Raw genomic sequence first — 112,995 nt, forward strand, 5'->3', positions numbered from 1 at the left:
GTTCGCAACACGTTCAACGACAATGCGAGCAAGCAAAAGCCGGTCCCACCATCCGACGACGCGCTGTTCGAGAAGGACACGCCGATCCGGATGGTGCACGCCGATATTGTCGGGATGATGACCGGCGGCATTCGTGCGCTGCTGCTGCAAATGCTCCACCCGCATGCCCTGCAGGGCGTGCTGGATCACTCGAACTTTCGCGAGGACATGCACGGGCGCCTGCAGCGCACGGCGCGCTTTATTGCCGTGACCACATTCGGCCACCGTGACGAGGCGATGAAGGCGATCGATCGGGTAAACCGCATCCACGCCAAGGTCGTGGGCATACTGCCCGATGGCAGTCGGTATGAAGCGACCAATCCGCGCACGCTCGCTTGGGTCCACGTAACCGAGGCCCAGAGCTTCCTTGCAGGATATCTTCGCCACGTCCGCCCAGATATGCCGAGCGCGGAGCAGGACGAGTATTATCGCCAGATCGCGGTGATCGCCCGTGCTCTGGGCGCCGTTCCAGTCCCGGAAACGCGCCGCGAGGCAGAAGCGCTGTTTCGTGAGCTGCGCACCGATCTTCGACCCTCGCCGCAAGCCCGCGAGATTGCGCAGCTTGTGCTCAATCAAAAGCCCAAGAACACCCCTCCTGCTCTGCAGACCATGCTGGGAGCCGAGGCGGTAGCGATGCTGCCGCCATTCGCGCGCTCTATGCTGAACCTGCAACGTCCCGTCCTGACCGCATTGCCCGCGCGCGCGGCCACTTGGGGCATGGGCCGGACACTGCGATGGGCTTTCCGTCAGAACTGACTGGATATCGCCGCGATCCTCCTGCATTCTTCACCCGGATCGATTGGTGGGAGAAGCATTATGTATGTGGCAATCGCTGCGCTTTCCGTGTCCGAAGAAAACAAGTATGCCTACATAAAGGCCGCTGAATTCATGGCGGACTGGTCCATGAAGCATGGCGCGCTTGAAGTGATGGAGGCATGGGAAGCCTTCGTCCCCGAGGGGAAAAACACCGACCTTCGCAAAGCAGTTGCCGCACCTGAGGGCGAGAAAATCGTCACAGGTTGGGTTATCTGGCCCGACAAAGAGACCCTCGAAAAAGCCAAAGTCGCGATGGGCAAGGGCGAGGGATTTGAAGGCTATCCCGAAGGCGATCCTCCCTTTGATGGCTCACGCCTGATCTTCGGCGAGTTCGAGCCGCTCATCACAAAGGGGCGTTGATTCATGGCTGAATTCACTTTCTACACGGTCCCGATGAGCCGTGGGCAAATCTCGCGCTGGGCGCTGCATGAAGCGGGCGCGGACTATGAGCACCGGTTGCTCGATTGGGGATCGCGGCCAGAGAGCTACAAGGCCATCAATCCAATGAACAAGGTGCCCGCACTGGTGCACCATCACGGCGATCACGATCACGTCGTCACAGAGGCAGCGGCGATCAATCACTACTTGGCGGAGACGCATCCCGACAAAGGCTTGTTGCCCGATGCGCACGAACAAGCAGCCTATTTCCGTTGGCTATTCTTCGCGGCCGGGCCATTGGAGCAGGCCGTTCTGGCGAAAGCGATGGGCTGGGAAGTACCCGAAGAGCGTTCGGGAATGGCAGGCTTTGGCAGTTTCGACCTTGCAGTTTCGGCAATCGACGACTGGCTGAAGAAGAACGACTTCGCCGCCGGATTGCGCTTCACGATGGCGGACACCTATGTCGGCAGCCAGATCGACTGGGGCCTGCAGTTCGGCACGATCGGCGAAACGCCTGCCTTCAAGGCCTATGTCGAGCGTATCAGACAGCGCCCCGCCTATGGCGAATCCAAGGCAATCGACGCAAAACTGATCGAGGAAGCATCGCAGAAATGAACGAGGCCAGCGTCTCCCGCTTCATCGCTGCGCCGCCCGAGAAGGTTTGGCAGGTGATGACCGACCGGATGGACGAATGGTGGTGCCCATCGCCTTGGCGCTGCGAGACGAGCGTTCTTGAGCGCAAGTCGGGAGGCCGGTGGTTTGCAACGATGTTCGGGCCCGACGGCGAGGAAATGCCCAACGACGGCATCGTGCTCCACTGGGAGGAAGGTCGCCGGTTCGTCGGAACGGACGCGGCCCAGATCGTGGACGGCGAATTCCATCCCGCCCCCGCCTTCATGATCGGCACGTGGGAAATCGAACCTGCGCAGAAGGATGGCATCAACGGCACCTGCTACACCGCGACCGCCCGACACTGGACGGCAGAGGCGCTCAAGCAGCACGAGGAAATGGGTTTTGTTGAAGGCTGGAACGTCTGCGCAGCGCAGCTTGCCGCCTTGTGCGAGCAATAGAGGTCAGGCGATCGCGGCGCTGTTCCTGAGCAGTTGGTACGCGTCGACTACCTTGCCGAGCCGAGCTTCGTGACTGCGGTCCCCGCCATTGCGGTCGGGGTGATAGCGACGGACCAGCTCCGAATAGCGGCGACGCAAGCGGCGGCGGTCGGTGTTGGAGCCAAGGCCCATGGTCTCAAGCGCTTCGGCCTCTTCCTTCGAAAAGCGTCCGTCCATCGCCATTGCCGCTTCGCGTTGCGCCCGGCTGCGAATGCCGTTTGCGCGGGCTGAGATGGCGTCGAGCGGATCGTCGAAATCGGTCCAGCGCGGCATACCGTCTACCGCAGCTCGCGCGCTGAAGCTCGGACTCTCGGTGCGCCAGCCACTTGCAGGAGATTGCGCGGCGAGGATCTCCTCTGCGCTCATCCCTTCGAACCAATCGTAACCGGCATTGAATTCGCGCACGTGGTCAAGACAGAACCAACGCCAGTCGCCCGGGCCATCAAAGCCGTTTGGGCGGTAACCGGGTGCACGAAATTCACCCGGCTCGCGGCAGGTCGGGTGCTCGCACACCCGCTCTTCGGTTTCGAACCGTCCATGGAATCGCGTCTGAGACATGAACCCTTGAGAATGGCGATTGAGATGCCAAATTCCAAGCATCGCAATGTTGCAAAGAAGGAAAGTGGTGAGATGAGCGGGACGGTGGCTGAAGAGATGCGCGATTTGCTGACGAAGGCGTTTGAGCCGACGCGGCTCGAAATCATCAACGACAGCGCGATGCATTCGGGCCATGCAGGCGACGATGGCTCGGGCGAGTCCCACTTCACTGTCGTGATCGAAGCGCCTGCCTTTGGCGATATGACCCGGCTTGCCCGCCAGCGTTCGGTCATTGCGGCGCTGGGCGACATCGTGGGCGAACGCGTCCACGCCGTCGCGATCAAGGCGAGCGCCCCGACGGGCTAGTTCGCAGCATGAACGAGTTTGGAAACACCAAGCGCATCCGACGCGCGGCGCGGATCATCGTGCTCGACGATGCGCAGCGTGTGCTCCTGTTTCGTTTCACCCTCTCGGACAGACCGCCATTCTGGGTCACCGCAGGAGGCGAGTGCGAACCGCATGAAAGCTTCGAAGAAGCGGCGCGGCGCGAACTGCTTGAAGAAACCGGCATCGTAGCCGATCCGGGTCAGCAGGTCGCGCGCACGACGCCTGAGTTCATCACGGTAGAAGGCGAACCCGTGCAGGCGGACGAGCGCTATTTCGTGGTTCGCGTATCAAGCACTCAAATCTCAACCGACGGCCACACCGCGCTTGAGCAGCGAGTGATGACCCAGCACCGCTGGTTCGAGCTTGCAGAACTTGGCGATTGGCCGGAAGCTGTCTTCCCCGAGACACTCGCCCAGATCATCACGCAGGATAGAGGCAATTCATGACCGAGCTCATCACCCAGACCGTCACGCCGACGACTCACGACCTCGGCCAGTTCGAAGTGCGCCGGGTGCTGCCTTCCAAAGCTCGACAAATGGTGGGGCCCTTCATCTTTGTAGATGAATTCGGTCCGGGCCAGCTCGACATTGGCACCGGCATGGACGTGCGTCCTCATCCGCATATCAATCTCGCGACCGTCACATGGCTGTTCCAAGGCGCGATCGACCACCGCGATACGCTTGGTACATTTTCGACCATTCGCCCGGGCACTGTGAACCTGATGACCGCAGGGCGAGGCATCGCTCATTCGGAGCGCTCGCCCGAGGACGAGCGCAAGAAGGGCCCGATGCTCTACGGGATGCAAACCTGGCTGGCCCTGCCTGACGGACAGGAGGAAATCGACCCCGCGTTCGAGGCGGTAAACGACCTGCCGTGGATCGAGGACAACGGTGTGAAGGCCTGCGTCATTATGGGCGAGTTGTGGGGCAAGCGTGCGGCGACCACGACCCATGCGGACACGATTTACTCCGAGATATTGCTTGGCCCGAACGGCTCGATCCCGATCGATTCCGAAGCCGACGAACGCGCGGTCATGCTGGTCGGCGGCGAGGCAACTATCGGGAACTGTACGCTCACGCCGTATGAGTTGGCCGTATTGAAGCCCGGCGAAACGATGACGCTTTCGAGCGAAAGGGGCGGCCGCGTAATGCTGCTGGGCGGCGAGGCATTCACCACGCGCCGCCACGTCTGGTGGAACTTCGTCAGTTCCGATCGCGAGCGGATCAATCAGGCCAAGGACGATTGGCGCGAAGGACGCTTCGGCAAGGTACCGGGCGACGAAGGGGAGTTTATCCCCTTGCCCGACGTGCCCAAGACCGTCAGCTATCCATAAAGAGAGACATCGGGAGGGGAATTGTTGGACTACACCGGTAAAGTCGCCTGGGTCACGGGCGCGTCATCGGGCATCGGAGCGGCGCTCGCGAGCGATTTGTCATCGCGTGGCGCTCATGTCGTGCTGTCGGGCCGCGACGAGGCAAGGTTGGCCGAGGTGGCGAAGGAGTGCGGCGATCCCCTCATCCTCCCGTTTGACGTGCGCGATGACGCGGCGCTTGCAGAGGCAACTGCTAAAGCCATCGCATGGAAAGGCGGCGTCGATATCGCGATTGCCAATGCCGGCGTTTCCCAGCGCAGCCGCGCTCTCAAGACCGACATGCAGGTCTATCGCGACATCATCGACATCGACCTCACCGCACAGATCGCCTTCTCGCAAGGACTGATCGGGCACATGGTCGAGCGCGGCTCTGGCGCGCTCGCTTTCATCTCGTCGATCGCGGGCAAGGTGGGCGTGCCGATGCGCACCGCCTACAGCGCGGTGAAGTTCGGGCTTGCCGGCTATGGCGATGCACTTCGCGGAGAGCTGTCGCAAACCGGGGTTAGCGTCCACGTGATCTATCCCGGCTCGGTCGCGACCAATGTGTCACGCAATGCGCTCAAGGGCGATGGCAGCAAGCGAGGCGTTTCGGACAAGGTGATCGACGAAGGCATTCCTGCGCCAGACGCCGCCAAGACCATGCTCGACGGGATAGCCGCGGGCGAACGCGAGATTATCGTCGCCGAAGGCATGGAACAACAAATGGGCGAGATGCGGCGCACACCCGATGCGCTTTTCGACCAGATCGCCGGCATGGTCGCAGGCGGTTACATGGAGCGGATGGAGGAAACCGAGTGAGCTGCATGGAACAGACGCGCGTCACGCTCGCCAACGGGATCGAGCTCGACGTGGTCGACGAAGGGCCGCGCGATGCGCCTGTCCTCGTCTTCCTCCATGGCTTTCCCGAAAACCACCGCACGTGGCGCCACCAGATCGCGCATTTCTCAAAGCAGTATCGCTGCATCGCACCCGACCAGCGCGGCTATGCGGGCTCTTCCAAACCGCAGGGCGTCGAGAATTACTCGCCCGACAAGCTCATCGGCGATGTCTTTCTGCTGGCGGATGCGCTAGGGGTCGAGACATTCACTATCGTCGGGCACGACTGGGGCGGAGCTTTGGCCTGGGGCGTGGCGCTTGCGGGTCAGAATACGCGGGTCACCCGCGCAATCATCGCAAACGCTCCTCATCCCGCGATCTTCCAGAAGCTGCTCTACACCCATCCCGGCCAGCGCGAATCCAGCCAGTACATTCGCGGCTTTCGTGATCTGGCAAATGACGATCTGATCCGCGAGCACGGGATCACCGGGATACTCAAGCAGGAAGTGAATTGGGACCGCCCCGGCGAAATGCCGGTCGAAGAGCGCCAGCGCATGCTGCGCGAATGGGAAGACCGCGATGCGTGCTTCGGCATGATCAACTATTACCGCGCGAGCGCCATGCAGGTGCCGACGATGGACGAGCCGTTCGAATTGCCCGCCGACTATTCGCCTCCCACACTGCCCAATCTCACGATCCCGACTCTGGTCGTCTGGGCAATGGACGACCTCGCCTTGCCGGCCGAAAACCTCGAAGGGCTGGAGGAGATTATCGACCCGCTCACCATCGTGCCGGTGCATGGCTGCGGCCATTTCGTGACGTGGGAGGCGCCCGAGGCGATGATCGAGGCGATGGAAATTTTCCTGCAATCTTGAGCGCCTAAGTCACTCAGATCATCAATCCAAAGGACCGTTTTTAATGAGCACCGAAGAAGGCCGCGACGTCACCAAAACTTAGACGACCGAACAGAACATCCAAAAGCTCGAGCGCCTGGTCAAAGCCATGAAAGAGAACAAGGCGTTCGAGATTCAGGTAGCGGGCGAGCGGCTCTACATTCCGGCCGGAACCGAATTCTCAATCGAGCACGAACAAAGCGGCAGCGACCACGAACTCGAGTTCCAATTCCGCTGGAGCGACGAGGACTGAGGCAGATCAGGCCGCGAGAGCGCGCTCAATCCCAAATTCACGGCGGATGCGCGCGACCGTCCAGCTGCGATAGTCGGCGTTGTCGGACCATCTCCACTTCCGGCGAAGCTTGCGCGATTTCCAAGCGATGACCGGATAATCGGTGATCGCACGCAGGTAACCTTTTGCGATCGTGGCCCAACCCACCTCTTTGATCAGTTCCTTCTCTTCGGGGAGATCCATAAAGTCGCGAACGTCTCGCAGCGAGATATCTGTCCCGAACAGTGTCCAGCCATCGGCTTGCGCTTCTTGGCGAATGCTGGTGTCGAGGCCAAAGAGGACATGCACCATGTCGTGCCTCTCAAAGTGCGCCTTCGCGCCTTCCCGCATGTCGGCGTACTTCTGATCGAGACCATGATGCCGGCGGAAAGCGACGAGCGCCTCCGCAAGGGTTAGATCGGAATAGGGAAGCTTCTCTCTCATGCCCAATGCATACCAATGTTAGTTGCAATTTGCAACCTTATGCGCTACCACCCCATTCAACCCATGCTCCGTGAGGGTGCGCATGGCTGAGAAGTGTGGTCTCTCCGTCGCTCTCGCCGCCGTTCCAGTATCTCACCTTCAATTCATGCCGGAAGGTTGCGGGATCGGTTTCGAGGCTGATCCATGCGAGTGGCTTTTTGGCTGAAGCCATTGCACCTTCGCGTTCAACCATTTGCGTGATCGCTTCTTGCGTTTCGGCGGGCATGTATTGCCACATGATCGAGTGGAACATCGCCCGCGTTGTGCCCTCGGCTTGAGGCTCGCTAAGCATATCGGCGACGAATTCGCCTGCATCCTGCCGAACGATTTGCGGCGGGTCTTGGCTTGCAAGTTCAATCGCGGCGTCAATGCGGGCCATGCGAGCAGGAGCGTCAGGCCAGACATAGCTCTTGAGGCGCAGCGCGCTTGCCTCTTCCGCGAGGTTGATCGGCGCGACATCGCATCCACGAACCGACACGATCTTGAATTCGTCAGGTGCGTTGGGAGGCGAGCCGGCCCCACCGCGCCATTCTGGTTCGATCCGCATGGGCGAATCTGCGGGTCCAACCTCGGTGTCACCCAGCCGGAATCGGTAGCGATCAAGCATGGTGTTTACCCCAGCGCTTGCGCCCAATTCGAACAGTTCGAAGCGCGGAGCCATACGCTGCGCGAGCCACAATAGCCCTGCCATGATGCTCGCTGAGCGGCCCGCCTCGTTGGTCTGAGGCGGCCCGTCGAGCCATGGAAGGAGTCGGTGATCGTAGGTTTCGACCAACTCGCAAACCAAACGGTCGACCTGTCCTTGATCGGTGATCTGGCCGCTATAGACGCGCGCCAGCCGGTCATCCTCACCGGAAAGCACGAGATGATGCATTCCGCCAGCAATCCTCAAGGGCATTGCATCCTTGAGCGTGAGTCCTTGCCAGCCAGCAATTCGGCGCCCTGTCGCGGTCTCGCCGGCAGCGACCTTGGTCAGGGCGCGGATCACGCGTGCGGTACACGGTGCATCGTTGATCTCGGCGTGTTCGGCCTGCCATTCGATTGCGGAGCTGAGATCTTCGATCACCATGACCGCTCCGTAGTCACTTCCGACCTTTCCGCTGTCAGCCATGCCGCTTTAATCTCCACCTTGGTTTGTATTGCCCTTTGGGTGCCCAGTGCCTAAGTCCCGCCGCGAAATGACAACCGACCTCTCATCCCCCGCTGGCGACCAACTCACCTTCGCCGTGCCCAAGGGCCGCATCCTCGACGAAGCGCTGCCCGTCATGGCGCGCGCTGGCGTGGTGCCCGAGGATGGCTTTCACGACAAGGCCAACCGCTCGCTTTCATTCGGCACGACCCGCGAAGACATGCGGCTGATCCGCGTGCGCGCATTTGACGTGGCGACATTCGTTGCGCACGGTGCCGCACAGGTAGGCATCGTTGGCTCTGACGTGGTCGAGGAGTTCGACTACGACGATCTTTACGCCCCCGTCGACCTTGATATCGGGCACTGCCGCTTGTCTGTTGCGCGGCTTGCTGGTGACGAGAATGACCACGCTGGTGCGAGCCATTTACGCGTCGCGACCAAGTATCCCAATCTGACCCGCCGCCACTTCGAACGGCAGGGCATCCAAGCGGAATGCGTCAAATTGAACGGTGCGATGGAGCTCGCGCCCTCGCTCGGTCTCGCGCGCCAGATCGTCGACCTTGTGTCGACCGGCACGACACTCAAGATGAACGGCCTCGTCGAAACGAGCCGCATCATCGACATCACTGCGCGCCTGATCGTCAACCGGGCTGCGCTAAAGACCGATCCGCGCGTTGGCGAGCTGGTTGCGGCCTTCCGCGCCGATGCCGAAGCGCGCGCTACTAAGGACGCCGCGTGATGCAGATGCTTTCGACCATGGACCCGGATTTCGCGGTCAAGTTCAAGCGCGTCGTCCACGCTCGCCGCGAAGCCGACAGCGATGTCAGCGGCGTTGTTCAGGACATCCTTCGCACGGTGAAGGGATCGGGCGACAAGGCGCTGATTGACTACACCCAGCGCTTCGACGGCTATTCGCTTGTCGACGACGCTGACTGGATGGTGACCAAAGAGCGTTTTGCAGAGGCGTATGACGCGCTCGAGCCTGAGCTTCGCGAAGCACTCGACCTCGCAGCAAAGCGCATTCGCGCCTATCACGAGGCGCAGGTTCCCGAGAACCGCGACTACACCGACGACACCGGCGTGCGCCTCGGCGCGACTTGGCGTCCGGTCGATGCAGCGGGACTTTACGTGCCCGGCGGGCGCGCAGCCTATCCGTCTTCGCTGTTGATGAACGCCATCCCCGCGCGCGTTGCCGGGGTGGAGCGTGTGGTGGTGGTAACCCCCACGCCAAAGGGTCAGTCCAACCCGCTGGTCCTCGCCGCCGCGCACATTGCGGGCGTCGACGAGATGTGGCGCGTTGGCGGGGCTCAAGCTGTTGCTGCACTCGCTTACGGCACTGACCGGATCAAGCCAGTCGATGTGATCACCGGTCCCGGCAACGCTTATGTCGCGGAAGCCAAGCGCCAGCTTTACGGCGTGGTCGGCATCGACATGGTGGCAGGGCCAAGCGAGATACTCGTGGTCGCCGATGGCAAGAACGATCCAGACATCACCGCCGCCGACCTGCTCAGCCAAGCCGAGCATGATCCGACCTCGCAATCGATTCTCATCACCGACGATGCTGGCTTTGCCGCCATGGTCGAGGACTGCATCGACCTCCAGATCAGCCAGCTCGCAACCGGCAAGACCGCGCGCACCAGCTGGGACGATCACGGCGTGATTATCGTCGTCAACGACATCCCCGAGGAAGCGCCCGACCTCATCAACGCGCTTGCCTCTGAACACTTGCAGCTTGCCGTCGACGATCCCGAAGCGATCATGACCAAGACGCGCCACGCCGGCAGCGTGTTCTTGGGCAGGTTCACGCCCGAAGCCGTTGGCGATTATGTCGCCGGCCCCAATCACGTGCTTCCGACCGGCCGCCGCGCCCGCTTTTCGAGCGGCTTGTCGGTGCTCGACTTCATGAAGCGCACCAGCTTTATCTCCCTCGACGATGCCGCACTGGCTAGCATCGGTCCCGCAGCAGCAGCCCTTGCCCATGCAGAAGGTCTGCCCGCGCACGCCAAATCCGTGGAACTCCGCCTCAAATGAACACTCCCGCCCGATCCCAGGCCCGCTCGACCGCGCGCCTCGCCGCCGTCCAGGCGCTCTACCAGCAGCAGATGGAGGGCACGGCCCTCAATAAACTGCTCGACGAATTCCACCAGCACCGCCTTGGTCGCGAAGTCGATGACGAGGACCACGAAGGCGAGGTCTATGCCGACGCCGAGGTCGAGTTTTTCGACGACATCGTGCGCGGCGTCGATGCGCGCCGCGATGAGATCGACGAGATCCTGACCGCGCGGCTGGCGCAGGGGTGGACCCTGATGCGTCTCGACAAGACGATGCTACAGATCCTGCGTGCAGGCGCTTACGAATTGATCGCACGTGCCGATGTGCCGCGGGCGAGCGCGATCACCGAATATGTCGACGTCGCCAAGGCCTTCTTCGACGACCGCGAGGCGAAGTTCGTGAACGGCATCCTTGACGCGGTAGCCAAGGAAGCGCGCGACTAATCCCCTCTTATCGCGCGCGCCGCTTCGACATTGCCAGTGCAAGCGCCTAGCTAGGGGCCATGTCTGAAGCCGAATTTCTCAGCGCGCTGCGCACCTTGCCCCTTCACCCGGGCGCGCGCGGACTCACCGACGATTGCGCGGTGATCGAATTCGGCAGCGAAACGCTGATCATAAACCATGACCTGATGGCCGAGGGGACCCACTTCCGTCCCGAAGCGGACCTTGCCGACGTCGCGTGGAAGCTGCTTGCCATCAACCTTTCTGACCTTGCGTCCAAGGGTGCAGAGCCAATGGGCGTCCTGCTGGGTCATTCGCTCGGCGGGAATGATCGTCGCTTTCTGGAAGGGCTTCGCGCCGGGCTCGCAGCGTTCGACGTACCGATACTGGGCGGCGACACAGTGGCCGTGACCGGGGCCAGCACATTCTCAATGACGGCCATCGGGCGCGCGACCCACAAACCTGTGCCATGGCGAAAGGGCGCTGCAATCGGTGATGGCCTATTCGTTACCGGGACGCTGGGCCGCGCGATGCTGGGTTTCGAAGGGGAAGTCGATCACGAAGATGCCTTCAATCGCCCCACCCCGCGGCTTACCGAAGGCAGGGCACTGGCCCCGCATGTCACCGCGATGATGGATGTCTCCGACGGCCTGTTACTCGACGCATTCCGCATTGCCGAAGCGAGCCAGGTTACAATCGGCATCGAGAGTTCCGAGGTGCCTGTCGCGGACAATGCGCGGTGCGCAGATTGCATGCGTTGGGGCGACGATTACGAGCTGCTCTTCACAGCACCTGCGGACGCAAAGCTGCCCGTCCCCGCGACCCGGATCGGCACGGTCTCGCCGCGCGGCTTCGCACCGCTGGTGCTTGACGGAGACCCTCTGCTGAATGCGCAGGGGCTCGGCTATCAGCACGGCTGAAGCGCTCGAAACGCGCACTTGCCCCCATAAAAGCGACGAAACGCGGGTCAAACCCCGTCATTGCGCCTTGCGCGCTTGACTCTTGCGCTTACACTCACCGGCCTCGCGTCAATGGGAAACACTCAGGCGCGCATTCCACGCTTTGAGAGGGGATACTTCGTGGACCTAATATACATATCAATAGGGTTGGGCTTGCTTGCCATCGTCTATGGCATCGTCACAAGCCGCCAGGTGCTGGGAGCCAGCGCCGGTAATGCAAAGATGCAGGAGATTGCGGGCGCTATCCAAGAGGGTGCGCAGGCATATCTCAACCGCCAATACACAACCATCGGCATTGTCGGCATTGTTGCCGCCGCGCTTGTCGGTTTCTTCCTCGGTGTCGTTCCTGCCGTCGGATTTGTCATCGGCGCAGTTCTGTCCGGCGTTGCGGGCTATATCGGGATGAACATCTCGGTGCGTTCGAACGTTCGCACAGCTGCCGCCGCAGAAACAGGTCTTCAGCAAGGCCTCACCATCGCATTTCGCGCAGGCGCCATCACCGGCATGCTGGTCGCAGGCCTCGCGCTGCTCGCCATCGCGGTGTTCTTCGCCGTGCTCGTCGGGCCGATGGGACTGGAAGCAAACAGCCGCACCGTCATCGATGGTCTGGTTGGCCTCGCCTTTGGTGCATCGCTGATCTCGATCTTCGCGCGTCTGGGCGGCGGTATCTTCACCAAGGCTGCTGACGTCGGCGCTGACCTTGTCGGCAAGGTCGAGGCCAGCATTCCGGAAGACGATCCGCGCAACCCGGCTACGATCGCTGACAATGTCGGCGACAACGTGGGCGACTGCGCAGGAATGGCCGCTGACCTGTTCGAGACTTACGTTGTGACCGTGGGGGCAACCATGGTCCTGACCGCGCTGCTGTTCGCAAGCCAGCTTGGTGAGAACCTGCTCACGCTTATGACGCTTCCGCTGCTTATCGGTGGTGCTTGCATCGTGACCTCGATCATCGGCACTTACTTCGTTCGTCTCGGCAACGGCACGAACGTCATGGGCGCCATGTACAAGGGCTTCATCGTCACTGCGGTTCTCGCAATTCCGCTGATTTATGGCGTCACGCAATATGCGCTTGGAAGTTTCGGAGCCGACATGACGAGTGTGCTTGGCACCGGTCCGAGCGGCGTTGAGTTCACCGGCATGGACCTGTTCTATTGCTCGCTGATCGGCCTTGCGCTGACCGGCATCATCATCTGGATCACCGAATACTACACCGGCACCAATTTCCGTCCGGTGAAGTCGATCGCCAAGGCTTCGGAAACGGGCCACGGCACCAACGTGATCCAAGGTCTGGCGATCAGCCTTGAATCGACCGCGCTGCCGACCATCGTGATCATCGCGGCTATCATCGGCGCCTACCAGCTCGCTGGCCTGATCGGACTTGCCTATGGCGCAACAGCGATGCTGGCACTTGCCGGTATGGTCGTGGCGCTCGACGCATATGGTCCGGTCACCGACAATGCTGGCGGCATCGCCGAAATGGCGGGCCTCGATGAAAGCGTTCGTGAGAAGACTGACCTTCTCGACGCGGTCGGCAACACCACCAAGGCCGTGACCAAGGGCTACGCCATCGGTTCGGCAGGTCTTGCAGCGCTCGTGCTGTTTGCCGCCTACACCGCTGACCTTCGGGAGTTCTTCCCGGAAGCCAACGTCGATTTCGGCCTCGAAAACCCATACGTCATCGTCGGGCTGCTGCTTGGCGCGCTGCTGCCGTACCTGTTCGGTGCGATGGGCATGACCGCTGTGGGCCGCGCTGCTGGCGACGTGGTGAAGGACGTGCGCGAGCAGTTCGCTGCCGATCCGGGCATCATGGAAGGCACAAGCCGACCCAACTATGCCCGCACGGTCGACCTTGTGACCAAGGCCGCGATCAAGGAGATGATCATCCCGTCGCTGCTTCCGGTGCTTGCACCGATCGTGGTCTACTTCGTGATCCTCGGCCTCGCAGGTCAGGACAACGCCTTTGCGGCGCTGGGTGCATTGCTTCTCGGCGTGATCGTGGGCGGCCTGTTCGTTGCGCTTTCCATGACCGCCGGTGGCGGCGCGTGGGACAATGCGAAGAAGTACATCGAGGACGGCAATCACGGCGGCAAGGGCTCTGAGGCTCACAAGGCTGCGGTGACCGGCGATACCGTTGGCGATCCCTACAAGGACACCGCGGGACCGGCGGTGAACCCGATGATCAAGATCACCAACATCGTCGCGCTGCTTCTGCTCGCGGCACTGGCAGGCGGCGCGCATTGATTTGGGGAGTGGCGGCCCATCCGGGCCGCCACGTCCTCGCTTCGGTGCGGGCGGGCAGTCGCCCTAACGGTTGCTGACGCAACCGACGACTTCCCTGAGCCAACACATTCAGAACCCCGTTCGGAGCGATCCGGGCGGGGTTTTGCTTTGGCCGTTTGCACTTTGCCGGCGCGGTGTGCCGTTTCGGGTCGGTGGCTCACATCCTTGGCAAAACCCAAGGCTTTCTTAAGGCTAATCCCGTATGCAAGCCCGTGATGCGCAGGTGGATGCGCACGGTTAGGTTAACGCAATGGACTTGGCAGGTACGCCCAGCATGGCCGATATTCGGCCTACCGATAGCCGCACCCGTCGCGGCGAGCCCTCCGTGCGCCTTATCTCCGCGGTCGAAGCCGCCACTCCCGATTTCCGCACTCAGTGGGACGCGCTGTGCAGCGATGCAGCCGAACCCAACCCCTTTTTCGAGCCATGGTTCACCCTGCCCTCGCTGGCTCACTTCGAAGCTCACAAGGCCTCAACCATCGCCGCGCAATTTGACGGCGACCGGCTCGTCGGCCTTATGCCGCTCAGCCGACCGCCGCGCTATTACGGCTACCGCGTCCCACATTTCGCAGCATGGCTGCACGACAACGCTTTCTGCTCGGGTCCGCTGATCGCGCGCGGATATGAGCATACGTTCTGGCGCGCGCTGCTGAACCGCCTCGACAGCGCTCCGGGCAGTTCGCTCTTCCTCCATTTGCCAGAGCTTCCCGCCGATGGCCGCACGGCAAGGGCGCTCGATGCCGTCCTTGCCGAGACCGAACGTTACAGTGTCACGGTCGATGAAGGCTCTCGCGCCATGCTCTCCTCCGACCTCGATGCCGAGGCCTATCTGTCGCAAGCGATGAGCGCGAAGAAGCGCAAGGAGTTACGCCGCCAGCGCAAGCGTCTCGCCGAAGAAGGCTCGCTCACCGTCGAACGTGATGCGGCCGCCGAGGGGCTGGAGGATTGGATCGCAGAGTTCCTCGCGCTGGAGGCCGCCGGCTGGAAGGGCGAGCGCGGCTCCGCCCTCGCCAATGCGCAGCGTACGCGCGCCTTGTTCGCCGAAGCGCTCTCTGGTGCTGCGAGCGCAGGCAGGCTCGAACGCCTCGCCCTGCGCCTCGACGGCATGCCGATTGCAATGCTGGCGAACTTCGTCACGCCGCCAGGCGTCTTCAGCTTCAAGACCGCGTTTGATGAGGCATATGCTCGCTTCTCGCCGGGCCTCCTGCTCCAGATCGAGAACCTGGACCTCCTCGACCGCAGCGACATCGCGTGGGCCGATAGCTGCGCTGCCCCCGGCCATTCCATGATCGAACGCATCTGGCGCGAGAAGCGCCGCATCACCAGCCGCAACATCGCAATAGGCGGCCCCCTTCGCCGCGCTCTGTTCCGGGCGATGATGGCATACGAGACCCGCGGAAAGGACAAGGCATGAACGCTCCGCACGACAAGTGGCACAAGGTGCGCACCGCATCGCTCGAAACCTTCGACGCGCTCGCTCGCCACACCTTCGCATCGAGCTATCCCGAGACGCCGCATGTGCTTAAGCACGGCTTCGGCGATCATCCGCTGCTCGATCTCGAAGCTCTGGCCGAACTGGCAGAGGCGCTGCCCGAGAGCAGCGTCGAGTACAACCGCGGCGACCTGCCCATCGGCGTAGATGGCAAGCCGGGCTCGAACGGGCTTTCGATCGCCGAGACCATCATCGAGATCGCGAAGTCGAACAGCTGGGCGGTGCTCAAGAACATCGAACAGCACGATGCATACAACGACCTCCTCATCGATCTGCTCGACGAGATCCGCCCGGAGATCGAGGCCAAGACCGGCGCGATGCTGACGCCTCAAGGCTTCATCTTCATCTCCAGCCCGAATGCGGTCACGCCCTATCACTTCGACCCTGAGCACAACATCCTTCTCCAGATCCGCGGTTCCAAGGTGATGACCCAGTTCCCGGCTGGCGACCCGCGTTTCGCTCCTGACGAGACGCACGAGAGCTACCATTCGGGCGGGCCCCGCGAGCTGACCTGGAGCGACGACCTGATGAAGGGCGCAACCCAATTTGCCATTGGTCCGGGGCAGGCGGTCTACGTGCCGGTCATGGCGCCGCATTTCGTGAAGAACGGACCGCAAAGCTCGATTTCGCTGTCGATCACATGGCGCAGCGAATGGAGCTATGCCGAAAGCGATGCTCGCGGGCTCAACCACCTGCTGCGCCAACGCGGCTTTTCGCCTGCGCCTCCGGGTCGCTGGCCGGCGAGCAACATGGCCAAAGCCTACACCTTTCGTGCGCTTCGCAAGCTCGGCCTCACCTGACGACACATGCGGGGCTAACCCTGCTTGACGTTTGCGTAAGCGCTGCGCAATGCGAATGCCATGACCGATAGCCCCGATCCCGCCCGCCTTGTCGCTGGCCTCGTCGACCTCCTCACCGTCGAGAAGCGCGCCTCCGACATCTACCTCGGCTCCCCTCAGAAGGGCGGGGTTGGCCGCGTGTTCGGCGGACAGGTGGTCGCTCAGGCATTGCAGGCCGCGCAGGCGAGCGTCGCCGATGGCAAGGTCGCTCACTCGCTCCACGCCTATTTCCTGCGCGGCGGGCGCGAAGGCATTCCCATCGAATACCGGATCGAACGCGACTTCGAAGGCCGATCCTTCGCCAACCGCCGAGTGGTCGCCAGTCAGGAGAACGAGGACGGCGCGCCGAGCCCGATCCTCAACCTCACGGCAAGCTTTCAGGTGCCCGAGGAAGGCCTCGCTCATGAGAACTCGCCGATGCCAGACGTCGCAGATCCCGACGACCTCAAGTCCGACATGGAGATGCGCCGCGCAATGGCTGACCGGCTGGGCGACAAGCTGTCCGAAACCCAGCGCACCCTCATGCTCCGCCCTCGCCCGATCGAGATGCGCACGACCGACAAGCTGCACTGGATGAACTCCGAACCCAAGGCCCCGCATGCGCATAGCTGGTTCAAGACCGCCGCTGCCCTGCCCGATGATCCGGCGCTTCACCGCGCGGTGATTGCCTATGCGAGCGACTACACGCTGCTTGGCACAAGCGCGCTGCCGCACGGCCTTTCGTGGATGCGCGGCGAGCTGGTGGGGGCGAGCCTCGATCACACGATCTGGTTCCACCGTGAGGCACGCGCCGATGAGTGGCTGCTCTATGCAACCGACAGCCCGTGGTCGGGCGGCGGTCGCGGCTTCAACCGGGGACGCATTTTCAACCGCTCCGGCGACCTTGTCGCAAGCGTCGCGCAAGAGGGGATGATCCGGCGCCGGAAGCGGTGAGCTGGACCACGCAAAGGGGTGGTTTGAAAAATTGCGGATTCTCGGTAAAGCCTTGTTCCTGAACTGATTTTTCAGGAACCGGGGTGTAGGATGTGTGACTTTCCGCTCGTTTTGCATCCAACTCGGCTTTTCTCACCGCAACAACGCGATATCCGCAGCAATCTAGCGCGGCTCATCCGAGTAGGAAAATGACCGGGGTCAGGGGCTTACTTTGCGCTCTCACCCTGCGTGCGCCGCGCCTGCCAGAATTGCTCCAGCATCGTGAGCGCCTGCGCTTCTGCACCGTGTGGGCGGGCAGAGATTGCCCAGATCGACACGATTGCAGCGCCATACACCACGGCTCCGATTGCGACCTCAACAATCAGCGCAGGCAGCGCGCCCATCCCGCCATCTGGCACAGACGCCACCGCCCAGCCCATCAGGCAGGCGGCTGCGAACGGGCGCAGGATTGCGAGTGTGGGCCCTGCCCAATTGATCCGCTCGACGATGCCAAGCACGCCGATCCCCGCCGCCAGCATGACCGCACAGGCGCCAAGAACCGCCTTTGCCATGTCGAGCGGTCCTCCACCCATTGCGACAACCACCGAGATCGCGGTCGCGACAAGGCCAACCCCGCCAATAGCGAGGAATGCTGCAAGCCTTGCTCCGCCCGATGCCTGAAGGCTTGAGATGATGAGCTTGTGAACCGCGAAAATGGCGGCGGCTGGCGCGATCAGCTTGAGGAAAGGCGGCGCTGCGCTCCACTGATCGCCAAGCAGGACGGCAACGGCATTGGGCGCTGTCGCAGCCAGCCCAAGACCAAGCGGCGCTGCAATCAGAGCATAGGCCCCGAGCATGGTCTCAACGCGCAAGGGATCGGCTCCGAGCCGTTCACCGGTCTTTGCGGTTGTCACGAATGTCACCCGGTTCAGCGCGGTCGCAACTTCCTGTGTAAAGATCGAGGAGAGGTCCTTCGAAACCGAATAGAGCCCGGTCACGCTCATCGTGCCCAGACGCCCAACGAAGAAGCGCTCCATCTCGGTGTGGATGGTCTGCGCTGCGTTGGCGAGGAACATCCAGAGCGACATTCCCAGCATCTCCTTGCGCCGGGCAAAGGAGAAGCGCGGACGATAGGGATGAGCGATATAGGACGCAGCGCAATGGCAGATTGCAAAGGCGACCGATCCGATCACCAGCGCCCAATAGCTTTGCAGAATCACTGCCGCCGCGACCGTGATTGCAAGGCTGGTCAGCCGGACCGAAAGCCGCATTTTCAGATCGCGCCCGAACTCCAGATTGCGATCGAAATCGGTGATGCCGATATTGGCAAAGCCGATGATGAGGAACCGCGCCGCCAGAACGATTGTCACAGCGACAAGCGCAGGCTCATCGTAAAACCACGCGACCACCGGCGCGAGCGCAGCCACGACCAACGCCATCGCGCTCAGCACCAGCAATTGCAGCGTCCAGACCGTATCGTAATGGCTGCGCTCCGGCTCTGTGACGCGAAGCAGCGATTGCCTGAGGCCGAGGGACGTAAAGATCTCTGCAAGTGACAGGAATGCCGCCGCAAGCGCGACAATCCCGAAATCAGCGGGGGTCAATAGACGAGCGAGGACCAGGACCGAGAACAAGCCGATAAATCGCATCGACCACGCGATCACGATCGCGGTCGCGGCGCTGCGAACAACGCGCGTTGGCGCTGGGGCCGGATCGGATGTGTCGTACTGCTCCAAAATGCTCGCTTTCGCCCGCGCGCAAAGGTGCGCCGTGCGCGCATGGGTTAGAGGCAATAAGCAAAGATTTGGTAAGCCTAACGGGCTGTTAGGGAAAACAGGTTAGGCAGGTTCGCTTCGAACCGGGTGAACCAGACCATGAAACTTGCCCTGCGATTGTTCCTTCTCGCGCTCGCTGCCTATTCGGCAGTGCTGCTGGCGGTCGAGTGGAACACGTCGCAGGATTATGTTCGCCATTATTTCAGTGACATAGAGGATGGCAGACCCTTCTTCGCGGTCAACACGACGCTGAGCACATTCCTGCTACTTGGCTCGGCCCTGCTCTTGGTTTTCGGCGCGCTTTCTGGTCGCAGGGAAAGCGCCAAGGGCGCACAGCTTTTTGCCTGGTGTCAGTCGGGCATGTTTGCATTCCTCGCCTTTGACGACCGATTCCAGCTTCACGAGGCGCTCGCCTACAAGATCGGGATAGCTGACCATTTTATCATGATGGGCTGGGCCATCGTACAAGTGGCGATCCTTGCGTTGCTGGCACGCCCCGCGAGCATTCCGGTGCGATCCGCCGGCTATTTCATCGCAGGCGTCGTGCTGTTCGCGGTGATGATGGTGTTCGATGCGCTCATGCCGCATGACATGGAGATGCGGCTTTCGCTCGAGGATCTGACCAAGGCCTGGGCGACAGCGATGTTCTTCTTCTCCGCATGGTTCTTCGCCCGCTTCCAGATCGGTCTTGACCCGGATGAGAAGACACTGGGACAGTTCCTGCGATGGATTGTGACGGGCGAACGCACCTGGGCAATGCCAGCCCCGCGAACGGCGAAGGCGGATCGGTGAATTCGCCATTCAAGCCTGAGAACCTGAGCAAAGGAGCAAAAGTCTGCGCACCCGTTCGACGCAAGCAACGCGCTCGCAAGGCGTTGGTGCTGGCAGACAATATCGGCGTGTTTCTGGCGATAGCGCGTTCGCTTGGGCGCGCCGGGATTACGGTTGACGTCGCCACCTCAGAGCTTGGCTATGCGGGTCTATCTTCGCGCTTCGTTGCGCAGGTTCACCGGATGCCGTCCTACCTCAGCGACCTTGACGGGTGGCTGAGTGCGATTGCCCGGTTGGTCGAGAACGAGCGTTACTCACTGATCATCCCGACGAGCGACGCCAGCCTCGAGGTGCTCTCGCGCGCAGCCGATCACGTGGCCCCCGATTTGCTCGCGCTTCCGGGTGACGAGGCGCTTCGCATCTTCACCGACAAGCGCGCCACCCGCAGCCTTGCCGCCTCGCTTGGCATCCCGATTGCTCAAGGCGAGAGCGCAGACAGCCTGGCGACGTGGAAGCGCAAGCATCAGGCCAGATTTCCGCTCGTCGTTAAACCGGCTGCGTCCTACGCCCATGGCAGCGGCTCAGCCAAAGCTCCTGTGTCGATCGTCCGAGACGAGGCTGAGTTTGACCGTTGCGCTGAGATATTGGGCGAGCGCGCTGTCATCGTCGAAGATTATCTTCCCGGCACCGGGATCGGCGTTTCCGTCCTTGCCCGGCACGGTTCAATCGAACTCGTGTGGCAACATCGCCGCCTTGCATCGACCCACGAAACGGGTCGATCTTCCGTGCGATTGGGAGAGCCTCCCTCGCCTGCCTTGCTCGAAGACGTAACCCGGATGGCGGCGGCAACCGGGCTCAATGGCGTCGCCATGTTTGAATTTCGCATGGATGAGCGTACCGGCAACTACATCCTGGTCGAGGTGAACCCGCGCTTCTGGGGCTCGCTTCCATTAGCGGTGGCTGCCGGATACGACTTTCCCCTGGCCGTATGGGCGATGCACACCGGGGAACCGTTCGAGGGTCCCGCACCGTCAACTCTGCGCGGCGCGCGCCAAATCAATCTCGACGGCGAAATCGACCGCCTTTCCGAAACCGGCCACGGGGCCATCGGACAATTGCGAAAAGCCGCCAGGACGCTCTGGCTCTGCGCGGCTGCACTCGTGAGGCCTGAAATGTTCGACAGCTGGGCGAGCGACGATCCCGCTCCGCACCGGGACGAGATCAGGCGCGCGTTTTCGAGGCTTGTCGGCGCGGCCGGTCGGCGGCTGCGATCCTGATCATTCGGCACGAAGAAAAACCCGGCCTGCGGCATAGCGCAGACCGGGTCTCTCAAGTGTTGGCTTTTCGAAGTGCTTACTTCGGGTAAGTCCAGGTCGTGCCGCGCGCGAGGTTCTCGCTGGCGAAGGCCCAGTTGATCTTGTTGTCGACCACTGCATCGAGATAGGCCGGGCGGGCATTCTGGTGGTCGAGGTAGTAGGCGTGCTCCCACACGTCGATCGTCAGCAGCGGGTTGAAGTCGCTGTCAGCGAGCGTATCGCCATCATGCGTTTCCTCGATCGAAAGCTTGCCGTCCTTTTCCGCAAGCCAAACCCAGCCGCTTGCGAAGTGGCCAGCGCCGCGTGCCTTGAGCTGGCTCTTGAGTTCGTCGACTGACCCGAAAGCCTCTTCGATCTTGGCCTTGAGTTCGTCGGACGGAGCGGTCTCGCTGCCGGCCATCGAGTGCCAGTAGAAACCGTGGTTCCAGGTCTGTGCCGAGTTGTTGAACAGACCCTGGTTCGAACCGCGAGCAGCCGAAATCACATCTTCAAGCGCGGCGTCGTCATGCGGTGTGCCCTCGATCGCGTCGTTCATCTTGCTCACGTAAGCGTTGTGGTGCTTGCCGTGGTGATAGGAGAGGGTCTCGGCTGAAACCGCCGGACTAAGCGCGGTGTCAGCATAGGGGAGGTCGATCAGTTTGAATGCCATGAGTAGGGTCCCTCTTTGGTTCGAGTGTGCTTGAGTTCGTTTTTGGGGTTCGTATTGTAAACTCGCGAAACACCTAGTGGTTTCGAAACAGATTAAAAGGGGCGAGTTCCCCTAGGCGGCCTGCGCCTCGCGCTTGAATTCAGCGTCGGCAGCAAGCTGGCTGTGCTCGACCCAACAGGTGTGCACGCCGCTCGAAATCTTGTGCGGCAAGGCGGCGCGGCAGATCGGTCCCTTGGCGATGTCGGAGGCATCGAGGATCGCAAGCTGCGAGGTTCCGGTGTTCTCGTCGATCAGGAAGGTCACGAGGTAACCATCGTCCTCGGATGAAGCGCCTTTCCTCGGCACCATCGGGCTTTCGCTCGCATAGACGCCTTCAGGAAGCTGGTAGACCTGTTCCTCGCTCGTCTCGGTATCGTGGCGAACATATCCATTGAACAGGAACCAGCCGGGGCGCGTGGTGGTCGACCAGATGTAGCGGCTCTTCTGCATGAGGAAGTCAGGATTGATCATGCCGAATTCGACAATGCGGTCCGACAGGCGCTCCTCGGTGGTTTCGCCGGTCTTGAGGTTGAAGCGCCAGCGGTGGAGGCGGCTCTGGAAGCTGTGTTCGTCCACATAGGCCATCATGTGGCTGTATTCGCCCGCTTCCTCGATCGGGTCGGGCATGGGCTTGTCCTGATAATAGCCTTCGAGCACAACCTCGTCGCCGTCTGACCCAGAAACTTCATACGCGTTCGTCCAGTGGAGGACGTAGGTGGGAGAGGCTTCGAACCAGCGGATGTCCTCCGGTGCCCCGTGACGCGGGATCAGCGCGAAACGCGTGGGTACGCCCTCGTGGATGCGCGCCGCGTGAATGTTCCGCTCCAGCAGGTTCGCATCCCAGAACAGCGGCATGTCGTTGAGGATCGACCAGTTCTTGGTGATCGCCATGTCATGCGGCAGGCGCGGACCGGGGAGCGGGATCGGCACGTAATGCGCAAGGTTCCCCTCACGGTCGACCACGCCGTAATGCATGTAGGGCGCGTATTTCGAGTAATTGAAGAACATCATTTCGCCGGTCGCTTCGTCCACCTTCGGGTGCGCCGATACGCCATCGATCGGCCCCCACGGCGCCTTGCCCTTGTTGGCGAGCGTCACGGGGTCGAGCATCCACGCCTCCCCGCATTGGTAGAAGGTCGCGTAAGCGGTCCCGGCGTGAACGATGATGTCGGTGGAGCCTGTGTCCTTAAGCCCCTCATGCGCGCCATAACCGGGCCTCGCACTCGTGCCATGAGAGTCCATCAGACCGCCCCAGAGCGCTTTTCCAGCGATCTGCTCTTCGGTGAAGCAATGGGTGCGGATGAAGCGGTTGCGGTAGCTGGCCTTGCCGCCCGAAATGCTGACCTGGTGCACCATCGCATCGCCATCGAACGGATGGTGGCGGCCAAGCGGCTGGTGAACCGGATTCTCCGTATTGCGCAGGTAGATGCCGTCGATATCGTCTGGGATCGCGCCCTCAATCACTTCAAGCTCATCGACGTCGACCTCTTCGTGGCACGGCGTCCACGGCCCTGACAGATAGGGGTGGTTCGACGGCTCAAGGCTGGTCTTAACCGGCGGATGGCGTGTGATCGTCACGGGCGTCTCCCTCTTCGCTGCCACCCTAGCGCGATCCAGAACCTGCGCAAAATCAATCTCGCGAAAATTGATCTGGATCAATGCTGGTTGGCGCGGGCTGGATCACAATGCAATTCAACACTGGGAGACGAGCTATGAAATCCATACTTCTTCACATCGACGCCGACCACTGCATGGAAGCGCGCATGCAGGTCGCACTGGACCTTGCGCGAGCATCTGGCGGACACATCACCTGCCTTCAGGCGGTCAGCTACGAGGTGTTCGCACCCGGCGACTTCTACGGATCGGCGATGGCAGCAGCGATGCCGCGCATCAAGGAAGCCGCTGAGGAACTGCGCAAGGAGATCGAGACCGACCTCGCCAACGAAGACGTCGCTTGGGAGTGGCGCTTTCTCTACGGCATGCCCGAACAACGCCTGCTCGAACAATCGGCGCTGCATGACGTCATTATCGTCGGCCCGCACGACGTGGGCGAGGAAGGCTCGCGCGGTCCGTCATCCATGGTGGGCGAGCTGGCGATCAAGGCCCCCGTGCCGGTGCTGGTGGTACCGGGCGATACCAAGAAATTCGAGGTCAGCGCCCCGGCTCTGATCGCGTGGAACGGTTCACCCGAGGCAGCGACCGCGCTTCGCATGGCACTGCCCCTGCTGGCACAGGCGAGCAAGGTCTTCATCGCCTGCGTGTCCGAAGAGGACGAGAAGAGCTTCTACGATTTCCCGCCCACCGAAGCCGCAATGTATCTCAACCGCCACGGGATCGATGGCGAGGTCATCTCCATTCCAAAGGGGAAAGCGAAGATTTCCGATACGCTGTTTTCGGCGGCCCAGATGCGCGATTGCGGGCTGATCGTGATGGGAGCCTATGGCCACTCGCGCCTTGCCGAGATGCTGCTGGGCGGCGTCACCCGCCGGATGCTGAGCGATCCGCCCATGCCGATCCTGCTCGGGCGTTGAGCTAGTGGCGGCGGCGGTCAGGTTCCGTAGAGGAACATGTTGACCGTCAGCCGCCCTTCTCGCGGGTCATCGCTCAACGCGTGCGCGTTCGGGATGATACCGGAATGCAAGGACCGCCCGCGATACAGCGCCACGCGGTCCATCCGCGCCTCGACCGAACCGATCTGTTCGAAACGCTCGCTGTCTCCTGAGGGATAGCCCGGCTCGACAGGTCCGAACTCGCGGTCGTCCTCTGCAAGCGCGGCGGCATAGGCGGCCTCGCGCTCGGGCGTGATCTTTTCAAAGCCGGTGCGGCGGTGGCGATAGAAGGCCGTGCCGCCACTCTCTGGTCCATCGAGGTAGTGCATCAGGGCAACGCGTCCCGGATCGGAATGATCGTGATGCGGGATGCTCTGGCGCGCGTTTAACTCGCCCGGCGCGAGGCTGACGACCGAGAAGGCTGCAACCTCGCACTGGATTGACCGCGCGAGGCCGAAAACGCGCGCCATCAGCTGCATCATCAGGTCGCGCCTGATATCGAGATAGGACGGGTCCGCAGGCGCGCGGCGTCCCGGATAATCGACCCCAGCGGGATAATATTGCGAGCGATAGCCGAGATCGCGAAGCCGCTCGGGCTGACCGGTGAAATTGTCGATGATGACAAGCGGTTCGCGCTCTTCGCCGATCGTTTCGACGCTGACCTTGGCTTCGGGCAATTGCATGGCTCACCCCCTAGCGACATTGGCGTGAGAAATCATGCTTTCCTGACGGCTGATGCCTCGGTCTATCCCGCGAGTCGCGCAATGTTCGATTGGCCCGAGATACAAATGTTATAATCCCGCTCAGCCAGCTCAGACTCGATTTCACCTCGATTCAATCGCTTGGATAAGGAGCCCTCTTTCGCGGTTTACGCGGGCTAATCTCAGTAGCACACTGCACTTGATGGGGGATTACGGCACGGGCACATCGCTGCCAGCGTGTTAGGTTAGAAGGGGCCGCGGAGCGACACGTGGTCCCTTCGCCTTTTTGGGCGCCTGCCCTTACCCGCCCGCGTGGTAGAAATCGTATATCTTGCGCGCAACCGCGTCGCTTACGCCAGGCGCGCGTTGCAGGTCTTCGAGCGCGGCTGCGCGGACCTTCGATGCGGTGCCGAAGTGGAGCAGCAGCGCCCGCTTTCTCGCAGGACCGATACCGGGGATTTCGTCCAGTGGTGACGCGGTGATCGCTTTCGAACGCTTCGCCCGGTGCGCGCCGATGACATAACGGTGGACCTCATCGCGAAGGCGCTGGGCGTAAAACAGGACCGGCGAATTGGTCGGCAGCGTCTTTTCACGCCCATCGGGGAAGTGAAACACCTCCCGCCCTTCGCGCCCGTGATGCGGGCCCTTGGCGATGCCGACGACCGGCACCTCGTCCGCGATGCCGAGTTCCTCTAGCACCTCCATCACCGAGGAGACCTGCCCCTTGCCCCCGTCGATGAGGACAAGGTCGGGCCAGATCGTCTCGTGGCTGTTCTTTTTGCCATTCTCGCCATCCGGGTTCTCGGCAAGATTGCGGAAGCGGCGGCGCATGACCTCGCGCATCATCCCGAAGTCATCGTTGGTCTGCGCCTCGCGGATGTTGAACTTGCGATATTGCGACTTTTCAAAGCCTTCCGGACTGGCGACCACCATCGCGCCCACCGCCTTTGCGCCCTGGATGTGACTGTTGTCGTAGACCTCGATCCGCTCGGGCGGTTCGCCCAGCTCAAGGAATTCGGCAAGCTCGCGATTGACCTTGGCCTTGGTCCCTGTCTCTGCAAGCCGCCGGTCGAGCGCGTCGACGGCATTGCGGCTCGCCTGCGCCATCAGCTTGCGCCGGTCGCCGCGTTGCGGGATCGAGATTTGCACCTTCTTGTCGGCAATTTCGGTGAGCGCTGCTTCCATCAACTCGCCTTCGGGCAGGTCGCGGTCGACCAGGACCATCGGCGGCGGAGGCACTTCCTCGTAGAATTGCAGCATGACGTTCGCGAGGACCTGTTCTTCCTCAACGTCCTTGATGTGGCTGGGGAAGAATGCGCGGTGCCCCCAATTCTGCCCGCCGCGAATAAAGAAGGCCTGCACGCAAATCTGCCCGCCCTTGGCCGCAAGCGCGAACACATCGGCATCACCCACTGCTTTTGCATTGATTGCTTGGCTGCCTTGAATGAACGTCGCCGCACGCAGCCGGTCGCGCAGGATCGCGGCGGTTTCGAAGTCGAGCTCTTCGGCGGCCTTCGCCATCTGCTTTTCGAGATCGGCCTGCACCTGGCTCGACTTGCCAGCGAGGAAGTCCTTCGCCTGGCTCACCAGCGCGTCATAATCCTCGACCGATATGCGATCGACGCAAGGGGCCGAGCAGCGCTTGATCTGGTAGAGCAGGCAAGGCCGGTCGCGATTGTTGAAGAAGCTGTCGGTGCATGAGCGCAGCAGGAACAGCTTCTGCAACGCATTCAGCGTCGTGTTTACGCTCCCCGCGCTTGCGAACGGGCCATAGTAGTTCCCCTTTGCGCGCCTTGCGCCGCGATGTTTGTGGATGCGCGGGAACTCGTGGTCGGCGCGCAGCAGGATGAAGGGAAAGCTCTTGTCGTCGCGCAGCAGCACATTGAACGGCGGGCGAAAGCGCTTGATCAGCTGCGCTTCGAGCAGCAGCGCCTCGGCTTCCGAATTGGTGGTGACGATTTCCATGCTGCGGCATTGCGAGACCATCCGCATCAGCCGTGTCGTGAGCTGATTGACCTGCGTGTAATTCGCCACCCTCGCCTTCAGGCTGCGCGCCTTGCCGACATAGAGCACGTCGCCGCGCGCATCGATCATGCGGTATACGCCCGGCACTGGCTTCAGCGTCTTCACCGTCTCACGGATCGCCTCTACACCCGCCTCGAGGTTAGGCTGAGCGCGGGCAACCGTTGAGGCTGCGCGACTCTCATCGAAACGCTGCGCGCCTCGGGGGTCTTGGGGAGAACCTGCCTTCGTTCGGGACATGCCCAGCTAGATAGTGTGCTTCCCTCGACGATGAAAGCCACTGCGAAACGCTCATGCACGATCCACTTTGATAGTTTCGTCGCACGTAGTGCACAGTAAAACGCAGTTTTCACCGAATGTCGGATGAGTCCAATAGAACAATTCGGGGCTATTCATATTCCCATGACAAAATAAAGCTGACGGGTTGCCTTTGTTTAACTAACAGGAGGCAAATAAATGGCTGGTCAAGAACACCACGGGATGAAGCCCCTCGAGGGCCTCAGCCCCTATTGCAACGTAAAGAAATACGGCCACGAAAACGAAGGAGAGCAGCGGGACGACCGGTTCGGTCGGATGTTCCCCAAGCTCAGCCCGGCCTACACAAACCCGAACATTCTTTCCGCTATCGGCGCGAAGGGCGGCCCGATGGATGGCGGCGCAAAGAACGACCGCACCGACACCGTGCCGGTCGGCATGATCTTCTTCGGCCAGTTTGTTGATCACGATATCACTCTGGATGCGAGCACGACGTTCGACAGCGTCGTCGACAATCCGGGCGAAATTGCCAATGTGCGGACCCCGACGCTCGACCTCGACTGCATCTATGGCCTTGGCCCTGAGGCGCAGCCTTACCTGTTCGAGCAAGGCGGACCGTTTGGCGGCGTGAAGCTGCTGACCGGAGCCGATAATCCGGGTCAGGCGGGCCTTGCCGAACACGATCTGCTACGCGCTCCCAATGGCCGGGCGATCATCGGCGACCCGCGCAATGACGAGAACCGGATCATCAGTCAGATCCAGCTGGCGATCATCCGCTTCCACAACCACGTCGCCGATACGATCCATGGCGAAACGGGCCTTGAGGGTCACGAGCTCTACGAAGCCTCTCGTGAGGAAACGACCTGGCATTACCAGTGGGCGCTGGTGAATGACTTCCTGACCGCAATGTGCGGCATTCCGGTAGTCGAGAAGATCCTCGGCTGCGGGCGCAAACATTATTGCGGCCCGGTACCCTTCATCCCGGTCGAGTTTTCGGTCGCCGCTTATCGGTTCGGCCACTCGATGATCCCAATGAAGGTCCAGACTCGCAAGGGCGAGAGCGCGCTTGAGCTTTTCGGTTCGCTGCTCGGTCAGGGCTTCGACGCGGTCGGCGATCCAAGGGCGGTGGTCGACTGGCACGAGCTGCTCTTCACGCCGGAGAACCGCCAGGTCGAACGCGCGCAGAAGCTCGACACGAAGCTTGCAGGCGACTTGCTTGCCCTGCCCTTCATCGCACCCCCTGCCGAGAACTCGCTCGCAACGCGCAATCTGCTTCGCGGCAACACCTTCCTCCTTCCCGGAGGTGAGAAGATTGCCGAGGCGATCGGATGCGACGAGGCGACGATCAAGAAGGTGATCAAGAAGGTCGAGAAGGTGAACGGCGATCTTGGCGCCGATGGTATCCCGCTTTGGCTCTACCTCCTCGCTGAAGCTGAAGTGATCGGCCGGGCAGAGGTGAATGGCAGCGACAAGGAAGGCGAAGCGCTCGGCCCCGTGGGCGCGACCATCGTTGCCGAAGTCATCATCGGCCTGCTCGAGCTTGATGAGCACTCTTATCTTGGCGCGAACCGCAACTGGTCCCCGCGCGAGGAATGGAACACGCTCGGCAAGCTTGTCACAGTTGCTCAGCCCGCACTGCCTGCGGTCTGACCATTGTCCCGGGAGAGGGGAGGTCGGCGCCAAACCCCGGTGCGTCGGCTTCCCCTCATACCGCAGGCTCATGAAATAAGGACAATTGGCAAGCGCCGCTGGCGCGCCTACGGGCGTGGCGGTGAACCACTATGATGTCATAATCCTCGGCGCAGGCGCAGCCGGCCTGATGTGCGCGGCAAGAGCCGGCCAGCACGGCAAGCGTGTCGCGGTGCTTGAGAAGGCGGACCGGCCCGGTAAGAAAATCCTGATCTCTGGCGGCGGGCGCTGCAACTTCACCAATATCGACGCAGGCCCTGCGAACTATCTTTCGGCCAACCCGCATTTCGCCAAGTCTGCGCTGGCACGATACACGCCTCAGGACTTCATCGACCTCGTCGATGCTCACGGGATCGCATGGCACGAGAAGACGCTGGGTCAGCTCTTCTGCGACGGATCGGCCAAGCGAATCGTGCAGATGCTTCTCGATGAATGTCCCGAGAGCGTCGACGTTATCTGCAACGCAGATGTGAGCGCGGTTGTGAAGGACGGTGAAGATTTCGCTGTATCAGCATCGGGCGAAAGCTACGCCGCTCCTGCCCTTGTCATCGCAACCGGCGGCCCCTCGATCCCCAAGATGGGCGCTACCGGCTTTGCCTACGACCTCGCGCGCCAGTTCGGCCTCAAGGTGGTCGAGCCGCGCCCTGCCCTCGTCCCTCTGACGCTGGGGGGAGACGACGTGCTGTTTCGCGAACTGTCAGGCGTTTCCGCTCCGGTTCAGGCACGCGCGGGCAAGACAGCCTTCGATGAAGCCGCGCTGTTCACGCATAAGGGGCTGTCAGGCCCGGCGATCCTGCAAGTTTCGTCCTATTGGAGGCACGGCGAGGAAGTCGGCATCAGGTTTCTTCCGCAAGCCGATGCCGAGTGGCTAATCGAACTCAAGCGCGATCGCCCGCGTGCAAGCCTCAAAAGCGTGCTGCGGGAGCATCTCCCGGACAGACTTGCTGACGCATTGGCGGACCGCCTCGGCATCGAGCGCGAGCTTGGCAATGTCTCGGACAAGGAACTGCGCAAGGCAGGCGCTCAGCTCGCCGACTGGCGCTTTTCTCCCACCGGGACCGAGGGTTTTGCCAAGGCAGAAGTGACCATCGGCGGCATCTCGACGTCCGAATTGTCGAGCAAGACGATGGAAACGAAGAAAGTCCCTGGCCTCTACGCCATAGGCGAAGCGGTCGATGTGACGGGATGGCTCGGCGGCTACAATTTCCAGTGGGCCTGGGCGAGCGGAGTGGCCGCAGGCGAAAGCATAGCGACGCAATAAAGTTACACAGATTGTGACAACTGCGCCACTTCACGGGCGCGTAAGGTTGTCACGCAGATGAAACGTGCCTACCAATCGACAAAGAGCTCGATAACGAGCCGGATGGGACAGCCCTTGCGCGCTTTGGGTGCGAGGAAACGGAGAGGCAGCTTGCGTCAATTGCAGGGCATGGATTCATCGTTTGTCGCGATGGAATCACCGAATTCGCCGATGCATATCGGCAGCGTCCTCATCTACAATCCCGAAACCGCGCCCGGCGGCTTTGTCCGCTTCAAGGATATCCTGAATTTCATCGAGAACCGGCTGCAGCTGTCCACCACCATGCGCCAGCGTCTGGTCCGGGTGCCGTTCGACCTCGATTATCCCTACTGGGTCGAGGATCCCAATTTCGATCTTGAATACCATGTCCGTCACGTCGCCCTGCCCAAGCCGGGTGACTGGCGGCAATTGTGCATTCAGGCCGCGCGCATCCACGCCCGCCCGCTCGATCTCAGCCGTCCGCCTTGGGAATTCACCGTGGTCGAAGGGCTCGACAATGTTCGCGGCTATCCCAAAGGCTGCTTCGCTTTCGTCACCAAGGTCCACCATGCCGCCATCGACGGGATGAGCGGGATCGACCTGATGGAGGCAACGCACACCACGACAGCCACGACCGCGCCTCCAAACCTGCCCGACGAATGGAAGCCGGAGAAAATTCCCGGTCCGGTCGAACTGCTTGGCAAGAGCTATTTCAACGCGCTGCTCAACCCATTGAAGCAGGCGCAGGTCGCTGCACAAGCCGTCCCGGGCGTCGCGAGCGCAATCAAGGGTCTGGTGACGCGCGATTTCCAGCTCACCAGCGATTTCGTCCCGCCGCGCACGCGCTTCAACAAGAGCATTTCACCGCACCGCGTGGTCGAAGGGCGCACTTTCGATCTCGCCGAGTTCAAGTCGATCCGCGCGCTTCTGCCAGACGCCAAGGTCAACGACGTTGCGCTCGCGGTCGTGGGCGGGGCGCTTAACAAATACCTCACCGCCAAGAACGATCTGCCCAAGTCGACCATGACGGCGATGGCGCCGATTTCGGTCCGCTCGACCGACGAGAAGGGCGACATGGGCAACCAGGTCGCAGCCATGATCGCGCCACTTGGATCGCATATTGCCGATCCCAAGGAACGGCTCGAATACGTCTTCAAGCAGACCAGCAATTCCAAGGCGATGACCAACGCGCTGGGCGCGCGCACCATGACCGAGGTGAGCAAGGTCAATCCGCTGCTCTACATGGCACTGGGCGCGCAATTGTTCAGCCGTGTGAGCCTCGCTCACAAGGTGGCGATGCCGTTCAACACGGTCGTCACGAATGTTCCCGGCCCGCCGGTCCACATCTATTCGAGCGGTGCGCGGATGGAGAGCATGGCGCTCTCGCTCATTTGCCTCACCGACGGGCTTGGCCTTGCGCATGTCGTGCAATCCTATGTCGATGAAGCCTATATCAGCTTCACCGCCTGCCGAGACATCCTGCCTGATCCGGAATTCTATTCGCAGTGCATTCAGGACAGCTTTGACGACATGCTGGCAGCGGCAAAGGCGCTAGACGCGGCTCCGAAGGCAAAGGCGCCCGCTCGCAAGTCGGCTTCGAAACCGGCGGCGCGCAAGACCACGCGCGCGGCACCGGCAAAGAAGGCGCCGGCGAAGAAGGCACCGGCCAAGAAGGCAGCCTCAACTTCATCGGCGGCAAAGCCTGCCAAGCGCAAGCCCAGGGCCACGACAAAGAAGATCGAGAGCAACCCGGCCAAATAGGAATATCAAGTTTTCGCGGGATCATAACAATAACAAGTGCGTACCGCATAAAATCATAAGGGCGCACAAGCAGGAGAGAACATATGGCGAGCATCGCCCCCAGCCAATCCGGTTTTTCCGGAGGCCCTCAGGCACGGGTAGCCCAGCCGCCCAACCGGCTCTGGACCCTGACCGAAGGCCGCGCGATGGGAGAATTCGCCGCCTTCTACGCCGCGCTTCCCGCCATGCGGATGCTGCCGCGCGGGGATGGGCATTCGGTGATGTTCCTGCCCGGCTTCATGGCCTCGAACCGCTCGACCGTTCCGATGCGCCGGCTCTTCACCGAGCTCAATTACGACGCACATGGCTGGGAATCGGGCCGCAATGTGCGCGTCAACGAAGCGACCGTCATGAAGATGGAGAACCAGCTGACCCGGCTTTTCAAGTCATCGGGCCGTAAGGTTTCGCTGATCGGATGGAGCCTTGGCGGCGTGCTGGCGCGTGAGCTTGCCAAGCTTCATCCCGAAAAGGTGCGCCTTGTCGCAAGCCTAGGCAGCCCGCTTTCGAACGATCGCGGCCATTCGTCAGCCAAGCGCCTGTTCGAACTACTCAATGGCAACGAGCCGAAGGTCATTCAGAAGGGCAAGTTCGACGAATTGCACATCGCTCCGCCCGTTCCAACGACTTCGATCCTGACCAAGACCGATGGCGTCGTCCACTGGCGCGCGAGCGTGCAGGAAGAAGGCGATCACCCGAGCGAGAACATCGTGGTCCACGCAAGCCATCTGGGTCTTGGAGTGAACCCTTCGGTGATGGTCGCACTGGCGGACCGGCTCTCGCAGAATGAAGGCGGATGGCAGCCCTTTTCGCCCTCGCTTTTCCAGCGCTGGCTGTTTCCGAAGTTGAGCGTGAATTAAGCGTAAGGCACGCTTCGCTTCGGGACTAAAACAGCTTCCGGATGTCGATGCCGACAAATCGGCCCACAGGGTCGATCAGGAAGGGCTGGAAGTTGATCGGCGTCTCGCCGTTGCTGTCGACCACCTGCCGCTGCGCGTCGAAGACGTTGTCGGCGCGCAGGGATATGCGCAGGTTCTTGAGAACCGGGCTCTCGCTCTTGAAGACCTCGTCGAGGTTGGCAAACACGCGCAGGTCAAAGGTTGCGAGGTCGCCAAAAAACAGGTCCGCCGATCCTGGCAGTCCGGTTCCATCGAGGCGTGTCGAGCCGGTGTAACGACCCGAGAGCCGCATGCCGAGACCGCCGCCAAAGATGCCCGCTTCAAGCCGCGAGGAATGGCGCGGCAGGCCGAATGCGCCCGTGCCCTGACCGTCAAGCTGATCGAGCGGCGCAAGGCCGGGTGCGATCAGGATTTCGTTCTCCAGCTCGATTGTGTGGTTGAGCGACGCGAAGTAGCGGAAACCCTGGAAACTGCGCCGCGCAAGCGGGTTGAAGCCGCCCGGAGGACCGCCGCCTCCGCCGCGCGCACCGGGACCGCCGCCACCCTGACCGCCATCACCCTGCGCGCCGCCGCCCTGGCAATAACGTCCGCGCAGTTCTGCGATACGTTCGTCGGAGATGTTGCCGTCTTCGTCACGAAGCCGGTCGAGCATGCGCCCGGCCATTGCCGGATCGAAGCCGGGAAGTTCATCCGAGACATCCTCGCCAGCGTCGATGCGCGCGATCAGTGTCTTGATCCGTTCGGCTCCGTCCTCGGCGCAGGCTATCGCTCGGAACGCGGCAAAGCCTTCGCGGCGTCCGCTACCCGGAGCACCGGGAGGACCGCCCTCGCCGCCGCCTCCGCTCGCTCCCGGTCCCATCGACGCCGGATCGAAGCTGCAAATGCGCTCGCGCGCGCGGGCGAGGCGTTCGGGGTCGATCTCGCCATCCTCGCCGCGTACTCGGTCGAGCAGGCGCGCAAATCGCTGCGCATCGAAGCCGGGGACGATGGTCGAAAGGTCTTCGCCGTTGGACACCGCCTCGGCCAGCCGTGTGAGCACTTCGAGGCCGTCATCGGCGCAAATGCGTGTCCGGAACTGCATAAAGGCTTCACGCTGCTCGGCACTCGGGGGCCCGCCGCGTCCATCAGGACCGCGAGCGCCTTCGGGAGGTCCGCCAGCGCCCGAACCCGATGCCTGCTGTGGTCGCCCACGGGGCGGACCGCCTCCCCCACCGGGAGGCCCACCGCGCTCTTGGCCAGCGCCGATGCTGCCGCGGAAGAAGAGGCTGAACTGAAGGCGATCGGCCCGCGTCTCGGCAAAGGTCACTGCGCGCCGGTCGACCGAGAGGATCTGGCCATCATCATCGCGCACGACCCGGCCCGGAAACGCGGATTCGATTTCGGGCGTGATCTGCGGGAAGCCTGCGGTCACATCATCCGAGCGGTTGCGGATATACTCGACCGTGAAGCGAGTGCCGGACCAGAACGGAAGCTCCCAGTTGGCCGCGAATTTCCAGTCGCGCTGTGTTTCGGCAAGCAGGTCGGGATTGCCGCCGGTGATGACGGTCGCGAGCACGGTCTCGCCGTTCGTAAAGTCAAAGACTGGAGAATTTAGGTTTTCGACCTGGGGCGCGCCAAGAGCGCTCAGACCAGGTGCAACTTCGCGCACGATATAGGTTGCGGACAGGTCCAGATTGTCGAACGGCGCCCAGGTCAGGCCAAGCGTGTAGTCGCCCAAGGTCCCGAAATCGCTAAGCCGGTCGACCCCGATCTGGCCGTTGAGAGTAAAGCTACCCAAAGCATCTGCAAAACCGTTGCGGCGACTGGTGATCGGAATGACGAGGTTCATTCCGGTCGAGAGATCGCCTCGCGTCAAGTCTGCAGGGAGGCTGCCGCGCGTATCGGAGCTCTGCAAATTCGACCAGTCGTATGCGACATCGAATGTCGCAAGAAGCTCCCCACCGGGCAACTGAGCGAGCGGTCCCCTCATAGTCGTGAGGGTTTCAGCGCTTACGCCTCTGCGGCGCGCAATGTCGAACCCTGCGTCGACCGCCTCCGGCAGGGCGCCCTCGATAGCCAGACCTCCATCGAGTGCGCGGGCCTGCAGTTCGCTGGTATCGAAGCGCCGGTCGATCTCCTGAGTGTTTTCGGAATATCCCGCATTGAACGTGGTGGTCAGTCGAAACGCATTGATCGGTTTTGTCAGCGACCCCGAAGCGTTGAAGAAGTCTTCCGCCGTCACCTGCTGAAGCGGCGTCTCCTCGCCAAAAGTCCTGAGAGCACTGTTACCGTCCGCATCGGTCAGCCTCACCGTATTGAGGCCCCTCAAAGAGCGCCGGTCGCTGCGATTGTAATTCGCGTTGGCCGACAGTGAGATTCCGCTGTCGATCAGCGCCTTTGCGTAGCTCACATTCGCTTCAAGCCCGCGGGCATCTGCAACAAGGCTGCGAAATTCGGCCTGATCGGGATCGCCTGCCACGTCAGATATCGAACCGGGCGTCTGGATGATGTCACGTTCATCCTCCGTCAGGATCGAGTTGTCCGATGCCTCGAAGGTGAAGTTGATACGCGCACCGTCAGCGATCTGGAGGAAGCCCAGTTCCTGCTCGCGCTGGTAATAGCCACCTCGCGACGGGCCTTCGAATTCAAACTCAACCTCGGCGTTGCGGTAGTTCTCCTTGAGGATCAGGTTGATAACGCGGCGGTCGGGCGGAAAGCCGAAACGCTGCGCGGTTTCTTCGGGGAAGACCTCGACGCGTTCGAGTGCTTCTGGCGGGTAATTTGCAAACTCGCGGAATGAGCCAACGCGGATGCCGTTGATCAGAATGACGGGCCGCCCGCCTCCTCCACGTCCGCGCGCGGAGCCGGTCTGGTTGGTGATCTGGGTGATGAGATCGGCGATCGAGGTGACGCCTTCTGCTGCGATCGCGTCGGTATCGAGTTCAAGAAGCGGCGCCTGCTCCACGTCGAGCTGCCCGCGAAGACGCTCACCCGAGACGACGATCTCGCCGGAGCCCGAGCCGAAATCCTCGCCCAACTCGCGCTCACCTTGCGGTTGAGAACCAGACTGGTCACCCGATTGCTGCGCGGTAGTGGGCGCGTCATTCTCTGCATCGACATCGCTCGCGGAAAGCGGCGCTCCAGCAAAGGCGGCATAGCTTGCCCCCGCCAGCAGGGCGGTGCGCGAAATGGGGGAGAGGATCATTGAGGCCCTTTTGAGCGAATTCTTAGGAGGGGCAAGCGGCTGAATTGTATCAAAATGCAACGCAAGAAACGCAAGAACGATCCGTTAGGATGCAACAAACCGCCCTGCAAACCACATCGCAAGTGGCCGCTCGGTAACGGCGCGCTCTTCCCTTTTCGTGCTTCCATCGCTAAATGGCCCGCGCAGAACGACCAACTGCACGGCGAACGTCAATTCGTCGACAACCAAAAACGCAAGGAATTACATGGCCAAGGAAGAACTTCTCGAAATGCGCGGGCGCGTCGTCGAGCTGCTGCCCAATGCGATGTTCCGGGTAGAGCTTGAAAACGGCCATGAAGTGCTGGGTCACACGGCAGGCAAGATGCGCAAGAACCGCATCCGCGTGCTGGTGGGTGACGAAGTGCTTTGCGAACTGACGCCGTACGACCTCACCAAGGCGCGCATCACCTATCGCTTTATGCCGGGCCGCGGCGGTCCCGGTCCTCAGTAAGCGACCGCGCTGATGAGCGCGCTTCAGCTGACATTGGCATCGGCCTCACCGCGCAGGCGCGACATTTTGGCGCGTCTCGGCGTGACGCCCGATGCTGTGACACCTGCCGATATTGACGAGACACCGCTTAAAGATGAGCGGCCACGCGACTACGCGCTTCGCATGGGCCGCGAGAAAGCGCTTGCCGTCGAGGCTCCCGGCTTCGTGCTGGCGGGCGATACCGTCGTCGCGGCAGGGCGGCGCATCCTCCCTAAGACCGAAGACGAGAAAGAAGCACGCGATTGCCTGAAACTGCTTTCGGGCAGGCGACACGTCGTGCTTTCCAGCGTCGTCCTGCGCGCGCCTGACGGATCACTGCGCGAGCGGCTCAACGAGAACGTCGTTCGCTTCAAGAACCTCTCGGACGAAGAAATCGCGAGCTACCTCGATAGCGGTGAATGGCGCGGCAAGGCGGGAGGCTATGCGATTCAGGGACAGGCCGAAGCCTTGATCCAGTGGATGAAAGGCAGCCATTCGGGCGTCATGGGCCTGCCGCTTTATGAGACACGGGCGCTGCTCAAGTCTGCGGGTTTCGCAATTGGCTGAGTGGCTTGTAGAGCACGGGATCGGGGAAACCCGGGCGCTGCTTATCGAAAACGGCGAGATCGTGGCTTCCAAGCTGAGCTGGCCGGGCGAAATCAGCGCGGGCAATGGGCTTTTTGCCAAGCTGACTTCCAAGGCCGCAGGCAAAAGACGAGGCACCGCAACGCTTGAAAGCGGGCAGGAAGTGCTCGTCGACCAATTACCACCCGAAGCGACTGAGGGCGCCCAGATCGGAGTGCGCATCACCCGCGCCCCCATCGCCGAACGCGGACGCCTTAAACGCGCTCAGGGACGCTGTTTCATGGTCGGCAGCCGGCCATTGGACGATGCTGACAACACAGCGGGCGAAACACGGACGAAGGACCTGTATGTTCTTGGCGATAGCGTCAGCCAGTTCGAAATGGGCGACTGGGAGGAGGTCTGGCACTCGGCCTCTTCGGGCACCATCGCGTTCGCCGGTGGCGAAGTGCTTTGCAGCGTGACCCCGGCCATGACGGTGATCGATATCGACGGTGACCTGCCTCCACGCGATCTTGCGCTTGCGGCCGTGCCTGCGATCGCAAAGGCGCTGCGCTGGTTCGATATCGGCGGCAATATCGGCATCGACTTCCCAACACTCGAAGCCAAAGCAGACCGCCGAGCCGTCGACGAAGCGCTCGAAGGCGCTCTCGCCGACTGGTCGCATGAGCGCACGTCGATGAACGGTTTTGGCTTCGTGCAACTGGTCGCGCGGCTCGAGGGTCCCTCGTTTCTTCACCGCTTTGCCAACTCCCGCACCGCTTTGTGTGCGCGCTATGCCGTGCGCGTCGCCGAGCGCGCCACAGGGGCAGGCGTCACACTCCTACGGGTCCACCCTGCTCTCGTGGCCAAGATCAAGCCCGACTGGATCACGGACCTCGAGCGCCGGACAGGTCGCCCCTTGCGGATAGAGACCGAACCCGGGCTTGCGCTCGAAGCGCCCAGTGCCCAAGTCGTCAGCGCATGACGAGACCTTCCAAATCCTGCCCCATTTGCAAGAAACCGCGCGCTGAAGAATTCACGCCGTTCTGTTCCCAGCGATGCAAGGATCGCGATCTCGCGCAGTGGTTCGGCGATGGATATACGGTTGCGGGCGAGCCGGTCGACCCCGAAGCCATTGCCGCAAGTGACTGGGATGCACAGGAATAGGAAAAAGGCGCGATTTGCTCCCTTTTCCCTCTTGCCAAGGCCCGCCAGCTTCGCCATAGCGCCGCTCTCATTGGCTCGCCGGGGCAGCGTAAATGCGCTAACGTCCCCGTCGCCGCAGCGAATGCCCGGGTAGCTCAGGGGTAGAGCAGCGGATTGAAAATCCGCGTGTCGGTGGTTCGATTCCGCCCCCGGGCACCATTCGCAGCAAGAGGGGAATTTTCTGTCGATGTCCCGCCGCTCCAAAATCTACGAAGGCAAGGCCAAGATCCTCTATGAGGGTCCCGAACCGGGCACGCTCATCCAGTATTTCAAGGATGATGCGACCGCCTTCAACGCCGAGAAGAAGGGCACGATCAACGGCAAGGGCGTGATCAACAATCGCATCAGCGAGCACGTCTTCACCCGCCTTTCGCATATCGGCATCCCGACCCACTTCATCCGCCGCCTCAACATGCGCGAACAATTGGTGCGGCAGGTCGAGATCATCCCGATCGAAGTGGTGCTGCGCAATGTCGCGGCGGGCTCGATTTCGAAGCGCCTCGGCATCGAGGAAGGCGAGCCTCTGCCTCACACGCTGATTGAGTATTACTACAAGGACGATTCGCTGGGCGATCCGCTGGTCGCGGAAGAGCATATTGCGTGCTTCAATTGGGCCTCAAACGAGGAGATGCACGACATCTCTTCGATGGCGATCCGCATCAACGACTTCCTGTGCGGGATGTTCGCAGCGATCGACATCCGCCTCGTCGACTTCAAGCTTGAGTTCGGACGGCTTTACGATGGCGATTACAGCCGTGTGATCCTCGCTGACGAGATCAGCCCCGACGGCTGCCGCCTGTGGGACATGGCGAGCGGCGAAAAGCTCGACAAGGACCGCTTCCGCCGCGACCTCGGCGGTGAGGAAGAGGCCTATCGCGAAGTCGCACGCCGTCTTGGCCTGCTTCAGCAGGAGGACAACGGGCCAGGCGAGGTTCTCGACCTCTCCAGCCATCGTTCACGCCTGCGCGGAACGCCTCCCGTCAAGAAGTAGCAGTGGACGCGAGGGCAGCCGCCCGCGTTTGAAACTGGACGAATTGGACCGACGCTCTATTCTCGCTCCCCAAGGGGAAGAGGATGGAGCGGATTGCATTGGCATGGGCGGCTGCCTGGGCGGCGCTGGCAGCGTTGCTGCTCGCTTCGCCTGCACCCGCGAGCGCGCAGAAAGTCGCGCTGGTCATTGCCAATTCGGATTACGAACACACCTCGCAGCTTGCTAATCCGGGACGTGACGCCGGACTGATCGCGGGCGCTCTGCGTGAAGCGGGCTTTGATACGGTGGAGCTCGCTTCCAACGTCGCACGACCTCAATTCATGAATCAGCTGCGCGCCTTTCGCGAGAAAGCTGATGGGGCGGACGCCGCGCTCGTTTACTACGCTGGGCATGGGATCGAGAGCAAAGGCACCAACTGGCTGCTGCCCGTCGATGCCGCGCTCAATGCAGAGAAGGACCTGCCGTTCGAAGCGGTCGAGTTCGGACGTATTCTGGACACGATTGAGGGCGCGCAGTTGAGGATTGCAGTGCTCGATGCCTGTCGCAACAATCCGTTTGCAGTGCGCTGGACCGACGACAATCGCAGCGTCTCGCGCGGCCTCGCGCCGTTTGAGGTTGACGACATGCTGGTGATCTACGCCGCTGCTCCGGGCAATTTCGCCTTCGATGGAGCGGGCGGCAATTCGCCCTTTGCGCTCGCTCTCGCCCGTAGGATCGTGCAGCCGGGATTGCCGGTGCAACTGCTCGGTGGGATGGTGCGCGATGATGTGCTGGCAGCCACCGATGGCGAGCAGCGCCCGTTCATCTCCGCTTCCATGACCGGCAGGCCGCTGTTCCTGGTTGAAGGGCCCGACACGCAAATGGCGTGGCTCACCGGGCTCTATGCCGAAGATGCGCCCGCAGCAGGCGACGCAGCGCCGCTCGTGGACTTCGCCGATGCGACCGACGCGCTGTCCTCGACCCGCGGTATCGAAAGCACGGACACCGCCGCGCTCGACGAACAGGCCTGGCTCGCCGCCGCACGCACCGACACGGTGCAATCCTACCGCGCCTACACCGCAGAGTTTCCCGATGGCGCCTATGCACGCTTTGCCGAGGCGAACATCGCGCAATTGCTCGACCCGACCGCCACCGGGGGCGAGATCGAGAGCGAGAAGCCGTGGATCATCTCACTTGGCGCGGCCCTGCCCGATCGCTACGCCGTGGACCTTGGCACGCCGCTCGCCATCGATGGCATCTGGCGCATCTCCACCAACAACAAGCGCATTCGGATAGAGCGCGGGCGCGCCTTTGCGGTCGATGGCTGGAACCATGCGCTACTGTTCCGGGTGCAGCCGGAGCAGGTGGTGGCAATCAACATGCGCGAAGGAAAGAAAGGCGAATTTCTAAGCCGCGACATCCTGCTGAACGGCGACACGGTCATGACCCTTCGCGATGATGGCAATCTCGATGTGCGCGTCGCGACCTTTCCATTCCCGGTCGAATTCGTCCTGATCCGAGAAGCGCTGGATGATCCCGACGCGCTCGCCCGCCGGACGCCGGGATGAAAGCATTCACACCCAATTTATCCATGAGACATTAGGACACTTTCCCACTTATGAAATTTCCGACGCGCGCACTTGCTGCCGGCCTTCTGCTTGCCCTTCCCAACATCGCACTCACAAGCGCCCTGTCCGCGCAGGATAGCGCGGCGTCGGCTGAAACCACCGAGGAGCCGACCTGGTACTTCGAGCAAAGCGATATTCCGGTCGATCCCGGCTATACCTTTGGGGTCCTCGACAACGGCATGCGCTACATCCTGCGCGAGAATGCGACGCCCGAAGGCACTGCGATGGTGCGTATGCGGATCGATTCCGGTTCGCTTGCCGAGAATGAGGCCGAGCGCGGGCTGTCGCATTATCTTGAACACATGGCCTTCAACGGATCGAAGGGCATTCCGGAAGGAGAGATGATCGCGCTGCTTGAACGCGAGGGACTTGCGTTTGGCGCAGATACCAACGCCTCTACCGGGTATGGCGCGATCACTTACATGCTCAACCTGCCGCGCAATGACGAGAATTTGCTTGGCACGGCTTTGATGCTGATGCGCGAGACTGCGAGCGAGCTCACCATCGCCGAAGATGCGGTCGAGCGCGAACGCGGCGTGGTCCTGTCGGAGCGGCGCGACAGGCGAAACTTTGCTCAGAAAGCGCGCGAGGACGGCCTTGAATTTGTGGCTCCCGGCGCACGCTTCGTCGATCGCCTGCCTATCGGCACACTGGAAGCGCTCGAAAACGCGAGCGCCACGCAGCTGCGGAGCCTTTACGAGCGCACCTACACGCCCAGCAACACCGTGCTGGTTATTGTCGGGGACTTCCCGGTCGAGGTGATGGAAGCCGCGATCCGCGAGCGTTTCTCCGACTGGGCCGCCGCGCCCGCTCCGGTCGAGCCGGAAACGGGGCCAGTCGACATTACCCGCCGCGGCGAGACCGACATCTATATCGACCCCGCGCTTTCGGAATCGGTGACGATCACCGCGCTCGGCCCCTGGATCGACCGGCCCGACACGCTCGCCGTACGCCGCGACAACCTGCTCCGGTCGATCGGCATGAACATCATCGCGCGGCGTATTTCGCGCCTCACGCGGCAGGAGGACGCTCCTTTCTCGCGCGCCCGCTTCAGCATGGGCGAGATCTTTGAGGATGCGCGCACCAACTCGATCACGATCTCGACCGAGAACGGCGAGTGGCGCGAAGGCATGCTGGCCGCCATTCGCGAGGTCAATCAGGCGCTCACCTACGGCTTCACGCAGGCCGAGGTGGACGAACAGATAGCCAATGGCCGCACCGCGCTGGAAAACCGCGTGGCGGGCGCCGGGACGCGGGCCAATGGCTTCTTCATCGGCTCTGCGCTCAGACTGGTCGCCGATGACGTAGTGCCGACAACGCCCGAAGACACTCTCGCCCGCTTCAACCAGACTGCCGAAGGCATCACGCCCGAAGACGTCTTCGCGGTTCTGAAGGCCGACGTCCTGCCCATCGATGACCCGCTCATCCGCTTTCAGGGACGCACCGCGCCAGAGGGCGGCGAGGCGGCCCTGCGCGCGGCATTCAATGAAGCGATGGCATTGCCGATCGAGGCCCCAACCGACGCTGGCCGGGCCGAATTCGCCTACACAGATTTTGGCGAGCCCGGCACGGTCGTCTCCGACACACGAGATGACCGCTTCGGCTTCCGCTGCATCACCTTTGCCAATGGCGTGCGGCTGACGATCAAGCAGACAGATATCCGCGAGGACCGCGTCAGTTTCCGCGTGCTCCTCGACGGGGGAAGCCTTCTGAACTCGCGCGAGGACCCGCTTGCTACCTATCTGGTCGGATCGCTTTCGGCTGGCGGACTTGGCCAGCACAGCCGCGATGAGTTGCAGACCATCCTTGCTGGGCGCAGCGTGGGCCTCAACATATCGAGCGGGTCGGAAACCTTCAGCTTCGCCGGTGGCACCACCCCGCGCGATCTCGAACTGCAGATGCAGCTTGTCGCCGCAGGGATCACCGACCCCGGCTATCGCGCCGAGGGGATCGACCAGTTCCGCCGCAACATCGACAATTTCTTCGACTCCATGGGTTCGACGCCAGCAAGCGCCTATGGCGAGGTCAGTGGCGAAATCCTCTCGGACGGCGACCCGCGCTTCACCCTTCAAAGCCGCGAGGCATTCTTCGCGAAGGACTATGACCAGCTTCAAAAGGTGATCGGCGACCGGCTTGAGAAGGGCGCTATCGAAGTCGCTTTGGTGGGTGACATCGACGAGGATGCAGCCATCGCTACGGTCGCCTCCACCTTGGGCGCGCTGCCCCCGCGTGAGGCCGATTTCCTTCCGCGCGAGGCCGCCAGAACACGCGACTTCACCGATGATCGCGGCGTGAAGGTCGTGCGGCATAGCGGCGAGGAGGATCAGGCATGGGTCCGCATGATCTGGCCAACGCGCGATGACAGCGACCTGACGGCCACCATAGAACTGCAACTGCTCTCCCGCGTGATGCGGATTGCGCTTACCGACAGGCTCCGCGAGGATCTGGGGCAGGCCTATTCGACGCAGGCGAGCAGCTTCGCAAGCAGCGTCTACCCCGGATACGGCACTTTCACCCTATTCGCGCCCGTCGGGGCGAGCGAGGTGGAGACCGTACGCGGCGTCTTCCGTGAACTTCTCGCCGAATTTCGCGAGGGCACGATAGACCCCGACCTTATCGATCGCGCGCGTCAGCCGATGCTCGAGGCCTATGACAACGCGCTCAAAAATCTTGGCGGATGGATGAACCTGGCAGACCGCGCGCAGAGCCAGGCAGACAGGCTCGACCGCTGGTTCGAGGGGCCAGAAGTGTTGAAGGGCGTCACGGCGGAGGACCTGCAAGCCGCCGCTTCGCAGTATCTTGCGCCTGATGATGCGGTGGAGTTCCTGGTGCTGCCGGAAATGACTGGCATCACGCGCCCGCCTGTCGATCTCGACACGATGCGGCAGGCTCCGCCCGCCCGCGTGATCCAGCGCTGAACCCCTCACAAACAAAAAGAACCGGCAGGTCGCCTCCTGCCGGTCCTCCTTGTTTCAGTTCCGGTTGCCTCCCGAAGTGAGCAACCGGACCCAGATCAAGCTGATACTTAGTAGTTGAAGTTGACTGCAACCCCAAACACGCGCGGCTCGTTCACGAACGCGGTGTTGTTGTTGAAGTCGACCACGCCCAGCACGTTCACCTCGTTGGTGATGTTGCGCGCGAAGGCCGACACTTCGTACTCGCCGCCATTGCCGCGATAGCCGATGCGAAGGCCGCCTTCGATGCGGCTGTCGGCGTTGAACTCGAGGCTTTCGTAGAGAAGGAAGTTGGTGTCGCCGAGAAAGGTCCAGTCGGTGAAGACGAAGAACTCATCGTTCGCGCCGACGGGCAGCGTGTATTCAGCGGTGAAGTCGCCGCTCCACTCAGGCGCGTTCGGGAACGGGTTGCCGTCCACGTTCGCAAAGGTCACCGGACCGAATGCACCGGGCGCCGTGCGGGTCGGGTCAGTGACGGTGCACTGTGCGCAGGTGCCGACTTCGAGGTTCGGGTCCTGAATCTCGGTGTCGTTGTAGGCAACGCCGAGAGTGACGACGAAGTCCGGCGTGATCTGGAACGCGGTGTCAAGTTCGAAGCCGTAGGCCTCGCCTTCGTTGGCGTTGATCAGCTGGACGAGGTTGCCCCCTCCGCCGACCGCGGTGAACTGCGGATCGTTGACGGTGTAGTAGAATACAGCGCCGTTGATGCGGATCGTGCGGTCGGCAAACTCGCTCTTGAAGCCCACTTCGAAGCTGGTGATGTCTTCGCTGCCTGCGGTGCTCGGCGGTGCGAAGAAGGCAACGTCGCGGCCCTGGATGGTCGGAGCGCGGAAGGCGTTGGCAACGCGGCCATAGATGCTGGTGTCGTCCGAGACGTCAGCGAAGAGGCTGATGTCCCAGTCCACGTTGTCATCCTGAACAGAGACCGGCTGCGGAGCCGCGCCCGAAACGACGAAGAAGTCCTTCTCGTCGTCGGTGTAGCGAAGGCCGCCGGTGACGCGCAGCATTTCGGTAAGCTGATACGAAAGCTGGCCGAATACCGCCCATGCTTCGTTGGTGTGGTTCACCGTGACAGGCGGCGGGAAGGTGAAGCCGACCGTGGTCACGTCGAAGTCGCTGTCGAAGAAGAAGCCGCCGACCTGCCAGCTAAGCGGGCCGTCGCCGTTCGAGGCGAGACGGATTTCCTGGGTGAACTGTTGCAGGTCGATCGAGTCCTGCGTGTCCGATGGGAACGGAATGAAACCCGGGCCGGTCACGAGGTTGCCGCCATCGACGTCGCCGCGGCTCGAACCTTCGCTCTCATAATAGCCGGTGATCGAGGTCAGCGTCGCGCCGTCAAAATCGTAATCCATCTTCAGCGACGCGCCGAACTGCTGGTAGTCGGCGTTGTTGCCGCCGCCGCCATCGTAGAAAACGACCTGACGGTCGAAGTCTTCGCGCAGATCGTTGTCGCCAACGTCGATTGCGTTCGCGCGGAAGAAGGTCGAGCTGCCGTTGAGATCGCGGAACTGGACAGATGCCAGCATCGAGAAGCGATTGTCCTCGTCCGGAGTCAGAAGCGCCTGACCGCGGATCGCGAAATCGGTGTAGCCGCCAAGGACGTTCTCTTCACCGGTGAAGCCATTGTCGATCCAGTCGCTGCGACGCTGAAGCTGGGTCGACAAGCGAATACCGAGCTTGTCCTGCACGATGGGCGCGCCAACAGCGGCCTGGCCGGTGATGGTGCCGAACGAACCGCCCGAGAGGCCGATGTTGACGCTGGTGTCGGTCGTGCTCGGCTTGACGGTGTCGATCTTGACGATGCCTGCCGGGGTGTTGCGACCGAACAGTGTGCCCTGCGGACCGCGAAGCACTTCGATGCGCTCGATGTCGAAGATCGGGAAGCTCTTGAGCGTCACGTTTTCAAGGACGATGTCGTCCATGATCACCGAAACGGGCTGCGATGCGGCGAGGTCGAAGTCGGTGTTGCCGAGGCCGCGAATGTAGAAGCGTGGAGCGACGCGGCCGTTCGAACTTTCGACGTTGAGGCCGGGCACAGTGCCTGCGAGCGCGGTGGTGTCTGCGGCGGAGGCAAAGATGTTGTCGATGCGCTCTTGGCCAAGAACATCAGCCGAGATCGCGACGTCCTGAAGGTTTTCTTCGCGGCGGTTGGCCGTTACGATGATCGAACCGAGCTGGCCGTTTGACGCGCTCTCATCGGTTTCGTTGTCCTGCGCAGCGGCAGGTGCGGCGGCGAGCATCGCTGCTGCCGAGATTGCAGTGGAGCACGCCCAGAATGCGCGCTCCTTATCGATACGGTGGGACATGAATGGGCCTCATGTTTGGGTGGCTTTGGAGGATTAGCGAGGCCGGCCCTTACAGTTTTGGTCGATTCGGGCGAGATGCACTGCGCGCTACACTGCGAAAATCAGGGCTTTTGTCTCGGTTCTGGTGGCTATTGTTGCGACTGGGTTACACTTTGTGACCACTATCTGACCAAGTGGTGCTTTTATGGGGCGATAGGCCGGGTGATTGTCGCCGCCCGCTTTGTTGCGCCCGCGCTCGCAGGCGCTATAGGCTCCACAGCGCAACGCCAACCATTTGCAGGACACTCCGCCATGAAAGTTCGCATCCTCGTTCGCCTCAAGCCCGGCGTGCTCGATCCGCAGGGTCGCGCCGTTCACCACTCGCTTGAGAGCCTCGGTTTCGACGGGGTCGAGGATGTGCGCATTGGTCGGATGATCGAAATGGAAGTCGCGAATGACACCAGCGACGAAGCTCTCACGAGGATGTGCGAACAATTGCTCGCCAACATGGTGATCGAAGATTTCGCCATCGAGAAGCTCACCCCTGCCGGGGAGCCGGCCTGATGGCTTTCCGCGCTGCGGTCATCACCTTCCCCGGATCGAACTGCGACCGCGACATGGCGGTGGCGCTTGAAAGCGTCTCGGGCGAGACTGCGATCCGGGTTTGGCATGGCGACGCTGACCTGCCCGACCAACTTGACCTGATCGCGCTTCCCGGCGGCTTCTCCTATGGCGATTATCTGCGCTCAGGCGCGATGGCAGCTAAGAGCCCGGTGCTGCGCGCCGTTGTCGCCGCAGCCGAGCGCGGCGTTCCTGTGCTGGGCGTATGCAACGGTTTTCAAGTGCTAACCGAAAGCGGTCTGCTCCCCGGAGCACTGATGCGCAACGCCGGACAGCGCTTCGTCTGCAAGACTGTGGAGCTTGAGGTCGCCAACATGACTTCGCCTTTCACCTCCGGCTTCGCAGCGGGCGAGCGCCTGCGTGTCCCGGTCGCGCACCATGACGGCAATTACTACGCTGATGAGGCCACCCTCGACGCGCTGGAAGCGGAGAACCGGATCGCATTTCGCTATTGCGACAATCCCAACGGTTCACGCCGCGACATTGCCGGGGTCCTCAGCGCCAATGGTCGTGTCCTCGGCATGATGCCGCACCCCGAACGCGCGATGGAGCCAGCCGCTCACGCATCGCTCGGCGGCGCTGACGGGCGCAAGGTCTTCGAGAACGTGATCGCAAGCCTTGTCGAAGCGTAACTGAATACGCGTCTGCTTGTCGGCGAGAGAGTTCGCTTACGCCGTCAACCGATCCTGGCGTCTGCCGTTTGAGGCAAACAGGCGGAGCGCCTCCTCACGCGACATGGGTCGGCCAAAGTAGAAGCCCTGAATCTTGTCGCAGCCCAGGTTCCGGATCAGTTCGGCCTGTTCCGCATCCTCGACGCCTTCGGCAGTCGTGGTCATCTCCAGGCTCTTTGCCATGGCGACCACGGCATTGATGATCGCGAGGCTTTCGTTCGCCCCCTGAGCAGCGCCCTGGACGAATGTCCGGTCGACCTTGATGGTCGAGAATTTGAGCTTGCGCAGATATCCGAGCGAGGAGTAGCCGGTACCAAAGTCATCGAGTGCGATGGAACAGCCGAGCGCCATCGCTTGCTCCAGCGCGTTACGCGCAATGCTGGCGTCGCGAAGGAAGATGCTCTCGGTGACTTCGATCTCGAGCCTTTCCGGTCGCAAGCCGCTTGATGCGAGAGCATCAACGACTTCCTGATGAAAGTCCGGCTCCAGCAACTGCTCTGGCGAGACGTTGACATTGACCTTGACGTGCTCAGGCCAGTTGCGAGCCTCGAAACAGGCCTGACGCAGCACCCATTTGCCGATGGGCACGATTAGGCGGGTGTCTTCGGCAAGCGGGATGAACTTGCCGGGGCTCACGAAGCCATGCTCACTGGAATTCCAGCGAACCAGTGCCTCGAAGCTGACGATGTTCTCGCTGCGGGCATCGACCACTGGCTGGTAGTGCAGCACGAATTCATCGAGGCCGAGCGCCTTGCGCAGGCTCGCTTCGAGCTGGCGGCGTTCTTCGGCGGATGCGTGAAGAACCGGCTCGAACCGGCAATGCTCGCCCCCGCCGACATCCTTGGCGCGGTAAAGCGCAAGGTCGGCATTTCGCATCAGTTCCTCGACCGTCTTGCCGTCTCGAGGCCCGATAGCCGAGCCGACGCTGGCGCCAACATAGAGCGTGTGGTTGTCGACCTGATAAGGTTCTGAGAGCGACTGGATGATACGGATCGCAAGCTGACGCATGAAATCGAGGTCGCTTGCGTCGCGAATGACGACCGCAAACTCGTCGCCACCAAGCCGACCGACCAAGGCCTTATCGCCCATCAACGCCTCAAGCCGCGCAGATACCTGTGCGAGCATCTTGTCACCGGTGATGTGACCCAGAGAATCGTTCACCGCCTTGAAGCGATCAAGATCGACCATCAGCAATGCGCATCGCGTCCGCCACTGATTGGCGTAGTCGAGGGCATCGCTCAAAGCCTCGGTGAGCATAAGGCGATTGGGCAGCGAAGTAAGCGTGTCGTAGCGAGCAAGGTAAGCGATCTTCTCGCTTGATTTACGCTGCTCCGTAACATCCGAGCCAACGCCGCGAAAGCCTGTGAATTTGCCGCGATCGTCGCGCATCGGTGTGCCTGAAAGCTCCCACCAGCGCTCCTCGCCCTTGATCGAAACCTGAACGATGAGGTTGGAGAAATTCTCCTTGTTGCGCAGCTTGTCAGCAAGTTCATGAAGGCTCGCTGCAAACTTGCCGCTCTCCCATGTTCTGCCTGCGATCAATTCGAGCAATGGTTTGCCTTCGACGTCGCGCTCGTTGCTGTTGAGAGCAAAGGCAAAGCGGGGGCTAACCGAACGAAGCCGCCGGCGCGTGTCGACCTCCCAAAGCCAGTCCGCTTCGTTCTCTTCGAATTCGCGCAGCAAAAGCGAGACGACCTCTTCCTTTTCGGCAATGGCATCCTCGGCCAGACGTGTCGCAAGGTAACTGCGTCCGACCTCGAAAGTGCCAAGGATCGTGGCAATTTCGAACAGAGCGATCGCACCAAGAACAGTCCATTCCCCGGAGACAGCATAGGGCAGCCCCGCCCCTATGCTGAGCAGAAGCGTGTAGGCGAGGATGTTGAGCGGCGAACTGACGAAGAAATAGACACTCAGCGCCATCAACAATGCGGCTACGACCAGCAAGGCCGAAGCCTCCTGCGGCGTGCCCATCTGCGAGAAAAAGACGAACGGAACGCTCCACAAGAAGCCGCAAGCGACCGTGAATACCATGTGCCAGCCGAATGGTGAGCGTACCGCGCCGTCGCCGGCGCGCGAATGCTGGCGCTCTCGGAAGGCTCCGTAGAGTTGAATTGCAATCAGCGTCGCAAGCCAGAAGCCAACTGTGAGCGGCCCGACTGAGGTTGCGTACATCTGAGCGACAAAGACACCGAGCGCAGCGTTGGTCCAGGCTCGATAAAACGTGAGTTTTCCGATGCCTGCTTCCTGAAGGCCGCGCAGGCGCGACCAGTCTACCTTCCCCTTTTTGGAAAGGCCGAACACCGCAGCGATCGAAAAATCTTGCTCGATAACTGTTTGTGGAAGGGCTTTTGGGTCGCTCACAGGCACACGAATTAACCCCGAAAGGTTATGGCCCGGTAAAGGTTGTACAGCCTGGTGACGAAAAAGTGGTCAGACTGTCCAGCAAATGCTTGATCGAAAGAGGTTATTCGACCGTCACGGACTTCGCCAGATTGCGTGGTTGGTCGACATCAGTACCCTTAACAACCGCTACATGATAAGCGAGCAATTGAACCGGGATCGCATAGACAAGCGGGGCGATAAGCGGGTGCACGACCGGCATTTCGATCGTCGCAAGACACCCCTCGCCCGCCTCTGCAATGCCTTTCGCATCGGAAATCAGAACGACCTTACCGCCACGCGCGCGCACCTCTTCCATGTTCGAAACGGTCTTTTCGAATAGTGGGCCAGATGGGGCGATAACCACCACCGGAACGTCGTCGTCGATGAGAGCAATCGGTCCGTGTTTCATCTCGCCCGATGCATATCCTTCGGCATGGATATAGCTGATTTCCTTAAGCTTAAGCGCGCCTTCCAGTGCCAATGGATAGTCCTGACCTCGCCCCAGATACAGCACGTCATGTGCTGGCGCGATCAGGGGCGCCATGGCGGCGATATCGTCGTCGTGATTGAGAGCTTCGTTCAGGCAGGCTGGCGCCTCGAGCAGGTGCTTCACAATCTCGCGCTCTTCCTCGCGCGAGATGCGCCCCTTCTTGACCGCCATGTGCGCCGCGAGTGCTGCAAGCACCGCAAGCTGACAGGTGAACGCCTTGGTCGAGGCGACACCGATTTCAGGCCCGGCGTGCGTGGGAAGGAGAATGTCGGCCTCACGCGCCATGGTGCTGGTGGGCACGTTGACGACGACAGCGATGACCTGACCGTTCTCTTTGCAATGCCTCAGAGCAGCAAGGGTATCCGCCGTTTCACCGCTCTGCGAAATGAACAGTGCAAGACCGCCATCCTCGAGCACTGGTTCGCGGTATCGAAACTCAGACGCGACATCGATGTCGACAGGTACACGAGCGAACTGTTCGAACCAGTATTTCGCAACAAGACCAGCGTAATAAGAGGTTCCGCAAGCGACGATTGTAAGGCGGCTGATGGCCGAAATGTCGACGTCGAACTGCGGCAGAGCAACCGAGACATCCTCACGGCGCAGATAGGATCCCAGCGTCTGGGCCACCACGGTCGGTTGCTCGAAAATCTCCTTCTGCATGAAGTGGCGATAATTGCCCTTCTCGGTCGCTGCAGCGGAGGCCCCGGAAGTCTGGATTTCGCGTTCGACAGGGTTGCCCTCGCGGTCAAAAACCTGCGCGCTGGTCCGCCCGACGACGACCCAATCGCCTTCCTTGAGATACGAGATTTGCTGGGTCAGCGGAGCGAGCGCGAGTGCGTCCGAGCCAAGGAACATCTCGTCCTCGCCATAGCCCACCACCAGCGGCGACCCGAGCCGTGCGCCGACCAGCAAGTCGGGATATTGGCGGAACGTGATCGCAAGGGCGAATGCACCACGCAGGCGGGGAAGGACTTCGCGAACGGCGTCGAGTGGATCGAGACCGCGCTCAATCTGTTGCGAGATCAGGTGAGCCACGACCTCGCTATCGGTTTCGCTCTCGAATTCCCGGCCTGCGTCGGCCATTTCGGCACGCAATTCCTTGAAGTTCTCGATAATTCCGTTGTGGACGATCGCCACTTCGCCCGTGGCGTGCGGGTGCGCGTTTGCCGCAGTCGGCGCGCCGTGCGTGGCCCAGCGCGTGTGAGCAATACCCGTCGTGCCTTGTGCCGGATCATTTTTGAGAACTTCGACGAGGTTGTTGAGCTTACCTTCCGCGCGGCGGCGGATCATCGTGTCTTCAAAGAGCGTACAGATCCCGGCGCTGTCATATCCGCGATACTCCATGCGCCTCAAACCATCGACGAGCCGGTCGGAAACCTCATTGGTGCTCACAATGCCGATGATGCCGCACATAGAATTGCTGTCCCCATTTTTGGTCGCCTGCCCGATGATCGACCGCGTTAACTGTCTAAGGTTGAATAAGGCTTGAAGAAAATCGTTCCAGAGCCCGGATCAAACTTTCTGGGCACCTGAAGACGGTGCCCCGTTGGTTTTGAGGCCATCGCGCCAGAGGTAGAGACCGGCAGCGATGATCAAAGAGGCACCGATCAATGTGTATCCATCAGGCACGTCTCCGAAGAATGCCCAGCCAAGAGAAACAGCCACTAGCATCTGCACGTAGATGGCTGGCGCAACCTGTGCAGCGCCTGCACGCGTTGTCCCGATATAGGCAAGCCAGTGAGCGGTGCTGGCAGTGACTGCGACAATGGCACAGCGAGCTACCACGTCCCAACTGGGCCAGCCGAATTGAAGCTCCGGGATGCCCGACAGGTGCGCTCCGGCTGCGCCCACGATCAGGATTGGTGCACAGAAACCTGCGACAAATACCTGCGCAGAAAGCACGCTGCCCTGCCCTGCGCTCACCCGGTTTAGAACCATCATCGTTGCAAAGAATATGGCGGAAATCAGAGGCAGCAGCGCCGCCCAACCCAACAGCGCGAGATTGGGCCTGAGGATTATGATCACCCCAGCAAGCGCGATAAGAGAGATCACATAGACCTTGGGACGCACCTTCTCTCCGAGAAATAGCCCGGCCAGGATTTGCGTCAGAATCGGTGCGAGAAACCCGATCGCCATCGCCTCGGCCAATGGCATGATGTAAATCGCGGAAAAAAAACAGGTCGAGGCAAGCGCGAGACATGTCCCGCGAGCGATCTGCAATCCCCAGTTTTGCGGGACAAATGCCGCCGGCCCTTCGCTGCGCCACAGCAACACCGAAAGCCCCATTGCGCCCAGACTGAAACGCAGGGCTGCGACCGCAAATGCGGGCCAGTCACTTGCCATGCTTTTCACCACGGCATCACCAACCGAAAGAATGGCAAAACCTGCGACGGCGATGGCGACGCCGCTGCGCTCTGTTGGACTCATGCGCGGCCCGTATTCAATCACCGGGCCATTGGGAAGCGTTTTGAGAAGCGGTCAGGCGACTTTGCGCTGATCGGCCTTGGGAGCCTTTTCGGCGACGTCCCCTACCTCTGGTCGGAGATGCCGCATCAGAACTTCAACTGCATCTTTGCGCAATTGCGCAATATCAGCGCCATAGGACGCATCGTAGCTCTGCATGACGCCGCGCCAGCCGGGGGCGTTATAAAAGCCCCTGAGCCGATCGTAGATGTCGTCGGTCCACCACGGGACCGAGATCACCAGGCGGCTCGCGACGAAACCATTGGCGTCGAATTGAAAACCATCGAGGCTCGAAAGATACGCCACGGGACGCCCGCCGCTCAGGACATTCATCGCGACCCCGCTATTGCCACAGATAACCATGTCGCATGCAGCAATCTCGTCATCGAGCGGGTTGCCAATCGTGAGCTGGGTCAAAGGATCGTCGATCCCAATGAGCGAAAAGTCCGTCTTGAGCAGTGTTACCGGATGTTGGCGCACGATGATACGAGCCGTCGGCAGGTCGACGCGGATCGTTGCGATGAGGCTTTGAAGGGCGTCAGCCTTGGTACCTGCGGTCAGGAATATCCCGACAGTCTCTACCTGTTCGCGCCACTGCATTTCACCTGCGGTCCCCGGCTGCCCGATCAAGCCAATATCGGCGATACAACGCGAGCGGCTCATGTAGGTTTGCGTGATCTTGGCACCGTAGAATATCGCGCAATCAGCCAGCACAGGCGGCACCACGGCCCCGTTCGCAGGAACGGGGGCATGGTTGGAATAAATCACACGCCGTCCATGCTGATGCGCAGCTGCGGACATGCCAACCGCCTCGGGGCTATAATTACTCGCGACAATGGCCGACTTGAGCTGCGGACGGGCGGCAAAGTGGCGCGAAAAGCGCATGTAAAAGGCGAGCGCGCTCGCGATCCTTGCCGACGGCATGAAGCTGTGACGGCGCACCAGAATTTTCAGGAATGACCAAAGTCGCGGGAGCGCCGCGATCATGACCAGTGCTTCGCTGATCTGGCTGACGGAGAAGATGTGACCGCGCGCCACAGTGATCCGCTCGATAGCTACGTCGGGAACAAGCGCGGTGATCCTCGCAATTGTCTTATGTTCGTTCGGGAAGTTGGAGATGGCCGCAGCCTCGGCGCTTTCATCGTCGAAGGGGCCAAGCGAGACCACGCATTTGAGCATGTAGGCGAACAGGATCAGCGGCTGCAGAATTTGTGTGCCCGCCATCCGATAGAGCTTGTCGACGAGGCGATAGATCAGGTTTTTCGCCTTGATTTCTTCATAAACGGCCGACCGGCTCGCAGTGGTTTCCATTTCGCGCACCACGCCCAATGCGGTGGCGAGATCATAGCGTTCATTCAGATCGGTCGCTTGAGGCGAAACTGGATTGGAATGCGCTTCGTTAGAGAAGGCGCCTTCTACTACCCCTGCGAAAGTCGTCCCTTGGGATTTTCGCGTATCGCGCTTGAATGATTGGTCGAGTTTTACCGCTTTGAAAGCCACTCTGATCTACCCCGAAAACCGTAACTGCTCCAAGATCAGCCGGATGTACCGACCGAGAATGAAGGTCGTTATCTCAGGCAATCGTTAACAATTTAGGTTTACGAGTTATCAAGCACTGGCCGAATGCGGGTGCGACCGGGGAACAGGGCACAAGAGCGTTTGATGATTCAGAAGTTACTCAGATTGAATGCCAAGACATTTCTGGCATTGCAGTCTCTCTTCTACGCGTTTGCGAACAGCATCGAGGCGCTCGTACCGCTTCTGCTGGCCCCGATCCTAACGCGCATGCTCGATCCGACGGGTTACGGTGTCTGGGTGCTGTTTGTCACCTATGCGACCTTCATGCGTCCGATCGTTGGGCTCACGACCCAGGACGCTATCCGCATGCGTTTCCTCGATTTCGAGCAGAAGCAGCTTGACCAGTTCACCCACACCGCCCTGTTCGTGATGGTTGTGCTGGCACTGTTCGTATCGCTGGTGACAGTGGTGTTCGGCGACTTCATCGAAACCGCCACCAAGTTCCCGCAAGCCTGGCTGGTCAGCATCGTCGTCGCCGCGCTTCTGTACGAAGTGTTCTACATGGTCCTCGCGCTCCAGCAGTTCCACAACCGCCGCAAGCAGTTCCTTGCAACGCAGTTGATCCAGGCGGTGCTGAGCATGGTCTTTATCGTGGCATTCCTGATGTCAGGCTGGGATTGGCGCGGCGTGGTGCTTGGCCGGATGCTCGGAATGGCCTGTGCCTCGATCTATTCGCTTCGCTCGCTCGGTTTCACCATTCCGACCCTGTTCCGCGTTCCCCAACGCTCCTTCTATCGAAACATCGCGTCCTTCGGCGTCCTGTACTGGCCAGCTGGCGCGGTCGTCATGGTGGTTGGCACCACGGACAAGGTCATTGCAGCGCATTTCCTCGGCGTGGAAGCAAGCGCGATGTACGGCGTCGCAGCCTTGTTCGCCTCAGCCTTCTGGATGGTCAATTTCAGCTTCGTGATGGCCTGGACCCCGTGGCTGTTTCGCAAGCTCAAGGTGGCCCACCAGGAAGGTATGCAGGAAGTTGCCTCGGTATCGGTTCTATACTTTACGCTGGCCGCGATCGCCGCTGCAGCGTTCTATTTCTTTGCACTTATCTTCGCCCCGATCATCCTGGGCGAGGCATTTCACACCGCAATCCCGCTGCTCAAGTACATCATGCTCGCGATCGTTTTGCAGGGCTTCTTCATGCACAACATGAAATTCCTCCATTTCGACAAGCGTATTGAGATGATGTCTGCTTTCAGCGCGCTTACAATCGGCCTCAATATCTGGCTCAGCATGGCATGGGCGCAGAGCATAGGAATTCGGGGTATTATGCTGGCCACGGCGGTGTCTTTCGGTGTGGCATTCATTATCAGCGGGGTGCTCGTAATCCTTCGATACGTAAACCTGCAAAAAGGAGCGAAGTCCTTTGTTGGATAACAAAAGCATTCTGGTGACCGGAGGGACCGGCTCGTTTGGCCGCGCTTTCGTCCGTACCGTGCTCAAGAAGTACCCTGGCGTGCGCCGTCTCGTGATCTATTCGCGTGACGAGCTCAAACAATACGAGATGGCCCAGGAATTCTCGCCGCAGGAAAACCCTGCGCTGCGTTACTTCATCGGCGACATCCGCGATCAGGATCGCCTGCGCCGCGCGCTCGAAGGGATCGACATCGTCGTCCACGCAGCCGCGCTCAAGCAGGTGCCGGCAGCCGAATACAACCCGTTTGAATGCATCAAGACCAATGTCCTTGGCGCGCAGAATGTCATTGAAAGCTGCCTCGATACCGGCGTTACGAACGTGGTGGCGCTATCGACTGACAAGGCAGCGGCTCCGATCAATCTGTATGGCGCGACCAAGCTGTGCTCGGACAAGATCTTCACCGCTGCCAACAACATCCGCGGCGCGCGTGATCTGCGTTTATCGGTGGTTCGCTATGGCAACGTGATCGGCAGCCGTGGCTCGGTCGTTCCGTTCTTCCTGAACAAGCGGGAAAGCGGGGTTTTCCCGATCACCGATCCGACGATGACGCGGTTCAACATCAGCCTTGAAGAAGGCGTGGACATGGTCCTGTGGGCGCTCGAAAACGCGATCGGTGGCGAGATTTTCGTCCCGAAGATCCCCAGCTACCGCATTACCGATGTTGCCGAAGCGATCGGCCCGGAATGCGAGATCAAGATCGTCGGCATCCGTCCGGGTGAGAAGATCCACGAGGAAATGATCACCACCAGCGACAGCCTCAACACGGTCGATCTGGGCCCCTACTACGCGATCCTTCCAAGCACCGGCGACGAATATGTCGAAGACTACATGAAGAAGCGCGGCGGCAAGCCGGTTGAGCCGGGTTTTGCGTATAACAGCGGGACCAACCCTGACTTTCTCAACGTCGAACAGATACGCGCGCTGATCAGGCAGCATGTCGATCCGACGCACCAGGTGTGATGTCTGACTTCATTCCTTATGGACGCCAGTCGATCAGCGATGCTGATATAGACGCTGTCGTCGATGTCCTCAGGTCCGATTTCCTGACGCAGGGGCCAGTGGTCCCTGCGTTCGAGAACCGCGTCGCCAGTATGTGCGGCGCGGCTCACGCCGTCGCAGTTAACAGCGCAACCAGCGCGCTTCATATTGCCTGCATGGCGCTGGGCGTGGGTCCGGGCGACCGCGTCTGGACCAGTCCCCTCACCTTCGTCGCAAGCTCAAATGCGGCGCTCTATTGCGGGGCCGAAGTCGATTTCGTCGATGTGGATGAGCGGACCTACAACATGTGTCCGGTGCGCCTTGCAGAAAAACTCGAACGGGCCGCACGAGAAGGAACCTTACCCAAAGTCGTCATTCCGGTGCACCTAACCGGCCAATCTTGCGATATGGCCGCAATCCACGCAGCCGCCAGCAAGCACGGCGTTCGCATCATTGAGGACGCCTCCCACGCCATCGGCGGGAGCTTTGGTGACAAGCCGGTAGGAGCCTGCGAATTCAGCGACATCGCCGTTTTCAGTTTCCACCCGGTCAAGATCGTCACAACCGGCGAAGGCGGCATGGCACTTACCAACTCGGACGAGCTTGCCGAACTTATGCGCCTTGATCGCAGCCATGGCATTACCCGCGACGCCGAGATGCTGGAAGAGCAAGACCCCGGGCCATGGTACTATGAGCAGCACCGCCTCGGCTTCAACTACCGCATGACCGATATCAACGCGGCGCTTGGCCTTAGCCAGATGGACCGGCTCACCGACTTCATCACCCGCCGCCGCGAAATTGCGCGAGCATATGATGAAGGCTTCGCCGATCTGCCCGTTGCTACACCGTGGCAGCACCCTGACGCGCATTCTGCCTGGCACCTTTATGTGATCCGGGTAGCGGCGGAAAAGCACCGCGCGGTGTTCTCCCATCTGCGCGATGCCGGGATCCTCGTGAACCTTCACTACATCCCGGTCTATCTGCAGCCATATTATCGGCGCCTCGGGTTTGAACGCGGCCTTTGCCCCAATGCAGAGAGCTATTACGCCGAAGCGATCAGCATTCCCATGTTCCCGACGATCACTCCCGATCAACAGGCCCGCGTCATTGACGAGGTAGCCAAGGCGGTGTCGGCGTGAACATCGCGATCATCCCTGCGCGCGGTGGCAGCAAACGCATCCCGCGCAAAAATCTAAAAACCTTCGCGGGCAAGCCGATGATAGGTTTTGCGATTGAGGCGGCGATGGCCTGCACCGAGATTGAGCGCGTCGTGGTCTCGACCGACGATCCCGAAATCGCCAAGGTCGCCCGCGAATTGGGAGCAGAATTGCCGTTTGAACGTCCGCTAGAACTCGCCGACGATTTTACCCCAACGGTGCCCGTGGTCGCTCACGCAGTAAGCGAATGCCAGAAACTTGGGTGGGACATCGCTCACGTATGTTGCATCTATCCAGGCGTACCCTTCATCCGCAGCGCTGACATCTCTGACGCGCTCGCCCTGTTGGATGAGAGCCGGGGCAAAGGCTACACGTTCCCTGTCGCGGAGTACCCCTCGCCCATCCAGAGGGCATTGAAGCACGCGGAAGACGGCAGCCTGGCTCCATTTCAATCGGAGCACGTGACTACGCGCACGCAGGATCTTGAGCCCGCCTACTATGATGCCGGACAGTTCTACTGGGCCGCCGCCAAGACTTGGCTTGCAGGCGAAGATGTACATTCCAATGGCCGCGCTATCGTGCTGCCAGCATCGCGCGTCGTCGATATCGATACACCCGAAGATTGGGAGCGCGCCGAACTCCTTTATCGCGCTCTCGGCACGGCGGGGTAAGGCGGGTGAAGATAGCCATTAGGGTGGATGCATCGGTCGAAATGGGGATCGGCCATCTCCAGCGATGCCTGTCGCTCGCTAGGGCGTTGCAAGACCTGAATGCCGACGTGCGTTTCGTGACGCGCGATCTCGGCATTGCGAGCGCGAAGACAATATCAGATCGCGGTTTCAACCGGACCGTGACCCTGCCCGCGACAGACGAACCTTTCGAGCCCGATCATGCGATCCCTCACAGTCGCTGGGCGAATGTCCCGCAGGATCGCGACGCCGAAGAAACCATCAGCGCGCTGGGGCAATTCAGACCGGATTGGCTCGTGGTGGATCATTACGCTTTCGACGCGCGTTGGCATGACCGAGTAAGCAGCGCGTTGGATTGTCGAATTGCCGTGATCGAGGATCTCGCCGACCGAGCTATTGATGCTGACCTACTGCTAGATCACAATCTCGCGCCCGATCATCGCGCAAAGTACGATGAGCGCCTCGTGGGGAGAACCCGCATACTCGGCGGGACCCGCTATGCTCTTCTCGCGCCCGCCTATGCAGACGCTCCGCGCTACAAATTCTGTGAACAGGTACGCAGCATCGGCGTGTTCATGGGCGGGAGCGACGCGCCGAACTACAGCGAACTCGTGGTCGATGCTCTAGCAGAAGCGCGCTTTGATGGACCGGTTGAGATCGTGACCACATCGGCAAACCCACACCTCGAAAGCCTTCGCCAAAGGGTCGAGGCTTTGCCCAATGCAATGCTTTCTCTCGACCTGCCCGACTTGGCTGCGTTCTTTGCGCGCCACGATCTGCAGATCGGTGCCGGGGGCGGCGCGACGTGGGAGCGATGCTGTATCGGGGTGCCAACACTGCTGGTGATTGCAGCGGACAATCAGAACGTCGTCGTACCCGAGCTCGCGGCGCGCGGTATCGTCGCAGCGGTCGAAGACCCGACGCCGCAACGAATTGCCGGGCGCATTACATCGCTGATGGGCAATCCGATGGAGCGCCGTGAGCTGGCCTCGAAGGCTCGGAAGACGGTCGATGGACTCGGAGCCGTGCGGGTCGGCTTGTCGATGTTGAAAGATACGCTGTCGGTCCGAAGGGCCACCAACGAGGATGCACGACGCCTCTTCGAGTGGCGAAATGCGCCTGAAAACCGGGCGATGATGACCAACCCTGAAGAGCTGGCGTGGGGCGATCACGTTGCTTGGCTCAGTCGTGTACTCGAGGATAAGACGCGCTTGCTGCTAATCGGACATGTGGGCGAGCGGGATATCGGCTCGATACGCTTCGATTTCGACGAGCAAGGCGCAGCTGAGGTCTCACTGCACATCGACGCGAGGTTTCATGGTCTTGGCCTCGGTCCCAAGCTCCTCGCGGCCGGGGAAAAGGAGAGCGGAGCATCGACGTTTCTCGCAACCGTGCTGTCCAAGAACCGTCCTTCGCAAGCCTTGTTCGAGCGCAGCGGTTACGAACGAACCGGCACACAAGATTGGCGAAAAATTGCACAATGACGAAGTCTGTTGCACCTGTGATGTTGGCGACGTCAGACGCGCGGGCTAGGCTGCGCCAATGACGTTTCGCATCGCCATCGCGACCCCGCATGCCCGTTACGACGCGCTCACCAAGGCTTTGGACCAGAGCGACGACTACGATGTCCTGCGCATTCGCGAGAAGAATGATCTGTCGCGCGATGCCTTGGAGCAATTCGGGTGCGACTGGGTTTTCTTCCCGCATTGGTCGTGGATCGTGCCGGCCGAAATCCATGAGAATTTTCGCGCCGTCATCTTTCACATGACCGACCTACCTTATGGTCGCGGAGGGAGCCCGCTTCAAAACCTCATCGCGATGGGGCACGAGCAAACAAAGCTTTCTGCCCTCCAATGCGAAGCCGGGCTGGACACCGGGCCAATTTATCTGAAGCGCGACTTGTCGCTTGCAGGGACCGCCGAAGATATCTTCGAGCGCGCAGCACAATTGATGTTGCCGATGATCCGCGAAATGGTGGAGCAGGATCTGAAACCTGTCGCGCAGGAAGGTGAACCTGTCGTCTTCAAAAGGCGAACACCCGATCAAAGCGCGATCGACGGCGAAGCAGCGCTCGACGCCGTGTACGATCACATCCGCATGCTCGATGCGGAAGGTTACCCCCACGCATTTATTGAGACGGGGAATCTCAGGATCGAGTTGACACAGGCCGAACGCGAAGACGACGGCACCATCGTCGCGCGGGCACGGATAATTGCAAAGGACGCCACCACATGACGACGATGGTGATAGCCGCACATCCCGACGACGAGGTTTTGGGCGCAGGAGGATTCGTCGCGAAACTCTGCGCAGCCGGGGAAGAGGTGCATCATCTCATTCTGGCAGAAGGCGCGACGTCGCGCGACGATGCTCGCGATGTCGCGGCCCGAGACGAAGATCTGTCTGAGCTGGCCCGCTGTGCGCACAAGGCAGCCGGAATCGTCGGCGCGGCCTCGGTCACACTTGAGAATTTTCCCGACAACCGGATGGATGGGGTTGAACTTCTCGATGTGGTCAAGGTGATCGAGCAACACTTGGCAAAGCACAAACCGACCCGTGTGCTGACACATTCGAATTCCGACGTGAACATCGACCACCGCGTGATTTACGATGCTGTCATCGCAGCCACGCGCCCGCAGCCCGGAAACGCCGTGCGCGAATTGTTGTTCTTCGAGACGATGTCGAGCACCGAATGGCGTCCGCCTACCTCTATCAACCCGTTCGCACCGACTTATTTCGTCGACATTTCCGATCACTTGGAAACCAAATTGCAGGCCCTTGGCGCCTATGCTCCCGAGATGCGCGAGTGGCCGCATGCACGCTCTATCGAAGCGTTGGAGTATCTAGCCCGGTCGCGCGGAGCATCGATCGGCGTTCAGGCAGCGGAAGCATTTGAAACCGGGCGCATTTGCGCCTGAAAATGGATCAATTTCGATGACACCAAAAAGCATCCAGATCGCAGGCCAGACCATTGGCCACGACGCACGCCCCTACATCATCGCGGAGATGAGCGGGAACCATAATCACTCGCTCGACCGAGCATTGGAGATCGTCGACGCCGCCGCAGACAGCGGCGCAGATGCCCTCAAATTGCAGACTTACACTGCCGATACGATGACGCTCGATTGCGACGGGCCGGGCTTCGTGATCGAAGACGAAAAATCACTTTGGAACGGTCGCCAGTTGCACGAGCTCTACGTCGAGGCGCACACGCCATGGGACTGGCACAAGCCCATCATGGATCGCTGCGCGAGCCATGGCATGCATTGCTTTTCCACCCCCTTCGATGCGACCGCGGTCGACTTTCTGGAAGAGCTGGACATGCCGGCCTACAAGATCGCCAGCTTCGAAATGATCGACCTGCCGCTCATCCGAAGGGTTGCCGAGACCGGAAAGCCGATGATCATTTCGACAGGCATGGCGAGCGTGGTTGAAATCGGTGAAGCGCTGCGCACGTGCCGCGAGGCCGGGAATGAGCAGGTCGTCATTCTGAAATGCACGAGCACCTATCCCGCAACGCCCGAGAACACGAATATCGCCACCATTCCCAATATGCGCGAGACTTTCGGATGCCTGGTGGGCTTGTCCGACCACACGATGGGGGTTGGCGTTGCGGTTGCCGCGACCGCCCTCGGAGCCGTTTTGGTGGAAAAGCATTTCACCCTCGCGCGCGCCGATGGCGGCGTCGATAGCGCCTTCAGTCTCGAACCTGCTGAGCTTGCTTTGCTCCGCGAAGAGACCGAGCGCGCATGGCAATCGCTTGGAGAGATAACATATGGCGGCACCAAGGCGGAGAGCGCGTCAAAACAGTTTCGCCGTTCGCTCTATGTCGCGCAAGACATGGTCGAGGGTGAAGCCTTTACGTCCGCAAGCCTGCGCGCAGTGCGTCCCGGTTACGGGCTTGAACCCAAGTATTACGACACACTGCTAGGCAAGCGGGTCAATCGGGCCGTGGCAAAAGGCACACCGGTTGATTGGGACCTGATCGCTTAATCGCCTTCCGATTCACTACGGACGAGATATGTGAACTTGACCAGATCGCCCTCGTGCTCGAGCGCAGGGCGATACTGCGCCAGGATGGCCTGAAAGCGTTCGTCCTCGGCAAAGACCCGGTCCCATCGAACCTTGATGTGATCGAGCGGCCAACTGGTGCTATGGTCAAGTATCAATGCGTCGGGCGGCCTGTCCTCCCAAAGACGCAACATTTCATCATGGAGCATCTGACGCTCTGGCGAGGTGATCGAGATCGCAGGTGCCAAGGCGCCATTGTTCTCCTTGACGTCATGAACCTTCAATTCTGACGCGGCGTACGCATTGTTCATCAGTGAAATCCATCGCATCGCGCCTTCTGATGCGAGATATTGGTTGAAGGGCGAAGGATGCATGGTCAGCAAGCCGACCCGCTTGCCATCCACCGACAGCCCTGAGCCACCCATTGCTTCTTCCAGTTCGCCAACGGAGTCCTGATAGTAGCCGGTGCTGTGAAACTCCCCTGCGATCGGAACAGCCAAGAAGACAGAGACTGCTAAGACCCACACGCGTTTCAATTCACCCCAGGCCATCCAGAGCCAGCCGATGTATGCGAGCGTGATCGGGAATTCATGGTGGCTGTACCAGCGCGACTGCATCCAGGCCGCAATCACCGCTCCCGCAACCATAGCCAAGCCGATGGCGGTGATCCGCAAGGGCAGCTTGTAGATGTAAGCGAGCGCAAGAAGTGCCAGCGCGAGCGCCGAATGGATCGCTAGTTTCGCCCAGTTTCGAACGGGATTGTCGATGTTGGCATCGATGGCGCTGACCATGATGCCGATTGCTTCGCGCTCGGCCGGATCAATAACGAGCCAGAAAAACAGGTAGAGCGCGACAATCGCGCCCGACACGAGATTCTCAATCCGAAATAGCGACACGAGCCGCCGCTGAACCGCCGCATCAGCCAGTTCAACCAGCAGCACAACAATCGCATAAAGATATTTGAGCGTGAGCGTCGCACCCAGCCAGGCGCCAACAAGAAGCCTGGTTTTCCAGCCAATCTTGGAGCTGTCCGGGTCCGACAGCCGTAAGACTAGGTAGGGCCATAGTCCTAGCACGACCATATGCTCGCGCAGGCCGAATACATTCTTGTAGAGGACAGGCAGCACCACGAGAACTGCTGCTGACACCAGAAGGAACCAAGGTGTTGCCCCCACCGTCTCGCGCCTGATCCGGTATGCCAGTGTTGTCGAAAAGAGGACCGCTAGACCAGCCAACAAGATTGCCGACAGGTCCAGCCGCAAGCCAGTGAGTTCGCTCAAGGGAACCGCCAGACCGTACCAGCCTCGCTCAGCAGGTGGAAAATACAGACTGTATTCGTCAAATGCATCGCCCAGCGCATCAGCCAGTTGGGCCGACAGCGTTATTCCCGCCAGATCCTGATGAGGCGAATAGACCAGCAGATAGAAGGCCAGGACGGCCGTCAGAAGGACCGCTGAGAACAGAACATAGAGGATAGTCCCGGCCACGCCGGACGGGTTCAGCTTACTTGCCGAACCGATTTCGAAACGGTCGGGTAAGGCCATGCCGTCTGTATTCTCGGAGGTCATCACCATCCTATCGAATTGCGGGCGCCAGGCCCCTCGCGCTCATGCGGGGGGATTAGGGCTAAACCATTTGAGCTTGGTTAACGATAGACTGATCCAGTTAGACACGATCCTCGCAGGAAGAAAACCGGAGCGCCGCACCCCTCGCGCCAGCGAACAGGCCTTGATCATGAGCCTCCCGACACCTCGCCATGGCCACTCACTTAACCGTGTCCTAACCTTTATTCTTCACTGCTGACCCTTGAAAGAACGCAAATTGCCAGAAGTCTGGCGCGACATTTGAGACGTCGCGGAAGGCTCAGCGCTCTGTTGACGGGGGGAACACCACAATCATGGCTGATGCGGCAGCCCTGCCAAATGCACCGTCATCGCGCCGGTCGACCGTCGAGCCGGGCGAATGGCGGGCATTGAGGAACTGGTTGCTGGTCTGGGTGGTGCTCGCAAATGCGGGCTTTGCGCTCATGTATCTTGTCGGATCGCCCCCGCGGTTTTTCGAGATCATGGTCTTCGGCGCGGTCGGCCTGGTGGTGCGCAAGCGTTCCTACGTCGTCCAGCTAGCCGCTTTCCTTGCCCTGATGGCCTTCTCTCTCCTGTCCTTCATCGCAGGTCTGTTCAACCTGGGCATGGCATCCCTGACACACTCGATCATGTTCTTTGCAGAACTCGATGTGAGCCAGTCGATCGAGTACGTCGCAGGAAGCATCCTCGTAGCTGCGCTGATCCTGGTCGCCGGCCTCGTCATGCGGCGTCCGACGTCGTTCGAAGATCAACGAATGACGCTGCTTGCCGCGGGTGCGACCTTATCACTGGCGCTGGTCGATCTGTATATGGGTTACGGAATGCGCGGGCACTACAACCGGGTAGCGGCAGCGGGCGCACCTTTTGAGTTGGCAATCGAGAATTCGAACATCATTCCAGCTTCGGGAGCGCTAGAGCGCAACCTGCTGGTGGTTATGGTGGAATCCATGGGCGTGCCGGTTGGGAACGAAGAAATGGATGCCCTGCTCTTTCGTCGGTTTGACAATGCAGGCGTCAAGTCCCGCTTCGAGGTTTCGAGAGGGACAACCACGTATTACAGCTCGACCACGTCGGGCGAGATCCGCGAATTGTGCGGGCGCTGGGGTGAGTATCACGACCTGCGCGAAACTGCCGATCGCGGCTGCCTCCCCGCAAAATTCGCCGCGCAAGGCGTGCCAACGACCGCCTACCACTCGTTCGATGGCAAATTCTTCGATCGCAACCTGTGGTATCCCAATATCGGTTTCCAGAGCTCCCATTTCCGCGAAGCGTTGGCCGAAGGGGGCGCTGAGAGATGCGGAGGCGTTTTCCCCGGTGTGTGCGACCGCGACGTTCCCGCCCAGATCGCAGGACGCCTCAAGAAGACGGAAGAGCCGCAATTCGTCTATTGGCTATCGGTGAACTCGCATCTGCCCGTCCCGTTGGAAAGCAATCTTGACGTGGAGAATTGCGAGCGGATTTCGCCGGTACTTGCGAAAGATTACCCAATGATCTGCCGCCAATTCGCGATTTGGGATGCGATGGATGCGGCGCTGGTCAAGGAAATCCTTGCTCCTGATTTCCCGGCCACAGACATCCTTATCGTGGGCGACCACATGCCGCCCTATTTCGACCGACACAATAGACAGCAATTCGCCCCGGATCGTGTTCCGTGGTTGTTGCTGAAATGGCGCGGGTGAATGCGTAGCTGAGTTTCGCATTTCGATCTTCAGATGCTGCCGTTTCCGTACGAGTCCGCGAAGAACACTCGCTGCAAATCATTAGCTCCGTGATCCGCCAGGTAATCCCATGTTTACCATGGCTTGCGACGAGATTTACCGCCGGATCGCATCAACCGCTTGGCGCAATTCACCTGAAACCTGCGGGAAATTTTAGAAAAAAATAAGCTTTCCCATTTATTCACCACATTTCGAGAGGCGCTCTTCGCGATAACCCGCGATTGCGCATGGATTGATTTAGTGCCTGGGGGCTTAAGAATGAGCGCATTCGGCAAAAAGGGTGGCGCAGGCGGCATGAGGCCCGGCGCCAAGCCCGCTTTCGGCGTAGCCCGGCCGATGAAGGGCAGTAGCCCGAAAGCTGACGAAGCTAGCGGTGGCGAACAGTTTCCCCCGCTTCCCGGTGATGGAGGCAGTGCAGAGCCTGCGAAGGCCAAGGCTGCACCTCCTCCCCCTCCGCAAGGCGGCGGCAACGCCACCGCCAATGCGATGGACCGCCTCGCCGAACGCATGAACTCGGTCAACGCTGCTGAAAGCGAAGCCGGTGGTTTCGAAGCGAGCGTTCACAAGATCAAGGAACAGGTGCTCCCGCGCCTGCTTGAACGTGTCGACCCGGAAGCCGCAGCGACGCTCACCAAGGAAGAGCTGTCCGAAGAATTCCGTCCGATCATCATGGAAGTGCTGGCCGAGCTCAAGGTCACGCTGAACCGCCGCGAGCAGTTTGCGCTCGAGAAGGTCCTGATCGACGAGCTGCTGGGCTTTGGTCCGCTAGAGGAGCTCCTCAACGACCCGGACGTGTCCGATATCATGGTCAACGGCCCAGATCAGACCTACATTGAAAAGAAGGGTAAGCTCGTCATTGCGCCGATCCGGTTCCGCGATGAACAGCACCTTTTCCAGATCGCTCAGCGTATCGTGAACCAGGTCGGCCGCCGCGTTGACCAGACCACGCCGCTTGCCGACGCCCGCTTGAAGGACGGCTCGCGTGTGAACGTCATCGTTCCGCCGCTTTCTCTACGCGGCACCGCGATCTCCATTCGTAAGTTCTCCGAGAAGCCGATCACCTTGGACATGCTCAAGGAATTTGGCTCGATGTCGGAGAAGATGTGTACCGCGCTGAAAATCGCGGGCGCATGCCGGATGAACATCGTTATCTCGGGCGGTACGGGTTCGGGTAAAACGACCATGCTCAACGCCCTGTCGAAGATGATCGACCCGGGCGAGCGCGTTCTGACCATCGAGGACGCCGCCGAACTTCGTCTGCAACAACCGCACTGGCTTCCACTCGAAACGCGTCCGCCGAACCTTGAAGGCCAGGGCGCGATTACCATCGGCGACCTCGTGAAGAACGCCCTGCGTATGCGTCCTGACCGGATCATCCTTGGTGAGATTCGCGGCGCGGAATGTTTCGACCTTCTCGCCGCCATGAACACGGGCCACGACGGTTCGATGTGTACGCTTCACGCCAACTCGCCGCGTGAGTGCCTCGGCCGTATGGAAAACATGATCCTGATGGGCGACATCAAGATCCCGAAGGAAGCGATCTCACGCCAGATCGCGGAATTGGTCGACCTGATTGTTCAGGTAAAGCGTCTGCGCGATGGTTCGCGTCGCACGACCAACATCACCGAGGTGATCGGGATGGAAGGCGATGTGATCGTCACGCAGGAATTGTTCAAGTTCGAGTACTTGGACGAGAGCGAAGACGGCAAGATCATGGGCGAATTCCGTTCTTCAGGCCTACGACCCTACACACTCGAAAAGGCGCGTCAATTCGGCTTCGACCAAGCGTATTTGGAGGCGTGCCTCTAAAGGCTGCCCAGAACCACCGGCAAACTCATCGCGAGGCATCCGCCTCCAATGATTGCTAGCGCAACGAACAGGCTCGTCCACGGCATGAAGCCGACTTGTTCGAGCCGTTCGGGCGAGCGCCTTTTCTCGCGCAGCCGGTCCATGATTAGGCAGAAAATTGCCGACGCCCAGCAAACAGCGCCGACCAAAGCGAGCTGAACCGCGTCGCTGGCAAGCGCAATCTGTGTGAGCAATTCCATGGTGCCGCCGATTTAGGCAAGGCTGGCCATTGCGCAATCCCGGGATGCTTTTAAAGCGGGCAGCATGGATGGCTCGGTAGCTCGCCCTCGACCGTATTTGGCGCTCAGCCTGCGTTTAGCCACCGCCGGAACTCTCGCAACCATGTCGATGCTCGTCAAAGTGGCGGGCGAACGCGGGGTCGAGCTGACTGAGCTTATCTTCTGGCGTCAGGCCATCACGCTGGTGTGTGTCGCCGTCCTTCTCGCTGCGATGGGTCGGCTTGCCGACATCAAGACCAAACGCCTCGGTGCTCACGCGCGGCGAGCTGTGTTCGGCATCATCGGAATGTTCTTCGTCTACGGCGCGGTGATGCTCCTGCCGCTTGCCGAGGCGACAGCGCTCAGCTTCACCGCGCCGTTCTTCGCTGTTGTCCTGTCGGTGCTGCTCTTCAAGGAGAAGGTTGGCCGCTATCGGTGGGGCGCAGTCGTGCTCGGCTTTGCAGGCGTCCTGGTTCTTACGCAGCCTGCATTCGGCCTTGACGAAGGGTACTCGATCAGCCTGGTCGGCGCGGCAGTTGCGCTGATCGCCGCAGCGCTTGTGGCCGTTATCAGCTTCCAGATCCAGGATCTCAACAAGACCGAGGCGCCCTGGAGCATCGTTTTCTGGTTCTGCGCCTTCACCACGCCGCTGATGGCGCTTGCCCTGCCCTTCGTGATCGGACCGCACGATGCCGAAACCTGGGGGATCATTGTTGCCATGGCCCTGTGCGGGGCGCTTGCGCAGATCTTGCTCACTTCGTCTCTGCGCTTCGGATCTGCAGGCGTGATCCTACTGATGGATTACACTTCGTTGCTCTGGGCGACTTGGTACGGGTGGAGCATTTTCGAGCGGACGCCACCAGCGACGCTCTGGCTAGGCGCGCCGCTCATCGTGGCCGCAGGGCTGCTCATCGCATGGCGTGAGAGACAACTGGCCGTGGCTCGAGCGCGTCGCACTGAAACGATGGAACCATAGCGCCACCTGAAGGGTTTTGTCTCCGTGATCATCAACCCCCGAAGGAGAACCCCATGATCCGCAAGACTATTCTCGCAATCGCCCTTGGTGCGATGACCCTTGGCGCCGCCGCATGCAACACCGTCCGCGGCGCTGGCGAAGACCTTCAGTCGGCAGCAAATGCGGTTGACGAAGAAACCTAAGCGGACCCCCGCTGGAAGCAAATTGGGCTCACCCTCCGGGGTGGGCCCTTTTTTGTTGTGCGAGATACAGAATACGGCGACTATCAGGTCAGCGAAAAGGAGCCCTGACCGATGAAACGCAAGATTCTCACCGCCGTCGCGCTTGGCGCGATGCTCACCGCTACTGCTGCCTGCAACACCGTTCGCGGAATGGGCGATGACCTGAAATCGGTGGCTGACGCGGTCGACGACGAAACCTGAGCGCGCTCAGGCGCTGCGGAACACCAGCGTGAGATTGTTGGCGGGCATTTCGTAGCGCGCAGTGCGCCCGAAACCGTGCGTGCTCGCCAGCTTGCCCAAATCTTCAGCATTGCGGATGCCCCACTTGGGGTTGCGAGCGCGCAGGCCTTCATCAAACGCTTTATTTGATGATGCTGCCTCGACGTCCTGCTCGAAATATGGGCCATAAAGGATGAGCGGCAAATCTCTGCCGCCCAACAATTGGGCGGCGCCTCTGAACAATCCCTCCGTCGCAGCCCACGGCGCGATGTGGAGCATGTTGATGCACACAATTGCATCAACGCCCTTGATTTCCCATTCACCTTCTTTCTGCGCATCGAGCACCATAGGCATGGGCAGATTGGTCCCATCGTAATCACTACGATAGGCGAGGATTGAGGCGATGGCTTCGCGGTCAAAGTCGCTGGGCTGCCATTCAAGCTGCGGGAAACGGCCTGCGAAGAAGACTGCATGTTCCCCCGAACCGCTTGCGACCTCGAGCACCCGCCCGCTTGGCGGAAGTTCCTTCTCAAGGACTTCCGCAATGGCCTCCCGATTGCGCAGAGTTGCAGGCGCGTGCTTTTTCATCGTCAGGTGAACTTGTAGTGTCAGGACACTTGCCGGTCCTGCCCTTCCCAATATGGCGCGCGCAATTGACGCCGCAGAATCTTGCCGGACGCATTGCGCGGCATCTCGGCAATAATGTCGATGCTTTTGGGGACCTTGAAAGGAGCGATGCGTTCGCGCGCATAGGCGAGCACGTCGCCTTCCTCGATCTCCATGCCCGGCTTGGGCACACAACACGCTTTCACCTCTTCGCCCCAGCGTTCCGACGGAATACCGATCACCGCAACCTCTGCAATCGACGGGTGGCCGAAGATCGCATTCTCGACCTCTGCGGGATAGACGTTCTCACCGCCAGAGATGATCATGTCCTTGATGCGGTCCTGGATGTAGACATATCCGTCCGGATCCATGATCCCGGCGTCGCCGGTGTGGAGCCAGCCATCCTCGTCGATCGTCTTGGCTGTGGCTTCGGGAAGCTTCCAATATCCGGCAGTGTTCGAGGGCGAAAGGATGCAAATCTCGCCAATCTCGCCCAGCGGGACCTCCTTGTTGTCTTCTCCGCGGATCTGGATTTCGACCCCGGGCACGGCCTTGCCGGCCGAACGCATGCGCTCATTGCCTTCGAGCGAGTGATCATCGGGCGGGAGCATTGTCACCGTGCCCGTCGTCTCGGTCATCCCATAGACCTGCAGGAAGCCAGTGCCGGGCATGGTACCCACCGCCGCCTTTAGCAATTCGAGCGGCATGGGTGCAGCGCCGTACATGAGATAGCGCAGGTTTGAGAAATCGGTTTCCTTGGCCAGCGGGTGCTGGATCACGAATTGGATCGCAGCGGGCACCAGGAACATGTGCGTTGCGCCGTTCTGAATCGCACTCAGAACGCCGTCAGGCGTGAATTCGGGCAAAATGTGCCCGCGAATGCCGTTTGCGACTGCAATCGCCGAAAGACCTGTACCGCCGATATGCGCGCAAGGCATGGCCGCAAGGATGCAGTCTCCTTCTTCGTATTTGTGCCAAGGGGCTTGCTCTTCGAGGCTCGGCTTGCGCAGCGAGAAGAGGTTGGTGTTGGAAAGGCCGACACCCTTGGGATTTCCCGTGGTGCCCGAGGTGTAAAGCTGGAGCACCGGATCGTCGCCATGGGCGGGTTCGTATTTCACCGGCTCCATGTCGAGCGCCTGGCGAAAGGCTGTCTCGGCTTCGACCACACTGGGCGCATTCTCCATCGAACCGGTCACTTCGCTCGCCGTGTCGATGAATTGCTCTTCGACGAAGAGGACCTTGGTGCCGGTGTCGCCAAGAATGTAGGCGATCTCAGGCGGGGCAAGCCGCCAGCCGATGGGTGCCATCACGACGCCCACGCGCGCGGCTGCGTAGAGCAGCATGAAATAGCGATCGGAGTTCTTGCCCAGCCAGGCAATTCGGTCACCGTGGCCTACGCCGTGGCTCTGGAAATAGGCGATCAGCTGCCGGGTCTGGAGATCGGCCTCACCATAGTTCGTCGCACGCTCGCCCATTTCGAGCGCGATGCCCTCAGGCCGTTCCTTTGCCCAGAAGCTCAGGAATTCGTCAAAACTCAACATGTCGTGATTGGCGTCGCTGGCCATTGGCTACCCTCTCTACCCCGGATTGTTCGCTTGCCGTAGGGTTAGCCAAGATTGTGGCGCCGCGTCCAACACTTTGATGTTGTCGTTTGGGTCAGGCCGGGCGACCTTGCTTTCGTGCTGCCGGTTCGCGCGCGATCAGCCAGACCAGCAGACCGACCGGGCCAAACAGAAATGTCGCCAACAAGACCGGGGCCTGAAGGATGCGCGAGATGCCCTTTGCATCACCATCGCGCGCGATCCAGAGGCCTACGAAGAGGTCGAAGGCAAGGTAATGCACCCAGCCAAGCGTCAATCCGGCATTGCTCCCGAACAGGGTGCGCACGCCTTCGATACTGGTGAAATTGCCACCGTCACTTCCAGTCGCAAAGCCGGTCAGCAGCGCAGTCAGAATGCCTGCATAGAGCAAGCACAGCACTCCCACGCCCAGGTAAAGCAACGCTGACAGCAAAGCTGGCCAGCGCGGCAACAGGATCAGCGCTGCCCAGGCGACCATCGCCATCAGATTGGCGCCATTGAAAACCAGCCCCCAGTCCATGCCTTACCCCCTTTATTCAGGCGCGGGCGTCTCGGCCTTTGCCCTCCATTCGCGCGCGGCCCGCTTCATGGCCTCGTTGTCGTGCGTAAAGCGCCCTGCCGCCTTGCGCATGGCCAGACCAAGCGCCGCCTCGCAAACGAGGTCGGACGAGATCGAACGATACATCTCCCACTTTGCCGGGAGAAGCGGATCGATCACCGGGCTTGCAAATCGCGCCGCCGCTTCGACCGGTCGCAGGTCGCCTTTTCGCTGTCCCCGCAGCAGGCCAGGGCGCAAAATATCGAGCCGCTTGAAGCCCACCTTGGACACTTCGGCTTCGACCTCTCCCTTGACCTTGAGGTAGAAGTTCTTCTGGCGCGGATCGGCGCCGGCAGAGCTGATCAGGACCATGTTGCGAATGCCCGCATCGACTGCGGCTCTGGCGGTTGCGAGGACGAGGTCATGATCGACCGCGCGAAACGCCTCTTCATCGCGGCCCGCTTTCTTCCATGTTGTACCCAAAGCGCAGATCAATGCCCTAGGCTTCACGGCCTCGAGGACTTCGCCCCATTTCTCGGTCTCGGCGATGAACATTTCGACCCGCGCACCCTTGGGCAGGTCCATTTCACGCCGCGCGATGCCGACGATACGCGCCTGATCGCCGGCGCTCGAAATTTCGATCAGCCTCCGACCGATCATGCCGGTCGCTCCAACCAGGCCAATGCGGAGAGGCGCTTTATCCTGCGCTCCGTATTCGGTCATGCCGCGCTCCATTCGTCGATCTGGCGCTTAGACATTTACGAGCCCCTGCGGTTGCTCGCCATAAATCGCCTCGCATGCCCGAATGGCGAAACGGTCGCTCATTCCTGCGATGAAATCTGCGATTGTGCGGCTTCGACCTGGCTCGGTGTCGGGCAGACGCGCTTGCCATTCTTCCGGCATGAGCCGCTGGTCTTGCGAGTAGGCTGCGAAGAGCCGCGCGATCACGTCTCTTGCTCGCTCAGCGGCGCTGACTTGTTCCGGATGATAATAGAGTTTGTCGTACATGAAGGTCTTGAGCGCCCGTTCGTTCTTTTCCATTTCCGGCGAGAAGCCCGCCAGCTGTCGCCCTGCATCGCGAACCTCGGCGACCGAACCGATGTTTTTTACCTGCGCCCGTGTGTGTTCGAGCACGTCGTTCACCATCAGGCCGATCTGATCGCGGATGAGTTCTCGCAGCAGGCGCTCGCGCGGGGCGTTGGGAAAGCGTTTTTCGACCGATCGCCACTGGTCTGCGAGGAAATCCAGTTCCATCAGGTCGTCAAGGCTCAAAAAGCCTGCTCGCAGTCCATCATCAATATCGTGGTTGTCGTAAGCAATGTCGTCCGAAATCGCCGCCACTTGCGCTTCCAGCGACGGCCAAGTGCCAAGATCGAGCGGGAAGGCTTCGTCGAGTTCAGCGAGCGCCCAGTTGGGCGCTGCTACAGGGCCATTGTGCTTAGCTAACCCTTCGAGCAGGTCCCATGTGAGGTTGAGACCCTCATGCTCGGGATAGGGGCTCTCGATCCGCATCACGGTGCGCAGCGCCTGCGCGTTGTGACAAAAGCCGCCGTGCCGGGCCATCGCCTCGGACAAGGCCGCTTCGCCTGCATGGCCGAACGGTGGATGGCCGAGATCGTGAGCGAGGCACAAAGCCTCGGTAAGGTCTTCGTCCAGCCCTAGCACCCGAGCCAACACTCGGCCGATCTGCGCGACTTCGATCGAGTGCGTCAGCCGCGTGCGGTAGTGGTCGCCATCAGGTGCGATGAAGACCTGTGTTTTCGACTTGAGCCTGCGAAAACTCATTGAATGGATGATGCGGTCGCGGTCGCGCTGAAAGTCGGTGCGCGGGCCGCGTGTTTCGCCGCCACTCAGGGGCGGCGACGTCTCACCGGGTCGCGCGAATTCACGTCCGCTATGGGCGAAGGGGTCTGCTGAGTAGGGGGCGCGTGTTGTCACGGGCATACCGCTTAAGTCACCGAGACAGTCCGCTCAACGGGAACAGAACGGCAACCCGCCACGATTGCGGTGGACAGCACCAAAACGCCGCCTCAGCGGCGCTCCAAAGACGCGATTTCGGGAAAAAATGGGACCGCCCACCGGGTGCAATGGGGGGGTGGTAGGCGGTCCCAAGAGCCCTAAAGCTCTTGGGTCATTCGGAGCGACCCGAAGACCCGGAATCTGCCTGTTACTTTTCGATGACAAATTCCTCGCCGCACCTATAGGCCGCGATGGAATGTTGCACCCCGTGCATTGTTGCTATGCGGCCAAGCGTTGCGTGCGAGGGTCGAGCTGCAGATTAATTCACCAGTTCTTGCTCAAGAATCCAGTCTGCAGCCGCTTCACAGTGAATTCGAGTTGAATCGAATACCGGCAGGACATTGGCATCGACATCGACGACAAGGTCGAGTTCCGTGCAGGCAAGAACTATGGAATCCGCCCCTTCTTGAGCCTTGTTCGTGATGATTGTCTTCATCGCGCGCTGCGCATCGCGCGTCACCTTGCCAACCATCAGCTCGTCGTAAATGATCCGGTCAAGCGTTTCGACATTGATCATGTTGGGCGGCAGCAGATCGATCCCGTGCGCAACGAGCCTCTTGCGGTAGAAGCTCTCGGTCATCACGTTGCGCGTCCCGATCAAAGCAGCGGTCTTGTGCCCCGCGCGCTTCAGTGCCTTTCCAACGTAATCGGCAATGTGGAGGATCGGAATGTCGACGCCTGCCGAGACGTCGTCATAAAGCTTGTGCATGGAATTGGCGCCGATGATCAGCGCTTCTGCCCCTGCGCCTTCGAGGCGCTTGGCGCTTTCGGAGAGAATGCCGCTAGCACGCTTCCAATCCTTTTCTTCGCGCAACGCGTAGAGCTGGCAAAAATCGAGGCTCTCGATCAGCATCGGCGCCGAAGCCATAGGGGCAGCGCGGCGTTGCACGATACGGTTGATCCGGTCGTAATAAATCCCGGTCGACACCCAGCTCATGCCGCCGATCAGTCCCAATTTTCGCAAAGCCATTCCTCGAATCCATACTGCGCCGCACAACGATGTAGCCACCAAGCGCGCTATCCGTCCATAGGGCGTGGATTGCTCAGGCGAATTAGCCGTTTAGATGGCTAACGCTGTCTTAACGGTCAGCCTTGCTCAAGTGTTCCCAGCCAACTTCGCAAGTCACGAAGCGATGGCTCGACGGTCTCTTCCTGCGGGAGATGGCCGATGCCCTCGTAGATCACGAGCTCGCTTTGCGGCAGCGTTTCGTCGAGCCAGCGTCCGGCCCTCACAGGGATGAGACGGTCCTCGTCTCCCCACAGGATCAGCGTTGGCATCGAGAGTTGGGCAATTTCTTCACGGGTGAGCGGCTGATATTCCGTGCTGAAGCGCGCCATGGTCGCCGCTCGGTTGCCGGGATAGCGAAGCAGCTCCCAATAACGGTCGATCATGTCCTCGGTGACGATCTCCTCGACCGAGACCGATTGCTCAAGGCTCTGCGCAATCAGGCTGCGCGGGGTGATTTGTTCGACGATCCGGTTGATCCCCGGCGTGCGAGCGATCGCGAAGCCGATATTGCCGCTGTCATCGTCATCTTCGCGCACCTCGACTTCGCTCCTTGGGACACCGCCTGCATCGACCAGCACCATGCCGATTACTCGCTCAGGATAGGCCGAAGCAAACGCCAAAGTGTGCTTTCCGCCCATCGAATTGCCGCCGATCACGAAGCGGTCGAGTCCAAGGCTATCCGCGACTTCGCGGATATCTTCGGCGTAGCTTTCGCGGCTGTAGTCGTGCTGTGGGTCAGGACCGGTCAAGCCGTGCCCGACCTGATCGAAGCGAATGACACGATAGGTGTCGCGCAACCCTTGGGCCCATGGCTCCCAGGTATGCAGGTCAGCGTTGGAGCCGTGCAGCAATATGATCGGCAACCCATCTCGAGGCCCCTCGTCACGAAGGTGGACGGTAACGCCACCATCGATTTCGACGAATTGCGAGGGCGCACCGCCATACTTTGCGCGCATCTCATCGGCGTTGGTGTCAGGCGTTCGGAAAATCAGGAAAAGGACGACGAGAAGCGCGGCGATGACGCCAATGATGCGCAGAGCCCACTTCAACTGCCCATCTCCGCAATCCAGTCACGCATCAGCGCTACCGCCTCTTCATCAATCGTGGAGCGTCCAAGTTCAGGCATGGCAACGCCCGGCTCGTTTGAATTCATACGATGCACAAGAATTGAGGCGTCCGGATCGCCCGGCTCGATCGAGACAAGCAGCCCCCCTGCCCCGCGGCCAGCAGCGACCGGCGGCTTGTTCACGCCGAGCGCGAAAGGCGCATCCTGCTCCCAACGCAGGTCGAGACCTGAATTGGACGCGCCGCCGCCCGGTCTGTGGCAGTGAGCGCAGTTCACATCGAGATAGGCCCTCGCCAGCGGCTCCTTGCCAACGCTCGCATCGCTCCAGCGTGGTATTGCGTTTGCGACCGTCGGCGCACTATCCAGCTTTCCTGACGCGGCGAGTTGCTCGAGCAATTCCGGCGCAAGATTTCGTGCCTTCGGGCCAATCGGGATCACTGCGTCGTCAAGCGAATGGCAGGTCTTGCACTGGTTCTTGTTCGGGATCCGGTAACTGATCTCCTCGCCACCGGGCGTAGTGATCGGGATGCGACCTCCAGCGAGCGCGAGCCGCGCCTCGGTCTGCTCGTCGTTCCAGCGATAGGGCAGCGCGACCCAGCCATCGGCGCGGTTCAGCAGTACGCGCGTCTCGATGAGCGTGCGATTCTCGCCCTCGCCAAAAGCGAAGGTCTTGATGATCGCCGAGCCGACAGGGAACTGCAGGAGCCCATCCCCGCTCGCCTCGATCACTGCCCCATCGGGCACGTAGAGGAAGCGCAGCTTGTCAGCCCCGTCCGAATAGAGCGGCGTGTTGAGCTCGTAGGGGATCACGCCGGGCGACGGCACCTGCGCATCGGCGTGGATGAAGAAGCCGAATTCCTCGAGCGTGCGCGGGAAGCCGTCATCCGAGATCGCGGTGTCGGAAACCTCGGGAGCGACCAGCCGCGCCTCCGCCATCGCTCCGCCCAGCGCCACCGCGCTGCACGCAAGCATGAGGGCGGCGAAACGCATCAGATACGCTCCTCGAGTTCAGACGGAGCACCGATGCCGCTGCGGTCGAATTCGGCGGTAGGCGCAGGCACGCTCAGCGGCGCGGGAGAGGCCCCTGCAACGCCCTTGCCCGGCTCGGGCAGATTAAGGGTCCAGCCGGCGGTCCCATCGACAGCATAAAGGCTGCCAAGTCCGTCCCACATCACCGGAGGCAGCGCGCCTCCGAAAGCGGCCATCAGCATCTCTGCACCTTCAAGCTGCGGATCGTCGCCGCCGCGCCCATAAAGGTTTTCGCCCACCACGATGTTGCGCGCGAGCGGGTTGTAGCGTTCGTCCTCGAAGCTTTGGGTGTAGGCAATCACCATGATCGGTGCGGTGGGGTTCTCGTCGATGATGTTATCCTCGATGAGAACGCCTTCATTGGCCATCACCATAATGCCCGTGCCCCTGCGGACGCCCGCGACGATGTTACCGGGAGGCGCGAAGTTCGCGGTGTCATTGGCGACAACAAGATTGTTCGCAACCACCACATTGCCTCCGCCCATCACCGGCAGCCCGGGCAAGTCGAACACCAGAATGCCGCCCGTATTGCGCGTCGCGATGTTGTGTTCGACCAGCGCGTTACGGCTGTTCTCGATCTCGATCCCGGCAACATTGGCCTCTGCAATCGAATTGCGCACAGTGATGCGGTTCGATTGACCAACGTAGATCCCCGCGTCCGAAGCGCCGGTGACCTTCACTCCGTCGACGAGCACTCCGGTGCTTTCGACCGGGTAGATCGCGTAGGCGCCGTTCGATGGGTCCGGCCCGTTTGTCCAGGTCACGCGAACGCGGTAGTAAACGATATTGTCAGCACCCTTGGACTTGATCCCGTCGCCCTTGGGATTTTCGAGCGCGAAGTCGCGCAGGGTGACGTTATCGCTGGTAACGAGCAGGCCTTCGCCCGATCCTTCCTGCGAGGTGAAATCGAGCACCGTCCCGTCCATTCCGGCACCGCGAACGGTGACGCCCTCGACATCGAGGCTAAGCCCGTCCGTGAGCGTGTAGCGCCCGGCTTCCAGCATGATGGTGTCACCCGGCTCTGCCAGGATCAACGCTTCCTGCAGGCGCTCCTGCGCGCCATCCCCGGGGCTAATCGTATGCGTTTCAGCCAAGGCAGGCGCGGCACTGGCCAGCAGCGCGGCGGCGAACGAAATCCTGATCATCACGTGTGTCTCCCTCTCCGCCTTGCATGATGAAGGCCAAGAGGTTGCAAGACAAGACCCATTCAGCCGCCGGACTGAGCCATTTCTAGCCCTTCGCGTGACAGACGCCGTCCCGGTGCGAATTCGAGCGATTTGCGGAACGCGTCAGCGGCCTCTTCATTACGCCCTTGAGCGAGATATTGTTCGCCAAGAAGCTCCCAGCTTGGCTTTGCGATCGCAGGCGGGCCGAATACAACCGGAAGCGCACTTTCAGCCTCGGCTGCGGCTTTGAGTGCGGCGAGCCCTGCATCGTTGTCACCGGAAGCAAGGATGCGAACCGCATCCACCTGCGCAATCGCCCGGTTCACCCAAGGCATCGTGGTGCGATCATCGGGCGCCCTTCGCGCGAGCACCTCCTCCAACTCGGCTGCGTCCTCACGCATCGAGGCAAGCGCCTTTGCCACATGATCTGCGTCATCCGCCTTCATAAGCGCGGACACATGAGTCGAGACAACGCGAGGCCCGGCATACTTGTCGACCTCGCTCGGGAGGGGGTTCCACACGCCTGTGTCGACGGCCTGCCATGCAGACATCACGTTGAAGCTGCGAAGGGCCCCGAAAGCCACCTCGTTGCCCTCTTCAGGGATCGCCGCGTCACGGCAGGCAGCCACCCGGCCGCTTGCATCTTTGCCCTGTTGCAAGAGCGCGTAGACCAGCCACTCATTGTAATGCCCACACACAGACGGCGCGCGGCCAGAGGCGATGCGCTGCTGATCGACCACGCCATCGGCGAGGATATTGGCCTTCTCCGAAGCCTCCCAGTCGGCGAGCGCGTGGAAGATGTGGCTCACCATGTGCTGCGCGTGGCCAGCTTCGGGTGCGACCACGGCGTAGCGTTCGGCCATGCGCTTGCCGAGCGGCGCGTGGACCGGGTCGTCGTAGGAATGGATGAGGTAATGGAGGATGCCGGGGTGGAACTCGTTGGTCATGAAACCGGGTTCGAGAATGCCCGCCGCTTCCATGTATAGTGGCACTTGGCGTCCGCCATGGGATGATCCCAGAACCGCGAGCCCCGTGAAAGCGCGCACGTCGACGTCGTCGGGATGATCGGCCAGCATAGCGCGCATGGCGGCAAGATATTCAAGGTCGCGCGCTTCCTTTTCGCCTTCGCTGTAAAGTGTCTCGATAGCGGCAAGCCATTGGCTCTCGATGGAATTGCGCGCCTTTGCTGCGCGAGCCTCTCGCGTGGCACCAAACCGACCAAGAATGGCGGTTGCCGCCTCGTAATCCTGTTGCTTCCACAGCGGATGATTGTGGGTCATCGCCTCGCCCCAATAGGCCATCACGAAATCGGGGTCGGCTGCCTGTGCGGCGCGGAAGGCTTCGGCTGCGTAATCGTATTCGAAGTTGTGCAGAAGGGCGAGGCCGCGCAGGAACGGCTCGCGCGCCGCTTCGTTGGCGGTGGTTTCCATGACCATGAATTGAGCGCCGACCTGCTTGGGCGCGAAGGGCTGATCTTCCGAATGGCCTTCATGAGCCGATGCCGGAACGCTCAGGCTCGCAGCCGCACCTGCAAGAAGCGCCGCAGCGATGGTCGAAATCTTGGTCATGGTCATGTCCCCCTACTCGCCCTGCATTGTGCCGTAGGCGGGGGGATCAATGCAAGCGGTCAGCGCCCGAACATCTCAAGACCGATTTCAAGGCCGCAGCCGCCTGCAACGCGAACCACTTGTTCCACTGCCTGACGATCGTCAACGCGGCGAAGGCGCGCCATCGCTTCTCCCGTCGACAGCGGAAGGCGCGTCTCGCCTTCTTGCGGTGCGAGCCGCTCGAGTTTGCGCAGCTGCGCGATGGATAGCCTGTCGACCAGACGAGGCGCCATGCATTCCGACATGTTCACCGGCACGCCATTTTCGAGCAAAGCCTGCTCCACCCGCTGCTCGGTCACGCGTTCGAGCATGCCGTCGCCGCGAAAGACGAAGTAGATCCCGACGCCGAACGCCAGCACCAGCAGCATGATGACGAGTAAGCGCATCGGGCTATCCTGGTCGCCCCCTAGTCCAGCGCCTTGACGATTTCCTCGACCATCTTCTTGGCGTCGGAAAGCAGCATCACGGTCTGGTTCATGTAGAACACATCGTTGTCGACACCGGCATAGCCGACCCCGCCCATCGAGCGCTTGATGAAGAAGACCTGCTTTGCCTTGTCGACGTCGAAGACGGGCATGCCGTAGATCGGCGAGGATTTATCGGTCTTCGCTGCCGGGTTCACCACGTCGTTTGCACCGATGATAAAGGCGACGTCGGCGGTGGCGAATTCGCTGTTGATGTCCTCCAGCTCGAACACCTTGTCATAGTCAACGCTGGCTTCTGCAAGGAGGACGTTCATATGGCCGGGCATGCGCCCTGCGACCGGGTGGATCGCGTACTTCACCTCGACGCCCTTTTCCTCGAGCACGTCGGCCATTTCGCGAAGCGCGTGCTGTGCCTGCGCCACCGCCATACCGTAGCCCGGGATGATGATAACCTTTTCGGCCTGTTCGAGCATGAAGGCCGCATCGTCTGCGCTGCCCTGCTTGTAGGGGCGCTGTTCACGCGGCTCGCCGCCTGCCCCGGCGCTGTCATCCGCGCCGAAGCCGCCTGCGATCACGCTGATGAAACTGCGGTTCATCGCGCGGCACATGATGTAGCTCAGGATCGCACCCGAGGACCCCACCAGCGCACCAGTGATGATCATCGCGGTGTTGCCAAGCGTGAAGCCCATCGCAGCAGCAGCCCAGCCCGAATAGCTGTTCAGCATCGAGACGACGACCGGCATGTCAGCCCCGCCGATGGGGATGATCAGCAGGAAGCCGATGGCAAATGCGAGGACGGTTATCGCAATGATCGGCCAGCCTGCGCCCGGCCCGCCATCGGGCGAGACCGCGTAGAAACCGATGATGCCAAGGATCGCGACGATGGTGCCGAGGTTGATGACGTGACGCGCCGGGAGAAGGATTGGAGACCCGCTCATCCGGCCAGAAAGCTTGAGGAAGGCGATAACCGAGCCGGAGAACGTGATCGCACCGATGGCGATGCCAAGGCCCAGCTCGATCCGGCTGACCATCAGGATCTGGCCCGCCTCATCGAGAATGCCGAACGCACCGGGGTTCAACCATGCGGCGAGGCCAACCACCACTGCGGCCATACCGACCAGCGAGTGGAAGCCAGCGACCAGTTCCGGCATCGCGGTCATGGCGATCTTGCGCGCAATCGTGACACCGATGATCCCGCCGAGGAAGATCGCAATCCCGATCTCGATGATATTGGCGATGTCGTGCGTCACCAACGTCGTCACCAGCGCGATTGCCATACCGATCATGCCATTGCGGTTACCCGCGCGGCTCGTTGCGGGGCTCGAGAGACCACGCAGCGCAAGGATGAAGAATACGCCCGAGGCCAGATAAGCAAGCATGGCCCAGGCGGGGGTGGCTCCGACGCCGTCAGCGGCGCCCGCAAGGATGGAGAAGGTCATCTCTTACTTCTCCTTCTTCTTGTACATGGCGAGCATGCGTTGGGTGACGGCAAAGCCGCCGAAGATGTTGATGCTGGCCATCACGACACCCGCAAGGCCCAGATACTTGGCCACCGGATCGGTCGATTCAGCCGCAGCAATCAGCGCTCCAACGATGATCACCGAGGAGATCGCGTTGGTCACCGCCATCAGAGGCGTGTGCAGCGCCGGGGTGACCGACCAGACCACGTAATAGCCGACGAAACACGCCAGCACGAAGATGGATAGGATTGAGATGAAGTCCATTATCGCGGTTCACTTTCTGACACTGAAGTCATCATCGGATTGTTACGCGGATTGATACGGCGAAGGGCTTTTGTTCGAGGGGTTCATCGACGCGGACCCGGATGGCACCGTCCTCAAAGCCGAGCACGGTCCATTTGGCGCCAAGCCCTTCGGCACCCATTTCCTTAGGCAATTCGTCTCCATCGGTGGAGAACCAGCGGCTGAGTTCGCCCTTGGCATAGTCGCCACCAAACGCCACTCGGAAGTAGCGGGACTTGCCGATCGCGAGAAAGCCGCGTCCATCGAACTCGATACCGACGTAGTAGACCTTTGTGAGCTCACGTGGATCGATCTTCTCGAACGATCCGCCCGAAATCTCCCGCAAGTTTCGGCGGTGCTTTCCCCGAAGCTGTGGGAAGGCCGAGGGCTGCAACTTCTTCTTGAAGCCGCCATCGAACGTCCCGTCGCCGTTAACATCCTTAAAGCAGCTTGCCTGGAATATCGCCCCGACCATCAGGGCACCGACGGGATTGTATTCAGGCCGTTTGTCGAGGCAGTAGACATCGCCCGAGCCCGAGACGACCCCGAACAATTCGTCACCCGCTTCGGCCAGCACATCGCCATCACCATCGACAATCGCGCTGGTTAATCGAGCTGCCGTCGGGGGAAGCAGGCGCTGCTTGATCACGAAGTCGTCGTTCGCGACCAGCCTTCCGCCCTCGTCAGCCGGAGCCGACGCATCACTCTCGATAAGATCGACGTCGGAGATTGTCCAAAGCGTCTCGATATGGCGCTCATGCATGTCGCGCGCGGCAGCAGGATGGCTCGCCGTAAGCCCAGCGGCCGCTGCGACCGCAATCAGAGACGCTGCGGGGCTTCTCACCCCTTGAGCCTCTCATTCACAACTTCACCTCCTTTGGTCAGGCGCACGGCGTCGCCGATCTCTTCGTCGAGTTCGGGTTTGCCGGCTTCCTTGTCCCAGGAGGCCGAGAGGAAGTTGAAATGGTTGCGAGCAAACAGCGCCGATGCGTCCGCGGCAAGGTGCGCGGGGGTGTTGGCGTAGCCGATGATCTTGACGCCGTGCCGCTCTACCGCCTCGTCGGGCTTGGAGCCTTCAACGTTGCCGCCTTGCGCAACAGCAAGGTCGAAGATCACACTGCCCGGCTTCATCGTTGCGATCTGTTCGTCGGTGATTAGCACCGGAGCCGCTCGACCGGGGATCAGCGCAGTTGTGATCACGATGTCCTGCTTAGCGATGTGTTCGCTTACAAGCTTTGCCTGAGCGGCCTTGTATTCATCGCTCATCTCGGTGGCGTAGCCGCCCGAGCCTTCGCCCTCGATGCCTTCGACATCGGTGACGAAAATCGCTTTCGCGCCAAGGCTTTCGATCTGCTCCTTCGTAGCCGATCTCACGTCCGTTGCGGAAACCTGCGCGCCCAGACGCCGCGCGGTAGCGATGGCCTGAAGCCCCGCAACACCAACACCCATGATGAAGCACTTGGCGGCCTGAACAGTGCCAGCAGCCGTCATCATCATCGGAAAGGCGCGGCCATAGGTGTCAGCCGCCGCAAGGACAGCCTTGTAGCCTGCAAGGTTCGACTGGCTCGAAAGGACGTCCATCGATTGCGCTCGGGTGATGCGCGGCATGAATTCCATGCTCAGCGCTTCGTATCCGGCCTTGGCATATGCCTCGACCAGGTCGCCGTTCTGGAACGGATTGAACAGCGCCGCCACCCACGCGCCGGGCTTTGCACCTTTAAGCAGTTCTGCATCGGGAGCCTGAATGCCAAGTACGATGTCGGCATCCTTGACCGTCGAAGCCAGATCACCGGTCGCTGCGCCTGCGTCGGCATAGGCCTCGTCACCGATAGCCGCATGCTTCCCTGCGCCCGATTCGACAGCAACTTGCGTATCGAGACCGATGAATTTCTTCACCGTTTCGGGCGTCGCCGCCACTCGGGTTTCCCCAGGGCTGCGCTCCTTCAGAACTGCGATTTTCATATAGGTTTGGGTTTCCTTATGGCGCGATCAGCGTGACGACGAAAAGCGTGATCACGGCGATCACAGGCACGATCCACTTCAGCGATCCCATGAACCTGTCATAGGTCGAGCGTGCCTTGTCCATGTCATGCGTGCTCATTCTTGCGTATCCCCTTGCAAAATGTGCGGCGCACCCCCGTGTCGGATCTGTTGAACCGGATTGTGATCCCAATTCAACAAAGCGCGCCAGTTAATGATTGGTTCCTGATCCCGTATCGAAGCAAACGGGGTTGCTCAACCCACCTTTGCGACCCGTGACCAGGATGCGCACCGAAATGCGACACAAGCAATTCCTGCGAATAGCCTTAATTCAGTCTTTACCTGAACGCCTTACACCATGGGGACGTTTCACCCCGGGACGATTGCCGGGGGCCGGAGGAATCAAGGCTCGCTTATGTCTCATGCGGATGCGCCATCTGACAGCGTACCGGTTTCAGGCGCAGCCGATGTGCAGGACGATGCGCGCATCGTCATGCTGATCGACGATGAGCCTGCGCAGAGCCGTCTTATCACCGCGATTGCCGCCCGCGAAGGCTGGCGCACCGTGGTTGCCGGTGACGCAGAGACAGCCATTGCAATGCTTGGCACGCGCGAAGGCATGCAGCTTTCGGCAATCCTGCTCGACCAGTGGGTTCCGGGCGACGATGCCTGCTCGCTTATCGCAGAACTCAAGGAACGCCGTCCTGCGTTGCCGATCCTGATGCTGACGACATCTGCTTCCCCGCTTCTGGCGGTCGAAGCCATGCGTGCAGGCGCAAGCGACTACCTCGTCAAGCCGGTCTCACCCGACCGCCTGATGGAAGCCCTTCGCGCCGTCACCACCCGCGAAGCGCCGCGTGACGAGCTTGCCCCGCTGACCGAGAAGATGTCGGCAAGCCTCGACTTCGACGCGATGATCGGCACCGCTCCCACGTTCCGCACCGCGCTCGCGCAAGCGGCCAAGGCTGCGCGCGGGCACGGACACGCGCTGATCGAAGGCGAGAGCGGTACGGGCAAGGAGATGCTGATGCGCGCGATGCATGCTGCTTCTCCGCGTGCCAAGGAGAACCTGCGGATCATCAACGTCGCCAGCGTTCCGCCCAATTCGATCGAGTCGGTGCTGTTCGGGCACGAACCCAACGCTTTTCCCGGCGCCTTCGACCGCCAGATTGGCGCGCTTCAGCATTGCGATGGCGGCACGCTGGTCCTCGACGAGGTCGACCGGCTTAGCATGGCGGTGCAGACCCGCCTGCGTGACGCCTTGGAAACCAGCATCGTTCGCCCAGTAGGCGCTGCGCACGGTTTCCGTGTCGACGTGCGCATTCTCTCGGCTGCGAACAGCAATCTTGCGCAGATCGTCGAAGGCGGCCTCTTCGACGAGATCCTTGCAGAGCAGCTTTGCGCCACCCGCATCAAGCTGCCGCCCTTGCGCGAACGAACCGGCGACATCCCCGCCCTCACCCGCCACTTCCTCCAGCGGATCGGCGAGCAGCCGGGCCTGACGCACCTCTCGGTCTCGGACAGTGCGCTAGGGCTTTTGGGCGCCTTCGACTGGCCGGGTAATGTGCGCCAGCTTCAGTCCGTGCTCTTCCGCGCCGCCGTCTATTGCGAAGGCGATACACTGACCGCCGACAGCTTCCCGCAGTTATCCGAGCTTATCGGAGAGCTTGAAGCAGGCTGCAGCTCGCATTTGCACGAGGGCGTGGGCGTGATGCTCTACACCGAAGACGGCAATCTGCGCCCGCTCGAAGAGATCGAGGCCGACGTCATTCGCCTCGCCATCGGCCATTATCGTGGCCGCATGACCGAGGTTGCGCGCAGGCTCGGCATCGGGCGCTCGACGCTTTACCGCAAACTCTCCGATCTCGGCATCGACAACGCAGCGTAGCACGCGCGGCTTGATCGCGGTCTGAGGCGCAGCTAGCGCTCGGGCCATGACTACTCTTCAAGACTTCACTGGGCGCACAGCGCTCGTCACTGGCGCTTCATCGGGGATCGGTGCGGCGTGTGCGACAATGTTGGCGCAGCGCGGGGCGGCGAAGCTGATCCTTGTCGATGTCGATGAGGATGGCATGACCGCGCTGGATCTCGATTGCGAGGTCGAAGCCGTCACCGGCAGCGTTGCCGACGAAGCGCTCTGGAATGACCTTGCACCCCGCCTCGAAGGGCTCGACCACGCTGTCGTCAACGCTGGCATCGGCGGGTTCGGAGCGATCGCCGACCTCGAGCTTGCCGAGTGGCGCCGGGTGATGGACGTCAACCTTGATGGCGCTTTCCTGACCCTGCGCGCTGCGCTCAGGGCCATCCGCGCGAACGGCAAGGACGAAGGCGGCAGCGTGGTCATCACCGGCTCCTCAACTGGCGTGAAGCCCGTGCCCGGCATCGGCCCTTACGGCCCTGCCAAGGCCGCGGTGGCGCATATGGCGCGCATTGCCGCGATGGAGAACGCCGAAGCCGGCATCCGCGTCAACGCAATCGCCCCGGGCGGGGTCGATACCGCGATCTGGGAGACGGGCGAGGACTTCAACCGCTCGGTCGAAGCCATCGGCCGCGACAAGACCATCGCGCGCATGGCCAAGACCACGCCTTCGGGCCGCTTTGCCTCTTCCGAGGAGATGGCAGCGACGATCCTCTTCATGCTCTCAGACGCAGGATCGAACATCACCGGCCACGTCCTTGTCAGCGACGGCGGCTTTACGCTCTGACGCTTACCAGCTGACGGTGCGGGTCACCCGCACCTCGCCCTCGCTCCCGCGCATCGACATCGTGAAGGTGCGCGATTCCCAGTCGATGTCGACAAGGCCGAAGTTCTCTTCCGAGATGAAGTCGGTCACGCGCTTCGGATCGGGTTCGCGCGCGGTGTTCCGCTCGGTCGAGGAGAACGAGTAGTTGAGCGAGGAGCTGGTCAGCTCCCAGATCTGCTCACCGCCTGCGGCTGCGGGTACATCAGTGTAGATGCCGCCCGCGTGGCGGTCGCCCGACAGCAGCACCATTCCGCTCTCTTCGCGCGCGGCCAGTATGCGGTACAGCTTCTCGCGCTCAAGCGGCAGGTTCTCCCAGTTCTCATAGTCATGCGCGTCGGTGATTACCTGAACGGATGACGCGATGATCCGGAAGTCGGCGGGCTCGGCGAGTTCCTGCTCAAGCCACTTCCACTGCTCCTCGCCTAGCATCGTCCTTGCCGGATCGTCGCTCGGCACATACGGCCCGAGCGGCGGGCGTTCGAGCGAATACGGCATGCGATCAAGGTCGGAACGGAAGTAGCGCGTGTCGAGCACGATCACCTGCGTGCGCTGGCCTTCCGCGCCGAAGATCGCCGAATCGTAGACGCCGGGGCGCGACTTCACCTCGTCGGACGATCCCCAGAAGGTCTCGAAGATCGTCTCGGCCCAGCCGCGGAAGGCGAAGCTGCCGCCTGCATCGTTCATGCCGTAATCGTGGTCGTCCCAGGTTGCCATCATGGGCACCTGCTGGCGGAAGGCGGTGAGTTCGGGCGTGTTTGCCTGCACCCGGTACGCCTCGCGCAAGGTCTCCAGCGTCGCCTCGCCGGTCCAGCCGTTGTCGCCATAGTTGTTGTCACCGATGAACAGGAACAGCTGCGGATTGGTCTCGGCGATCTCGCCCCAGATGTCCTGCGGGCGCAGCTGGTGGTTGCAGCTGCCGAACGCGAGGCGGGTGATCGTGGTGTCTTCGCTTAGCGTCGCGCCAGCGGGAGCGACGGGCAGCTCGATGCGGCTTTCAAGCTTGTCGTAGTAAGCCGCCAGCAGATCCTCTGGATACATCGGCACATGCCCGTCACCGTGGTGACGGGCGTGCATCTCGCTATGCGCTGAATGCTCGTGGGCTTCCGTATGCGCATCGGCCATCAGCGGCGCCGTGACAAGCGCGGCGGCGGCGGTTCCGAGAGTGAGAAGCATGGGGGTGCGCATCGGGTCGTGTCTCCTGTTCGTGTGCCAGCGCCTTTGCCGCGCCAACGTGACTCTATTGCTACAAGGCGCCGATCACAGCGGCGGTAATTGGGTGAAGTCGGTGAGCGCCGCATCGCGCATCCCGCGCCAGACATTGCGCGCCTGCACCGTCTCGGGAACGTCGTGGACGCGCAGCATGTGCGCGCCTGCATCCATCGCTTTCACGGCAAGCGCGATCGACCCGCCGAGCCGCTTGTGCGCTGGCTCCTCGTTCGAGAGCGCACCGATCATGCGCTTACGGCTCACGCCCACCAGCAGCGGGCTGCCAAGCGCGTGGAACAGCGGCAGGGCGTTCAAGAGCGCGAGATTGTGCGCGAGGGTCTTGCCAAAGCCGATGCCGGGATCGAGCATGATCCGCTCTTCCGCAACGCCGCCAGCGATGGCTGCTCCGCGCACCGACTTGAGCGTATCGAACACCTCGCTCACTACGTCGGCGTAATCGCCGCCGTCATGCAGGTCGTCGCCCGTCCCCGGCGCGTGCATCAGAACCACCGGGCATCCCGCGCCCGCAACCAGCTCGGTCATGCGCGGATCGTAGCGCATGGCGGAGACATCGTTCGCCATCTGCGCTCCCTTGGCGAGCGCGGCCTCGAGAACGCCGGCGCGCCGTGTATCGACGCTGATCGCGGCGCCCATGCTCGCGCAGTACTCGACCGCCGGGACCACCCGCTCGATCTCGTCGCCTTCCCATGTCGCTGCGCCGCCAGGGCGCGTGCTTTCGCCTCCGATGTCGATGATCGCCGCGCCCGCTTCGAGCATCGCGAAGGCATGCGCGCGGCCCGCATCGGGCTTTTCGAGGAACTCGCCGCCATCGCTGAAGCTGTCGGGGGTGACGTTGAGAACGCCCATCACCTGTGGCTGGTCCAGACGTACCGTGCGCTCTCCCAGCTGCAGCGGTGCGTGAACCAGTTGCAGGTTTGCCCATTGGCGCTCGGCCTCAGATGCCAGCTCACCGCCGGGCTCGCCCAGCGCCTCCGCCGCCTCGCGAACGCCGAAGATCCGGCGATGCGTCACCGCCCCGCCCTCGCGCACGATCAGCGCAAAGCGCGCGGCATAGGCCATCGTGCCCGCCAGCCGGATCGCCGCGCCATCCTCGGCCTGCGGACCGCTGACGAGACCGATGGGCTGGACATAGACAGACGCGCTCACAAGGCTGCTCCGAAGGTGGTGATGAGGGGAGAAGTGGACCGCATGTTACACGGTCCAGGGGCAAAACCCGCAAAGTGTAACCCTGCGCCCCAAAAAGTGTGACTGTAGGTCCGGATACGTGACCTTGAGACGCAAAACCGTGGCCCTCGATCGCCTGAGTGTGACCCGGCCACACCGCCGTCCGCAATCGACATCTGCGCTATCGTCATGAAGCTCATGGCAAAGCCCTTAGCGCGCGCGGGCCATGTAGGACAGCCGTGTGCTTCGCGAATTGCCCAGACTTGATACGAAAAGGGCCACGCATCTCTGCGCGGCCCTTCGGATCGTATTTGTTTCAGTCTGGCTTAGCCGCCGAACTTCACGCGCACGCCTGCGGTGAGAAGCGACTGCTGGCTTTCGACTTCAAGTGTCGCCGGAAGCAGCGTGAGCGGGATCTCAGCGTCTTCGGTCATGTCGCGGAACGTGTACTGGCCAAACAGCTCGACACCCGGGCTGACTTCGTAGCCTGCGCCTGCCATCAGCTGATAGGCAAAGCCGCTGTCGTCATCCTCGCCCACTGCGACGCCCGAGGGGCGATAGTCGACATCAACCCACTGATAGCCGAGGCCAGCGCCAACATAGGGCTTGAACCCGCTTCCGGTCTGAATGTCGTAATAGACGTTGGCAAACAGGCCGAAATTGGAGACATCGCCCTGCCCGTCGGCCAGCACTTCGCCAACGGTCGGGTTGGCGCCGCTCGCGTCACCGCGGGTCAGAACTGCCGAATCCACGCCGTCAATATTCGCACCGCCAACCAGCAATTCGCTGTGGCCGCTTACGTCATATTCGGAATAAGCAGCTTCGGCTTCGAGGCGGAAACCGTTCTCGAAGGCGTAACCGACCTGGCCACTGATTGTGTAGCCGGTGTCGAAATCGGTGTCCCAGGCGAGGTCGGTTCCGTTGGGGATCGAGCCAAAGTCATCCGTTGCGGGCACTTCGGCTTCAAACTCTCCTTCGTTTGAACTGTCGCTCGGCAGGCTGACGCCGCCACTGACACCGACATAGGGACCAGCTTCGGACTGAGCGGCTGCGGGGACAGCGGCTAAGGCGAGCGCGGCAAGGGGGAGCGCTGCGATTTTTGCATTGATGTTCATGGTATTCCTCTTTGTTAATCCCGGGCGCGACGAACGGGGGATGTGCGCCGGGTCAGAGTGGATACACTTTGGAAAGCTGAATGGTTTCCGACCGGGACGGTGAAGCGTGCGGTGCAAACGACAATCAGTCGCACCAATCGACGAAGCGTTTATGGCAGCCGATGATGGTCAGACCGCATCAGGTTCACGCAATCATGTTTCAGAGCGAAAATTGGCTGGGATCGGGCAGTTCGTGCAGACGCTTCCCTTGCACAAACGGCACAGGGTTCGGCGTTCGAGATCGCTGATTTCGAGCGATGCAAGCAACCGGTGAAGCAGCCCATCGAGCTGCACCACGTCCTCCCGCTCCAGCCCTTCGAGCAGGGGGGTGATTGCCGCGATGCGCCCGTCGAGCAATTTTTCGCGCGCGGCCATTCCTCTGGCAGTCAGGAATAACGCCACGGCGCGCTTGTCATCACCCTTGCGCCGCTCGACCAGTCCGTCGGCGACCAGCCGGTCGGTCAATCTCACCGTGCCTGAATGCGAAAGGCCAAGAGTGCGGCGCAGCGCATCGTTCGACGGACCCGTGCCATATCCGATCACCACCAGCGCAGCCGGAGTCTCGCCCGCATGGTTTAGGATTTCGCGCGCAGCCTGCTCGATCCTGTCGGCCACGGCGAGGCCTACGACGCCTAGGAGATTGGCTGTCCTTTCGATCATTTGACGAGCTTTATGTGCAAGGCGCACATATTTCAACTTGACGATATGTGCGCTGCGCACATAAATCTCGAAAGGCAGCGATTTCCAGGTTGCACACGGAGAAAGACATGGCCGACAAAATGATCGCAGGGCTCAGCGCAGAGCACGCCGACTTCTACCGCCGCTTCCAGTCGTTCTGGGCCGATCCATCGGGCGAACGCGTGGCCGAGATCATCGGTCCGGACGCAGTGATCCATTTCTCAGGACAGGGCACCTTCACCGGCGAGGAATACAAGGCGGTGATGCAGGGACTGCTCGACCAGATGGAGGGCCTTGAAGTCACGCCGCTCGACTGCGCGGGCAATGGCGACTTGCTTTACATCCACTGGCGTACGAGCGTGCCGATCGACGGAAAACGCGTCGAATATGTCGGTGTCGACCGCTTCACCGTGCGCAACGGCATGGCGGTCGAGGAATATGTGATTTTCGATACAGCTGTGCTTGCTGCCGCAACTGCGGGTTAGTCCTCGCTGGCCAGCCGGTACAGTTCACGCGCAGCGTCGACCGGCTTGATCTCGCCGCCATTCTCGTAGTGCCAGAAGGTCCAGCCGTTGCAGCTGGGCGCCTCTTGCAGCTCCTTGCCGAGCCCGTGGATCGAGCCGACCTTTCCGCCACAATCGAGCGATCCGTCGGCGCGCACCGTGGCAACCCAGCGGCGCTTCTTGTCGAACACCTGCGTGCCCGGAGGGATGAGACCGTTTTCGACCACGGCACCAAAAGCCACACGCGGCGCGGCTTTCTTGGATTGCATCGTGGTGAGCGCGCTTTCATCGAGCGGCAGCTCTTTCTCGATCCGCTTCATCGCGACGCCGCGATAGAATTTCTCGCGCTCGCATCCGATCCACTCGCGGCCCAGACGCTTGGCAACCGCGCCGGTGGTGCCGGTGCCGAAGAATGGGTCGAGCACAACGTCGCCCTTCTCTGTCGTCGCAAGCAGCACGCGGTAAAGCAGCGCCTCGGGCTTCTGCGTCGGGTGCGCTTTCTTGCCGTTTTCCTTCAGGCGCTCTCCGCCCGAACAGATCGGCAGCACCCAGTCCGAACGCATCTGAAGCTCGTCATTGAGCGTCTTCATCGCGCGGTAATTGAAGTGATAGCGCGCCTTTTCCCCCTGGCTCGCCCAGATCAGCGTTTCGTGCGCATTGGTGAAGCGCGTGCCCTTGAAATTGGGCATCGGATTGGTCTTGCGCCACACGATGTCGTTGAGGATCCAGAAGCCCAGATCCTGCAGGATAGCGCCGCAGCGGAAGATGTTGTGATAGCTGCCAATGACCCACAGCGAGCCATCGGGCTTCAACACGCGGCGCGCTTCGGTCAGCCATTCGCGGGTGAAATCGTCATAGGCTCGGAAGCTGTCGAACTGGTCCCAATGATCGGTCACCGCATCGACTTCGCTGCCATCGGGGCGATTGAGATCGCCGCCCAGTTGCAGATTGTAAGGCGGATCGGCGAACACGCAGTCGACCGAATTGTCAGGCAGAGAACGCATTGCCTCGATGCAGTCACCATCGAGAATCTGGCCCAATGGCAAGGACTTGCGCACGTCTTCTGCGACTCTTTGAGAGCCAACCGCGCGCAGCTTCTGTTTTTCCATCACGCCCATTGTTCTGCCTTCAAGTGATAGTGTTCGCCAAACTTATCCACAGGCATGAGTCCTCGCGGACTCCGCGTCAAGCGCTGAGATTCTGAGGACTTATGGTTAATGCTTGGTAAACGCTCGCAGGCGCGGGCGGAACGAAACGAGACCGGCACAAGATGTTGAGTCCCGCTTGTGAGCGCGGACTCCAGATCAAGGGGGTGTTACCCCAAAGACTCGGCGGCCGCCTCAATTTCGATTTCATCGGAGGCTGCCGCATCAGGCGCGCCGAACAACAGCGCGGTGTTCGCTGCAAAGGCAATGAGGAGGACGGCGCCAAGCACGCGCCCGATACTCTTGAAGAACCAAAGCACGGCGAGCAGACCCACCGCACTCGCGGTCAGCAATGCCATCTGCAGCCCGACAAGCTCCTGTGGCAGCGCGAAAGGCGCGATGCTCATTGTCGCACCGCCGATCAGCAGGATGTTGTAGATGTTCGAGCCGAGCACGTTTCCGATCGCCAGCCCTGACTTGCCGCGCAGCGCCGCTGCGATCGATGCCGCCAGTTCCGGGAGCGATGTTCCGATTGCCACCACGGTCAGGCCGATCACCGTCTCAGGCACCTTGAAGATCGTTGCCAAAGAGATCGCGCCCGTCACCAGAGCGTTGCCCCCCGCCACCAGAATGCCGAGCCCGACAAGAAACAGTGCCGAGGCAACAACGATACCGGTCGGCTTGTCCGATGAATCCTCCTCCTCGATCGGGGCTGCCCCTGGATGGCGATAGCGCCAAACGATGTAAACGAGGATCCCGGCAAGAAGGGCAAAGCCGATCCACCGCGCACCAAGCTGCGACCACGCAAGCGCCCACAAGAGCAGCGTCACACCCAGCGCCACGACCGCATCGCGCCGCCCGGTTCCGATCAGCGCAATCGGCATGACCAGCGCCGAAACGCCAAGGATCAGCAGCGTGTTCGCAAGGTTGGAGCCTACGATATTGCCCCAGGCAATCTCGGGAGAGCCAGCAAGGCTCGCCTGAACGCTCGCCACCATTTCGGGCATCGAGGTTGCAAAGCCGACGATCACGAGCCCTGTAAACAAGGTCGAAACGCCAAGCTTCTCCGCGATCCCTACAGAGCCGCGCACGAGGAGTTCACCGCCAATCGCAAGGCCGACCAGCCCCGCGACGCTCAACAGGATCGCTTCAGTCATGCAGCGGGGCCTAGGGCCAGCGGCTCGCGATCACAACCACGATCAAAGAAGCGATGCTTGCGCAACGGGCGCAAAGCTCTGGCGGTGCAGACTTGTAGGACCATGCAGGCGTAACGCCTCCATATGTTCCTTGGTTCCATAGCCCTTGTTGCGCTCCCACCCATAGGCGGGATGCGCGCGCGCGGCCTCGACCATCATCCGGTCGCGCCATTCCTTCGCGATAATGGAGGCAGCGCCGATGCTGGGCTCGATCCCGTCGCCGCCCACGATAGCGCGCGCAGGCCAGCGCCATTCGGCGCACCGTCGCTCGGGCGTCTGGTTGCCGTCGATCAGGACAATGTCAGGCGCGCCGGGCAATTGCGCGGCCAGATCGCGCACGCAGCGCGTCATCGCCTCCATGGTCGCCTGGAAGATATTGAGCTGGTCGATCTCGTCCGCCTCGACCACCGCGACAGCCCATTTGCAGCAGGCGCGCAGTTCCTCGTCGAGCGCACCGCGCCGCTTGGCGGATAACTTCTTGGAATCCCCGATCCCTGCGGGTAGTCCCTCCCCCAGCACAACCGCAGCGGCGACCACCGGTCCTGCGAGCGGCCCACGCCCGGCCTCGTCGACCCCTATGGTGATGGACCGGCTATCAGACGCCTGATTGAGAGATTGAACCATGAAGACCTTTGCTCAGATGACCGCCGGATTTTCGCTCAGCGCTCTCTCGCTCGCAAGCTGCGCGCAGGCGGAAAGCGTGGAAAGCACCGCCACAGCAAGCGGCGCAGCGATGTCGATCAGCGAAATGGCGACGATCGAGCAGCCGTGGGCGATTGAGTTCGCTCCGGGAACCTCAGTTCTTTTCATCACCGAAAAGGAGGGCACTATGCGTTTCATCGACACCGCTGCCAATGATGGCGCGGGCCGGATGGGCACGGTTACAGGCGTGCCGGAAGTGGCGTTTGGCGGTCAGGGCGGCTTTGGCGATGTCGCCTTCCTGCAGAGCGAGGCTTCCGCGACGCTGGGCACGCGCACCATCTATCTGAGCTGGGCCGAGTTTGGCGAAGATGGCGATACGCGCGGCGCGGTCGTCGGACGCGGCCAATTGGTCTGTGGCGAGGCCGACAGCTGCAGCATCGACGGCCTCGAAGTGATCTGGCGTCAGGCGCCCAAGGTCACCGGACGCGGTCACTATTCACACCGCATCTCCTTCTCGCCCGATGAGCGGTATATGTATGTCGCAAGCGGCGATCGTCAGAAGCTGACCCCTGCGCAGGACCTCACCAACACGCTCGGCACCATTGTGCGCCTTAACCTCGACGGCACGCCCGCCGAAGGCAATCCGTTTGCCGATCAGGGCGGCGTGACGGCTGAGATCTGGTCTTATGGCCACCGCAACATCCTCGGCATGGATTGGGATGCGCAAGGCCGGCTTTGGGACGTGGAGCACGGCCCGGCAGGCGGGGATGAATTCAACCTTGTGGCGCAGGGCGCCAATTACGGCTGGCCCACGCGTTCCTACGGCAATCACTATAATGGCGACCCGATCACCGACCACTCACCCGACGACGGCTTCACCAAGCCCGCGGTCCACTGGACCCCGGTGATCGCGCCGGGCGACATGATCTTCTACACCGGAGACATGTTTGCCGACTGGAACGGCGATGCACTGATTGCAGGCCTGTCGAGCAACGCCATCGTGCGCGTCGAACTGACGGGCGATGGCGGCGCGACCGAAGCAGAGCGGATCGACATCGACGGCCGCGTGCGCTCGATCGACGAGGCACCTGATGGCTCGATCTGGCTGGCAACCGATCAGGGCAAGGTGATGAAGGTCAGCATGTGATTGCTCGCCTTGTTGCAGGCCGCAGACACAGCGAGTAATCGCGCCGCTCGATGAGCAACGACACGGCAACCCTGATTCCGCTGAGCGCGGTTCAACCCGATATGGTCGAGCAATTGCTGGACCGTGTTTTCGGTGAGGATCGCCATGCGCGCACCGCCTATCGCATTCGAGCAGGCATGAACTGGCTTGAGGCGCTGAGCTTTGCCGCGCTCGACGCCGACGATATGCTGGTGGCGACGATCCAGTGCTGGCCGGTCGCACTGCACGACCGTGAGGGCCGGCCTGTGCCGCTCGTGATGGTCGGGCCGGTGGCGGTGATCCCCGAAAGGCAGGGCGAAGGGTTCGGCGTCGGCCTGATGACCGCCATGCTCGACGCCGAGCGCCGCATGGCCGCCGATGGAGCGCCGCCACTTGCACAAGTCCTGATCGGCGATGCGGAGTATTACGAACGTTTCGGCTTCAGCGCGACAGCGACCGGCGGCTGGAAATGTCCCGGCCCTTACAAACCCGAGCGCCTGCTCGCCCGAGGCGCAGCGCTGAGCGCGATGCCTGCTGAGGGGATGCTGGGGCCGTGGGGTAAGTGAAAGAGCGCGGATGCGAGTGCGGTAACAAACACCTCTTCACTACGCTGCGCTGATCTGCCATCGCACGCTGCGATGCCTTACGAACCCCCTCCCTACCTCGCCGAACTCACCCTTGCCCAAATCGCCGAGCAGGTGGCGCAGCGAAAGCTGCCGCCGGTCGAAGGCTGGGCGCCGCAGAAATCAGGCGACAGCCAGATGCGCATCGCTGCCGATGGCGCATGGTACCACGAGGGCGACCCGATCAGGCGACCAGCCATGGTGCGCGCCTTCTCCGGCTTGCTCACCCGCGATGAGAGCGGACAGCACTGGCTTGTCACCCCGTTCGAAAAGCTCACCATCGAGGTCGAGGACGCCGCTTTCATCGCGGTCGATTGCACCCGGACCGAGGGCGATCTCGCCTTCCGGCTCAACACCGACGACCTCGTGATCGCAGGCCCAGACCATGCGCTGCGTGTCGATGGCGATCCTGACACGCCCGCCATCTATCTCCACGCCCGGCGCGGATGCGAGGCGCGGCTCAATCGCTCGACCTACACCCAACTCGCTGAGATAGCGCTTGAGACAGGCGGAGACGACTGGATCGTCTCGAGCCAGGGCGCGCTTTTCTCGCTGAGGGGCGGAAGCGTTTGAGCGCACTCTTCAACACGCTGTCAGGATTGTTCGAGGAAGGCCATTCGCGTAAAGTCGATGGCCTCCTGACCGACTCCGCCTTCGCACAGGCCGAGCGCCAGACCCCGGCAGCAGTGCTGATCGCGATTACCGAGCGTGAACGTCCCGGAGTGCTTCTCACCCAGCGGCCCAATGACATGCGCGATCATCCCGGCCAGGTCGCCTTTCCCGGCGGCAAGGTCGACGCGGGCGAAGACGCCGTGACCGCTGCCTTGCGCGAGGCGGAAGAAGAACTCGCCCTGCCACGCAGCGAAGTGAACCTGATCGGGACGACCGATCTCTACCAGACCGGAACCGGCTTCGACATCACCCCGGTCGTGGGCGTGGTGCCGCCGGACCTGCCGCTCGAACCCAGCCCCAGCGAAGTCGCCGCGTGGTTCGAAGCCCCGCTCGACCTCCTGCTCGACGCCGACAGCTGGACCGCGAACGAGGTGTTCTGGCGCGGGCGCATGCGGCGCTATCTGGAGATGGATTACGAGGGCTTTCGCATCTGGGGCGTCACCGCCGCGATCATCATGAACCTATCTATGCGCATCGACGCGTCGCGCTTGCGGTGATCGCGAGAGCATTGCAGCGCTTGTCTTTAACCAGTTTCTTGGATTAGCGGACAAAGCCGTGACCAACCCGCTCCAAAACGCCGACTGGCCCCGCCGCGATGGCCTTGCCGCGCTGACCGCAGCGCTAGGGGCTCAGCATATCCGCTGGGTCGGCGGCGCGGTGCGCGACACGCTGCTTGGCGTTGCCGTGCACGACGTCGATTGCGCGACGACGCACACGCCCGATCAGGTGATCGATCTGTGCCGCGAGGCGGGTATCCGAACCGTCCCGACGGGCATAGAGCATGGCACCGTCACCGCGATCCTCAAAGACGGGCCGGTCGAAGTTACCACGCTGCGCCGCGATGTCGCGACCGATGGCAGGCGCGCGACCGTCGCTTTCGCCACCGAATGGCGCGAGGATGCCGCGCGCCGCGATTTCACGATCAACGCGCTTTATGCGCATCCCGAAACGCTCGAGGTCTCGGACTATTTTGGCGGGCTCGACGATCTGGCCGAACGGCGCGTGCGTTTCATCGGCGATGCTCGCCAGCGCATTGCCGAGGACCACCTGCGGATTCTTCGCTACTACCGTTTCCAGGCGCGCTTTGGGGCCGAGCTTGACCCGGAAGCCGAAGACGCCTGCTCCGAACTGTCGGCCACGCTCAAGGGCCTCAGCCGCGAGCGGGTGGCCGATGAACTGCTCAAGCTGCTCTCGCTGCCAGATCCCGGCGCAACGATAGAGCGCATGTTCGACCGCGCGGTTCTGCGCGTGATTCTGCCCGAAACCGCGCTTCGCCATGTTGAGCAATTGCGCGAGTTGATCGAGCGCGAAGCAGAGCAAGGCTTTGCCCCCGACCCGATCCGTCGCCTTGCCACGCTGCTGCCGCCCTCGCCAGATGTGGCTGAAGGTGTGGCCGCTCGACTGCGTCTTTCCAAGGCCCAGCGCGCGCAGTTGGTCTCAGCCTCCGAAAGGCTCGGCCACGATATCAGCAACCCAAAGGTGCTCGCCTACGAGCTTGGCAACGCCTTTGCGATCGATCGCCTGCTGCTGCTGGGTGAGGACGCCGCCACGATAGCCGGCTGGCAAGCTCCGACCTTCCCCTTGAAGGGCGGCGCGATCGTTGCGCGCGGTGTTGCGGCGGGACCAGACGTCGCGCGTATCCTTCAACTCGTCGAGAAGCGATGGGTCAGCGAAGGCTTCCCAAGCGAAGCCCGCGTCGAAGAGCTGCTCTGTGAAGAGCTTGAACGCTTTGGATTTTCTGCCTGACCTTTACGTTAAGGTGAGCTTCAGTCGGCCTTCCCTAGACGGGAGTCCAAGTCACCGACTTGTCATTTTGGCTCCGTGCCATTAGGGAACCGCACCGCGTCTCGGCCGTTTTCGGTTGTGCGCGCTTCCATCGCTGTAGGACTGCCAATTGGCATGTGCGCCGCCTCCGGGCGGTATGTTCGCAAAGTTCTTCATGCGCGCGCTGCCCTCTCATCACACGGCGGCCATCCGAGGAATACAGTAACTGGAGAGTTATCAATTATGAAGTTTGCAAAGCTGGCTGTCCTGGCCACCGCCATGGCTGTGACCCCGATCGCGGCAAATGCGCAAGAAGTTGGCGCAACCGTTTACGGCAATGACGACGCGCCCATCGGCACCGTCGAAGCTAACGCCGACGGCATCGTCACCGTCAACACCGGCAAGCACGCCGCTCCGCTGCCCGCGAACCTCCTCGCCGAGCGCGAAGGCAAGTGGACCGTCAACGCCACCAAGGCACAGATCGACGGCATGATGGACCAGCAGGTCGCTCAGGCGAATGCAGCGCGTGACGCCGCTCTCGTCGAAGGTGCGATGGTCATGAGTGCCGACGGTATGCCCGCAGGCGTGATCTACACCGTCGACAGCGAAGACACCGTCATCGTCAAGAATGACGGCGGCATCGTCACGCTGACCCGCGAAGCTTTCGCAGCTGACGCGAACGGCCAGCTGATGGCTCTGTATTCGATGGAGCAGCTTACCGCGAACACCACTGCCGTTCCCGAAGGCGCTGAAATCCTGACCCCGGCACAGGCCGCGGCCAAGGAAGCCGAAATGGCAGCGACCGCTGAAGGCGAAGCCGCAGCAGGCGCGAGCGAGTAACGCTCACTTAATATTGCAAGGGCCTTCGCAAGAGGGTCTTACAAGAGCCGCGGTCATCGGGGATGGTGACCGCGGTTTTTGTTGTTATCCAATGGCAGGCGAACATCTCAGGGACGATGCCATGCGGGGCAGTTGCAATTGCGGGCGAGTGGTTTTCGAGATCAGTGGCAAGATTGGGCCAGTGGGACAATGCCATTGCTCGAAATGCCGCAAAGCTTCGGGAACGAATGGCAATGCGGTCTTTTATACTTCTGTTGACTCGTTGAGCTTTGTGAACGGTGCCGATGACGTTACTCGGTTTTCCGATGGTGGCTGGGGTCACACGTTTTGCAGATGTTGCGGAAGCCCGACGCCCCATCTCGCTTCGAACGGAAAGATTTACTTCGTGCCCGCAGGCCTGATGGATGACGATATCGGGCACCGCGGATACGCCGCCCATATTTTCGTAGGCTCCAAGGCGGAGTGGGTGACGCTCGATGACGACGCGCCGAAGTACATCGAAGGCTTCGAGTCCGAACGCGTCGAACCTTCCTAAAACCGATTATCTTTCGGGAAACCCTGCGGCGGGAGCCTGCCCGCTGCACCCCTCGCGACCTTCCACTGCCAGATCTCGTTCTCGGTCCGGGTGCGTTCGCCCGATCCGCCCATCTGCCAGCTGAGGCCGTCTTCCAGTACGAAGGTCGTCGCATCCGACAGCCCGCCATCGCGGTAGCGTTGCAGCATCACGCCCTGCCCGCGTGCCATGACAGGCATTTCCTCAAGATTGAAGACGATCAGCTTGCGGTTCTCGCCCACTGCCGCGACGTGGTCATGGTTCTCGGGGACTTCGCGGATCACCTGCAGCTTGGCATCCCCCTTGAGGTTGACAACCTGCTTGCCCTTCTTGGTTTCGGCCAGCAGTTCCTTCGTCTCAGCGATGAAGCCCTTGCCGATGCTGGAAGCGAGCAGAAGCTTGCCCCCTTCCTTGTGTACCATCATCGCGGCGATCTGCGTTTCGGCGGGCAGGTCGATCATGGTGCGAACCGGCTCACCGAAACCGCGCGCGCCAGGCAACTTGTCCGCGCCCAGCGTGTAGAAACGCCCGTCGGAGCCCGCGATCAGAAGCTTGTCGGTGGTCTGAGCGTGGAGGATGAAAGCGAGCGCGTCGCCTTCCTTGTATTTGAAATCCTGCGCCAGATCGACGTGGCCCTTGGCCGCGCGGATCCACCCTTTTTGCGAGAGGATCACCGTCACCGGCTCCTTCTCGATCATCGCGTCCATGCTGAATTCGACCGCAGGCGCGGCCTCCTCGATCCGCGTGCGGCGTGCGCCGAGCGCGGTGTCTTCGGCGTAGTCCTTGCGAAGCGCGCGCAGGTCCTTCTTCAACCGCGTGCGCTGGCGCGCCGGGCTTTCGAGAAGCTTGTTCAGCTCCTCCTGCTCGGCCAGCAGTTCGCTCCTTTCCTGCTTGAGCTCCATTTCCTCAAGCTTGCGCAAAGACCGCAGCCGCATGTTGAGGATCGCCTCGGCCTGACGGTCGGTGAGGCTGAACTCGGCCATCATCACGGCTTTGGGCTCATCCTCGTATCGGATGATTTCGATCACTCGGTCGAGGTTGAGGAAGGCGATAATGTAGCCGTCGACCAGCTCCAGCCGCCGTTCAATCTGGCCGAGACGGTGGCGGGTGCGACGCTGGAGGATCTCAATCTGCGCGGCGGTCCAGTTCTGGAGCAGTTCTTTCAGCCCCATGACCATCGGCGTGCGGGTCGCGTCGAGTACGTTCATGTTGAGCCCGAAGCGGGTCTCCATGTCGGTCAGCTTAAAGATTGATTCCTTGAGCAGATCAGGATCGACATTGCGGCTGCGCGGGACGAGCACGATGCGAATGCTCTCATCGCTTTCATCGCGTACATCTTCGAGGATCGGTAGCTTCTTATCTGCGATCGCCTGCGCGATCTGTTCGATCAGCTTGCCCTTGGCGACCTGGTACGGGATTTCGGAGATCACCAGCTGCCACTGGCCGCCGCCGAGGCGTTCGATCCCCGCTTCGATGTCCTCCGCTTTTTCGGCTTCGGGTGCGTGGAAGACGCCGCGCAAGCGGAAGCTGCCTCGACCTGTGCGATAGGCCTCGGACAGCACTTCCGCGCTGTCGACCAGTTGGCCGCCAGTCGCAAAGTCGGGCCCCGGCATCAACTCCATCAGCCGCTCGTGTTCGACATGCGGATTGTCGATCAGCTCAAGCGTCGCGTCGATAACCTCGGCCACGTTGTGAGAGGGGATGTTGGTCGCCATGCCCACCGCGATCCCGCTCGCACCGTTGCCGAGCAGGTTGGGGAACAGTCCGGGCATCAGCTCGGGCTCTTCCTCTTCGCCGTTATAGGTCGGGATGAAATCGACCGTGCCCGCATCCAGCCCTTCCATCAGCTGGATCGCGGTCTTGGTCAGGCGCGCCTCGGTGTAGCGATAGGCGGCGGCGTTATCGCCATCGATATTGCCGAAATTACCCTGCCCTTCGACCAGCGGATAGCGAAGCGAGAAATCCTGAGCGAGGCGCACCATCGCGTCATAGGCGGCGGTGTCGCCATGCGGGTGATACTTACCGATCACCTCACCCACGACGCGCGCGGATTTCTTGAACGTGCTGTCTGGCGCGAGCTTCAGCTGGCGCATGGTCCACAGCAGCCGCCTGTGAACCGGCTTCAGCCCATCACGCAGGTCCGGTAGCGAGCGCGCCGTGATCGTGGAGAGCGCATAGACAAGGTAACGCTCGGACAAGGCGGCATCGAAGGGTGCATCGACGATTGTGTCGAATTCATCAGAATCATCGCTAGTCGTGGGTTCAGCCATCCCACCCGCTTAGCAACGCCTTGCCGGTGGGTGGAGAGGCGTTTCCACAGGGAAACTTGGATTTGCAGCTGGTCCCGGCTCACGCACGGCCAGACGGCGGATTTGGAACGCTCTCCGCCTCCTCTTTGTAGCCCAGATGTACAGCAACTCATCAAACGAAGGGATACAAAGATGAAACGCGTTCTTATCGTCGCAACCGACGGCTTCGAACAATCCGAACTTATGCAGCCCAAACAGATGCTCGAAGAAGCGGGCGCCGAAACCATCGTCGCCAGCCTCGAAGATGGCGAGATCAAGGGCTGGGAAGATGGCGACTGGGGCGAAAGCGTGCCCGTCGACCTGACCATCGATGAAGTGAGCGTTGGCGACTATCACGCACTGCTTCTGCCGGGCGGCCAGATGAACCCCGACATCCTTCGCATGGAGGAATCGGTGATAAACTTGATCAAGGAATTCGACAATGCCGGCAAGCCGATTGCAGCGATCTGCCACGCACCGTGGCTCCTGATCGAAGCCGACCTTGTCGACGGCAAGACCGTCACCGGCTGGCCCTCGATCCGGACCGACCTTGAAAATGCAGGCGGTGAAGTGATCGACACACGCGTCGCGGTCGATGGCAACATCATCACCAGCCGTAATCCGAACGACATCCCCGCCTTCACCGAAGCGTTGATGGATGCAACGACGATTTCGAGCGAAGCTGACCGCGTCCTCGAAAACGCCTGATCCAACCAGACAATCAAAGGCCTGACGCCGCGCCTTTCGGAATGCGGAGTTATGGTCGGCCCTTGGCGCACCCCTTCATGGGGTCGACCACTGGCTCCCTCCCCGCCGTGCCCCTCCAAGCGCGGCGGGGTTTTTGCGTGTGCGACTGCGGTCAGTCTGGCGCGTCTCGCTCTTTGCGGAGCGCGGCGACATCGTCGCGCAGCATCTTGAGCTGATGGATGATCTCCTCGCGCTCACCGTGCGCCTCGTCTTCGGTCGCCTCCGCCATGGCGTTCACGATCACACCGATGAACAGGTTAAGGACGATAAAGCTGGTGAGCAGGATGAAAGGCACGAAAAACGCCCAGGCGTAAGGGAACTGCTCCATCACCGGGCGCACGATCCCCATCGACCAGCTCTCAAGCGTCATGATCTGGAACAGCGAATAGAGCGAGGCCCCAAGGTTGCCGAACCATTCCGGGAAGGCCGCACCGAACAGCTTCGTCGTCATGACCGCGCTGATGTAGAACAGCAGAAGCAGCATCACGATCACGGTCCCGATGCTCGGGATGGCACGGAACAGGCCAAGGATAACCTTGCGCATGCTGGGTACGACCGAGATGAGCCGCAATGCCCGAAGAATGCGAAGTGCGCGCAGGACCGAGAACTGGTCGCCCGCCGGGAGCAAAGCAGCGCCCACGATCACGAAGTCGAAGACGTTCCAGCCATTCTTGAAGAAGGCAAGGCGGTAAGCGAACAGCTTGATCGCAAGTTCGACTACGAAAATCGCGAGCGCGATCCTGTCGAGCAGCGACACGATCCCGCCCGCTGCCGCCATGACTTCGGGGGATGTTTCCAGCCCCAGACCGATCGCGTTGATGACGATGATGGTGATGATGAAGCGCTCAAAGCCGCGCGTCTCGACCAGCGCTTTGGCGCGTTCCTGCAAGGTCATGTGCAGCTACATCCGCCGCGCGTCGTGGCTTTCGCCGGGCACGCTGACCGTGATCCCGTCGAGATCCGGCGTGAGGTCGATCTGGCAGGACAGGCGCGAGGTGCGCCGGGCGCCCGCGGCGAAGTCGAGCATGTCCTCTTCCTCTTCGGAAGCTTCGGCGAGCTTCTCGAACCACTCGGCGGCGACGACTACGTGACAGGTCGAGCAGGCCATCTGGCCCTCGCACGTCCCTTCGAGCGGGAGTCCGGCTGCCTGTCCGACCTTGAGCAGATTGTCGCCTACCTCGGCCTCACAGTCGACGGCGTTGCCGCGCGGGTCGATGAAGGTGACTTTCAGCCCCATTTATCCTGCTCCTTTGCCGCTGCATTGATCTGCTTTGCCGCCTTCTCGATGTCTTCGAGCGTGGTGTAGCGCCCCCAGCCAAGCCTGATCGAGGACTTGGCCTGCTTGTCGCTGAGCCCGATGGCCTTGAGCACATGGCTCGGGCGGCCCGATCCGCTGGCGCAGGCGCTTCCGGCTGAAAACATCACATCGCGGCACTCGCTCATCAGGCGCGCGACGTCGAGGCCGTCCTTGCGGATGTTGAGGTTGCCCTTGTAGCGAGCCGTGTCGCTCCCATTGAGCTCCCAGCCATCAAAGATCTCGCGGGCGCGGTTCCAGAGTTCTTCGACGTGATGCTCGTCCTCGGCCATGCGCTCCTTGGCGAGCGCCGCCGCCGCACCAAACCCTGCGATCAGAGCCGGGCTGAGCGTACCTGAGCGAAGACCCGCCTCCTGCCCACCACCGGTCTGGTGCGCTTTCAGGTCGATGCCGTTCCTCACCCACAAGGCGCCCACGCCCTTGGGTCCGTGGAACTTGTGCGCGCTCACCGCGATCATGTCGGCCTGCGTCACCTCGATCTTGCCATAGGCCTGCACCGCGTCGATCAGGAAAAGCGCATTGTTCTCCTTCGCCTTGCGGTGCCAATCGATGGTCGGCTGGATCGTCCCGATCTCGTTGTTGACCTGCATCACCGCGATCAGGCGCACGTCGTTGGGAACGTCCTGCGCGGTGTTGCACTGCCCCTCTTTTGAGACGTTGAGGACATGTTTTGCGCCAATCGCTTGGGCAGTGTCGCTCACCGCCGCGTGTTCGATGGCGGATACTGACACGGAGCCTGTAGTGCCGCTTCCCCTGACCGCGAGGTTCAGCGCCTCGGTCGCGCCGCCGGTGAAGATCACCTGTCCGCCCGGAGGGAAAAGCGCCGCCACCTTCTCGCGCGCCGCCTCGATCGCAGCGGCGGCCTGCCTGCCCAGCTTGTGCGGAGAATGCGGATTACCGAAGCCCATGCCATCGGGTCCGTCGAGCCACCGCATCATCGCATCGCGCGCTTCGGGAGCGAGCGGGGTCGTGGCCTGGTAGTCGAGATAGATCATGGTAGCTCCTATGCCCGACCTATCTCTCCGCGTCATCCCGGACCTGATCCGGGATCCCGCTTGTATGTAGCCTAGACAAGAGAATGTAGTGGGACCCCGGATCACGTCCGGGGTGACGGGTCAGCACAGGGAACTCCAAGCTTCTGCAAATTGTTCCAGCTCTTGAGCGGTTGTCGACCAGCCGATGCTCACCCGGATCGTGCGCGAGGCGACGTCATCCGCGACGCCGAACGCGTCGAGCACGCGGCTTTTCTTGAGCGTGCCCGATGAGCATGCGCTTCCGGCCGAGACAGCGAAACCCATGGCATCAAGACGGATCAGGAGAGCCTGCGCGGAGATGGTGGGGTGCGTCAGCGCGACGATGTAATCGACCGCTTCGCCGATGGTCAGACGGTGCGCGCCCAAGCCTCTGGCAAACGTGGCGCGCTCCTCAGCGGTGGTTGCCCACTCACCCGCTTCGAGCGCTGCCGCCATGCCCATCGCTCCCGGAAGGTTCTCGGTCCCCTGCCGGTATCCGCGCTCGTGCCCGCCCATCGGCTCGAGCAGATTGAAATCGCGCACCAGCAGCGCGCCGATTCCGATGGGCCCGCCGAATTTGTGCGCCGAGACCACCAGCATGTCAGCGTCGGGCAATCCGAGCTTTCCCGCACTCTGCGAGCAGTCGGAGAGGATCAGCGCGCCGGTCGATCTCACCGTCTCGGCCATTTGCGAAACCGGGTTGATCGTGCCGGTTTCCGAATTGACGTGCTGGACGCAAAGCATCGTGTCGCTGTCGAGCGGCTTTTCTTGGTCGAATATCTGCGCATCGGGCGCGGCACGGAACACCGCGTCGTGCTCGATGGCGCTCACCACCGTCCGTTTTGCCTTTGATCGGCCTAGCGCGAGGGCAAGCGCTTCGCTCGCGCCGCTCGTTAAGATCACCTCCCCATCCCAGCCCAGCGCTCGCTTGATCCGCTCGCGCGCGTCTTCGAGTGCCTGCTTCGCCTTGCGCCCTTCGGCATGAGGAGAGGACGGGTTCGCCCACAACGCAAAACCCTCCTCCATCGCCGCACGCGCTTGGGGGCGCAGGGGCGAAGTGGCAGCATGGTCGAGGTAGATACGGGTCTTAATGAGAACGATTCTCGATAAATTGCACAATGGATTGCGACTCGTATATAGAGCGCAGCCTCGCTGCTGCCAGCCGGTTGTCAGCGCAACCCATTTCACAAGGTTCTACAGATGCCATCAGTCATCTTTCCCGGTCCCGAGGGCCGCCTCGAAGGTCGTTTCTCTCCTCCGCCCCGCCCGCGCGCACCGGTTGCGATGATCCTGCACCCGCACCCTGAAGGCGGCGGCACCATGAACGACCGGATCGTCCAGCGGCTCTACAAGACCTTCGCCGACCGCGGCTTTGCGGTCCTTCGTTTCAACTTTCGCGGTGTCGGGCGCAGCCAGGGTTCGTTCGACAATGGTATCGGTGAGCTTTCCGACGCAGCATCCGCACTCGACTGGGTGCAGTCGATCCACCCCGAAGCGCAGACCACCTGGGTCGCTGGCTATTCCTTCGGTGCGCTGATCGGCATGCAGCTCTTGATGCGCCGCCCCGAAGTGCGCGGCTTCATCTCGATCGCGCCGCCTGCGAATATGTACGACTTCTCGTTCCTCGCGCCCTGCCCTGCGAGCGGGATTTTCGTGCAAGGCGCTGCCGACACGGTCGTCCAGCCGACCGCTGTCCAGAAGCTCGTCGACAAGCTGCGCACGCAAAAGCACATCACGATCCACCACGACGAGATCCCGCGCGCCAACCACTTTTTCGAAAACGAAATGGAAGAGATGATGGCGAGCGTCGACAACTACCTCGACTTCCGCCTCTCGCCGGATTGTCCGATCAAGTGATTTGACGATCACTTGATCGTTTCCAGATGGCGTTCGCCCATCCGGGCGAACTCCTCGGCGCTGTTTCTCACTCGCTTCGCTCGATCGGGCGCCAGCGGGCGCGCGGTCGCGCTTGCGATGCCCTTGGCATCGTCCATCGACCTACTACGCAATTGCGCATGAAACGGTCGTTCCAGCGGGGATGACAACCGGAAAGTCGCCCCGACCGATTGTTGCGTCGTGGCGCAAATTTTCTCCATTTCTCAATCGGTTGCGATTGCGAACGGGTCGCAATTGGCAACTCGATAGTTCTTGCCAGCCCGATGTTATGTTGCAACATTCCTCTTCTGCGAGGTTAACCGCCCCTAACGGCAACGCCCCGCAGCGCTCGTCGCGACAAGAAGAGGAGACGTCTCTATGAGTTATGCAAACACCGCAAACCGCCCCAACCCCGCAGCCGCTTTGGGCGCGCTTGGTATCCCCGCCGCCGTTGGCGCGGTTTTGGTGCTTGGCCTCGCGGTCACGGTCGTTCCCCCTGTCGAGATCCCCGGCATCAAGGGCGTCACCGTCCCGATCGAGCCGATAGACGAACCGGTCGACCCGGTCGTCGAACCGGACGCTCCGCCTGCCAGCGACGCCCCTGCCCCGCGCACCCCCGAAACACCGGCCCCGCGTCCGCTTCCACCATCTGGACCGATTGACCTTGGCGTAGAGACGAGCGGCCCCATCACAGGCCTCCCCGGACTTGGCGAGATCAACACAGGCGGGATTGGCGACGAATTCGTGATCCCCACACCTGCCCCTCGCTTCGATCCCGTGGCCGCTGCGCCGCGCGGCAATCCGGGCCGCTGGATCACCGATCGCGACTACCTGACCCCATGGATCAATCGCGGATATTCGGGCGTCGCGGGCTTCACGCTCAGCATCGATGCAAGCGGCAAAGTGACCGATTGCTCGATCACGCGGTCGACAGGGCACACCGCGCTTGATGAGGCGACCTGCCGCCTGCTTGAACGCCGCGCTCAGTTCAATCCGGCGCGCGACAGCAATGGAGCGCCAGTTGCGGGGCGATATTCAAACCAGGTTGCGTGGGAAATTCCTCAGTGACGCAAACATGAGCGGGCGGCTGGACCTATTGCCCTTCGGCCGCCCCGCTCGCATCCGGCGCGCTCCCCATCGGCGATGAGCCGTCCGAATTGGGGATCGTCCAGATCAGCACATTCGCAATCGCCACGATCGCAAGCACCACCATCAGCGCGGGCTGCTTTGCCTCGCCGGTGCGCTTCCACATGGCATAAGCGCCCAGCAACAACAGGATCGCTGCCAGCATCACGATCGACAGAACGAGGTCCACGGTCACTTTTTAATTCGCTCCCAAACTATGCGGCGTTGTCATAGCACTGGCACATGCGATGACTAGCGTTTAGCGTGACGAACGGACGGTAAGAACGGAGAGAAACATGGGAATTTTCAGCTCGATCAAAAACGCGATCTTCGGCGACGACGAAGAAGACAAGAAGCCGGTCGACAGGCCGGACACCAAACCAACCGCGACAAGCGGACCCAAAGAGCGCGCCGCAATCACGCTTGACGAGGTGGAAAACCGCATTGGCAACATTCCCGGCGCAGACAAGCTCAATTGGCAGACCTCGATCGTCGATCTCATGAAGCTGGTGAAGATCGACCCGAGCTATGAAAACCGCAAGGAGCTCGCGACCGAACTCGGCATGGTCGATTATTCAGGCACGGCAGAGCAGAACATCGCGCTTCACCGCGCGGTGATGAACAAGATCGCGCTTGCCGGCGGCGTCGTGCCGGGTGATCTCAAGGACTGATTGACACGCGACATGCGCCCGGTAAGCCATGAGCGCATGAACGACATTCCAACGAACTTCACACGCCGCCAAGCTCTCACCGGGCTTGGCGGCGTTTCTGCGCTTGCGCTGCTTCCCGGTTGTGCGGGGGCCGCATACCAACCTGTTACTGCCGCGCCGACCACATACGGCCCCGACGAGATGCTCGACCGCATCGCTTATGCGATGTTGCAGCACGAGCCGGGGCGCGCGACGGGTCTTGGCGTTGATACGGGCGAGTTTGCAGACTGGCGCGGCACGCTTGGCGCAAGCGGAGGCGCAGGGCGTGAAGCTTACAAGGCCACCCTCACCGAATTGCTCGCCGATGCGCGCAGCTATCCCAAGGAAGGTCTGACCGCCGATCAGCAGGTCGGCTTCGAGGTTGTCGAAAGCGCCTTTTCCAAGGCTGTCGAGGGCATGAACCTGCCCTATGGCGATGTCGCGGTCGGAAGCTGGCGCAACGCGCCCTACCTCGTGATCCAGAATGTCGGCGGCTATATCGACTTCCCGCGCTTCTTCGGCGCGACCCAGCCGCTGCGCGATGCGCAGGATGTCGAATATTACATTGGCCGACTGAACGAAGTCAGCGCAGTCCTCGATGGCGAGCTTGATCGCATTCAGGAAGCGCGCGGCATGGGCCTCGTCCCGCCTGACTTTCTGCTCGACAAGACCATCGCCCAGATGGAAGCGAACATCGCGGCAGCAGGAAATGCGGGCGGCGCGTATGTCGAACCGCTGCGCACATCGGACCTCGCCGCCGCCAGTGCCGCCATCCAGCAGGCCGAGGCGATTGCGCGCGACAAGGTGGTTCCCGCACTCCAGCGCCAGCTAGCCGAGCTGAAAATTCAGCGCGCCGCCGCGGGCTCTAACGCCGGAATGTGGGCTCAGCCAGAAGGCGAGGAATGGTACAGCTGGTCGACCAGCGCATCGACCACCACCTCGCTCACGCCTGACGAGATCCATGAGCAGGGGCTTGAGGAACTCGCCGAATTGCATGGCCGCATGGACCCGATCCTGCGCGAGCTCGGCTACACGCAAGGGACCGTGGGTGAGCGTATGCAGGGCCTTTCCGAAGACCCGCGCTACCAATTCTCCGAAGGCGACAAGGGCCGCGAGGAGATCTTCGAATTCATCGATGAGCGCATCGCCTGGATCAAGGCGCAGATGCCACGCGCTTTCACCCAGCTGGTCGATCCCAACATGGAAGTGCGCCGTATTCCGGTTGCAGAGGAAGCGGGTGCACCGGGCGCTTACGGCGGGGCTGGCAGCAAGGACGGGAAGATACCAGGCCGTTTCTGGATCAACCTCCGCACCACCGACCTGCACCGCAAATACGACCTGCCCGACCTCACCTTTCACGAGGCGATCCCCGGCCATGTGTGGGAGGGCGAGTACTCGAACCGTCTGCCGCTCATCCGCTCTATCCTCGCATTCGGCGCATTCAGCGAAGGTTGGGCGCTTTATGGCGAGCAGATGGCCGACGAGCTCGGCGCTTACGATGACTTCAAGGTCGGGCGGCTCGGATACCTGCAAAGCCTCGCCTTCCGCGCCTGCCGCCTTGTCGTCGATACGGGCCTCCACAACAAGCGCTGGACGCGCCAGCAGGCTCGCCAGTTCTTCGTCGAACGCAACGGATCGAAGGAAGAGGAGGTTGCAAGCGAGGTCGATCGGTATTGCAGCTGGCCGGGTCAGGCGTGCTCGTACAAGATCGGGCATTCCGAGATCGTGCGCCAGCGCAGCCGGGCTCAGGCCGAACTTGGCGATGCCTACGATTTCCGCGCGTTCAACACGGCAGTCATTCTTGGCGGCAATGCGCCGCTCGACGTGGTCGGCAAGACCGTCGACCGCTATATCAGGGATGCCCGCGCCTAGGGCATCCAACGGGTCCATGCGGACCGCACCAGGAGGTAGATGAGGTGGAGCAGCTCGGACCTGATCTTGAGACGATGCGCCGCGTGCCGCTGGCGGATTCTCACGTCGAGGAAATCTGCAAGATCGGCGGTGAGCGCAGCTATGCGGAGGGCGAAACGGTGGCCGATATCGGCGATCCGATGGACACCTTCGTCTATGTGCTGGAAGGCGAGATCGAAGTCGTTGACCCCTACACCAATGAACGCCTGCTAGAGGCCTCGCTTGGCCCAACTCAGTTCATGGGCGAAATCGGCTTTCTCAATCGCGGAACCAACTACCTGAAGATGCGCGCGGCCAAGGACACCCGCGTGATCGAGGCCCCGCGCACCGACATGCTCAAGCTGATGGAGCGCATCCCGGAACTCTCCGATCATATCATTACGGTCTTTGCCGCGAGGCGCAGGGCGCAGTTCGAAATGTCCAACGGCTCGGTGAAGGTGATCGGAGCCGACCGCGACGGCGCGGTGCAGGAAGTCGAACGGTTTCTGTCGCGCAACCGCATTCCCTTTTCGAGCTACGACATGGATTCGGGCGATAGCGAGACGCTCGAAGCCTGCGACATTCTGGGTCACGAACCCGGAGTAATCCTTGGCACCGACCAGAAGCTTGAGGATCCAACCCCGCGCAAGGTCGCGCAGTTCCTCAATCTCGACCTCGACATTTGCTCACAGCGCGAATTTGACCTGCTCATTGTCGGCGGCGGCCCAGCGGGTGTTGCAGCGGCGGTCTATGCCGGGTCCGAGGGGCTCGATGCGCTGGTGATCGAGGATATGGCAGTGGGCGGTCAGGCTGGAACGTCGAGCCGGATCGAGAACTACATGGGCTTTCCCACCGGCATCAGCGGCACCGATCTCACCTATCGAGGGCAGATCCAGGCTCTGAAATTCGGCACCCGCTTCGTCATGCCGCGCCGCGTTGTCGGCTTGACCAAGCGCGAGGACGGTTCGTTCTGCGCAAAGCTCGACGATGACGATGAAGTCTGCGCCAAGGCAGTTCTGGTCAGCACCGGGGTCCAGTACCGACGCCTCCCCCTCGACAACCTCGAACGGCTAGAAGGTGCGGGCGTGTTTTATTCGGCGACCGAGATGGAAGCGCGCTTTTGTTCTAACACCGAAGCGGTCGTGATCGGCGGCGGCAATTCGGCGGGGCAGGCCGCGATGTACTTGTCGCGCACCGCCCGCTGCACCCATCTCGTGGTGCGCTCCGACAGCCTTGCCTCATCCATGTCGAGCTACCTTTCGAGCCGGCTCGAAAAGGATGACCGGATCAAGATCCACTACAACACCGAAGTCACCGCGCTTCATGGCGATGATTGGCTCAAGGCCGTCACCTTCACAAGCGATGGCAGCGATCGCACCATCGACACGCGCGCGCTGTTCATCATGATCGGCGCAGCGCCCAACACCGATTGGCTCTCCGGCCTCGTTGAAACGGACGAGAACGGCTTTGTCCGCACCGGCGCAGAGGTCGGGCGCGAGACCCCGTTCGAAACCGGCACGGACGGAATCTTTGCTGTGGGAGATGTGCGATCGGGATCGGTCAAACGCGTTGCCAGTGCGGTCGGCGAAGGCTCCGTGGTGGTCAGCCGGATCTGGACCTATCTCGACGACCTGCAGCAGAAAGAAAACGCAGCCGCGCAAGACTAGGCCCGTCTTCGCTCGTCGGGCCGTGCATAATCAATCACTTCCCAAGTGAATTGTGCGACATCGGC

The 112,995-nt window shown here is 61.4% G+C and carries 108 protein-coding genes, 1 tRNA gene and 1 pseudogene (1 of these 110 running past the window's edge); 64 read left to right on the forward strand and 46 right to left on the reverse strand.

Features of this window, described 5'->3' with window-relative positions; translation table 11 throughout:
- The 4 genes in view from AC0V6T_RS09450 to AC0V6T_RS09465 are tightly spaced (at most 60 nt apart) and all read left to right on the forward strand, a layout consistent with a single transcriptional unit that may run on beyond the window.
- Window positions 1-795, forward strand: partial view of an oxygenase MpaB family protein gene (locus AC0V6T_RS09450; protein WP_486126327.1) — the 3' portion only. 57 nt of this gene lie to the left of the window's left edge; 795 of the gene's 852 nt are visible here — the last part of the coding sequence; its start codon lies beyond the left edge, outside the window; the stop codon is at window positions 793-795.
- Between the two features lie 60 nt (window positions 796-855).
- Window positions 856-1,215: a DUF1428 domain-containing protein gene (locus AC0V6T_RS09455; RefSeq protein WP_486126329.1), complete on the forward strand. Its 360-nt coding sequence runs from the start codon at window positions 856-858 to the stop codon at window positions 1,213-1,215.
- A 3-nt stretch (window positions 1,216-1,218) separates the two neighbouring features.
- The gene (locus AC0V6T_RS09460) at window positions 1,219-1,848 is read left to right on the forward strand and encodes a glutathione S-transferase family protein (protein ID WP_486126331.1); all 630 of its coding nucleotides are present in this window, start codon (window positions 1,219-1,221) and stop codon (window positions 1,846-1,848) included.
- Window positions 1,845-2,303, forward strand: coding sequence for an SRPBCC domain-containing protein (locus AC0V6T_RS09465; protein WP_486126333.1), 459 nt, complete (start codon window positions 1,845-1,847; stop codon window positions 2,301-2,303). The genes AC0V6T_RS09460 and AC0V6T_RS09465 overlap by 4 nt, the downstream gene beginning before the upstream one ends.
- Window positions 2,304-2,306: 3 nt before the next feature.
- Here AC0V6T_RS09465 and AC0V6T_RS09470 read toward each other — a convergent pair whose 3' ends face one another.
- Window positions 2,307-2,900, reverse strand: a complete 594-nt coding sequence (locus tag AC0V6T_RS09470; RefSeq protein ID WP_486126335.1) for a DnaJ domain-containing protein — start codon at window positions 2,898-2,900, stop codon at window positions 2,307-2,309.
- Between the two features lie 72 nt (window positions 2,901-2,972).
- On the opposite strand from AC0V6T_RS09470, the gene AC0V6T_RS09475 reads away from it, so the two are divergent.
- The 6 genes and pseudogenes from AC0V6T_RS09475 to AC0V6T_RS09500 form a co-directional block, all read left to right on the forward strand.
- Window positions 2,973-3,245 (forward strand): BolA family protein, encoded by a 273-nt coding sequence (locus tag AC0V6T_RS09475; RefSeq protein WP_486128560.1) that lies wholly within the window; start codon window positions 2,973-2,975, stop codon window positions 3,243-3,245.
- Window positions 3,246-3,253: 8 nt separating this feature from the next.
- Window positions 3,254-3,712 carry an NUDIX hydrolase gene (locus AC0V6T_RS09480; RefSeq protein ID WP_486126337.1) on the forward strand — a complete coding sequence of 153 codons (459 nt, stop codon included), beginning with the start codon at window positions 3,254-3,256 and terminating at the stop codon, window positions 3,710-3,712.
- Complete coding sequence (locus tag AC0V6T_RS09485) at window positions 3,709-4,599, forward strand: pirin family protein (RefSeq protein ID WP_486126339.1); 891 nt, start codon at window positions 3,709-3,711, stop codon at window positions 4,597-4,599. The genes AC0V6T_RS09480 and AC0V6T_RS09485 overlap by 4 nt, the downstream gene beginning before the upstream one ends.
- A gap of 24 nt (window positions 4,600-4,623) precedes the next feature.
- Window positions 4,624-5,436 (forward strand): SDR family NAD(P)-dependent oxidoreductase, encoded by an 813-nt coding sequence (locus tag AC0V6T_RS09490; RefSeq protein WP_486126341.1) that lies wholly within the window; start codon window positions 4,624-4,626, stop codon window positions 5,434-5,436.
- A gap of 5 nt (window positions 5,437-5,441) precedes the next feature.
- The gene (locus AC0V6T_RS09495; RefSeq protein ID WP_486126343.1) at window positions 5,442-6,329 is read left to right on the forward strand and encodes an alpha/beta fold hydrolase; all 888 of its coding nucleotides are present in this window, start codon (window positions 5,442-5,444) and stop codon (window positions 6,327-6,329) included.
- A 94-nt stretch (window positions 6,330-6,423) separates the two neighbouring features.
- Window positions 6,424-6,600, forward strand: a pseudogene (locus AC0V6T_RS09500) (amphi-Trp domain-containing protein); the annotation flags it as partial.
- Window positions 6,601-6,606: 6 nt separating this feature from the next.
- Here the strand turns inward: AC0V6T_RS09500 and AC0V6T_RS09505 are convergent.
- Together AC0V6T_RS09505 and AC0V6T_RS09510 are read right to left on the reverse strand one after the other, a co-directional pair.
- Window positions 6,607-7,062 (reverse strand): hypothetical protein, encoded by a 456-nt coding sequence (locus AC0V6T_RS09505; protein ID WP_486126345.1) that lies wholly within the window; start codon window positions 7,060-7,062, stop codon window positions 6,607-6,609.
- 37 nt (window positions 7,063-7,099) lie between these two features.
- Window positions 7,100-8,212 (reverse strand): DUF2332 domain-containing protein, encoded by a 1,113-nt coding sequence (locus AC0V6T_RS09510; RefSeq protein WP_486126347.1) that lies wholly within the window; start codon window positions 8,210-8,212, stop codon window positions 7,100-7,102.
- 67 nt (window positions 8,213-8,279) lie between these two features.
- Here AC0V6T_RS09510 and hisG point away from each other — a divergent pair, with 67 nt between their 5' ends.
- The 8 genes from hisG to AC0V6T_RS09550 all read left to right on the forward strand — a co-directional run bounded on the left by hisG (window position 8,280) and on the right by AC0V6T_RS09550 (window position 17,228).
- Window positions 8,280-8,969 carry an ATP phosphoribosyltransferase gene (gene hisG / locus AC0V6T_RS09515; RefSeq protein WP_486126349.1) on the forward strand — a complete coding sequence of 230 codons (690 nt, stop codon included), beginning with the start codon at window positions 8,280-8,282 and terminating at the stop codon, window positions 8,967-8,969.
- The gene (hisD, locus tag AC0V6T_RS09520) at window positions 8,969-10,261 is read left to right on the forward strand and encodes a histidinol dehydrogenase (protein ID WP_486126351.1); all 1,293 of its coding nucleotides are present in this window, start codon (window positions 8,969-8,971) and stop codon (window positions 10,259-10,261) included. Before hisG ends, hisD begins: the two co-directional genes overlap by 1 nt.
- A complete protein-coding gene (gene nusB / locus AC0V6T_RS09525; RefSeq protein WP_007163511.1) occupies window positions 10,258-10,725 on the forward strand; it encodes a transcription antitermination factor NusB in 468 nt (155 codons plus the stop codon). Before hisD ends, nusB begins: the two co-directional genes overlap by 4 nt.
- Window positions 10,726-10,784: 59 nt before the next feature.
- Window positions 10,785-11,642, forward strand: a complete 858-nt coding sequence (gene thiL / locus AC0V6T_RS09530; RefSeq protein ID WP_486126353.1) for a thiamine-phosphate kinase — start codon at window positions 10,785-10,787, stop codon at window positions 11,640-11,642.
- A gap of 159 nt (window positions 11,643-11,801) precedes the next feature.
- Window positions 11,802-13,925 (forward strand): sodium-translocating pyrophosphatase, encoded by a 2,124-nt coding sequence (locus tag AC0V6T_RS09535; RefSeq protein ID WP_486126355.1) that lies wholly within the window; start codon window positions 11,802-11,804, stop codon window positions 13,923-13,925.
- A 295-nt stretch (window positions 13,926-14,220) separates the two neighbouring features.
- Complete coding sequence (locus AC0V6T_RS09540; RefSeq protein WP_486126357.1) at window positions 14,221-15,378, forward strand: GNAT family N-acetyltransferase; 1,158 nt, start codon at window positions 14,221-14,223, stop codon at window positions 15,376-15,378.
- Complete coding sequence (locus AC0V6T_RS09545; RefSeq protein WP_007163507.1) at window positions 15,375-16,256, forward strand: cupin-like domain-containing protein; 882 nt, start codon at window positions 15,375-15,377, stop codon at window positions 16,254-16,256. The genes AC0V6T_RS09540 and AC0V6T_RS09545 overlap by 4 nt, the downstream gene beginning before the upstream one ends.
- Before the next feature lie 60 nt (window positions 16,257-16,316).
- Window positions 16,317-17,228: an acyl-CoA thioesterase gene (locus tag AC0V6T_RS09550; RefSeq protein ID WP_486126359.1), complete on the forward strand. Its 912-nt coding sequence runs from the start codon at window positions 16,317-16,319 to the stop codon at window positions 17,226-17,228.
- A 206-nt stretch (window positions 17,229-17,434) separates the two neighbouring features.
- Here AC0V6T_RS09550 and AC0V6T_RS09555 read toward each other — a convergent pair whose 3' ends face one another.
- Window positions 17,435-18,943: an oligosaccharide flippase family protein gene (locus AC0V6T_RS09555; protein WP_486126361.1), complete on the reverse strand. Its 1,509-nt coding sequence runs from the start codon at window positions 18,941-18,943 to the stop codon at window positions 17,435-17,437.
- Between the two features lie 138 nt (window positions 18,944-19,081).
- Here AC0V6T_RS09555 and AC0V6T_RS09560 point away from each other — a divergent pair, with 138 nt between their 5' ends.
- Together AC0V6T_RS09560 and AC0V6T_RS09565 are read left to right on the forward strand one after the other, a co-directional pair.
- Window positions 19,082-19,774: a hypothetical protein gene (locus AC0V6T_RS09560; protein WP_486126363.1), complete on the forward strand. Its 693-nt coding sequence runs from the start codon at window positions 19,082-19,084 to the stop codon at window positions 19,772-19,774.
- Window positions 19,771-21,030, forward strand: coding sequence for a carboxylate--amine ligase (locus tag AC0V6T_RS09565; RefSeq protein ID WP_486126365.1), 1,260 nt, complete (start codon window positions 19,771-19,773; stop codon window positions 21,028-21,030). Before AC0V6T_RS09560 ends, AC0V6T_RS09565 begins: the two co-directional genes overlap by 4 nt.
- Before the next feature lie 76 nt (window positions 21,031-21,106).
- On the opposite strand, the gene AC0V6T_RS09570 is transcribed toward AC0V6T_RS09565, so the two are convergent.
- On the reverse strand, window positions 21,107-21,718 hold the full coding sequence (locus tag AC0V6T_RS09570; protein WP_486126367.1) for a superoxide dismutase: 612 nt from the start codon (window positions 21,716-21,718) through the stop codon (window positions 21,107-21,109).
- 111 nt (window positions 21,719-21,829) lie between these two features.
- Entirely contained in the window at window positions 21,830-23,335 is a 1,506-nt protein-coding gene (locus tag AC0V6T_RS09575) for a carotenoid oxygenase family protein (protein ID WP_486126369.1), read from the reverse strand.
- 134 nt (window positions 23,336-23,469) lie between these two features.
- On the opposite strand from AC0V6T_RS09575, the gene AC0V6T_RS09580 reads away from it, so the two are divergent.
- Window positions 23,470-24,288, forward strand: coding sequence for a universal stress protein (locus tag AC0V6T_RS09580; RefSeq protein ID WP_486126371.1), 819 nt, complete (start codon window positions 23,470-23,472; stop codon window positions 24,286-24,288).
- Between the two features lie 17 nt (window positions 24,289-24,305).
- Here the strand turns inward: AC0V6T_RS09580 and AC0V6T_RS09585 are convergent, their stop codons facing one another.
- Together AC0V6T_RS09585 and uvrC are read right to left on the reverse strand one after the other, a co-directional pair.
- Window positions 24,306-24,989, reverse strand: coding sequence for a DUF6445 family protein (locus tag AC0V6T_RS09585; RefSeq protein WP_486126373.1), 684 nt, complete (start codon window positions 24,987-24,989; stop codon window positions 24,306-24,308).
- Window positions 24,990-25,307: 318 nt separating this feature from the next.
- A complete protein-coding gene (uvrC, locus tag AC0V6T_RS09590; protein WP_486126375.1) occupies window positions 25,308-27,269 on the reverse strand; it encodes an excinuclease ABC subunit UvrC in 1,962 nt (653 codons plus the stop codon).
- A 216-nt stretch (window positions 27,270-27,485) separates the two neighbouring features.
- On the opposite strand from uvrC, the gene AC0V6T_RS09595 reads away from it, so the two are divergent.
- The 4 genes from AC0V6T_RS09595 to AC0V6T_RS09610 all read left to right on the forward strand — a co-directional run bounded on the left by AC0V6T_RS09595 (window position 27,486) and on the right by AC0V6T_RS09610 (window position 32,909).
- On the forward strand, window positions 27,486-28,934 hold the full coding sequence (locus tag AC0V6T_RS09595; protein WP_486126377.1) for a peroxidase family protein: 1,449 nt from the start codon (window positions 27,486-27,488) through the stop codon (window positions 28,932-28,934).
- A gap of 169 nt (window positions 28,935-29,103) precedes the next feature.
- Complete coding sequence (locus tag AC0V6T_RS09600; RefSeq protein ID WP_486128562.1) at window positions 29,104-30,234, forward strand: BaiN/RdsA family NAD(P)/FAD-dependent oxidoreductase; 1,131 nt, start codon at window positions 29,104-29,106, stop codon at window positions 30,232-30,234.
- 168 nt (window positions 30,235-30,402) lie between these two features.
- Window positions 30,403-32,013: a WS/DGAT/MGAT family O-acyltransferase gene (locus tag AC0V6T_RS09605; RefSeq protein WP_486126379.1), complete on the forward strand. Its 1,611-nt coding sequence runs from the start codon at window positions 30,403-30,405 to the stop codon at window positions 32,011-32,013.
- 83 nt (window positions 32,014-32,096) lie between these two features.
- Entirely contained in the window at window positions 32,097-32,909 is an 813-nt protein-coding gene (locus AC0V6T_RS09610) for an esterase/lipase family protein (RefSeq protein WP_486126381.1), read from the forward strand.
- A gap of 25 nt (window positions 32,910-32,934) precedes the next feature.
- Here the strand turns inward: AC0V6T_RS09610 and AC0V6T_RS09615 are convergent, their stop codons facing one another.
- Window positions 32,935-36,132, reverse strand: coding sequence for a TonB-dependent receptor (locus AC0V6T_RS09615; RefSeq protein WP_486126383.1), 3,198 nt, complete (start codon window positions 36,130-36,132; stop codon window positions 32,935-32,937).
- A 244-nt stretch (window positions 36,133-36,376) separates the two neighbouring features.
- On the opposite strand from AC0V6T_RS09615, the gene infA reads away from it, so the two are divergent.
- From infA to AC0V6T_RS09655, 8 genes are all read left to right on the forward strand, one after another.
- Window positions 36,377-36,622: a translation initiation factor IF-1 gene (gene infA / locus AC0V6T_RS09620; RefSeq protein WP_007163491.1), complete on the forward strand. Its 246-nt coding sequence runs from the start codon at window positions 36,377-36,379 to the stop codon at window positions 36,620-36,622.
- A gap of 12 nt (window positions 36,623-36,634) precedes the next feature.
- The gene (locus AC0V6T_RS09625) at window positions 36,635-37,207 is read left to right on the forward strand and encodes a Maf family protein (protein ID WP_486126385.1); all 573 of its coding nucleotides are present in this window, start codon (window positions 36,635-36,637) and stop codon (window positions 37,205-37,207) included.
- On the forward strand, window positions 37,200-38,189 hold the full coding sequence (locus tag AC0V6T_RS09630) for a ribonuclease E/G (protein ID WP_486126387.1): 990 nt from the start codon (window positions 37,200-37,202) through the stop codon (window positions 38,187-38,189). Before AC0V6T_RS09625 ends, AC0V6T_RS09630 begins: the two co-directional genes overlap by 8 nt.
- Complete coding sequence (locus AC0V6T_RS09635; protein WP_486126389.1) at window positions 38,186-38,371, forward strand: DNA gyrase inhibitor YacG; 186 nt, start codon at window positions 38,186-38,188, stop codon at window positions 38,369-38,371. The genes AC0V6T_RS09630 and AC0V6T_RS09635 overlap by 4 nt, the downstream gene beginning before the upstream one ends.
- 123 nt (window positions 38,372-38,494) lie before the next feature.
- Window positions 38,495-38,569 (forward strand) — tRNA-Phe (locus AC0V6T_RS09640).
- Window positions 38,570-38,597: 28 nt separating this feature from the next.
- Entirely contained in the window at window positions 38,598-39,401 is an 804-nt protein-coding gene (gene purC, locus AC0V6T_RS09645; protein WP_007163487.1) for a phosphoribosylaminoimidazolesuccinocarboxamide synthase, read from the forward strand.
- 83 nt (window positions 39,402-39,484) lie between these two features.
- On the forward strand, window positions 39,485-40,948 hold the full coding sequence (locus AC0V6T_RS09650; protein ID WP_486126392.1) for a caspase family protein: 1,464 nt from the start codon (window positions 39,485-39,487) through the stop codon (window positions 40,946-40,948).
- Between the two features lie 50 nt (window positions 40,949-40,998).
- Window positions 40,999-43,926, forward strand: coding sequence for a M16 family metallopeptidase (locus tag AC0V6T_RS09655; RefSeq protein ID WP_486126394.1), 2,928 nt, complete (start codon window positions 40,999-41,001; stop codon window positions 43,924-43,926).
- A gap of 107 nt (window positions 43,927-44,033) precedes the next feature.
- On the opposite strand, the gene AC0V6T_RS09660 is transcribed toward AC0V6T_RS09655, so the two are convergent.
- Window positions 44,034-46,268, reverse strand: coding sequence for a TonB-dependent receptor (locus tag AC0V6T_RS09660; RefSeq protein ID WP_486126396.1), 2,235 nt, complete (start codon window positions 46,266-46,268; stop codon window positions 44,034-44,036).
- A gap of 291 nt (window positions 46,269-46,559) precedes the next feature.
- Here AC0V6T_RS09660 and purS point away from each other — a divergent pair, with 291 nt between their 5' ends.
- Window positions 46,560-46,811, forward strand: a complete 252-nt coding sequence (gene purS / locus AC0V6T_RS09665) for a phosphoribosylformylglycinamidine synthase subunit PurS (RefSeq protein ID WP_486126398.1) — start codon at window positions 46,560-46,562, stop codon at window positions 46,809-46,811.
- Window positions 46,811-47,500, forward strand: a complete 690-nt coding sequence (gene purQ / locus AC0V6T_RS09670; RefSeq protein WP_486126400.1) for a phosphoribosylformylglycinamidine synthase subunit PurQ — start codon at window positions 46,811-46,813, stop codon at window positions 47,498-47,500. Before purS ends, purQ begins: the two co-directional genes overlap by 1 nt.
- 36 nt (window positions 47,501-47,536) lie before the next feature.
- Here the strand turns inward: purQ and AC0V6T_RS09675 are convergent, their stop codons facing one another.
- The 4 genes from AC0V6T_RS09675 to AC0V6T_RS09690 form a co-directional block, all read right to left on the reverse strand.
- Window positions 47,537-49,900 carry a putative bifunctional diguanylate cyclase/phosphodiesterase gene (locus AC0V6T_RS09675; RefSeq protein ID WP_486126402.1) on the reverse strand — a complete coding sequence of 788 codons (2,364 nt, stop codon included), beginning with the start codon at window positions 49,898-49,900 and terminating at the stop codon, window positions 47,537-47,539.
- A gap of 103 nt (window positions 49,901-50,003) precedes the next feature.
- Entirely contained in the window at window positions 50,004-51,827 is a 1,824-nt protein-coding gene (gene glmS / locus AC0V6T_RS09680; RefSeq protein ID WP_486126404.1) for a glutamine--fructose-6-phosphate transaminase (isomerizing), read from the reverse strand.
- Window positions 51,828-51,926: 99 nt separating this feature from the next.
- Entirely contained in the window at window positions 51,927-52,841 is a 915-nt protein-coding gene (locus AC0V6T_RS09685; protein ID WP_007163479.1) for a DMT family transporter, read from the reverse strand.
- 51 nt (window positions 52,842-52,892) lie between these two features.
- Window positions 52,893-54,377 (reverse strand): hypothetical protein, encoded by a 1,485-nt coding sequence (locus AC0V6T_RS09690; protein ID WP_486126407.1) that lies wholly within the window; start codon window positions 54,375-54,377, stop codon window positions 52,893-52,895.
- 162 nt (window positions 54,378-54,539) lie between these two features.
- On the opposite strand from AC0V6T_RS09690, the gene AC0V6T_RS09695 reads away from it, so the two are divergent.
- Genes AC0V6T_RS09695 through pseI form a run of 8 tightly spaced genes read left to right on the forward strand, consistent with a single transcriptional unit; the run spans window position 54,540 to window position 62,683 of the window.
- Complete coding sequence (locus AC0V6T_RS09695; RefSeq protein ID WP_486126409.1) at window positions 54,540-55,829, forward strand: lipopolysaccharide biosynthesis protein; 1,290 nt, start codon at window positions 54,540-54,542, stop codon at window positions 55,827-55,829.
- Entirely contained in the window at window positions 55,822-56,829 is a 1,008-nt protein-coding gene (pseB, locus tag AC0V6T_RS09700; RefSeq protein ID WP_007163476.1) for a UDP-N-acetylglucosamine 4,6-dehydratase (inverting), read from the forward strand. Before AC0V6T_RS09695 ends, pseB begins: the two co-directional genes overlap by 8 nt.
- Window positions 56,829-57,986: a UDP-4-amino-4,6-dideoxy-N-acetyl-beta-L-altrosamine transaminase gene (gene pseC, locus AC0V6T_RS09705; protein WP_486126411.1), complete on the forward strand. Its 1,158-nt coding sequence runs from the start codon at window positions 56,829-56,831 to the stop codon at window positions 57,984-57,986. Before pseB ends, pseC begins: the two co-directional genes overlap by 1 nt.
- Window positions 57,983-58,675, forward strand: a complete 693-nt coding sequence (gene pseF / locus AC0V6T_RS09710) for a pseudaminic acid cytidylyltransferase (protein WP_486126413.1) — start codon at window positions 57,983-57,985, stop codon at window positions 58,673-58,675. The genes pseC and pseF overlap by 4 nt, the downstream gene beginning before the upstream one ends.
- Window positions 58,676-58,680: 5 nt before the next feature.
- Window positions 58,681-60,177 carry a UDP-2,4-diacetamido-2,4,6-trideoxy-beta-L-altropyranose hydrolase gene (pseG, locus tag AC0V6T_RS09715; RefSeq protein ID WP_486126415.1) on the forward strand — a complete coding sequence of 499 codons (1,497 nt, stop codon included), beginning with the start codon at window positions 58,681-58,683 and terminating at the stop codon, window positions 60,175-60,177.
- 58 nt (window positions 60,178-60,235) lie between these two features.
- On the forward strand, window positions 60,236-60,928 hold the full coding sequence (locus AC0V6T_RS09720) for a formyl transferase (RefSeq protein WP_486126417.1): 693 nt from the start codon (window positions 60,236-60,238) through the stop codon (window positions 60,926-60,928).
- Complete coding sequence (locus tag AC0V6T_RS09725; RefSeq protein WP_486126419.1) at window positions 60,925-61,608, forward strand: PIG-L deacetylase family protein; 684 nt, start codon at window positions 60,925-60,927, stop codon at window positions 61,606-61,608. Before AC0V6T_RS09720 ends, AC0V6T_RS09725 begins: the two co-directional genes overlap by 4 nt.
- A 16-nt stretch (window positions 61,609-61,624) precedes the next feature.
- Window positions 61,625-62,683 carry a pseudaminic acid synthase gene (gene pseI / locus AC0V6T_RS09730; RefSeq protein WP_486126421.1) on the forward strand — a complete coding sequence of 353 codons (1,059 nt, stop codon included), beginning with the start codon at window positions 61,625-61,627 and terminating at the stop codon, window positions 62,681-62,683.
- On the opposite strand, the gene AC0V6T_RS09735 is transcribed toward pseI, so the two are convergent.
- The gene (locus AC0V6T_RS09735; RefSeq protein ID WP_486126423.1) at window positions 62,680-64,269 is read right to left on the reverse strand and encodes a hypothetical protein; all 1,590 of its coding nucleotides are present in this window, start codon (window positions 64,267-64,269) and stop codon (window positions 62,680-62,682) included. The genes pseI and AC0V6T_RS09735 overlap by 4 nt on opposite strands.
- A 329-nt stretch (window positions 64,270-64,598) precedes the next feature.
- On the opposite strand from AC0V6T_RS09735, the gene AC0V6T_RS09740 reads away from it, so the two are divergent.
- Both AC0V6T_RS09740 and AC0V6T_RS09745 read left to right on the forward strand, forming a co-directional pair.
- Complete coding sequence (locus AC0V6T_RS09740; RefSeq protein ID WP_486126425.1) at window positions 64,599-65,963, forward strand: LTA synthase family protein; 1,365 nt, start codon at window positions 64,599-64,601, stop codon at window positions 65,961-65,963.
- Window positions 65,964-66,260: 297 nt separating this feature from the next.
- Window positions 66,261-67,811: a TadA family conjugal transfer-associated ATPase gene (locus AC0V6T_RS09745; protein WP_486126427.1), complete on the forward strand. Its 1,551-nt coding sequence runs from the start codon at window positions 66,261-66,263 to the stop codon at window positions 67,809-67,811.
- Here AC0V6T_RS09745 and AC0V6T_RS09750 read toward each other — a convergent pair.
- Window positions 67,808-68,050 (reverse strand): hypothetical protein, encoded by a 243-nt coding sequence (locus tag AC0V6T_RS09750; RefSeq protein WP_486126429.1) that lies wholly within the window; start codon window positions 68,048-68,050, stop codon window positions 67,808-67,810. The genes AC0V6T_RS09745 and AC0V6T_RS09750 overlap by 4 nt on opposite strands.
- A gap of 64 nt (window positions 68,051-68,114) precedes the next feature.
- On the opposite strand from AC0V6T_RS09750, the gene AC0V6T_RS09755 reads away from it, so the two are divergent.
- From AC0V6T_RS09755 to AC0V6T_RS09765, 3 genes are all read left to right on the forward strand, one after another.
- Entirely contained in the window at window positions 68,115-69,044 is a 930-nt protein-coding gene (locus AC0V6T_RS09755) for a DMT family transporter (RefSeq protein WP_486126431.1), read from the forward strand.
- Between the two features lie 53 nt (window positions 69,045-69,097).
- On the forward strand, window positions 69,098-69,226 hold the full coding sequence (locus AC0V6T_RS09760) for a hypothetical protein (RefSeq protein WP_486126433.1): 129 nt from the start codon (window positions 69,098-69,100) through the stop codon (window positions 69,224-69,226).
- A 111-nt stretch (window positions 69,227-69,337) separates the two neighbouring features.
- A complete protein-coding gene (locus AC0V6T_RS09765) occupies window positions 69,338-69,466 on the forward strand; it encodes a hypothetical protein (RefSeq protein ID WP_007163463.1) in 129 nt (42 codons plus the stop codon).
- A 6-nt stretch (window positions 69,467-69,472) separates the two neighbouring features.
- Here the strand turns inward: AC0V6T_RS09765 and AC0V6T_RS09770 are convergent, their stop codons facing one another.
- The 16 genes from AC0V6T_RS09770 to AC0V6T_RS09845 form a co-directional block, all read right to left on the reverse strand.
- Entirely contained in the window at window positions 69,473-70,072 is a 600-nt protein-coding gene (locus AC0V6T_RS09770; protein WP_486126435.1) for a DUF938 domain-containing protein, read from the reverse strand.
- Between the two features lie 20 nt (window positions 70,073-70,092).
- Window positions 70,093-71,655 (reverse strand): long-chain-fatty-acid--CoA ligase, encoded by a 1,563-nt coding sequence (locus tag AC0V6T_RS09775; RefSeq protein ID WP_486126437.1) that lies wholly within the window; start codon window positions 71,653-71,655, stop codon window positions 70,093-70,095.
- Between the two features lie 91 nt (window positions 71,656-71,746).
- Window positions 71,747-72,190: an ABA4-like family protein gene (locus AC0V6T_RS09780; RefSeq protein ID WP_486126439.1), complete on the reverse strand. Its 444-nt coding sequence runs from the start codon at window positions 72,188-72,190 to the stop codon at window positions 71,747-71,749.
- Between the two features lie 12 nt (window positions 72,191-72,202).
- Window positions 72,203-72,931 carry an NAD(P)H-binding protein gene (locus AC0V6T_RS09785; RefSeq protein WP_486126441.1) on the reverse strand — a complete coding sequence of 243 codons (729 nt, stop codon included), beginning with the start codon at window positions 72,929-72,931 and terminating at the stop codon, window positions 72,203-72,205.
- 27 nt (window positions 72,932-72,958) lie between these two features.
- A complete protein-coding gene (locus tag AC0V6T_RS09790; protein ID WP_486126443.1) occupies window positions 72,959-74,152 on the reverse strand; it encodes a deoxyguanosinetriphosphate triphosphohydrolase in 1,194 nt (397 codons plus the stop codon).
- 334 nt (window positions 74,153-74,486) lie between these two features.
- Window positions 74,487-75,197, reverse strand: a complete 711-nt coding sequence (locus tag AC0V6T_RS09795; protein ID WP_007163457.1) for an aspartate/glutamate racemase family protein — start codon at window positions 75,195-75,197, stop codon at window positions 74,487-74,489.
- Window positions 75,198-75,313: 116 nt separating this feature from the next.
- Entirely contained in the window at window positions 75,314-76,285 is a 972-nt protein-coding gene (locus AC0V6T_RS09800; RefSeq protein ID WP_486126445.1) for an alpha/beta fold hydrolase, read from the reverse strand.
- Window positions 76,282-77,292, reverse strand: a complete 1,011-nt coding sequence (locus AC0V6T_RS09805; RefSeq protein WP_486126447.1) for an SO2930 family diheme c-type cytochrome — start codon at window positions 77,290-77,292, stop codon at window positions 76,282-76,284. Before AC0V6T_RS09805 ends, AC0V6T_RS09800 begins: the two co-directional genes overlap by 4 nt.
- Complete coding sequence (locus AC0V6T_RS09810) at window positions 77,292-78,476, reverse strand: parallel beta-helix domain-containing protein (protein ID WP_486126449.1); 1,185 nt, start codon at window positions 78,474-78,476, stop codon at window positions 77,292-77,294. Before AC0V6T_RS09810 ends, AC0V6T_RS09805 begins: the two co-directional genes overlap by 1 nt.
- A 62-nt stretch (window positions 78,477-78,538) precedes the next feature.
- Window positions 78,539-80,071: a hypothetical protein gene (locus tag AC0V6T_RS09815; RefSeq protein WP_486126451.1), complete on the reverse strand. Its 1,533-nt coding sequence runs from the start codon at window positions 80,069-80,071 to the stop codon at window positions 78,539-78,541.
- 53 nt (window positions 80,072-80,124) lie between these two features.
- Window positions 80,125-80,490 (reverse strand): vWA domain-containing protein, encoded by a 366-nt coding sequence (locus AC0V6T_RS09820; protein WP_486126453.1) that lies wholly within the window; start codon window positions 80,488-80,490, stop codon window positions 80,125-80,127.
- Window positions 80,491-80,510: 20 nt separating this feature from the next.
- Window positions 80,511-81,968 (reverse strand): NAD(P)(+) transhydrogenase (Re/Si-specific) subunit beta, encoded by a 1,458-nt coding sequence (locus AC0V6T_RS09825; protein WP_486126455.1) that lies wholly within the window; start codon window positions 81,966-81,968, stop codon window positions 80,511-80,513.
- Between the two features lie 3 nt (window positions 81,969-81,971).
- Complete coding sequence (locus tag AC0V6T_RS09830) at window positions 81,972-82,253, reverse strand: NAD(P) transhydrogenase subunit alpha part 2 (RefSeq protein ID WP_007163450.1); 282 nt, start codon at window positions 82,251-82,253, stop codon at window positions 81,972-81,974.
- 31 nt (window positions 82,254-82,284) lie between these two features.
- Window positions 82,285-83,115, reverse strand: coding sequence for a hypothetical protein (locus tag AC0V6T_RS09835; protein WP_486126457.1), 831 nt, complete (start codon window positions 83,113-83,115; stop codon window positions 82,285-82,287).
- Window positions 83,112-84,233, reverse strand: coding sequence for an NAD(P) transhydrogenase subunit alpha (locus AC0V6T_RS09840; RefSeq protein ID WP_486126459.1), 1,122 nt, complete (start codon window positions 84,231-84,233; stop codon window positions 83,112-83,114). Before AC0V6T_RS09840 ends, AC0V6T_RS09835 begins: the two co-directional genes overlap by 4 nt.
- Window positions 84,234-84,249: 16 nt before the next feature.
- Window positions 84,250-84,372, reverse strand: coding sequence for a hypothetical protein (locus tag AC0V6T_RS09845; protein ID WP_007163447.1), 123 nt, complete (start codon window positions 84,370-84,372; stop codon window positions 84,250-84,252).
- A 372-nt stretch (window positions 84,373-84,744) separates the two neighbouring features.
- On the opposite strand from AC0V6T_RS09845, the gene AC0V6T_RS09850 reads away from it, so the two are divergent.
- Window positions 84,745-86,139: a sigma-54-dependent transcriptional regulator gene (locus AC0V6T_RS09850; protein ID WP_486128564.1), complete on the forward strand. Its 1,395-nt coding sequence runs from the start codon at window positions 84,745-84,747 to the stop codon at window positions 86,137-86,139.
- Window positions 86,140-86,185: 46 nt separating this feature from the next.
- Window positions 86,186-86,956: an SDR family NAD(P)-dependent oxidoreductase gene (locus tag AC0V6T_RS09855; RefSeq protein ID WP_486126461.1), complete on the forward strand. Its 771-nt coding sequence runs from the start codon at window positions 86,186-86,188 to the stop codon at window positions 86,954-86,956.
- A 3-nt stretch (window positions 86,957-86,959) separates the two neighbouring features.
- Here the strand turns inward: AC0V6T_RS09855 and AC0V6T_RS09860 are convergent, their stop codons facing one another.
- From AC0V6T_RS09860 to AC0V6T_RS09875, 4 genes are all read right to left on the reverse strand, one after another.
- Window positions 86,960-88,180 (reverse strand): alkaline phosphatase D family protein, encoded by a 1,221-nt coding sequence (locus AC0V6T_RS09860; RefSeq protein WP_486126463.1) that lies wholly within the window; start codon window positions 88,178-88,180, stop codon window positions 86,960-86,962.
- Window positions 88,181-88,252: 72 nt separating this feature from the next.
- Window positions 88,253-89,368, reverse strand: coding sequence for a dihydropteroate synthase (gene folP, locus AC0V6T_RS09865; RefSeq protein WP_486126465.1), 1,116 nt, complete (start codon window positions 89,366-89,368; stop codon window positions 88,253-88,255).
- Between the two features lie 344 nt (window positions 89,369-89,712).
- Window positions 89,713-90,501, reverse strand: coding sequence for an outer membrane protein (locus tag AC0V6T_RS09870; RefSeq protein ID WP_486126467.1), 789 nt, complete (start codon window positions 90,499-90,501; stop codon window positions 89,713-89,715).
- Between the two features lie 192 nt (window positions 90,502-90,693).
- On the reverse strand, window positions 90,694-91,200 hold the full coding sequence (locus tag AC0V6T_RS09875; RefSeq protein ID WP_486126469.1) for a MarR family winged helix-turn-helix transcriptional regulator: 507 nt from the start codon (window positions 91,198-91,200) through the stop codon (window positions 90,694-90,696).
- Between the two features lie 107 nt (window positions 91,201-91,307).
- Here AC0V6T_RS09875 and AC0V6T_RS09880 point away from each other — a divergent pair, with 107 nt between their 5' ends.
- Window positions 91,308-91,703 (forward strand): nuclear transport factor 2 family protein, encoded by a 396-nt coding sequence (locus tag AC0V6T_RS09880; RefSeq protein ID WP_486126471.1) that lies wholly within the window; start codon window positions 91,308-91,310, stop codon window positions 91,701-91,703.
- Here the strand turns inward: AC0V6T_RS09880 and AC0V6T_RS09885 are convergent.
- The 3 genes from AC0V6T_RS09885 to AC0V6T_RS09895 all read right to left on the reverse strand — a co-directional run bounded on the left by AC0V6T_RS09885 (window position 91,700) and on the right by AC0V6T_RS09895 (window position 94,686).
- Entirely contained in the window at window positions 91,700-92,830 is a 1,131-nt protein-coding gene (locus tag AC0V6T_RS09885) for a DNA methyltransferase (RefSeq protein WP_486126473.1), read from the reverse strand. The genes AC0V6T_RS09880 and AC0V6T_RS09885 overlap by 4 nt on opposite strands.
- A 206-nt stretch (window positions 92,831-93,036) precedes the next feature.
- Window positions 93,037-94,023: a calcium/sodium antiporter gene (locus AC0V6T_RS09890; RefSeq protein ID WP_486126475.1), complete on the reverse strand. Its 987-nt coding sequence runs from the start codon at window positions 94,021-94,023 to the stop codon at window positions 93,037-93,039.
- Between the two features lie 42 nt (window positions 94,024-94,065).
- Complete coding sequence (locus AC0V6T_RS09895) at window positions 94,066-94,686, reverse strand: ribonuclease HII (RefSeq protein WP_486126477.1); 621 nt, start codon at window positions 94,684-94,686, stop codon at window positions 94,066-94,068.
- Between AC0V6T_RS09895 and AC0V6T_RS09900 the strand changes: the two genes are divergently transcribed.
- From AC0V6T_RS09900 to AC0V6T_RS09930, 7 genes are all read left to right on the forward strand, one after another.
- The gene (locus tag AC0V6T_RS09900; protein WP_486126479.1) at window positions 94,685-95,851 is read left to right on the forward strand and encodes a PQQ-dependent sugar dehydrogenase; all 1,167 of its coding nucleotides are present in this window, start codon (window positions 94,685-94,687) and stop codon (window positions 95,849-95,851) included. The two genes, AC0V6T_RS09895 and AC0V6T_RS09900, sit on opposite strands and share 2 nt — an antisense overlap.
- Window positions 95,852-95,901: 50 nt before the next feature.
- Window positions 95,902-96,435, forward strand: a complete 534-nt coding sequence (locus tag AC0V6T_RS09905) for a GNAT family N-acetyltransferase (RefSeq protein WP_486126481.1) — start codon at window positions 95,902-95,904, stop codon at window positions 96,433-96,435.
- A gap of 72 nt (window positions 96,436-96,507) precedes the next feature.
- Complete coding sequence (locus AC0V6T_RS09910) at window positions 96,508-97,065, forward strand: DUF1285 domain-containing protein (RefSeq protein ID WP_486126483.1); 558 nt, start codon at window positions 96,508-96,510, stop codon at window positions 97,063-97,065.
- A complete protein-coding gene (locus AC0V6T_RS09915) occupies window positions 97,062-97,661 on the forward strand; it encodes a CoA pyrophosphatase (protein WP_486126485.1) in 600 nt (199 codons plus the stop codon). The genes AC0V6T_RS09910 and AC0V6T_RS09915 overlap by 4 nt, the downstream gene beginning before the upstream one ends.
- Window positions 97,662-97,719: 58 nt before the next feature.
- A complete protein-coding gene (locus tag AC0V6T_RS09920; RefSeq protein ID WP_486126487.1) occupies window positions 97,720-98,910 on the forward strand; it encodes a CCA tRNA nucleotidyltransferase in 1,191 nt (396 codons plus the stop codon).
- 261 nt (window positions 98,911-99,171) lie between these two features.
- Window positions 99,172-99,768: a hypothetical protein gene (locus AC0V6T_RS09925; protein ID WP_486126489.1), complete on the forward strand. Its 597-nt coding sequence runs from the start codon at window positions 99,172-99,174 to the stop codon at window positions 99,766-99,768.
- A gap of 121 nt (window positions 99,769-99,889) precedes the next feature.
- Window positions 99,890-100,303: a GFA family protein gene (locus AC0V6T_RS09930; RefSeq protein WP_486126491.1), complete on the forward strand. Its 414-nt coding sequence runs from the start codon at window positions 99,890-99,892 to the stop codon at window positions 100,301-100,303.
- Here the strand turns inward: AC0V6T_RS09930 and parC are convergent.
- Complete coding sequence (gene parC / locus AC0V6T_RS09935) at window positions 100,300-102,591, reverse strand: DNA topoisomerase IV subunit A (RefSeq protein ID WP_486126493.1); 2,292 nt, start codon at window positions 102,589-102,591, stop codon at window positions 100,300-100,302. The two genes, AC0V6T_RS09930 and parC, sit on opposite strands and share 4 nt — an antisense overlap.
- Before the next feature lie 171 nt (window positions 102,592-102,762).
- On the opposite strand from parC, the gene AC0V6T_RS09940 reads away from it, so the two are divergent.
- Window positions 102,763-103,317, forward strand: a complete 555-nt coding sequence (locus AC0V6T_RS09940) for a type 1 glutamine amidotransferase domain-containing protein (RefSeq protein ID WP_486126495.1) — start codon at window positions 102,763-102,765, stop codon at window positions 103,315-103,317.
- Window positions 103,318-103,468: 151 nt separating this feature from the next.
- Here AC0V6T_RS09940 and AC0V6T_RS09945 read toward each other — a convergent pair whose 3' ends face one another.
- The 4 genes from AC0V6T_RS09945 to AC0V6T_RS09960 all read right to left on the reverse strand — a co-directional run bounded on the left by AC0V6T_RS09945 (window position 103,469) and on the right by AC0V6T_RS09960 (window position 106,710).
- A complete protein-coding gene (locus AC0V6T_RS09945; RefSeq protein WP_486126497.1) occupies window positions 103,469-104,251 on the reverse strand; it encodes an ion transporter in 783 nt (260 codons plus the stop codon).
- A gap of 6 nt (window positions 104,252-104,257) precedes the next feature.
- Window positions 104,258-104,593, reverse strand: a complete 336-nt coding sequence (locus AC0V6T_RS09950; RefSeq protein ID WP_486126499.1) for a 2Fe-2S iron-sulfur cluster-binding protein — start codon at window positions 104,591-104,593, stop codon at window positions 104,258-104,260.
- Window positions 104,584-105,666: a cysteine desulfurase family protein gene (locus AC0V6T_RS09955; protein WP_486126501.1), complete on the reverse strand. Its 1,083-nt coding sequence runs from the start codon at window positions 105,664-105,666 to the stop codon at window positions 104,584-104,586. Before AC0V6T_RS09955 ends, AC0V6T_RS09950 begins: the two co-directional genes overlap by 10 nt.
- Before the next feature lie 120 nt (window positions 105,667-105,786).
- Window positions 105,787-106,710 carry a cysteine desulfurase family protein gene (locus AC0V6T_RS09960; RefSeq protein ID WP_486126502.1) on the reverse strand — a complete coding sequence of 308 codons (924 nt, stop codon included), beginning with the start codon at window positions 106,708-106,710 and terminating at the stop codon, window positions 105,787-105,789.
- Window positions 106,711-106,884: 174 nt separating this feature from the next.
- Between AC0V6T_RS09960 and AC0V6T_RS09965 the strand changes: the two genes are divergently transcribed.
- On the forward strand, window positions 106,885-107,541 hold the full coding sequence (locus AC0V6T_RS09965; RefSeq protein ID WP_007163422.1) for an alpha/beta hydrolase: 657 nt from the start codon (window positions 106,885-106,887) through the stop codon (window positions 107,539-107,541).
- An 8-nt stretch (window positions 107,542-107,549) separates the two neighbouring features.
- On the opposite strand, the gene AC0V6T_RS09970 is transcribed toward AC0V6T_RS09965, so the two are convergent.
- Window positions 107,550-107,678 (reverse strand): hypothetical protein, encoded by a 129-nt coding sequence (locus AC0V6T_RS09970; protein ID WP_486126504.1) that lies wholly within the window; start codon window positions 107,676-107,678, stop codon window positions 107,550-107,552.
- 259 nt (window positions 107,679-107,937) lie between these two features.
- Between AC0V6T_RS09970 and AC0V6T_RS09975 the strand changes: the two genes are divergently transcribed.
- Complete coding sequence (locus AC0V6T_RS09975; protein ID WP_486126506.1) at window positions 107,938-108,627, forward strand: energy transducer TonB; 690 nt, start codon at window positions 107,938-107,940, stop codon at window positions 108,625-108,627.
- A gap of 25 nt (window positions 108,628-108,652) precedes the next feature.
- Here AC0V6T_RS09975 and AC0V6T_RS09980 read toward each other — a convergent pair whose 3' ends face one another.
- The gene (locus AC0V6T_RS09980; RefSeq protein WP_369880803.1) at window positions 108,653-108,880 is read right to left on the reverse strand and encodes a hypothetical protein; all 228 of its coding nucleotides are present in this window, start codon (window positions 108,878-108,880) and stop codon (window positions 108,653-108,655) included.
- Window positions 108,881-108,980: 100 nt separating this feature from the next.
- Between AC0V6T_RS09980 and AC0V6T_RS09985 the strand changes: the two genes are divergently transcribed.
- The 3 genes from AC0V6T_RS09985 to AC0V6T_RS09995 are packed head-to-tail and all read left to right on the forward strand — an operon-like array spanning window position 108,981 to window position 112,930.
- Window positions 108,981-109,355 (forward strand): DUF3597 domain-containing protein, encoded by a 375-nt coding sequence (locus tag AC0V6T_RS09985; RefSeq protein ID WP_007163419.1) that lies wholly within the window; start codon window positions 108,981-108,983, stop codon window positions 109,353-109,355.
- Between the two features lie 36 nt (window positions 109,356-109,391).
- Complete coding sequence (locus tag AC0V6T_RS09990) at window positions 109,392-111,245, forward strand: DUF885 domain-containing protein (RefSeq protein WP_486126509.1); 1,854 nt, start codon at window positions 109,392-109,394, stop codon at window positions 111,243-111,245.
- A 44-nt stretch (window positions 111,246-111,289) separates the two neighbouring features.
- Complete coding sequence (locus AC0V6T_RS09995; protein ID WP_486126510.1) at window positions 111,290-112,930, forward strand: FAD-dependent oxidoreductase; 1,641 nt, start codon at window positions 111,290-111,292, stop codon at window positions 112,928-112,930.
- Window positions 112,931-112,995: the final 65 nt, after the last annotated feature.

It is taken from the genome of Erythrobacter sp. S158 (genome assembly GCF_057364915.1).

Coding starts and splice junctions, on each gene's coding strand:
- AC0V6T_RS09455 (WP_486126329.1), top strand. CDS start 856: ATGTATGTGGCAATCGCTGCGCTTTCCGTGTCCGAAGAAAACAAGTAT.
- AC0V6T_RS09460 (WP_486126331.1), top strand. CDS start 1,219: ATGGCTGAATTCACTTTCTACACGGTCCCGATGAGCCGTGGGCAAATC.
- AC0V6T_RS09465 (WP_486126333.1), top strand. CDS start 1,845: ATGAACGAGGCCAGCGTCTCCCGCTTCATCGCTGCGCCGCCCGAGAAG.
- AC0V6T_RS09470 (WP_486126335.1), bottom strand. CDS start 2,900: ATGTCTCAGACGCGATTCCATGGACGGTTCGAAACCGAAGAGCGGGTG.
- AC0V6T_RS09475 (WP_486128560.1), top strand. CDS start 2,973: ATGAGCGGGACGGTGGCTGAAGAGATGCGCGATTTGCTGACGAAGGCG.
- AC0V6T_RS09480 (WP_486126337.1), top strand. CDS start 3,254: ATGAACGAGTTTGGAAACACCAAGCGCATCCGACGCGCGGCGCGGATC.
- AC0V6T_RS09485 (WP_486126339.1), top strand. CDS start 3,709: ATGACCGAGCTCATCACCCAGACCGTCACGCCGACGACTCACGACCTC.
- AC0V6T_RS09495 (WP_486126343.1), top strand. CDS start 5,442: ATGGAACAGACGCGCGTCACGCTCGCCAACGGGATCGAGCTCGACGTG.
- AC0V6T_RS09505 (WP_486126345.1), bottom strand. CDS start 7,062: ATGAGAGAGAAGCTTCCCTATTCCGATCTAACCCTTGCGGAGGCGCTC.
- AC0V6T_RS09510 (WP_486126347.1), bottom strand. CDS start 8,212: ATGGCTGACAGCGGAAAGGTCGGAAGTGACTACGGAGCGGTCATGGTG.
- hisG (WP_486126349.1), top strand. CDS start 8,280: ATGACAACCGACCTCTCATCCCCCGCTGGCGACCAACTCACCTTCGCC.
- hisD (WP_486126351.1), top strand. CDS start 8,969: ATGCAGATGCTTTCGACCATGGACCCGGATTTCGCGGTCAAGTTCAAG.
- nusB (WP_007163511.1), top strand. CDS start 10,258: ATGAACACTCCCGCCCGATCCCAGGCCCGCTCGACCGCGCGCCTCGCC.
- thiL (WP_486126353.1), top strand. CDS start 10,785: ATGTCTGAAGCCGAATTTCTCAGCGCGCTGCGCACCTTGCCCCTTCAC.
- AC0V6T_RS09545 (WP_007163507.1), top strand. CDS start 15,375: ATGAACGCTCCGCACGACAAGTGGCACAAGGTGCGCACCGCATCGCTC.
- AC0V6T_RS09550 (WP_486126359.1), top strand. CDS start 16,317: ATGACCGATAGCCCCGATCCCGCCCGCCTTGTCGCTGGCCTCGTCGAC.
- AC0V6T_RS09560 (WP_486126363.1), top strand. CDS start 19,082: ATGAAACTTGCCCTGCGATTGTTCCTTCTCGCGCTCGCTGCCTATTCG.
- AC0V6T_RS09570 (WP_486126367.1), bottom strand. CDS start 21,718: ATGGCATTCAAACTGATCGACCTCCCCTATGCTGACACCGCGCTTAGT.
- AC0V6T_RS09580 (WP_486126371.1), top strand. CDS start 23,470: ATGAAATCCATACTTCTTCACATCGACGCCGACCACTGCATGGAAGCG.
- AC0V6T_RS09585 (WP_486126373.1), bottom strand. CDS start 24,989: ATGCAATTGCCCGAAGCCAAGGTCAGCGTCGAAACGATCGGCGAAGAG.
- uvrC (WP_486126375.1), bottom strand. CDS start 27,269: ATGTCCCGAACGAAGGCAGGTTCTCCCCAAGACCCCCGAGGCGCGCAG.
- AC0V6T_RS09595 (WP_486126377.1), top strand. CDS start 27,486: ATGGCTGGTCAAGAACACCACGGGATGAAGCCCCTCGAGGGCCTCAGC.
- AC0V6T_RS09600 (WP_486128562.1), top strand. CDS start 29,104: ATGTGCGCGGCAAGAGCCGGCCAGCACGGCAAGCGTGTCGCGGTGCTT.
- AC0V6T_RS09605 (WP_486126379.1), top strand. CDS start 30,403: ATGGATTCATCGTTTGTCGCGATGGAATCACCGAATTCGCCGATGCAT.
- AC0V6T_RS09610 (WP_486126381.1), top strand. CDS start 32,097: ATGGCGAGCATCGCCCCCAGCCAATCCGGTTTTTCCGGAGGCCCTCAG.
- AC0V6T_RS09615 (WP_486126383.1), bottom strand. CDS start 36,132: ATGATCCTCTCCCCCATTTCGCGCACCGCCCTGCTGGCGGGGGCAAGC.
- infA (WP_007163491.1), top strand. CDS start 36,377: ATGGCCAAGGAAGAACTTCTCGAAATGCGCGGGCGCGTCGTCGAGCTG.
- AC0V6T_RS09625 (WP_486126385.1), top strand. CDS start 36,635: ATGAGCGCGCTTCAGCTGACATTGGCATCGGCCTCACCGCGCAGGCGC.
- AC0V6T_RS09635 (WP_486126389.1), top strand. CDS start 38,186: ATGACGAGACCTTCCAAATCCTGCCCCATTTGCAAGAAACCGCGCGCT.
- purC (WP_007163487.1), top strand. CDS start 38,598: ATGTCCCGCCGCTCCAAAATCTACGAAGGCAAGGCCAAGATCCTCTAT.
- AC0V6T_RS09650 (WP_486126392.1), top strand. CDS start 39,485: ATGGAGCGGATTGCATTGGCATGGGCGGCTGCCTGGGCGGCGCTGGCA.
- AC0V6T_RS09655 (WP_486126394.1), top strand. CDS start 40,999: ATGAAATTTCCGACGCGCGCACTTGCTGCCGGCCTTCTGCTTGCCCTT.
- AC0V6T_RS09660 (WP_486126396.1), bottom strand. CDS start 46,268: ATGTCCCACCGTATCGATAAGGAGCGCGCATTCTGGGCGTGCTCCACT.
- purS (WP_486126398.1), top strand. CDS start 46,560: ATGAAAGTTCGCATCCTCGTTCGCCTCAAGCCCGGCGTGCTCGATCCG.
- purQ (WP_486126400.1), top strand. CDS start 46,811: ATGGCTTTCCGCGCTGCGGTCATCACCTTCCCCGGATCGAACTGCGAC.
- glmS (WP_486126404.1), bottom strand. CDS start 51,827: ATGTGCGGCATCATCGGCATTGTGAGCACCAATGAGGTTTCCGACCGG.
- AC0V6T_RS09685 (WP_007163479.1), bottom strand. CDS start 52,841: ATGAGTCCAACAGAGCGCAGCGGCGTCGCCATCGCCGTCGCAGGTTTT.
- AC0V6T_RS09695 (WP_486126409.1), top strand. CDS start 54,540: ATGATTCAGAAGTTACTCAGATTGAATGCCAAGACATTTCTGGCATTG.
- pseC (WP_486126411.1), top strand. CDS start 56,829: ATGTCTGACTTCATTCCTTATGGACGCCAGTCGATCAGCGATGCTGAT.
- AC0V6T_RS09720 (WP_486126417.1), top strand. CDS start 60,236: ATGACGTTTCGCATCGCCATCGCGACCCCGCATGCCCGTTACGACGCG.
- AC0V6T_RS09725 (WP_486126419.1), top strand. CDS start 60,925: ATGACGACGATGGTGATAGCCGCACATCCCGACGACGAGGTTTTGGGC.
- pseI (WP_486126421.1), top strand. CDS start 61,625: ATGACACCAAAAAGCATCCAGATCGCAGGCCAGACCATTGGCCACGAC.
- AC0V6T_RS09735 (WP_486126423.1), bottom strand. CDS start 64,269: ATGACCTCCGAGAATACAGACGGCATGGCCTTACCCGACCGTTTCGAA.
- AC0V6T_RS09740 (WP_486126425.1), top strand. CDS start 64,599: ATGGCTGATGCGGCAGCCCTGCCAAATGCACCGTCATCGCGCCGGTCG.
- AC0V6T_RS09745 (WP_486126427.1), top strand. CDS start 66,261: ATGAGCGCATTCGGCAAAAAGGGTGGCGCAGGCGGCATGAGGCCCGGC.
- AC0V6T_RS09750 (WP_486126429.1), bottom strand. CDS start 68,050: ATGGAATTGCTCACACAGATTGCGCTTGCCAGCGACGCGGTTCAGCTC.
- AC0V6T_RS09755 (WP_486126431.1), top strand. CDS start 68,115: ATGGATGGCTCGGTAGCTCGCCCTCGACCGTATTTGGCGCTCAGCCTG.
- AC0V6T_RS09760 (WP_486126433.1), top strand. CDS start 69,098: ATGATCCGCAAGACTATTCTCGCAATCGCCCTTGGTGCGATGACCCTT.
- AC0V6T_RS09765 (WP_007163463.1), top strand. CDS start 69,338: ATGAAACGCAAGATTCTCACCGCCGTCGCGCTTGGCGCGATGCTCACC.
- AC0V6T_RS09770 (WP_486126435.1), bottom strand. CDS start 70,072: ATGAAAAAGCACGCGCCTGCAACTCTGCGCAATCGGGAGGCCATTGCG.
- AC0V6T_RS09775 (WP_486126437.1), bottom strand. CDS start 71,655: ATGGCCAGCGACGCCAATCACGACATGTTGAGTTTTGACGAATTCCTG.
- AC0V6T_RS09780 (WP_486126439.1), bottom strand. CDS start 72,190: ATGGACTGGGGGCTGGTTTTCAATGGCGCCAATCTGATGGCGATGGTC.
- AC0V6T_RS09785 (WP_486126441.1), bottom strand. CDS start 72,931: ATGACCGAATACGGAGCGCAGGATAAAGCGCCTCTCCGCATTGGCCTG.
- AC0V6T_RS09790 (WP_486126443.1), bottom strand. CDS start 74,152: ATGCCCGTGACAACACGCGCCCCCTACTCAGCAGACCCCTTCGCCCAT.
- AC0V6T_RS09795 (WP_007163457.1), bottom strand. CDS start 75,197: ATGGCTTTGCGAAAATTGGGACTGATCGGCGGCATGAGCTGGGTGTCG.
- AC0V6T_RS09805 (WP_486126447.1), bottom strand. CDS start 77,292: ATGCGTTTCGCCGCCCTCATGCTTGCGTGCAGCGCGGTGGCGCTGGGC.
- AC0V6T_RS09810 (WP_486126449.1), bottom strand. CDS start 78,476: ATGATCAGGATTTCGTTCGCCGCCGCGCTGCTGGCCAGTGCCGCGCCT.
- AC0V6T_RS09815 (WP_486126451.1), bottom strand. CDS start 80,071: ATGACCATGACCAAGATTTCGACCATCGCTGCGGCGCTTCTTGCAGGT.
- AC0V6T_RS09820 (WP_486126453.1), bottom strand. CDS start 80,490: ATGCGCTTACTCGTCATCATGCTGCTGGTGCTGGCGTTCGGCGTCGGG.
- AC0V6T_RS09825 (WP_486126455.1), bottom strand. CDS start 81,968: ATGACCTTCTCCATCCTTGCGGGCGCCGCTGACGGCGTCGGAGCCACC.
- AC0V6T_RS09830 (WP_007163450.1), bottom strand. CDS start 82,253: ATGGACTTCATCTCAATCCTATCCATCTTCGTGCTGGCGTGTTTCGTC.
- AC0V6T_RS09840 (WP_486126459.1), bottom strand. CDS start 84,233: ATGAAAATCGCAGTTCTGAAGGAGCGCAGCCCTGGGGAAACCCGAGTG.
- AC0V6T_RS09845 (WP_007163447.1), bottom strand. CDS start 84,372: ATGAGCACGCATGACATGGACAAGGCACGCTCGACCTATGACAGGTTC.
- AC0V6T_RS09850 (WP_486128564.1), top strand. CDS start 84,745: ATGCTGATCGACGATGAGCCTGCGCAGAGCCGTCTTATCACCGCGATT.
- AC0V6T_RS09855 (WP_486126461.1), top strand. CDS start 86,186: ATGACTACTCTTCAAGACTTCACTGGGCGCACAGCGCTCGTCACTGGC.
- AC0V6T_RS09860 (WP_486126463.1), bottom strand. CDS start 88,180: ATGCGCACCCCCATGCTTCTCACTCTCGGAACCGCCGCCGCCGCGCTT.
- AC0V6T_RS09870 (WP_486126467.1), bottom strand. CDS start 90,501: ATGAACATCAATGCAAAAATCGCAGCGCTCCCCCTTGCCGCGCTCGCC.
- AC0V6T_RS09875 (WP_486126469.1), bottom strand. CDS start 91,200: ATGATCGAAAGGACAGCCAATCTCCTAGGCGTCGTAGGCCTCGCCGTG.
- AC0V6T_RS09880 (WP_486126471.1), top strand. CDS start 91,308: ATGGCCGACAAAATGATCGCAGGGCTCAGCGCAGAGCACGCCGACTTC.
- AC0V6T_RS09885 (WP_486126473.1), bottom strand. CDS start 92,830: ATGGAAAAACAGAAGCTGCGCGCGGTTGGCTCTCAAAGAGTCGCAGAA.
- AC0V6T_RS09890 (WP_486126475.1), bottom strand. CDS start 94,023: ATGACTGAAGCGATCCTGTTGAGCGTCGCGGGGCTGGTCGGCCTTGCG.
- AC0V6T_RS09900 (WP_486126479.1), top strand. CDS start 94,685: ATGAAGACCTTTGCTCAGATGACCGCCGGATTTTCGCTCAGCGCTCTC.
- AC0V6T_RS09895 (WP_486126477.1), bottom strand. CDS start 94,686: ATGGTTCAATCTCTCAATCAGGCGTCTGATAGCCGGTCCATCACCATA.
- AC0V6T_RS09905 (WP_486126481.1), top strand. CDS start 95,902: ATGAGCAACGACACGGCAACCCTGATTCCGCTGAGCGCGGTTCAACCC.
- AC0V6T_RS09910 (WP_486126483.1), top strand. CDS start 96,508: ATGCCTTACGAACCCCCTCCCTACCTCGCCGAACTCACCCTTGCCCAA.
- AC0V6T_RS09925 (WP_486126489.1), top strand. CDS start 99,172: ATGAAGTTTGCAAAGCTGGCTGTCCTGGCCACCGCCATGGCTGTGACC.
- AC0V6T_RS09930 (WP_486126491.1), top strand. CDS start 99,890: ATGCGGGGCAGTTGCAATTGCGGGCGAGTGGTTTTCGAGATCAGTGGC.
- parC (WP_486126493.1), bottom strand. CDS start 102,591: ATGGCTGAACCCACGACTAGCGATGATTCTGATGAATTCGACACAATC.
- AC0V6T_RS09940 (WP_486126495.1), top strand. CDS start 102,763: ATGAAACGCGTTCTTATCGTCGCAACCGACGGCTTCGAACAATCCGAA.
- AC0V6T_RS09945 (WP_486126497.1), bottom strand. CDS start 104,251: ATGACCTTGCAGGAACGCGCCAAAGCGCTGGTCGAGACGCGCGGCTTT.
- AC0V6T_RS09950 (WP_486126499.1), bottom strand. CDS start 104,593: ATGGGGCTGAAAGTCACCTTCATCGACCCGCGCGGCAACGCCGTCGAC.
- AC0V6T_RS09955 (WP_486126501.1), bottom strand. CDS start 105,666: ATGATCTATCTCGACTACCAGGCCACGACCCCGCTCGCTCCCGAAGCG.
- AC0V6T_RS09960 (WP_486126502.1), bottom strand. CDS start 106,710: ATGGAGGAGGGTTTTGCGTTGTGGGCGAACCCGTCCTCTCCTCATGCC.
- AC0V6T_RS09965 (WP_007163422.1), top strand. CDS start 106,885: ATGCCATCAGTCATCTTTCCCGGTCCCGAGGGCCGCCTCGAAGGTCGT.
- AC0V6T_RS09970 (WP_486126504.1), bottom strand. CDS start 107,678: ATGGACGATGCCAAGGGCATCGCAAGCGCGACCGCGCGCCCGCTGGCG.
- AC0V6T_RS09975 (WP_486126506.1), top strand. CDS start 107,938: ATGAGTTATGCAAACACCGCAAACCGCCCCAACCCCGCAGCCGCTTTG.
- AC0V6T_RS09985 (WP_007163419.1), top strand. CDS start 108,981: ATGGGAATTTTCAGCTCGATCAAAAACGCGATCTTCGGCGACGACGAA.
- AC0V6T_RS09990 (WP_486126509.1), top strand. CDS start 109,392: ATGAACGACATTCCAACGAACTTCACACGCCGCCAAGCTCTCACCGGG.